The organism is Vibrio owensii CAIM 1854 = LMG 25443, from assembly GCF_000817815.1.
Taxonomy (GTDB): Bacteria; Pseudomonadota; Gammaproteobacteria; order Enterobacterales; family Vibrionaceae; genus Vibrio; species Vibrio owensii.
The window spans coordinates 1-115343 of sequence record NZ_JPRD01000025.1; the positions used below are offsets into that span (position 1 = coordinate 1).

Here is a 115343-nt window from a genome sequence, read left to right on the forward strand (position 1 = left end):
GAGACCATCAAAATCAAAGATCGTCAGTTTGATAAACTCGTCCCGGTCGAAACGCGTATCAAAGAAGTTTCTGATTTGTCCGATTCGGTCACCGAAATGACGCAAGAGATTCAGCATCACGAGCAACAGCAAGAAGAGTTTGTTGAAGCCTTTATTCGTCTTATCGCACAAGCGATCGATGACAAGTCACCTTATACGGCAGGGCATTGTAATCACGTTCCTGAAATTGGCATGATGTTGGCAGAGGCGGTAGAGAAGTGCGACACCGGCAAGTTCAAAGACTTTAAGTTCAACAATGAAGACGAACGACGTGAATTCCGTATCGCGGCTTGGTTACACGATTGTGGCAAGATCACCACGCCAGAACACATCGTTGATAAAGGCACTAAGTTAGAAGCCAACTACAACCGCATTAATGAAATTCGCACTCGTTTCGAAGTACTAAGGCGAGATGCTGAGGTGGAGATGTGGAAGTCGATATCTACTGGTGAACTGTCAAAAGAAGAAGCGCAAGCCAAGTTCGACCAACGAGTTGTGCAGTTGGACGAAGACTTCCGATTTGTTGCCAACGCCAACGTGGGTGGCGAGTTTATGAGTGATGATAAGATTGAGCGCATTAAACAAATCGCCCAACAAACTTGGTTGCGTCACTATGATGATCATCTTGGTCTTTCTCCATTTGAAGAAATGATTAAGCCAAAATCTGACGTGACGCTACCCGTGGTTGAAAACCTTTTAGCGGATAAGCCTGACCATATTATTGAACGCGTTCGCCCAATGGAATTTGCACCCGAGCATGGCATTAAGGTGCAAGTGCCAGAGCATCAATATAACTTGGGTGAAGTGTACAACCTGACCATTTCCCGCGGGACGTTAACACCAGAAGACCGCTTCAAAATTAACGAGCACATGATCAGTGGTATCAAAATGCTGGGGGCACTGCCATTCCCTCCGGAGTTAAGCAACGTGCCGCGTTACGCTTCGACTCACCATGAGACGCTGAAAGGCACTGGCTATCCGCGCCGGTTGAGTGCAGAAGATTTATCAACCCCAGAACGCATCTTGGTGATTGCCGATATTTTCGAAGCATTAACGGCGGGAGATCGACCTTACAAGAAAGCCAAGCCAGTGAGTGTTGCGGTCGACATCATGTACAAGATGGCACTGGACGAGCATTTGGATATGGATTTGTTCTTGTTGTTCTTAGAAAGCGGGGTTTACCGTGACTATGCCAACAAGTTTATGCCAGTTGAACAGGTTGATGAGGTGGATATTGAGAAGTATCTGAAGTCCAAATCATCAGACGCATAAACCAGAGAGCTTAGAACGTTGAATTCCTACAGCTTCAAAGAGTGGCGCATTCGTTGCCACTCTTTCTGTATCAGAACTTGGTATCGCGTTGGTAGATCAACGTTATTTGGGGTAGGTAGCAGTTCTGCCGCCTCTTGTAACGAGAGACCGGCAAAGGGATGTTGATCGTGACTGCTGAGTAAGGTCATTGCCAAGGCATAGAAATCATCGTTCTTACTTGCCTGACCTATACGCAGAGAGGGGCGGGTCGCACTATAGGCTCGGCTAACGGTTGTATGTGAATGCTCTCGGTATTTAGCATCAGCTCGAATCACACTGCCAAAGTCGATAAGCCGAACTTGGTTATTTGGCGTCACGACGATGTTGTGTGGCTTGATATCGCCATGCAGATGCCCCGTTTTGTGCAGGTTTAGCAAAGCGAATTCAAGCTTGGTTATTAAGTCTTGCGGTAATAAATCAGGTTCTATCGCGTTAAGTGTTTTGCCTTCCATATACTGGCTCATTAACCAGTCAGCGTGGTTTTGCGAGCCGTAACCATGAAAGTTCGCCCAGTAATCCGACGCGTAGTTAGATAGAAAGTCTGCTTCCGCCATCAAAGCCCGCTTCTCAGCCAAGCTGCGCGCTACCTTGATGACCACAGTGCCATAAAGTTTGTGCTCGCACTGAAACACGTTTTTGCTCAAAGGCGCTACATAAGTAACGCCACAGGCTCTAAACAGGGTTTGATTGGCGAACGTATTCATCACTAAATGCTCGCAGGTAACACAAAGCCCGCAAAGAAGTTCGGTACGAACGGATTGTTCTGACCTTGAGTTTTAATCGTTAAGCGAACCTTATCGCCATTGTAATCAAACTCAAGTTGGGTACTTTGCGAGGAGGTTGAAGTGACGCGCGGTTCAATCAAGCGGAACCATGCCCAGCTGCCTTTAAACTGTTCATTGGCAATCGACGTTGCTTGTTTTTGTAGACGCACCGTTAGTGCATCTTGCGCGACAGAATCACCTTTCCAGCTTTGTTGAGTCCACAGCATCGGACCGTGTTGATAGGTGAAAATCGGTTTTTCAGCCCGAATGGAAAATTCAGTCAGTGCCGAGCTCATTTCTGTTGGTTTCATCTGGAATTGAATCGCAACGTTTTTCGGGTCAGCTAAAAACAGGGCAGAGCGAATGTCTTTGGCTTTATCAAACATCAGCCAAATCGCAGGATCTAACGCAAAACCAGTATTTGGCAATAAGCCGGACATAAACGGCGCACGTTGCTCTGTCGAAAAGCCTTTCAACATGGTTTGATAGAAGGTGTCCAACGTGCCATCTGTCTTGAAGAAGGCTGCGACATCCGCCGTGCTTGCGTCGCTGTTCGCACTTTTCTTAAACGGGTAGAAAGCCGCGATCGTGTTTTCATAAGGCTGGTAGACTTCGCTGTTCCACATACTATTAAGGTATTGGTGAGCTAAGTTCATCACTAACTCATTGGTTTGCACTGTCACGTAGTCAATCACTTCACCGGATAGCGTTGGCTGGGAATCGGTCAGTGACGCCAACTGTGCGACAGGGTTTTGCGCTTTTAAACCTGCAGATAACGTCTCGTAAGCCACTTTGTCTGGCGTATTGGATTTGTAGAACTGATCAAGCCATTTGGCAGTGTTAGCGAAACCTTCCAGAACGGTATCTATTGGTTTCTTACCCTGAACGTCTGGCGTCACTTGTTTGTGGAAATCATTAAACGTCAGCGTGATTTGTCGAGCGGATTCCTTCTTCTCGTTGTCTTGCGCAGCATCGGCAATCTCCTCATCGGTTTTCTTCTTCGCATCTTTTGGCTCAGGTAGAAGAACCGAAGTGTAGTTGCTGATGGTGGTAAACAGCTTAGACATTGGATTGTTTGAGGCATTGTTGAGCACGTTCAAGCTGGCATTCAATTGCTCAGAACCGGAAATAGTTTTCACCTCGATGCTGTTAATAAAATCTCGCCAGTAATTGATGTAATCGTTCTGATACATGCGCTTCAAGTCGTGGCTGATTCGGTGCATTTCTAGTGCACTTGGGGCTTGTCCTGCGATGCCTTCATAAGCGGATAACGCTTCGATAAGAAGAGGGGATTCCACCGAAAGATCCAACTCGTTAAAGCCAGTCGGTGTGTACAAGTAAGGCACGAAATAACCCACGTAGCCAGGTTTGAATTGATATATCTGATTGAAGTTGGAGCCCAGTTCTTTACGTACGTCGATGCGCTTCTCGTACGCATGATCGTTCAAAATGTGTTGGTAGAGTAGCGTCTCTATGTTGGACTGATTGATGACTTGCTTCGCCAGCCCCTCAAGCTCTTGATTGGTAGTTGTCGCCACCAAGTGCTGGTTAAACACGTCGTCGAGCAACACTTTGAGCTGAGCTACATTGGTTTTGTCCGCTTCGCCTTGGTGCTCTAAGTTTGCTAGGAAGTAGCTTTTGAGCTCTTCAATGTTGGTACGATTTTTATCAAACAGCAGTCGATAGTCGTTCAGCAATTCGAGCGTTCTGGCTTGATCTTCCAAGTTCACATACACATACAAGTCGCTCTCAATGGTGTGCGCCATAGAAGGGATCAGCACTTGTTGCAGTTCTTTGGTGTAAGCCGCTTCAACTTCTGGTTTGATGGTCGCATTCGGTAGGAATGGCAATGTATACCAAGGTTCGGGCTCCTGATACAGCGCGTAAATACGATGCATGGTGTACAGGTTTGGAATGTTGCCCACCAAATCTTCTTTGCTGTATGGCTGTGCTGCGATCGCTTCTTTGTAACGCTCTAACATGCCATCGGCTTTGGCTTCACGATTGGTTTGATAATCGAAGTCGAGCTTGAGAATCGTCAGTGTACCAATCAATAAACCGAGCCAAATTAGGGTGTAGGCGGTTTGGCTGAACCACAACCAATTCTCTTTATGGCGGTTAACTCCGACTAAAGTGTTTTCATTTAGCACGACATGAGACATCAAATGCTGAGCAAACAAGGTTTGTTGAACGGGCATTTGTTGGTGTTGCTGATATTGCTCATTGCCGAGGGATTGATTGACTACGTTCGCGAGTAAATCATGCTGCGCGAAATCACTGCCACTGTGGGTAAAGTAGAAGCCGCGGAAGTTGAGCCCATCTGTGTATTGGTCGCCTCGATGCAAACGCTGTAAGAAGTGCCACAAATTCTGTTTAAGCAGACCAAATTGGTATGGCGCACCACAAATGGCATTGCGGAAATCTTGGTTGAGCTGCGCTCCCAATGCATTGCTCATGTTCGAGATTAACTGACCGATGAGGTGGTCGTATTCGTCATTGAACCAATCGGCATCAATGCCACCATGTTTTTGCACTGGGCTGGTGGCGCCGAATACTTCATTGCGTCTCGCTTCATCAAACGCAGAAAAGAACTGACAGAAATCGCTCACTTGACCCATGTTGGTTAGGACATTGTAGATAGGTAGGTTCAAACCAAATGAACGATTGAATGCTTTGATTTGCGATTTCAATTGGTCGGCTTTTTGTGAAAGGGTTTCACTATTGCCAACTAACTGTTCAATTTCTGTGGTGAGCAACAAACCGTTAATCGCTTGTCTCGGACGCCATTTATTTAGGCACTGACACAGTGTTTTTAAGTAAAGCGGTTGCTGATCGTCGCCCATGCTGACGGAAATCAGAATTGAGTGTTCACTGAGCCAAAATAGAATCGGAAACTCAATGTCGTTGCCAAAATCATCCACTTTATAAGCTTCATAACCCATCTGCGTGATGATGCTTTTGTCTTTACTTGGGCTATCACTGAGTAACAGGTAAATCGGCTGATCGTAACGGCTGGTTAAGCGCTTTTTACGCTTTTGTACATCGAGCATTTTCTTGAAGTGGAAGGCGAGTAACTTGGATCGTTTGATAATTAGTGCACGTTCTTGGTCTTGCTCAAGACTCTTTTTCACCTTGCGATTGATTAACCAAAAGCAAAGCCCAGCAGACAGCAGTGCCACAATGGTTGTCGTGATGACGCCTGTCCATAAGAAATCAGGATATGCGACAAACCAAGTCAGTAAGCTGCCTAAGATTGCCAGAAGCAGAAGGGTAACAAGGCTCCAAATGATTGCCTTTTTTCTTGTTGGTGTGTTTGGGTTGTCTTGCGTCATTGTGACTCAACCTCGCTTTGTTTATTTTTGTTATGCACCACTAAGCCGTTGACGTTGGCATTCTCTCGATACCAATTATTGATGGTTTTAGCTTGTTCTGAGTTGTCACATCGAACAATGACGCGAACATATGAATTGATGTTATCCGCGACAGGTTGATAGTTGGATGTCGGCAGCTGGGCGATAAACTTCTCGGCGTTTTTAAGGTTAGAGAAGGTCGCAAGTTGCACCAGCCAATCAGTGTCCGCTACAGGGTTCGTCGTTGGATTGCTCGTTGTCTCTGGCGTCGAAGTTTTCGCTTGTGGCATCACGGCTTTTGGTTGGCTCGGCACTGGACGAGGTGGTTGAGTGGTGTTTACCGCGACTTTATTGCCTTTTAAATCGTCTTCAGTGCTGACATACACGATGTCTTCCGCGCGACCAGATTCAATATATCGCTGGCTGTACTCACCAAGCTGAACAAAATCTCGCGCTCGCTGTGGTTTGGTTTTGTTGTACCAGAAATAGGTCAGGGCAACACTCAAACCAATGACCGTTAAGAAAAATAGCGTGGTGACAAGGTAACGTTTCTTGCGCGTTGGCTTACGTGTTTTAGGTACCGAAACCTTAGTATGACAATAGATTCCACCGGCTTGTCGGTATTGACTTAAAATCTGCTCTAAGCGGTAGGTAAAACTCTTTAGCTGTTCGCTGCCCGTTTCGCGGTACTGACCTTTAAACCCGATATTGAGGAACAGATACACCACTTCTAATAAGTCGATCAGCTTGTGCGGTTGGCGCGCTGCTTTCTCTGCCACAGTAAAGAAAAGCTCACCACCGTTGCGCATACCAAACAGTTCACTGAGTAAGGTTTTGTTCTCCCAACCACGTTTCTCACCCCAATCGGTGTAGACAATCAACTCATCCAAAACCACTGCATACAAGAAACACAGCTTGTCGATCACGGCGACTGGGTAGGTCAACTCGGCACCTTTGGTTTTGATTTCATTGATGGAAGCCACCAGTTGATGTCTGAGCGTGGTGATGTCTTCGGGCTCCGGCAAGGTGTTGATCTTGAGCGTGACAGCCAATAACTCAGAACTGATGTTGATCAGCTGATTCTCGGCTTTATCGAAATGATGTAAGAACCCAATATTGGCTTGAGCAGCGTTGACCGAATGCCACTTTACGTCTGGCATGTCGGTGTCTTTACTCACGAAGTCGTTTTCGCTGCTATCCCAAACTAAGGTGTCTTCATCCAAATAGTTCATAACTTACTACCTCAGTGCGTACAGCATCACTTCTAGGTCGCCTACACGTGTATCGACGTGCAGCGCAAGTGCATCGCGGTTTTCAATCATTTCTAACCAATTGCGGTCTGACGTATCCACTTCAAAATACGCTGTACCTTGCATCGGTTTTAGTTCGCTTGGCGCAACAGGAAGCGGCGTCAGTTGCACGCCAGAAAGGGCATTACGCACGATCTCGACAATTTTGTTATTGCTACTGAGTTTGGCAGCGGCAGGGAACAATTCGTTAAGCTCGGTGCTGCTGATATTGGAACGGACACTGAGAACGAATCGGCGATCGGACAGGTTGTGACCATCTTTTACCAACGTGCGAAGCAAGCGGCGTCGTTCAAACAACGAAGTGTCGAACGCAAACTCAATCACTGAGTCTTGTTGAACCAGCGTGAGCATATTGCGCAGATTTGAAAAAAGCGGGTTAAAGCAATCGTACAGACGATGGAAATCCAACGGTTGGCAAGGCTCTGGAATCGCGGGTGTAGATGCCATGACTTGCGCTTCAAACTTGCGTAGCTCCAAATAAAGCTGATGGGTTTGAAACTTTGGATTCGACAAAGATAAATCAAACCACGGAAGCCAAGTGTTGAGTGTTTGCAGCCACAGGTAATCCTGCATCATCGATTGTGGGCTCTTTTGCCCTTGTCCGGCTTGAATACGTTTGAGCAAGCTGGTGGCACGGTTGGACGTGAGGGCATGAATCTCTTTCAAACGTTCAACCAATAGCTGTGATGCACCATAGTGCAAACACGCAGGAATAAAGGAACGGTCTAGCATCACTTCGCCCGTTTCGCTGCATTCCAACACCTTGGCGAAAGGTATGAGGGTGAAGCCCGAAGTGTCTTCGCCTTCTAGTTTAATCGCTATATTGAGCTGCGCGACGTCCACCTCAACGCTGGCATTCTCAGAGGTTGAAGTATCAAACACATTGATGGTTCGTGTGAGATAGCGGCTTTGTTCCAATTCATCATTGGCGTAATCATTATTGCCTTGCAGAGAAACAGGCAGCGCTAAGTAAGCCATTTTCTCAATCGTACCGTGCGGCACATCTCTGGCGACTTCGCGTTTCAGTTCGAAATGCGTGCCATCTGGGAACAAACCCGCGCTAGAAGAGACGGAAAGCTTGCCAATTTTAAGTAGATCGTGATTGATCACCAAGTCGGTCACACCATAGTAAGGGGCATAACCAGCAAGCGTTTCGACGTTTTGTCTGACGTAGTTTTGTGTGTATCTGTCTTGTTGTTGAAAGTGTTGTGGGGCAATGAACATGCCTTCTTGCCAAACGACTTTTTTGTATGCGTCCACGAGATTTCCTTATCTACTGAATCGAGTTAAAAGACATCCCACCAAGGTGAATCTGGTGTCACGGTTTGTAATGCTGCTTTGTTACCGCTGATCTTTAACTGGATATATTGTTCTTCTTCCTGAGGCGTGGTTGTCACTACCGTCGCCGTGCTCGCATCATATTCGGCAAATTCCACCAATACGCCGATGTATTGAGTGGTCTTGTTGATGTCTAAGGTTTGTTTGCTATTGCTGTCTGGCATCACCACGGGCAGAACTTGTTTCGACACCAAGTTTGCGCCCAATAGGCTCACGTCATCGTTGTACAAATCGATAAACGGCAATTGCTTAAACTGCTGTGCATCGGTCAGTTGATACAAGCGTACTACTACGGGATTAGTACTGTTGTTAACACTCGGGTTAATCGTCTTCTCGGCGCTCACCGCCAATTGATATTGCGTCACAACCGGTGTTGGGTCAGATGAACATCCCACCAAAGCGAAAGCGAGTAAACTAAGCCAAATCTTCATCAGCTTTCCTCGCTTTGCTTTTGCATGTTTTCCATAAACATCGCTTTGAACTGGCGACGAAAATCACCGTTGTCTTGTCGATGTTGGAAGTGCTTGCGGTAGATTTTCCAATACTTCTTGTCTTTGCTACTGAACAGTCCACCAGACACAAATTCGCTAAATTGATTCTCTAGTTGGTTCGGCGCGAATTCGTTGAGGAACTGATCGAGCGTTTTGTCCAACGCATCAAACAAAGCATCATGTGCAAGCGGTGGGTTGCGAAGGTATTGTTGATTCTTCTCGGTAATCGTAATCAGCTTTTCGATGGAGGCTTCCAGCTCTGACGTTGGAAGGTGGTCTCCCGGAAGATACTCAATCTCCGTAGAACGCTCCATTGCTTGCTGCTGTTTCGACACCTCATCCACTTCAAAGTGATCCGCCAGTTCGTCATCGTCGATGTCTTCAAACGGGTCGGAGGAGAAAGGGTCATCGCTCATTACATTTTGGTGAGAGTAATGAACTTCCGATTTCACGGGTTCGACGATGTCACCTTCATCGAGAAAATCGACATTGTCTTCCAGTTGCAGGTCGAACTTAGTCGCAAAGAGGTCATCGGGTTGCTCTTCGACGGGCGCTTTGCTCGACGTGAGTGTTGATACCAACATCGAATAGCTTTCGATCTTTAAAATGTCGCCATCGTTGAGTGGGTAATCTTTGTCTCTCACCATGGCTTTATCGTTGAGGCGAGCCGGGTTCTTGCCGGTACTCTTCACCAAATAACCTGTTTCAGTGAGACGAATTTGTCCGTGAATACGCGAGATGCGTTTTGATTGATCGGGCAATGCCACTTCACAAGAAGCAGAACGCCCAAACTGCCCGCCAGATTCGGGCAGATAGATGACTCTTGAAGTCACCACCTCTTCAGAGGGTACAGAAATCAAATGTATGCTGATCGCCACTTGTTATCCCTCGCATTTAGCCAACGCTGTGTTGAAAGCGGTTAAGAAACCAGAATATTTGTCCAAAAAGCGGTTAGAGAAATACACGCCCATTGGCTTGGTTTCGAATACTTGAGAATAGAAGTAATCGCTTGGAAGAGAGGCTTGGCTGATTTCAGTATGGAACACCCGTTCATCTTCCAATGCGACGTCAATTTCTCTTTGTTTTAAAAGCCTTAGTAAAACCTTAGCATCTCGTGGCTGCTTAACGACGTTGTATCCGTTACGTTTCAGCCAAAACCATGTGCTTGAGCCAAATTCTGCCGAGAACTTAAGGTTCAACTTTGACAAATCATCAAGCTTAGGCTCTACACCAGGACCAAAATACCAACGCAGTTTTTGCTCGGTAATAGGAGCAGACAACGTTGCGTAGCTGTCGTGTTCTCTGGTTTTTGGCGAGACGAAAAAGCCGTGCTGTTGACCACTGTGTACGTGGAGCTGTGCGTCAGACCATTCCGTCATGGTCAGTTGGTAAGGTTGTCCCATTTCGCCCAGCGCGCATTTGACGCGATTAAGCGCAAACCCATCCATGTTTTGATTCTGGTGAGTTTGGTACGGTGCCCATTTGTGAGTCGCAAGTAGCAATCGGTCGGGACCAATCCAAACTTGCGCCCATGCTTCGAACGAGAATAGGGCGCCAAGCAAAATAAACAGCGACGAAACCAGCTTGGTTATTTTGCGGAAAAGACTCACCCCACAGCTGACCGCCGCCTCTTGAACAAGAATCGAGGTGGTGACGAAATGGGGTGAATGTACGCTTCTAAACATCATGATTCGTTACTACTGAATATCCAGTTCAAAGCCCTGTGGCGTGGACGCAGCGGTCACCGTCACTTGGCTAATCGGTTGTTGTTCGCTCAGACGCGCGATGCATTCTTCTGCCAACTTCGGCATCAAAGAGCGGTTAATGATTTGCTCAACCGCGCGACCACCTGTTGTAGGGTCAGTGTTTTTGCTGACAACCAAATCCACAAAACCTGCATCCCACGTAAAGCTCGCTTGATACTGTTCTGCCAGTTTTTTACGAATGCGGTTTAGCGCGATTTCGGTGATCTTCGCTAACTCATCATCGTTGAGTGGGTAATAAGGCACGATGGTAGTACGTCCTAAGAACGCAGGTTTGAAGTAGCGTTGTAGATCGGGACGAATCGCTTCAAGCAGTTCATCGTTGCTGATGCGTTCGGCGTTTTCATCACACACATCGCAAATCGCTTGATCAGCGGCGTTGGAAGTCATGATGATTAAGGTGTTTTTGAAATCCACCGTGCGACCTTCGCTGTCTTTGATGTGTCCTTTATCGAAGATTTGATAGAAGAGGTCATGAACGCCCGGATGCGCTTTTTCCATCTCATCCAAAAGCAAGACAGAATAAGGATTGCGGCGAATCGCCTCGGTTAACACGCCACCTTCACCAAAGCCAACATAACCGGCAGGCGAGCCAAGTAACATTGAGATTTTGTGTTCTTCTTTAAACTCGGTCATGTTGATAACCGTGAGATCGTTGCTGCCTCCGTAAAGCTGCTCGGCGAGCGCCATGGCGGTTTCCGTTTTACCGACACCACTTGGACCACACATCAAGAACACACCGATTGGTTTGCGATTGTCGGTTAAGCCAGCACGTGAGATTCGAATCGCTTTTGCCAGTTCTTGCTTCGCCACGTTTTGACCGATAACGCGTTTATCTAGCTCTGATTCTAGCGACAATAGGCGAGCGATTTCATCACTCATCATGTTGCCGACTGGAATGCCTGTCCAACCGGAAATGACTTGAGCAATGGTCGCGTCATCCACCATCGCATTAACTAATGGCTCTTCGCCTTGAAGCTCATGTAATTGATCGAGAAGGGCATTCAATTGGGGTTGTTGAGCTTCGTCCGGCGTTTCGCTTTCTGTGATGCTTTGTTGAAGCGCTTTAACCTCATCAACCAACGTAATCTCTTGCTCCCAACGAGTTTGGTAGTCAGCTAGTTTAGATTGATTAGTGGTGATTTCTTGCTTCAATTCGGCGATCTCTTCTGCGCCAGTGCCGAACAAATCAAATTCTTTTTCTAAAGCAGACTGTTCGTTTTGTTGATAACGAATGGTTTGCTCCAACGCTTCAATCACTTCTGGTTTTGCACCTTGGGTTAAAGCAATACGCGCACTAGCTGTGTCGAGTAGGCTGATCGCTTTATCTGGCAATTGGCGAGAAGGTAAGTAGCGAATAGATAGGTTAACCGCCGCATCAATGGCTGATTCTGTAATAAAAGCGCCGTGGTGCTCTTGCAATGAAGCCGCAATGCCACGAAGCATTTGTTTGGCATCTTCTGCATTTGGCTCTTCTACAGTCACGACTTGGAAACGGCGAGTCAGAGCTGGATCTTTCTCAAAGTACTTTTTGTATTCTGCCCATGTTGTTGCGGCAATGGTTTTGAACTCACCACGTGCAAGAGCGGGTTTCAATAAGTTGGCAGCATCATTTTGTCCTGCTGCACCGCCAGCGCCGATCAGCGTATGTGCTTCATCAATAAATACAATGATTGGTACATCGCTGTTTTTCACTTCGTTGATGACGTCTTTCAGGCGGTTTTCGAATTCGCCTTTTACGCTGGCACCTGCTTGTAACAAACCTAAATCAAGTGAATGGAGTTGAACGCCTTGCAACGCACTTGGCACTTCATCTGCTGCGATTCTCAGCGCTAAGCCTTCAACGACAGCGGTTTTACCCACGCCCGGCTCACCAACGAAAATAGGGTTGTTCTGGCGTTTACGACAAAGAATGTCGATGGCTTTTCTCACCTCAGAATTACGCCCAGAAATCGGGTCGATATTGCCTTCAATCGCTTGTTGAGTCAGGTTGATGGTGTACTTGCTTAATGCGTCGTTCGCGCTTGCTGTATTTGCTGCTGAACTTGCTTCACCTGTGCTTTGTTGCGTTGCTCGCTTAACCGGCGTTTTGTTGATTAAACCTTGCAGGGACTCGGTCGACACGTTCTGTAGTGATTCGAGATTGTTGCTCGATACGCCCATGACGTTCTGCTGCAACAGCGCTTGAACGAGATGCAAGCTGATGATTTCCCCATGACCATAGTTAACGGAGGCAATCATCCAAGCGTCTTTTAGAAGTTCAGTCAGTGCGTGGCTGAGCGTTGGTTGGCTGTCTTGCACTTTTGGTAAGCGCTCGATGCGATTCGCCAGTTCACTCGCAAGTTGATCTTGGTTGATCTTCTGACTTTCAATCAGAGTTTTTAAGTGCGTGTCTTGCTGATTCAATAGCGTGAGCAGCCAATGTTCCGGCTCAATGGCTGCAACGCCTTGGTTCATAGCTGCACCCGCAGAAGCTTCCAATGCGCGTTTTAGCTCTGGCGATAACTTGGCGACTAAATTTGTCAGCGTTACTTGTGTCATAACCTTATCCTTGTCTTTTGCGCGATAACCTTCTTTGTCGTCGCGGTGTCTACCTAGCTATTTCAGAAGAATCCGAATCCGCTCTGTAGGTTTACGTTCTGGGGCGAGGCAATCCACTTCGCCCAATTTCGCTGCTTGATCTGGTTGAGCAGACAGCGTTGGTTTTTCGAGATACGCACGCTTAACGTTGAGATAAATAGAAATAGGCGTGGCGTCTCGTAAATAATGTTGAATGAGGTGGCGCATGTGGTTCGCCAACTGAGTATCTCGATGAATTTGATGCAGCTCTTTGCGGTTGGCAGGTTGGATACTCACCACCAAATGTTGGTTGTAAGTCATGCACGTTTTGCCAATGAGGAAACCCTGTCCGATTCCGCTGTTGTAGTCGTCTTTCTGTCCCAAAAGGGTAAGAGAACTTGCGGGTAACTGACGACGTTCATGGCTCTTAGTCGACACATCTATTTGGTAAGGGAAGTAGTCGTTAAGGATCTGCTCTAACGTTTCTAAGTTACGATGCCCTTGAGCAAACAACAGCGAATACTGGAACAGCGCACCGTGTTCGTTTTTCAGGTTCGCCAGTTGTTTGAGTAAATCGGTTTTGTCTGTTGCCAACTCTTTCTGCACCAAGAGGTGAGGAGCGAGCTCTAGCTGCGCGGCAAGTTCAAAATGGCGTTGATTGAATACGTCTAAAAAGTCCTTGAGTGCGTGATCGTCGTTATGCAGTGCAAACAACAATTCCTCATAGATGTAGTTTGGGATAACCCCTTGTGCGCCAGATAGTGCTTGCTGCGCAATACGAACTTTGGCGCTATGGTCACTGAACGAAAAGTATTGAATATCGTCGGCATCACCATGGGGCATGGCTTCCGCTTTAAGCTCTAACTTCAGCTTGTGCCCAGACTGTTTTGCCATTTGCATCAGCAATCGCATTGCTTGAGCAAAGTCATATTCATGTGGGTTCGCTTTTAAATCGTTAATCAGTGACATCGACATCATCTATCTTCCACGCTACATCGAGCGCTGGCTCCCGTGGATTTTTGGATAACGCCTCGCAATGCCATCTTTGCCATAAAGACGAATTGTGAGCTGAATGTAGCGATCAAAACTACAGAACTGTTGGAAGAAGCGATTCAACACATCGGTGAAAGTCAGATAGTTGCCAGACGTATCGAGAGTGATTTCAATCTCTGTGCCCGGAGAGAAGACGTTCTTGCCTAGAATACGCATTGATGAAACCTGTGAGCGCACTTTAACTGACTGAATCATCTGAATTTCATCGCTTACTAACTGGTTGCGGCTACACAATTGCAGCATTTGCTTAAGCTGTTGAGTAGGATCTTCAGAGTGCAGCAGAGACGAGAAGTTACTGTTCAGTAGCCCGATAAATTGCCAGTGCATATTGGCATCAGATTCACGTTCTATCGGAGCCGACGGCGGGTAGAGAGAATGAAAATCACCGGGCAAATCGATCGGCTCTAAACATGTCATCTCACCATTGATGGTGCATGCTTGTTTGCCATTGGTACAAAGAAGGCGAGTGCCATAGAGTTTGTTGAATTCGAGCTCTTGGTTGGCGTTCAGGCTGATCGCCAATCGCAGTTCACCAGTGGAGTCTTTTCGGCTTTGCCAGTAATCGCAATGTGGGTCGCTTTGGTAACTGTCTTTAAACAGTGGCGTCAGCAGTTTTTGACCGCTCGACGTAATCTCAAACACATCCAAAATGTCGACCACTTGAATTTCATTATCGGTATGCGCATCGGCATTAACGGGAATGGTCAGGCTGCGTTGGTCATAGCTGGTTGGTTCGCCTGTTTGTTCGAATAAGTTCACCGCAGGCACGACATTGAGCTTAAACACTTGGTTGTCGAAAAGACGGATAAACTCCATCGGTAAAGAGTGCATAAACAGGTTTAATACCACAGTGGAGCAATCATGTTGCTGACAGGCTTCACCAAAGCCTTTAAGACGGAAGAACTGACGTTTCTCTTTGAAGAAGAAAAATTCGTTCATCAAATGGTAGCCAGAAAATTGATTGCCTTTTTGTGGCAGAAATTGAAACTGCTTATCGCTGATTCTACTCTTGAGCTGATTGGCAGCCAAGACAGCGTAATTCTCACCATTGATGTCGGAAATCGATATTGCACGCGCTTCACTGAGCAGCAGTTCAACCAAGGAATCCGCATTGTTCTCGAAACCTTGAACGAAGAAGTCGAGATCTTCTAACGCTAATTGACTGAAGTGCACATCATCATCGCCAGTAGACAGAGTGAGCTGAATAACGGCGGTAGTTTGTTCACTGCCTTGTGGGCGATTGAAGTCAAAGGGCGCGCTGCTTGCCTTGGTGTCAATCAGTGCAAATGGTGTCGTTTTGAGTTCATCCGTAGTGGTGAACAAACATGTTTTGCCTTGCGATTCAGAAGAAAAGCGTGTGCCTTTTGGAAGCGTCGTGCTGTCGGTGGAAGGGGCATCTGTGCTCATTTCTAGATACGCTACACTTGGTACCGTTTGAATGTAACTTGGGTAGAGTACGCCAAGTAATCCTTCGACAACTTCAGGGATTTGCTCAGATAGACGTTTTTCGACGTTGGCATTCAATAGTGCCACACCATCCAATAAGCGAGCCAAACTCGGGTCTTCGATTTGTCCCTGATGGATGTTTAGGCGTTGTGCGTGTTCTGGATGTTCAGACCCAAATTGACCGAGGGCACGGCGAACAAAAGTCAGTTCTTGCTCGTAATAACGCAGTAGAGGATCACTCATACAAATCCTCCTTCATATCGGTGGTCATGTCGCTTAATGAAATCTTGGAATCAAAAATCAGCTCTTTTTCGCCCTGTGCCGTTTTGGCTTTGGCGACAATATTGAACGCGATGGTGTTTTCTCCCGCTTTACGTTCAACAAGTTCAACCATGACTTGGCTAAGACGAGGCTCGAAATGTCGAATGTAGTTTTCTAGTTTGAGGGCTAATTGCTGGTGGTCGAGACTGGCACTCAACAGGTGCACATCCTCGATGCCAAAACGGTAGTTAGAGCGCTGCACTTCGGTTAACCGATCATCAATGCTTATCAGTGACGCTTCCGAATCGAACAGACGAGTCAGGTGATATTTGATGTCCTCGATATCATCTCGACGAGTCGTAGGGGCAGTTTGCACAAAGGTACGCCAAAAACTCATTACGCCACCTCATCCAATTCTGTTGTCAGCACCACTTCGCCGCTGAAATGGTCGTATTGATACTGCGGTACGATGCGCAAAGTACAGACGAAATTGCCCGGATGATGATCAGAGTCGCACACGCTGATCTTTGCAAAACTCAATGGGTATTTTGATAGGGTTTCTTCGTTGGCGTACGCGACGTTACTAGAGAATTTTTCAACCCATTGAGAGAGGAACAACTCACACTCAGCCGCTGTTTTGAAGCTGCCAATCATCTCTCGCACTTGTACTTTGAGATAATGTGCAATACGGCAAGACATCAATGATGTTTGGATTTGAGTGAGGACTTTCTCATTATCAGATTCACTGTTGTGCCAAATCGAATTGTTACCATTGAAGTAAAACTTATCGCTCAAAGGGCTCTTAGTAAGAGGGATAAAACCACTGCGACTGTAGAAGGTCGACAGTTGCCCAAACAAGGTCACTTTGGTTTGTGGTTGAATCAGAAAATGGCTATCGCTTTGGTTTTGATTGACCACGGCACCTTGGTTGTTGTCGTTCCAGCGAGATTTCAAGAAGCCAAACCAACTTACACGTTGATGCTCTCGCATAATGGTGGATACAAATGCAAAGCCCGCATTGCCCCAAAGTCCGTTTTGTTTCTCGTTGTAGATGAAACCCACTTTGGCGTTTTGATAACGTGTACGCATGCACATTTCTGGCATCACCAAGCCGACAAAACGCGCAGAGGACTTACTGCGTAAAGACTGCCACGATTGGTAATCAGGGCTGGCAAGGATCTTCTCGATTCGGTTGATATCAGACAGCCAGTCTGCGCCGGATTCGACAAAGAAATCGCGATTAGGAGCAAATAGCATTGGGCATAACGTCGCTTCACCCAAGCGGCTCAATAGTTCTACGGTGAATAAATCATCGTAGTCAGATTCGAAATCCATATCTGCTGCTACTGGCTGTGTGAATAACAAGCAACCGAATGGATGCCCGCCCAAGGTGTTTAACTCTTGGTTGCCGATCTTGTTGTACAACTCGGACGTTTTGGTGCTGTAGGCTTGATTGACGTCGGACGATACTTCTTCCCAACTCATATTGAGAAGCTTGAGTTGAGTGCGTTGATAATTAACGGGCAGGGTGGCTAAGCCTTGAAGCCCTAGCCAATTGGTTTGCAGTGCCTCAAATTCTGGATGATGCAGTAATTCATCCATCTGTTTCGAGAGTTTATAGTCGATCTCTGCAATCAAGCGCGAAACATGTGTGATAAGCGCATCGGAATTGTCTAGCGCGGAGCGAGACACTTGAGACAGTAAAGAGAGCGCCTCTTGTAAAAAGTCGCTGTCTTTATCGTCTAGCTGTATAAACTGGGTCTGCCAACCTGAGTGATAAATCTTACTCATACTATCCTTGTGACCTAAATCGAATTGGCTTGGTCGAAGCATCCTACTTCGACCAAGCTTTATTATGCGTATACCGATCGTAGTAAATAACTGGTCATTCTAGCTGGTTATAACGCTCGATAACTTCGTTTAAAATTTTGATTGTAGAATAACTACTTACCGAAAATTTTAGCCTTGTTCTCAAGCGTTATTCCTGCTCTAACTCTGACCACTTACTTATTGTGATCGGTATTAACCTGGGATCTTCGCTACCATACGAACCGACGTAGTCAGCTCTTCAAGTTGTAGCCAAGGTCTTAGGTGAGCAACGGCTGAATACGCGCCCGGTTTACCCGGTTGTTCAACCACTTCAATGCGAGATTCTGCCAATGGCGTTTTCGCTCGTTGATCATTACCAATTGCACCTGCGTTGGTGTATTGATCGATCCACAGTTGAAGTTCACGTTGAATGTCTGGCGCTTCTAGGTTTGAACCTAGCTTGTCGCGACCCATGACTTTCAAGTAGTGAGCGATGCGACCACTTGCCATGATGTAAGGAAGACGCGCTGAAATGGCTGCGTTTGCTGTTGCATCTGGATCTGTGTACGTCTTCGGTTGCTGTGTTGTTTGACCGCCGATGAATACGCCGTAGTTTGAGTTTTTGTAGTGAACCAGTGGCAAGAAGCCTAGGTCACTTAACTCTTTCTCGCGTTCGTCGGTTAGGTTCACTTCTGTTGGACATTGCTGAACCAAGTCGCCAGCTTCGGTCTTATAAGTTAGGTTTGGTAGGTTTTCTACTTTACCGCCGTTATCCAGACCGCGAATCGCTGTACACCAACCGTACGCAGTGAAGGCTTGCGTCATTTTCAGACCCAACTCGTAAGCGGCATTTGACCAAACCAACTCATCATTGCTTGATGGATTCGGGTTGCCATCTTGGTCTGTGTTTAACTCTTCGTAGCTAAACAGCTTGGTGCCAAGAGCTTTCTCACCGTAAGGAAGGCGAGCCAGTGTGCGAGGTAGTGTTAGAGTTACGTAGCGCGCGTCGTCACTTTCACGGAACGAGTTCCAAGCAGCGTAAGCCGGGGAGTCAAAACCAGCCGCGACAGGTTTGCCTTCTTCAAAGGTTGTGAAGTCATTGAACTCAAACATTTCTGCATTTGCTGCGGCAATGAACGGAGCGTGACACGCAGCGGCTACTTCACCCATGTAGCGTAGTAGGGCGACGTCTTCATCTTTTGCGCTGAACTCGTAATCACCGATGAAGGTGCCATACGGTTCACCACCTGCTGTGCCGTATTCGCCTTGGTATACCGCGTTAAACAGTGGGCTACGGTCGATGGCTGGCGCATCTTCAAATTGATCAAGTAGTTCGTCTTTGGTGTAGTCGACCATTTTGATTTTCAGTGAGCGCCCTAGATCGCTCTCTTTAACCAGTTTTTGCAGACCACGCCATGAACCTTCTAGCTTTTGGAAGTCATTTTCTTGCATGACTTTCGATAGCTGTTTAGAAAGCTTTTTGTCGATCTCTACGATGGCATTTTCAATCGTTTTGGTGACGTTCTTGTCCCATGTTACCGTGCCGCTTAGCGCTTGTTCTGCCAGTACAGAGAACAGCTCTTTTGTTGTATCCGCTGGCGTTTGTGTGGTCGCTTCGATTGCACGATCCAGAAAGCTCAGCGAAGCTTCAGCCGCTTCTGCTTGTGGTTGGTTTTCAACTTCCGTCGTCATTATTCTGCTCCTTCTTTCTGGATGCCTAGCTCATCGGAAAGGGCGTTGATAGTGTCTGCGCTTTGCAGAACTTCCTTGAGTAGTTTCTCTAGATCACGAGAACGGTCCGCTTTTGAAAGCAGTACTTTGAGTTGGTTACGAGTCTCAACAAGCTTCTTGAGCGGTTCAACTTGCTCAACGATGGCTTCAGGCTCGAAATCTTTCATTGATGAGAATTTCAGACTCGCTTCGATTTGGCTGTCGTCATCAATCAAAACGTTGTCCACTTTGAGTGATAACTCAGGGCCAACACGCTTCATAACAGTATCGAAGTTGTCTTTGTCGACGTTATAGAAGGTGCGATCTTCCACGTCTTCTTTGTCTTGCTTGTGACCCGAATAATCACCGACGACTCCCACCACAAAAGGGAGTTCTTTGGTTTCTACTGCGCCATTCGTCTCGACATCGTAAGTAATACTTACACGGTTTTTGCTAACTCGCTTGTGTTGGGAGTTCAGTGCCATAATGGTATCTCCTTATTCCATTAAGAAGCTGTCGAAGTAACTTTCGCTGTCGTCGCGTCAAAGCCCACTTCAGGACCTTTCTCGATTTTGCCGCCTTCGCCTTCGATGTAGTACGCTTTCGAAATCTCGGTGTAAGTGAGGCTGAATGATTCATTTGGTAGGTGACCATCCGACGCGCCCATGTTGTAGCTCGACATACGCGCAGCACTTAGTGTCAGGATTAGGTATGGATCTGCACCAGAACCTTCACGGTTTGGCTTAGTCATCACGATCTCGATGGTTTTGCCTTCGCCACCTGGTGCGTAAAGGAAAGTCGTTAAGTACGGTGTCGCGCCATCACAGCCACGAGAGATGTTCACTTCACCTAGCGCGACCATGCCTTGGTCTGCGTTGTTCGCGTTACCGACGTCGATGCCAACGCCACGAACGGCACTCCAGTTCACTGTATCAATAGCAAAAAATCCATCCTTGCCACCGATCTTTTCTACCGTTGCAGCACCTTTTGGTGTGGTGCCATCAATTCTCATGTAAATAGAAGCCATTGGGTTCTCCTTTGCTTTTTAGCATTTTTTGCTTCACCACTCGAAATCGGTAATACCGCTCGACGATTGAGTAGTTTTTACTTCTGGTTGGTTGGTTGTATTTGGAGTGTCGCTTTGCTCTGACGTTGTTGGTTCAATTGACGTTGCACTTTGAGACTCCTCATTAGAGGCTGTTTGAACCTCAGTCGCAGGTGGTACGGTCGGAACCGACTCTGACACTGATTGTGGTTCAGGAATTGTCTTCAGAATGGTTTGTTCTAAGTTGTCCATTCCGGTGAGTTGATTGATATGACTCAGAACTTGGCTGTTGCCGCCTGTCATTTCTTGGAGTAGTTCTGGTAAGCTTAGATAACCCCATCGAATCGCGCGCTCTAACAAGAACGGAACAGGGCTGTGTGGCTCGGTTTGTTTGAAGTAATCGGCGAGCTTTCTAAGTTCATGAAAAGCGTGGTCGCGATTTTGGATCTGGCCAGCGATATTCATCGCGGTGGGTGTCGCTAGCTGGTGTATTTCATTTGAAGGAGTCGGCTCTAGCAACGGCTTCGTCGTAATTTGCTCTGCTTCTGGCTCTGATGAGGTTGGTGCTACTTCTGCATTTTCAGTTGCCTGATAGGTTGTTTCAGGAGAGTTTGATTCGACGGGGGGAGCCTGAGCTTCTTCGGCAATCAATCTAAATTGATCATCTAGCGGCCATTTAGAAAACTTGTCTTCAGTGAGATAACGGATCGCGTTAATCAGCTCCGCAATGTTTTCTTTGATGAATTTGAAACTTACAGGAGTTGCATTAACGGGTTGGCACTGTTGAGCGATGGCTTGTTCTATAGCATCAAGGTTTTGATAGGTTTGCGCCAAATCCATTAAGGTGTCTTGCGTGTCAGCGTTGAATAGGTTTTGCGCTTTAGTTTTGATTTCACCAAGCGAACCGTTACGCTCTGCGCGTAGGTAATCGCCAAAGGTGACATCGTCAATCAAGCCAGTCAACTGCAAAGGCATATACAGGGCAGTGGTATCGTGAGTTTCGCCGACAAGTTGTAGCAGAGGTTTCATCCGGAACTCGGCCCGTTCTCTAGCGATGCCAGACTCTTCTGCGCTTTTTAGTTTGTCTTCAGGAAGGAACGGATTGAGCGAGTCCCAAAACTGTTCCACGGTGCTTAGAAGCACTTGCGTTGCGTCGGCAAGATTTCGATAGGGAGCGTCGGTGAACAACTGACTGGTGATATACCAACCTAGCAGCTCCAAGTCTTTGCTTGACTGGGTGAGGGCGTGGTATGTCGCGGTACGCAACTGTGCCCAGTTGTCATCGTTGCTTTCAAGCAGTGCTTGATCGCTAGATGCATCAGGAGTTTCAACCAATTGGCGAAACGATGATTGCGCGGCATTGTAACTGTTTCTAAGTGCTCGATAGGCACTTCTATCAAGCTTCAGATAGACACCACTTGGCGAGCCATCTGCGATCGGAGCCAAAAGACTATCAATATTAACCATATTCAATCCATGAATTATTGTTTTATTAAGTCAGAGATAAATCCATTACTCTGGTTTCATAGTTTGTAAACTTGAGTCTAGTGAGAATTTTCTGAAATAGCTGAGAAAAATTAACTATTTAATAAAAAGTAAGAGGTTGATCCAAAAAATTGGTCGGAGGAATACATCTATCAATATAATGTCCTGATTTATAAAGGGGTTTTATCCCCCTATTAGTACAGTGGGCATTCCTGCAACGATACTTCCGCCGTGAGACGTCGTGTCTCCCATTCGGGCTGCAGGCTTATTGCTTAATAGCACGGTCGTGCTTCCCATCGCGATAGAATCCGGGGTTCCAACGCATACACAAACATCACTCACAGTGGCAGCAGGTAAGCTACCGATCAGTACGGTTGGAGCTCCAGGGCCGGTGACCGGACCACCCACATGAGGAATTGGTGGGGTTGCTGGTGTCTGCATCGGACATACATGCATGTCAGTGATACGAGCAGCAGGTAACGTCATCGCACTTCTCCTTGTACTGCAGTTTGTGATTGGCTATCTGAAGTGCCTTGACCGCCCGCAGCAATATTCAGAGCCATCGCGATTGCGGCTTGATAGAAAGGTTTAGTTTTGTCCCATTCAGGAAGGGCGGCTGCGTGATTGATCGCTCCTGCAGTCGCTTTGGCGTACAGAAATGGATCAGGCATAACGGGTGGAATATCTGGTGCAACGATGCTGCCAGAACCATTCCAAAATACCGCTTGAGCAAGCCAAGATGGGCCGCAATTCAGCTCCAATCGATGAGAGAGATGTTCGGCTTTGCGGCGCAATTCTTCGGAGGGTGAACGCACCCAAGCCATACAAGTTTCGACACTTTGTTTTTGAAGGGGTGACCATTCCTCATTGCGTTGATTTAAACACAACGCTCCCCACCAGATTGCCTCCCGGACGGGTAGAGCGTGCGTCAAAAACTGAACGAGATCGTTGTAGAGCTCTTTGTCTTTGAGCGATTGAATTGCATCGCTGATGCTGGCTTCTTCGTCGAGCAGAGCTTTGGCCTCGTCACTGGCTTTGAATCTCGGTAGTATTTGCCCAGCCGTCTGGTATGGAATTTTCTTATATTTCATTAGTTAACCTTTACAATTGCGCCTTTTACTTCACCCATTACGCCGCCATCAAATGTCGCTTTGAGACCCGATTTAAACTCCGCACTCAAAGAGCCTTCAGCAGAGAGCGTGGTGTCCGCTTTGATGGAAATACTCAAGCCAGAAATGCTGTTTGAGCTGGTTGCTTCAAGCGCCGTCGTGGTGCCAGAAACTTTGTTGGCTGAAGTGGCTTTGCTGGTGACGTTGGTCCCTTCCAAATTCAGTGCGCTGCTGGCTTTGATGTCGATATTGGTAGCTTCAATGGCAATGGATGATGAGGACAGGGTTATTTTGCTTGAGCCAACTTTGAGCTCGATAGAATCGTCAGCTTCAATCGAAATCGACTTGGCTTTTTCGCTTAATGCTTTGGTTACGCTCAGCGAGTAGTTGTCTTCTGTAGACACAGATACTGCTTTGGTGACCGTCTGGCTTAATTCACCCTTGATGGTTTCGGTTTGGTTGTTTTCAACTTCTTGTGTCAGGTCTTTGGCTGCGTGAAGGTAAAGCAATTCATTGTCTTTTTTGTCATCGAAGTAGAGCTCATTGCTTTCACCGGAAAGCTGGGTTTTGATGCCAGACTTTGTTGTATTGGCTTCTGCGTATGGTGGGGCATTTTTGCTGTTGTAGACGCTGCCCGTGATGATTGGTCTATCTGGATCGCCATTAATGAAAGAGACCAGAACTTCTTGCCCGGCACGCGGCACAAACTGAGCACCGTAACCACTTCCCGCAAGCATTTGTGCGACACGAACATAGCAACTGGTTTTGTCACCACTTGCGTCTGTATCCCATTGGAACTGAATACGCACGCGACCTTGTTCGTCCTGATTAATATCACCCGCGGTTGAGCCAGCAACGACTGCGCTTTGCAAGCCCTGAACCACTTGTTTTGAGCGAGGCTGAGGGTAGTGAGGAGTATCTTTTGGGATCACTTTCAGTCTGGTGCTGCTCTGTGCATTTTCAGTGTATTCCACTTCCATGCTAATGACCGAAAAGTCACCAAGTTGATCTTTGTCTAGATGGCTTGAGAGCGAGAAGTAAGTACCGAGCTCGAAGAGATCATGTTTTGCGCTGGCAATGACACTTTGGTAATCCTGCTCAACATACTCGATTCGACGTTTGGCAAGATTGCTTGAGAGATCCGTCATATCACCGCTGATACCCAAAGTCGGGTAACGCGTGTTGACGAGTTTAGTGTTGTTGGCAATGGTATTGCTGGAGGTTTTACTGCCGCTAGTGATGAGTTTCGTCTGCGAATAATCGTAGCTTGATAGCTCGACACTCGCGCCATGAAAAGCAACGGTAGGGCACCAATCTTCAAGTAAAGGAAGTGAGCCTGTCGGCGTTTCCTTCATATCAAATTTTGCAGTGCTGGCTTTATCAAATGGGGTTTGAGCATCTTGCAAAATCATGGTGTGTGAACCACTCGCATGCTCAAAATAATAATGAACGCCTTCCTCAGCGAGTAGGCGAGAAACGAAGTCAAAATCCGATTCATTATATTGCAAACAATATTCACGCTTGGTCGAAGGCATGCTGGATATTTTATAGTTACCTTTGAAACCTGCGTTATCGAAAATATCACTGACAATTTCTTGTGTGGATTGATTTTGATAAACCCGGAAAGAATGTGTGTGTTTTAATAACCAAAACCACGGTTTGAGCGTTATTTCGTATTGGTGATTTTGCAAATTAGAATCCATTCCTAAATGTTGGATCAATGTCACAACTCCATTGTAGGAACGATTGAGTGTATTGCTGCCAGATTCGTTGAAATAACGGTTTATTGTAAGGAACTGACCTAGTTGATCTTGCATGTCAAAGCCACTGGATACCAGCATTGCTTTGATTTCAAAGGGCTCTGATAAGGCTTGCTTTATTGTTGCATTACTTATGATATGTTCTTGATTACTTGAGTCTTTTGCAGACATCAAACTAGCCGAACTGCTGTATTTATCAGCCATTGCATATCCTTATGCTTGAACTTTTCAATAATAAAAATTTGAAATATAAATACTATTATTAATCAAATTACTCAAAAAATAGCAGTATTAGATCTTATTCGCTATTCGATTTATTAAAAGAAAAGGAGTTCTTTATGACGAGTCAAAATGCAAAAAAGATGGCGAAAGAATTTTTGCAAAATGTAGAAAAGGACAGTAAGTCATATCACAAAAGTTGGGCGAGAAAATTCGGTAATAAATACCAATCTGCCAAGAACTGGGTAAAACGTGACAAGAAAATGGTCGCGATGGATATTGCGCAAAAAGGGGTAAGGACTGGTATCGGGATGATTCCATTTCCCGGCTCGAAAGAGGGGGCAGCCCTGTTGGAAGTCGCAGGTGGTGCAGCGTTAAAAGCAGCATCTCGTAAAGCGTGGGAAGAGGGCTCAAAGAAAGGCGTTAAATCTCTTCTTAACAAAAAAATTGAATCTGCTCGCAAGCAGCTTAAAACCAACTCGGTAGGAAAAGTCGATCACGAGTTCCTGGCGCTTTCTGCGCGTAAGCGTGATGAACACATTCATGCGATTCGTAAGTTAGTGAAGTACGAGGTGAAGTTGTTACCAAAGCGTTCTGATGAGCTCAGTTTGCGTTTATTCAAGCTTAAAGAGGCGATCAATGAATCCCGTGTGAAACTCAATAAAACCACCATGTCTTCCACATCGGCTATCGATAACATGCAAGCTTGGACGGAGTTCTTTTCTGCCATCAAAGAGGTGGAGCACTACCAAGCGAAATTGCGTGAAAGCCTGATTCAAGTGCAAGAAATCACCAAGGATGTGGAGTGGTTCTTGGCGGCTTCTGAAGCAACTACTGATCAGATGAATGCGCAAAACTTACCGCAACTGGAAGAAGCGTTTGACCAGATCCGCCGCAGTTACGGCAACATCAATTCGCTGAAACAACTGCAAGATATGATGCTAGAGAGAAACCTCGTTGAATCCGGTTTGTTGGATGAAAAAGACTTAACCTACAAGCTGGTCAACTAGATAAATCCGACCGTTCGTTAGCAAATTAAACCCAAGTAGGGAGCTGTTGTGCTCCCTAATTCTTTTTACCTGCTGAATTTATTGGGTTTTTATTGTCGACAATTTCAGCTTGCTCTTATCGAACTGAATGTTATTTCACTCATAAATCACTCAATAACACTATGCCTTAGTCTAAATTGTCGACAATTTGCTTGATTGTCGACAATCTGATCGTCTATTTTATATTCAAGTTAACAAATTGTTGACACTTTGATTTCTAAATACGAGTGCCTTGAATATGAATACAGAATTGAAAACTCGTCATAAAGTGATTGTCTCTGAGAAGGAGCACACTAAATCTGAATCGCTGACCGAATCGTTAGTGGAAGCGATTGTGAGTGGTGAAATTGAACCGGGCAGTAAAATCTCAGAGCCTGAATTAGCCAAGAAATATCAAGTGAGTAGAGGTCCTTTACGTGAAGCTATGATGCGTCTTGAAGGGCTTGGCTTGATTGAGCGCATTCCGCATGTTGGCGCTCGCGTTATCACTTTCTCTCCAGAAAAACTCATCGAATTGTATTCAGTCCGCGAAGCATTAGAGGGTATGGCTGCCAGACTTGCGGCTCGCTATATCACTCAAGAAGAATTACTCAGTTTGGAAATGCTATTGTCGACACATTCCAAACATATCGACGAAGTTGAAGGATCGTCTTACTTCCACCAGCATGGTGACTTCGATTTCCACTATCGAATCATTCAAGCGAGCAGAAACAGCAAGCTTATCTCTCTGCTTTGCGACGAACTGTATCACTTGTTGCGCATGTATCGCTACCAATCACCGCGTGCGCAATCTCGTCCTAATGAAGCACTCAACGAACACAAATTCATTCTGCAAGCGATTCGCAACCGTGATGAAGAGTTGGCAGAAATGCTGATGAGAAGGCACATCTCAGGCAGCCGAAAACTTATCGAATTACAGATTTTACATTCTGAAAGTAAAGATAGAGAACAAGACTAGAAGGAAATTGTCATGAGCTTATCTCCGGGGGCGAAGTTCAGACTCGCCATTGAGCAAAACAACCCGCTGCAGATCGTTGGCACCATTAACCCATACTGCGCCATGATGGCTAAAAATTTGGGTCACCAAGCTATCTATTTGTCGGGTGGCGGCATCGCTAACGCGTCTTACGGCTTGCCAGATCTTGGCATTACGACACTGAACGATGTCTTAGTAGATGTAGACCGTATCACCAACGCGTGTGATTTGCCGTTATTGGTTGATATCGATACCGGCTTTGGTGGTGCTTTTAATATTGCTCGCACTATTAAAGCGATGGAAAAAGCGGGAGCGGCGGCAGTACACATGGAAGATCAGGTGGCGCAAAAGCGTTGTGGTCATCGCCCAAACAAAGCGATTGTTAGCCAACAAGAAATGGTCGACCGAGTGAAAGCGGCGGTGGATGCGCGTAATGACGAGAGCTTTGTCATTATGGCTCGTACTGATGCGTTAGCGGTGGAAGGCATGGATAGCGCGATTGAACGAGCGATTGCATGTGTGGAGGCGGGCGCAGATATGATCTTCCCTGAGGCAATGAATCAGCTCGACCAATATCAACAGTTCTCGGCAGCGCTCGAAGACGCGACAGGGAAGCACGTTCCAATTCTTGCCAACATTACTGAATTTGGACAAACGCCGTTATACGGCTGTGAAGAGTTAGCCCAATCCAAAGTGGATATGGTTTTGTACCCATTGAGCGCATTCCGTGCAATGAACAAAGCGGCTGAGATGGTTTACAAACACTTACTAGAAGTTGGCAACCAAGAAGCGTTGCTTGATTCAATGCAGACACGAAAAGAGCTGTATGAGCACCTTAATTACCACGACTACGAGAATAAGTTAGACAAGCTGTTTTCGGAGGGTAAATAAGGTCAACAAAGAAAAAAACGGAAGCCCAAGAAAAAGATAGATAAACGGAATCTCTAATCCAATAACGTGAAAATTGTCTGATTCAAAAGAGCCCATTAAGAGAGCCAAATCAGACAGAAAAGGAGTTCAACAATGCCTCATTCTGTAGAAAAGAAAGCTGAGATAGGTGGCGCAGGTCTACGCGGTCAAAGCGCTGGAAGCACAGCTTTATGCACTGTCGGTAAAACGGGGACGGGTCTAACGTATCGTGGTTACGATATTACGGACTTGGCAAATCATGCTCAATTTGAAGAAGTGGCGCATTTGCTGTTACGCGGTCACTTACCTGATCAACAAGAGCTAGACGCCTACAAGACACATCTATTGAGTCTGCGTGGCTTACCCGCGGAGCTTAAACAGGCGTTAGAACTGATTCCTGCTGATGCTCACCCGATGGATGTTATGCGTACAGGTTGCTCTATGCTGGGTAACTTAGAGCAAGAAATGGACTTTGAGCAACAGCTCCATGCTACTGAGCGAATGCTGGCGCTTTTCCCTGCCATCATTTGTTACTGGTATCGCTTCAGCCACGATGGCGTACGAATCAAAACACACGATAACAGCGAAGACTGCATTGGTGGCTACTTCCTAAAACTGCTTACTGATAAAGCACCAAGCGAAACGCACAAAAAGGTGATGCACTGTTCTTTGATTCTTTATGCAGAGCATGAGTTTAATGCCTCAACATTTGCGGCGCGCGTGTGTGCCTCGACGCTTTCTGATCTTCATTCTTGTATTACGGCTGCTATCGGTACGTTGCGTGGTCCACTTCATGGCGGTGCAAACGAAGCGGCGATGGAGATGATTCAAGATTGGCAAACGCCAGATGAAGCAGAAGCAAACATTCTTCAGATGCTAGAGAACAAAGACAAAATCATGGGCTTTGGGCATGCGATTTATCGCGAAAGTGATCCTCGTAATGCACTGATCAAGCGTTGGTCAGAAGCGTTATCAAAAGAGGTGGGTGACACGCATCTTTACGCGGTTTCTGAGCGAGTGGAATCCGTCATGAAGCGTGAGAAAGGTCTGTTCTGTAATGCCGACTTCTTCCATGCTTCGGCTTACCACTTCATGGATATTCCGACCAAATTGTTTACGCCAATCTTTGTAATGAGCCGACTGACAGGTTGGGCGGCGCACGTGTATGAACAACGCGCGAACAATCGAATCATTCGCCCAAGTGCGGATTATACCGGACCGGATCATCAAGACTGGGTGCCAATCGAACAACGCTAGCGCGTGACGCCTCTTTGTGAGTTTCATCTTGCATGGCATTCACAAGGGGCGTCTCTTTCACCGCGAATCCATTTCAAAAACAGTATCGCGGTGCGTTCAGGCACAAGATGTACACTAAAGCGGAAGCAAGCCCATGAGCATCACCACAAATATAAATACTCAATATCGTAAGCCGCTCCCGGGAACCCAACTCGATTATTTTGATACCCGAGAAGCAGTTAACGATATTTCTCCTGGAGCCTATGAAAAGCTCCCATACACCTCACGCGTTTTAGCAGAGCAGTTGGTTCGTCGTTGCGATCCAAGTACGCTCACTGATAGCTTAAAGCAGTTGATTGAACGCAAGCGTGACCTCGATTTCCCTTGGTATCCGGCGCGCGTGGTTTGTCATGACATCCTTGGACAAACGGCATTAGTCGATCTCGCTGGTCTGCGTGATGCGATTGCCGAACAAGGCGGTGACCCAGCGAAAGTAAACCCTGTGGTTGAAACGCAGTTGATCGTTGACCATTCACTGGCAGTTGAACACGCAGGCTTTGACCCAGAGGCGTTTGAGAAAAACCGCGCGATAGAAGAGCGCAGAAACGAAGACCGATTCCACTTTATCGAGTGGTGCAAAACGGCGTTTGAGAATGTCAGTGTTATTCCTGCGGGTAACGGCATCATGCACCAAATCAACTTGGAGAAAATGTCTCCGGTTGTGCAAGCCAAGCAGGGCATTGCTTATCCCGATACTTGTGTCGGCACAGATAGTCACACACCTCACGTTGATTCTCTTGGCGTTATTGCGATTGGTGTCGGCGGTCTAGAGGCAGAGACGGTTATGCTTGGTCGCCCGTCGATGATGCGTCTGCCAGACATTGTTGGCGTGAAGCTGACTGGTAAGCGTCAACCGGGTATTACCGCTACCGATATCGTGTTGGCGATTACCGAGTTCCTGCGCAATGAACGTGTGGTTTCATCCTATCTCGAATTCTTTGGCGAAGGGGCGCGAGACCTAACCATTGGCGACCGCGCAACCATCTCAAACATGACGCCAGAATACGGCGCAACCGCCGGGATGTTCTACATTGATGAGCAGACCATTAATTACCTCAAACTGACGGGGCGCGATGATCAACAGGTCGACTTGGTAGAGAAGTACGCCAAGCAAACCGGTCTGTGGGCGGATGATTTAGATACTGCCGTTTACGAACGTGTGCTTGAGTTCGATTTGTCCCAAGTCGGGCGCAATTTGGCAGGCCCATCTAATCCTCATCGTCGTTTACCTACCGCAGAGCTTGCTGAACGTGGTGTTTCTGGCGAGTGGCAAGAGAAGGAAGGCGAACTTCCAGATGGCGCGGTGATCATCGCGGCGATTACTTCTTGTACCAATACCAGTAACCCAAGAAACGTTGTGGCGGCTGGTCTTGTCGCTAAGAAAGCGAATGAGCTTGGCTTGGTGCGCAAACCTTGGGTCAAGTCTTCATTTGCTCCGGGTTCTAAAGTTGCTCGACTCTACCTTGAAGAGTCTGGCTTACTTCCTGAATTGGAGAAGCTTGGTTTTGGTATCGTGGCTTATGCGTGTACAACCTGTAACGGCATGAGCGGCGCACTTGACCCGAAAATCCAACAAGAAATCATCGACCGAGATCTGTATTCAACGGCGGTACTTTCTGGGAATCGCAACTTTGATGGTCGAATTCATCCTTACGCAAAACAAGCGTTCTTAGCATCGCCACCTTTGGTTGTTGCTTACGCGTTAGCTGGTACGATTCGTTTTGATATCGAACGTGACTCTTTAGGCACAGACAAAGACGGCAAGCCGGTTTATCTCAATGACTTGTGGCCAACGGATGAAGAAATTGATGCTGTGGTGGGTGAGTACGTTAAGCCAGAGCAATTTAATCAAGTCTACATTCAAATGTTCAAACTGAATGATGAGACTCGCAATCCGAATCCGCTCTACGATTGGCGTCCGATGAGTACGTATATCCGTCGACCTCCCTACTGGCAAAAAGAGGGGGAAGGTGCACTGGCTGGTGAGCGGACTTTGTCTTCAATGCGTCCTCTTGCCGTTTTAGGCGACAACATTACAACCGACCATTTGTCGCCATCAAACGCAATTTTGGCAAGCAGCGCCGCAGGCGAATACCTCGCGAAGATGGGCGTGCCAGAAGAAGATTTTAACTCATACGCGACTCACCGAGGCGATCACTTAACCGCGCAGCGCGCCACTTTCGCTAACCCGAAACTGTTCAATGAAATGGTCAAGGAAAATGGCGAAGTCGTGCAAGGATCGTTAGCGAGGGTCGAGCCTGAAGGCAAAGTGACACGCATGTGGGAAGCTATTGAGACTTACATGAATCGCAAGCAGCCGCTTATCGTGGTCGCAGGTGCGGATTATGGTCAAGGCTCTTCGCGAGATTGGGCGGCGAAAGGCGTTCGCTTGGCGGGTGTAGAAGCCATTGTCGCTGAAGGTTTTGAGCGTATTCACCGTACCAATTTAGTTGGCATGGGCGTGCTTCCTCTGCAATTTAAAGATGGCGTGAACCGAAAGACGCTCGAATTAGATGGCACTGAACTTTATGACGTTATCGGCGATATCACTCCTGGTGCTGATTTGGCGCTGGTGATTACTCGTGCGAATGGCGACAAGGTTGATGTGCCGGTGACTTGTCGACTCGATACCGAAGATGAAGTTCACGTCTACAAAGCGGGCGGTGTGTTACAGCGCTTTGCTCAAGATTTCCTCTCGCAATAGATAGCGCAATAACGGAGCAAGATATGGATAGCAAGAAAAGCCAAATCAAAGTCCCGGCGACTTACATGCGCGGCGGTACGAGCAAAGGTGTGTTCTTCAACCTTGAAGATTTGCCACAGCCAGCGCAAGTCGTAGGCGAAGCAAGAGACAAGCTGCTACTTCGTGTGATTGGCAGTCCGGATCCGTATGCCAAACAAATTGATGGTATGGGCGGCGCGACTTCCAGCACTAGTAAAACTGTGATTGTGTCGCGCAGTGAGCGAGCTGATCACGACGTTGATTACCTGTTCGGGCAAGTATCGATAGATAAGCCGTTTGTCGATTGGAGTGGTAACTGTGGCAACCTTTCTGCTGCAGTCGGACCTTTCGCCATTCATGCAGGGTTGATCGACGAAGAACATATTCCCCAAAATGGCATCGTCACCGTTCGTGTATGGCAGGTAAATATTGGAAAAACCATTTTGATTCATGTGCCAATCGTAAATGGTTTCGTTCAAGAAACAGGGGAGTTTGAGCTTGATGGAGTGACGTTCCCTGCAGCAGAAATCCAAGTTGATTTTGTCGACCCTGCTGATGGCGAAGGCAGCATGTTTCCAACCGGTAATCTAGTAGACGATTTGGTCGTGCCAGATGTTGGGACCTTCAATGCCACCTTCATCAACGCAGGCATACCGACGATCTTCGTAGACGCAGAAGCGCTCGGTTACCAAGGCACTGAGCTTCAAGATAACATCAATAATGATGAATTTGCGCTCGCGAGGTTTGAGTCCATTCGTGCTCATGGCGCGTTGAAAATGGGGCTTATTGATTCGCTCGAAGAGGCTCAAACACGTCAACATACGCCAAAGATTGCGTTTGTTTCCCAGCCTAAATCCTATTTATCGTCGAGCGGTAAAACCGTAGAAGCAGGTGAGGTCGATATTCTCGTCCGGGCTTTATCTATGGGCAAGCTTCACCACGCCATGATGGGAACCGCTGCGGTCGCCATTGCCTCGGCGGCATGCGTCCCGGGGACTTTAGTCAACTTAGCGGCTGGTGGCGGAGAGAAAGAATCTGTGACGTTTGGGCATCCATCAGGAACGCTTAAGGTGGGGGCAAAAGCCAAACAAACAGAACAAGGTTGGGTGGTTGAGAAAGCCATCATGAGCCGCAGCGCGAGAATACTGATGGAGGGCTTTGTGCGTGTTCCCTCCAATGTCTTTGAATAACACAATTGCATGGTAGTGATACTTATACCAACCACATCAATTATTTGATGATTCTTGCTTGTTAAAACCGCTGATAACTTCGTTAAAGATCTTGTAGGTAGAGCAACTAGCTAGCTGCAATCTTTGCCTTGTTCTAAGCAGTTTTACCTACGCAATCTTCTGAACATCTAATTAATGCGATTGGTATTAAAAAGCAATGTCAGGACATACTGGAGGAAGCAATATGTCTGCATATCAAAAAGAATACCTTTGGGCACAAAATGAACCGGAAAACTTTTGGCGTGCTCAAGCTGAAAACGTCGATTGGTTTGAAGCGCCAAATACCATTTTACAAGCTGACGAACATGGGATTGAACGTTGGTTTTCTGATGGCGTATTGAACACTTCATGGCTCGCATTGGATTATCATTGCGAGCAAGGGCGAGGCGATAAAACCGCACTGATTTATGATTCGCCAGTAACGGGGCAAAAACAAACTTACAGCTATCAAGCTCTGCGCGACCAAGTGGCAAAGATCGCGGGCATGCTTTCTAACCAAGGCGTAACCAAAGGCGATCGTGTGGTCATCTACATGCCGATGATCCCAGAAGCGGCAATGGCGATGCTGGCGTGTGCTCGATTGGGCGCGATTCATTCGGTGGTGTTTGGCGGTTTTGCCCCGAATGAGCTCGCCGTTCGAATTGAAGATGCGGAACCCAAAGTCATCATGACGGCGTCTTGTGGTATCGAAATTAATAAGGTGATTCCATACAAACCCATGGTCGATAAAGCCATTATGGACAGCCGTTGTAAGCCAGAGAAAGTCTTTGTTCTTCAACGTCCGCAGTGCGAAGCCGAACTTAACCTTGAGCGTGATTTAGATTGGCAGCAAGAATACGCGCAAGCTTTGCCTCATGCATGTGTCCCTGTGCTTGCGACAGATCCTCTTTATATTCTGTATACCTCTGGCACAACAGGGAAACCAAAAGGCGTGGTGCGTGATAATGGTGGTCATGCCGTTGCGATGAAATATTCGATGACGTCGATTTATAACATCCCTCAAGATGGTGTGTTCTGGGCTGCATCGGATGTAGGTTGGGTCGTTGGTCACTCCTACATCGTGTACGCGCCGCTGATTCATGGTTGTACAACTGTGCTATTCGAAGGCAAACCGGTGAGAACTCCAGACCCCGGTGCATTCTGGCGTGTTTGTGACGAATACAAAGTGGACGTGCTTTTCTCCGCGCCAACCGCTTTCCGTGCAATTAAGAAAGAAGACCCAGAAGGCGAGTTCATTAAGCAATACGACTTGTCCAACCTCGACTCTATCTTTATGGCAGGCGAACGCCTTGACCCACCAACGCTAGAATGGGTCGAAAGCAAAGCAGATAAGCCGGTCATTGACCACTGGTGGCAAACCGAGACTGGATGGGCTATCGCGGGCAATCCGACTGGTATCGAGGTAATGCCAGTAAAAGCAGGCTCCGCTACCAAGCCGATACCTGGCTATCAGGTCGAGATTCTGAACGAAATGGGCATGTCAGTAAGTGCAAATCAGCAAGGTTTTGTGGCTTTGAAGCGCCCATTGCCACCAAGCTGTTTACCGACGGTCTGGCGCAATCATGACCGCTTTGAGACCGGTTATCTAAGTCAATTTCCGGGTTACTACGTATCGGGAGATGGCGGTTACCTAGATGAAGATGGTTACCTGTTTATCATGGGTCGTATTGATGACGTAATTAACGTCGCAGGTCACCGTCTGTCTACTGGCGAGATGGAAGAAATCGTTGGTGGTCACCCTGCGATTGCGGAGTGTGCGGTAGTCGGTATCCACGATGAGTTAAAAGGTCAGCTACCACTTGGCTTCGTGGTTCTTAAAGATGGTGTGAAGATTGATGATCTAACACTAGAAGGTGAGTTGGTGGGCAAAGTGCGCAACGAGATTGGCGCAGTAGCGTGCTTTAAACATGCGCTGGTTGTTGACCGTTTGCCAAAGACTCGCTCAGGTAAAATTTTGCGAAGAACCATTCGTCAAATAGCCGATGGTGAACAATACGTGGTGCCATCAACCATTGATGATCCATCCAGTTTAGGCGAAATCGAGCGAGTGCTTAAACGTGGCTAGTTAAGTAAGATCTTAATTAAGTGCGCCCTTAGCTTACCTAGGAGCAAGCACAAACACCGGAGCCTCTTGCTTTGTCGGCAAGAGGCTTTTGCATTCTTGCTTGCCTAAATGCATGTTTAAACACACACTATATGGATTCCTGTTTTTGGCTTCTTTTCCTATGTCTACTTTTGTAATCAAACCAGCGCTTTTTGACGATCTTGAACAACTTAATGATTTGATGTTCGAGCTGCATGATGAGCACCATATCCAATCCCCAGAGCTGTTTAAAACCGCAGAAGAAATCGAACAAGAAAAGAGCATTGCTCGTTATCTCGATAACCCAGAATGTTTGGTGTATGTCGCTAGAGTAGAGGGTGAGATCATCGGCTTTGTTTCAGGGCACTTTTGCGAGCTTATTTCTACGGTTAGCAAACCCGTGATGATGGGAAGCGTTGATGAGCTCTACGTTTTACCCGAGTATCGCAAGCAAGGCACTGCGAAGGCTTTGATTGAAAAGATAGAGGCGACATTCGTCGATTACGGAGTGAAACAGATGTTTGTTGAGGTTTGGGACTTTAACCAGACAGCAATTTCTCTCTACGAGAACCAAGGTTTTGGGCATCATATTCATTGGTTAAGAAAGTCGTTATCTGAAAGTTAATTAATGCGTTGCTAAGACGGTAAGTTAGTGACTTATGTAATCTGACGGTGCAAAAGTTGAGTCTACTAGTCAGTATTTGCTATTGGTTTCGTCGCAATGTGCGGTGACTCATTCTCATCCAAATTGGTGATGTTGTTTTTGTTTGCTTGTTTTGTAAGTGGCACATGAATAGTGCCTCATAAAACAAGAGGAAAATAACATTGAATCTATCAAAAACCTTACTTGCAACGGCGTTATTGCCAATGTTGGCAAGCGCAGATCAAGTCACGGATACACAAAACATTAAAATTCAGCCCGATATCGTGGGGGGTATCACGGCAAACCCCAATGACTGGAAATTTTATACGCAGATAGTCAGCCGCAATGGTAATCGTTCTTTCTGCGGGGCGAGTTATATTGGGGATGGTTTCGTACTCACTGCTGCTCACTGTGTTGACGGTGACACACCAAATCAAATAGCAGTAAAAATTGGTGGTGTGATTTATAACGGTACTGATGGTGTACGTTCCAACGTCAGCCAGATCTATGTTCATCCTTCTTATAATGCTTCTACGCTTTCTAACGACATCGCATTGCTTAAGCTCACTTCAATTCCCTCTGGTGTTGCGAAAGTGGATATAGCCGCAGGCAGTGTCTCGCAATATGCAGGCGTCGGTGATTGGTTAACCGTCGCTGGCTTAGGTCGAACTTCGGAGGGGGGCAGTTCACCAACCGCGCTACAAGAAGTGGATGTTCCTCTGGTCTCTGATGCGACTTGTCGACAAGCTGGCGGCAATTACACCACAGTTGGCTCCGTATCATTCTGTGCGGGTGTTCCGCAAGGTGGCATTGATTCTTGTCAGGGAGACAGCGGCGGTCCTATCGTCTTTAAGAACAACGGTCTCGTCACTCAGCTAGGTATCGTCAGTTGGGGTATAGGTTGTGCCCGACCGGGTAAGTATGGAGTGTATAGCGACATTGCGGCGTTACGCAGTTTTGTTGATGGCGTAGTAGGTACGACAACGCCTCCGACAGATAATGTTTCTGTTGGTTACACGGCAAATCAGACTTTGAGTTCTTTTAAAGTGGGCGAGCTGAAGCAACACAGTTTCAGTATTCAAAATATCGGTAATGTTGCGTTTACTGTCGAAAGTGTGGGACTGCAAAGTTCTGGTGTCACGAAATCTGCGATGATCACCAGAGACCAATGTGCACAATCGACACTCAATGCAGGAAGCTCATGTCGTGTCGATGTGGAGTTTGGCGCTTCTCAAGCAGGTGAGGCGAGCGTCGCTTTGGCTTTTGGCATCGATAAAACCAGTACTACATACCAAGCAGTGGCTACAGCTTCCGCCACTAGAACAACGACACCGCCTTCTGGTAGTTGTGACAATGAATGGAAAGCGAGTGGCGTATACAACACGGGTGAAACCGTTACTTGGGCTGGTCAATTATGGCAAGCGCAGTGGTGGACTCAAGGCGATAACCCATCAGAATCTGGTCCATGGGGAGTATGGCAGTCAATAAGCAGCTCAGATTGTTCTGGGACTAATCCTCCAACAGAGTCTACGCCACCAACGTCGCCATCTTCAGGTGATGCTTACCAAGCGGGTACGAATTACTCTGCAGGGGATGTAGTGACGAATAATGGTGCAAGTTACCAGTGTAAGGCTTGGCCAAACAGTTTGTGGTGTGGCTCAACTCCAAGTGCTTATGAGCCGGGTGTGGGCTCAGCTTGGACAGATGCATGGTTAAAGCTGTAAATGCATAACTGAACCATAAAGAGAGTTTATTTGTTGTCGACAATAAGCTCTCTTTATTGTTTCAATTCTGAGAAGGCGTAAAATCCACGTAAATTCCTCTGACGTTAACTTAATATAACTGGCAAAATCGCAGCCAATATTTCGAGTTATGTCTGATTTTTGTCAGAACTATTTTGAGGAGTGTCGCAAAGCGTTTTTTGACATGTGTGCTAAACGTACAACTGGTTACTTAATTTATGTCGAAAAATATTGGTAATCCTGCCATCATAGCTGAGTGATTCTTCTTTTTTGTTAAAGGTCGTATTTTGTGCTGAGACAGCTGTTTTTTCTCATCCTGTATTCCATTTCTTTGTTTGTATCTCCTACATCTGCCGCGAATCCTCTTCCTGAAGACGTAAAAGGGGCGCTTTGTATTGTCCGCGCAGATGACAAACTGGTTTTAATCCATGAAATATTAACCAATAAGATTTCTCTTCCTGGTGGCACTGTTATTGAAGGTGAGTCACCAAAACTCGCGGCTCAACGAGAAACTTGGGAAGAAACCGGCTTAGTTGTCACTGTCGGCGAGGAGCTAGGTAGAACGGATACAGCCGTATTCTATGATTGTGTCTCTGATTCAGAAGTGATTGCGTTTTCGATGACCAACACTTTAGATGGGAACGAGCTTCCAATTTGGTTTGCACCGCATTATGGCGTAGAAGTCGCCTCTGCAATGATTGCAAACCCGAGCAACATGTCAGCTTCTCTATACCGTTATCCTTCGCAGTGGAAAGAGGTGGCTGAATTTTATTCGCGAGCAACAGATCAATCAGTCGTCTATGTTGATCAGTTGATAGACTCCGCACCGGGTTTTCGTCAACTTGAGCTTTCTTGGATGGTTGATCTACAAAGCTGGATCGCGTCATTTTCGTCAGCAAGCCGTGAAACAGCCTGTGAAGTTGCGAAATTGGTAACGAGTATCAGTAATCCGACGTTCCTGCTGTTCTTGTTCCCGTTTGTCATGATGAAGTTTGATAGCCGTTTCGTTTACCGTCTATTTTTCTCAATCACTGCGACTTCTCTGATGGTATTGGTTGCGCAGCAGGGGTTCTCGCTACCAAGACCGCACGTTTATATGCCGATCACAGAGTTAACGCATAGCTTTGGCTTTAGTTTCCCAAGCTTGCCGATCGCGATTTGGTTCTGTGTGATGACCTTCTTATTCCAAAGAACGAAGAGTTTTGGATTAAATCGAGTCACTTTGTTGACGTGCTTGGTCACTTTAACTGTAATGTTCTGCAAGTTCTTCTTGGGGACTGCGTTTATTCTGGATATGTCTGTTGGTGCGTTGCTGGGTGTTCTAGTGGCATGGCATGTTTTACGTTTGGAAGACAATCCAGAAATAGACGTCGATAGACTGCTCACCTCGAAAGGGGTTTGGTTCACCATGACAGCAATTACGGCGGTGATCTCTGTTATCTGGCCATTGCCTGTGTTCACCAGTTGGTTAGCGATTTTAATTACAGCGTCTGCACTGGTTATGACATTTAAAGAGTCGGATATTCGATTTGAGCGCCAGCAGATGTTGTTCGTTATTTTGGCCTTGTTGTTGGTTGATCAACTTTACCTCTACTTGGGAACAACGGTTTCGTTCAGTGGGTTCTGGTCTCTGGTCTTTAATACGTTCCATTCCCCGTTGCTAATGCTGACTTTTATTACGCTAGCTAGAAAGCTGACGTGTGGAAAACGTGCGAAACATGGCGCTTAGCTAGAAAATGGATAACAAAAAGCCTCGCTCAAATGCGAGGCTTTTTTACATCAATTCAGATCGATTCAGAGGATTACGCGTTAAGCACAAATTTCTCGATCGATTTTGCTACACCGTGGTCGTCGTTGCTTACTGTGATGTAGTCTGCGATTTGTTTGGTTTCTTCCATTGCGTTCGCCATTGCGATACCAAGACCTGCGTATTCAAGCATGTGATGGTCGTTCTCGGCATCGCCCATACAAATCACTTCTTCAGCTTTGATGCCTAAGTATTCTGCGATTGCCGAAACACCAACGCCTTTGTTGCTTGATGGATTCAAAAACTCTAAGAAGAAAGGTGCACTTTGCACAACTGTAAACTCTTGTTTTAGCTCTGCTGGTAGGGCTGAGATAACTTCAGTTAGTTTACTTGGCTCCGCAACCATCATTGCTTTAATGATCGCGTGATCATCTTCTAGCGCATCAAAGTTCATCTCAGTGACTTCTACGCCATTTATTTTTGCTTCGATGTCAGTGTAAGGGTTGTTTTCTTCTGTGATCAGACCATGTTCTTGGCTGAATGCGTGAACATAAGCGCCAAGCTCGCGCGCTTTACGTGCAATTTTCTTCGCAGCTTTGCCATCAATGATCTGCTGGTGGATGATTTCATTGGTGCCAATGTTTTTCACCATAGAACCGTTGTAGTACAAAACAAAGTCTTCGTCCGAGTTGATGTTTAACTCGTCTAGTTTGTCTTGCATTCCCTCAAGAGGGCGGCCAGAAGCAAGGACAACGGTAACACCCGCTTCACGTGCTTTTGCAATGGCTTGCTTGTTTTCTTCAGAAATTACTTTGTCGCTGTTAAGCAACGTGCCGTCCATGTCTAGGGCGATCAGCTTGTACATCTTTACTTACCTTAAAAAATGGGGAACCTGCGTATGAAACTACAAAACAACCTATTTTAACAATTTATTTTTGGTTTAAATTGACCTGAGTGCGCCTCTCCATTAAGGTCTTCGCCTCGAAGTATAATGAGTTGAGTGAGTTCTACGTTGTATAAGCTAAATGAGATGTTTGAAACCATCCAAGGGGAAGGGGTTTTCACTGGTGCGCCGGCGGTTTTTGTGCGTTTGCAAGTATGTCCGGTTGGGTGTTCTTGGTGCGATACGAAACAGACTTGGTACGCAGAAGAAGAAGACCAGCGCCAGATCGGTGACATCTTGGTGAAAACAGAAGATTCTCCAACATGGTGTTTCGCATCGGCAGAAGACATCGTAGCTGAATACAAAAAGCAGGGCTTCAATGCGAAGCATATTGTGATCACTGGTGGCGAACCATGCATTTATGATTTACGTGCGTTGACGGCTGCATTTGAAGAAATGGGTTGCCAATGCCAAATTGAAACCAGTGGTACTTCAGAGGTTGTAACTTCAGAAAGTACATGGGTGACAGTGTCACCTAAGGTCGCAATGAAAGGGAAGCTACCAGTACTCAAAAGTGCATTAGAACGCGCAAATGAGATCAAACATCCGGTGGGTACCCAAAAAGACATCGATCAGCTTGATTCGTTGTTGGCGTCAGCAGACATCGCTGAGAAGACAGTAATCGCACTTCAGCCTATCAGTCAGAAGCCTCGCGCTACACAACTGTGTATTGATACCTGTGTTGCTCGCAACTGGCGTTTGTCGGTTCAAACTCATAAATACCTAAGTATTGCTTAAGCTCGGAGAGAAAGATGAAAAAAGCAGTCGTTGTTTTCAGTGGTGGACAGGACTCTACAACATGTCTGGTTCAAGCATTAAAAGAGTTTGACGAAGTACATGCCATCACATTCGATTATGGTCAGCGTCATAAGCTGGAGATTGAAGTGGCTGAGAAAGTTGCAAAAGATCTTGGCGTCGCTGCACACAAAGTGATGGATGTTGGCCTACTGAATGAACTGGCCATTAGCTCTCTGACGCGTGACGACATTCCAGTTTCTCATGAACTTCAAGAAAACGGTTTGCCGAACTCTTTCGTTCCTGGCCGCAACATTTTGTTCCTAACGCTTGCCGGCATCTACGCTTACCAAATTGGCGCAGAAACTGTTATTACTGGTGTTTGTGAAACAGACTTTAGTGGCTATCCAGATTGTCGTGATGATTTCGTGAAAGCGATGAACAGTGCCTTGGTTAAGGGTATGGATCGTCAGTTTGAAATCAAAACTCCGCTAATGTGGTTGAACAAAGCAGAAACGTGGGCGCTGGCTGATCAATATGATGCGCTGCAACTAGTTCGTGAAAACACGCTAACGTGTTACAACGGCATCATCGGTGATGGTTGTGGTGATTGCCCGTCTTGCGACCTGCGCAAAGCGGGCTTAGATGACTATCTAAACAACAAAGACGCCGTTATGCAGTCGTTGATTCAAAAGCAGAAGACGGAAGATCAATAGGCTCGTTATACGCATCAATCACGGCATTATGTCCGTTCTTTTTAGATTGATACAAAGCTTGGTTTAGTATCGAATACAACTCATCAAAGTTACTGAGTGGCTTAGACGTTGAGAGGTAGGCCAAGCTTGCTGTCACATTGAGAGTTTCATCGTTAGTGCTCTTAATTTGTTTTTCCGAGATAGTTTTGTGAAGGCTCTGGATACGGAATGGCACATCAATCTCATCTACGTTCTTCAACATTAAGATAAACTCTTCTCCCCCCAAGCGACCAAGGTATTCGCCTTTATTCAATTTTACTTGAATCGCTTTACACACGTGCTTTAACACCAAGTCGCCAGTCGGGTGTCCGTGCTTGTCATTGAGCAGTTTAAAGTTATCCAAGTCGATCAGGGCTAATACATAACGCATGTCTTCTGGAGCACTTACGGTTTGATTTCTGATTTTTTCAATGATTGCGCTTCGGTTTAACGAACCAGTAAGCCTATCTAAGCGTGATTTGATCTTGGTATTGCGTAATACGAACAGCACGACTAGCAAAACAGTAAGCAGACAGAAAATCACAAAGTTATAAGTACGTTGCTGTTCACCTAACCTCTCAAGTTCTAAGAGCTTAAGGTTTCGCTCATTGTCTATTTTGACGAGTTGAAGTTCATATTCGTACTCGCTTTTTGTTAGATCCAATGCCTCAATTGCTTTTACGTTGTTGGCATCTCGGCTAGCAAGTTCGAGCTTTGCGTATTTTTGATAGTGCGAGAGGGCGTTAGAAAAATCATTCCGCTTTTGATAAATCTGCGACAACAACAGCTGAGCTTTGGCTTGTAGTGCTGATGTGGAGTTTTTATTGGCGAGTTCTAACGCTGCTTGTGCGTGTTCCAAAGCCTCACGCAGAGAATCGTGCTTCAAATAAGCAAAGCCCGCGGTAAGATGGCTTTCAGTTTGCAAACGCATATTTTCGTATTGCTCACCTAATGCAAGTGCACTTTTAATGTAAGGTACTGCACTTTTCAAATCGCCAGAATCAACATAAGCGGAACCAAGTCCAAGATAAGTTAACCCTTGACCGTAGGGATAGTTAAGATCCTCAAGAAGCGTCAATGCATTCTTGTAGTGGCTGACCGCTTTTTCATAATCCCTAGACTTGCTATACATCGCCGCCAAGCTATGTTCGACCTGTGCGACTTCTAGCGGTGTTGATTCAAGTTGGCGTGCCAACAAGGCCTGTATTAAGTATTGTTCGGATTGCTCAAACTGACCTAACTCGCTCAGTAAGTTACCAACGTCATTGTAAACACCGGTTGGGTCACTCTGAGTCGGCATTTCTGTCAGCAATCGACGGTACAAATTCAGTGCAATTTCATACTCACCGCGAAAGTCAAAGTTGTTCGCGATAACACGTAAAGCAAGATCCGAAGGGATATTTTGTTGATGATCGCCCGATAAATGATTGTTTAATGATGAACAAAAGAAGCTTGCTTTGTGGTATTGGCCCTGTTGATTCAACGTGTAGCAAAGCTGATAGTTCATCAATGCTTTAGTTTCTTCATCACTTCGCTGTTTTGCACTTTGTAGTAAGGAAGTAAAAACGTTTACTGACGTATCGTAGTTGCCGTTTTTTCGTTCTGTCAGTGCAAGAATGTATTTGGACTCAAGCTTGGCAAAGCGGTTTTCTAATATTTGACTGCTTCCATAATACGGCTGATCAATATTCGACATGTATTCGTAAATCAAGCCGCTAACGTACAACTTTTCGCTATTAGAATCGGCGCTATGATAACGATCTTGCAGCATGCTGAGCGCAGACTTAGCGTTTGTTTTCATCGTAGCTTGATAGACAGCATGCCATTGGGTGATATTTTGAGTGTCACTTGCGTTTGCCTGACCGCCGATTAGGAGTGACGCAAGCAAAGAAAGCAGGGTACGCATAGTGATGTAACCTTATGTTATTTTTATATTGTTTGCTCAGAATGATATACCAATTAGGTACAGGTCATTGTGACAAAAGCCGAAGGGTATAGATAATGGAATGAAGAAAATTATGCGCTCGGTCGAGCTTTACATCGAAAAGGTAAGTAACAATAAAGCAGACCCCAGCACGATGCTGAGGTCTTTAGGAATTAGCCTACGTACAGTTTAGCTAGATCTTGAGGTTCAACCTCTTTACCTTCTAGCTGAGCGTTCCAGTTTGTACCAACAAGCACGCCATCTTCTGCAAGAGTTAGAAGCCAATCTTCAACGAAGATATCTAGAGGGATTTCTAGTACTTCGAAATCTGCCCATTCTTCAACGTTGTGTGTTTGTGCATCTTCCTTAGTAGACCAGAAAGGCATAACCTCGCTGTTTTCGAATTCAGTTGATTCACAAGATAGCCAACCTTCTTCATTGCGTAGACCCCAAACCAACTGGTTTTCTTTGGTTTCAGCAACGAAAAGGTCAAGGTTTGCTTGGATATCTGATGTAAGTTTGCTCATTTCAAAACTCTCATTGTTATGACGCGAGTAGATTACCACTAAAGTGCCGATTCCTAAAGCATAATACGGTTTAGCAAGGTTGAAAAAGAAAAGGAGCCGAAGCTCCTTAAATTGTATTTTCAGGAAGAGTGGTAAATATTGTCCACTCTTTCTTTATTTCACCTTTGTAACCCACAACGGAAGCGGTCACTCTGCGGTTGAGCGCGTGGCTGACTTCATCCGTGCCTTGTTGGGCTAAATGAGTATCGCCATAACCTACTATTCGAACGCGATTTGCCGCGATACCGTAACCTAAAAGTGCAGAGCGAACGTTGTTCGCACGACGTTTAGATAGGTCTAAGTTATGGGTTGAGCCACCAACCTTACTTGCATAACCGTGTAGCTCAATAGATGTGGAAGGGTATTCGTTCAAAAACTCAGACAGCTGACGAATTTGACGGTGGAACACTGGGTTAATTTCATCAGAATCATTGGCGAATAACACGCGAACTTGCATTTGTTCTGACGATTTAATGTACTCACCGCAGCCGTCGTTATCGATCTCTGATGTCGGCGGCGTTCCCGGGCATAAATCTCTGGCGTTAATTACACCGTCATCGTCATCATCTTGAAGATCTGCTATTTGCTGTGCATTCGGAGTGACCATGTAGTCGTATTCATCCTCTGCGAACGCTTGGTTCACAGACAAAATCAATCCAAGTGAGAATAGAATCTTTACTGCTTGCATGTCTTAGTACTCCACCTTCTGATTCCATTCTGTAGGAACGTCTACGCGTAGGGCATTCAATAGTTGTCCTGTTGCGTTCATCACACGATATTTTGCGTATTGCTCAGCGTATTTCGCATCTAAGTAATCTTTGCGCGCTTCGAACAGTTCATTCTCTGTGTTCAACAGATCAAGTAGGGTACGTTTACCAATTCGATACTGTTTCTCATAAGCGATAACGGTTTCAGATGCTGAATCTACGTGATCAGACAAAAATTGTTTTTGTTGCTGGGTCAGATCCAATGCACTCCATGACAAACGAAGGCCTTCTTCAACATTTCGGTATGCGCGTTCACGTAAGTCTTTAGCTTTGTTCAATTGGTAAGCAAAACTCTCGGCATTTGCTGCGTCACTGCCACCGTTATACAAGTTGTAACGCATTCGAAGCATTGCGGTCGTTTCGTCACTATTTCCTTCGATACCAGCGGCATCATCACGCCATGTCTGTGCGGCTTCTACCGAGATCGTTGGGTAGTAATTGCCTTTTGATTGCTTGTATTGAAACTTCGCTGAATCAACGTCTGCTTTAGAAATTTTGATCACTGGGTGAGAGTCAAATGCCAAGTCAACGGCGTCATCCACTGTGTATGGAATGAAGTTTTGATCAGCTCGTGGGAAGATTAGTCCTTGTGGAGCTTGCCCGACTAATCGAGTAAAGATGGTATGACTATCAAACAAATTGTTTTGTGCCGCGACCAAATTACCGTGAGCTTTTGCTAGGCGAGCTTCTACTTGGGTTAAGTCTGCGGTTGAGCCAATTCCTGAATCTACGCGTTTTTTGATATCTTGATAGATCTTTTTGTGCACTTTCAGGTTGTTTTCTGAAAGCGTCAATACTTCATAAGCTTTCACTGCATCTAGATACACTTTGGTCACTTCAAGTGCCGTATCTTGAGCATCTGCAAGCAGTTGATAACGAACAGACTCAGCGTCAGCGGCCGTTCTATCAATGTCGTTTAGTGTTGCTGAACCATCCCAAATAAGTTGGGTTAGGGTGACCGTTGCTTCTTTTCGAGTTAAGTCTGTTGAGTCTCTGCCACCTTCGGCAGGGTTAATACCTTCATAACCGATTCCTGCATCCAGATCGACTGAAGGGAGGTAAGCACCACTCGAGGCTTCATTCACATACTGCTTACTTACGAATTCATTAAACGCGCTTTTGATGTCTGGATTGGTAATAAGCGTGTTTTCTACTGCTTGCTCTAGTGTTTGCCCGAAAGCTGGGCTAACGGTAAGCACACCAAGACATAGGGCGTTGGCACGAGTCCACTTCACTTTAATTCTCCTAGATTTAGTCAAGTCTGAAGGCGAGAAATTATTCTTATAAATTAGGGATAACTCTATAGGCGTCAATAATCTAACGCACAAAGCTATTAACAATCAACTATGGAACTAGTTGCTATACTTAAGTGTGCACGGTTGAAGTTCACTATACCGTATGGGTGTTAATATAATCTTTGAATAAAGATCATATTTTCATGATGTTAGAACTATTTTGGCACTAAAACGTAGTGATCCAGTTCTCATACATTTGTTTGGCACTTCATATGGATAATATGTGACTTAAAAGTTGTTTTTTGGTGTTAAAGCTCTGTTATTGCGTTATATCTTCGGGCAATATATAACGAATTAGTATCATTGGTCAAAATGTTGACAGTATTTAAAGGTCAGGGGTTTATATGGATCGTACATCCTTAGTTTCACTTGGTGGTCAGATCGTAGTAATAGGTTTGGATGGGCAATTAAAGACATTAGCTCAAAACGAACAGCCGTTACCGGGTGAACTTATTGTTGCTAGAACTGAAGCTGAACCAGAAAAGCTTCAAGTTCAAGTCGCAAGAGAAGAAGGGGTGCAAGACGTCACTGACGATGTCGCTCAAATTATTGACGCACTTCAAGATGGGCAAGATCCAACGTTGCTAAACGAAGAATTCGCACCAGCCGCAGGCGAGAGTAATGGTTCCAGTTTGCAGGCTAGCGGCACTGTAGAGCGCACGGCAGCAGAATTGCTAGCCGATACTGTGTTTGAAACAACGGGGTTAGCTGCGCTTGGCTTTTCCGAAACTCAAAGCCTAACTCTTGCTGAGCTGTATTTAAACCTTCCTAACACTTCTCCAGCCGTCACGCCAATTGCTCCGGTCGCTGAAGATGACAACATTCAAACAGACGAAGACGTTTCGATTACCATTGATGTCCTAGCCAATGACGATGATGAAGATAGCGACTCCCTTACAATTGATTCAGCCACAGTACCTGAAGAACAGGGAACCGTTGCAATCGTTGATGGTGAGTTAGTTTTTACACCTGCTGAAGATTTCAACGGCGAAGCAACCATCACTTATGTTGTTACCGATGGTGAACTAACTGATGAAGCAACGGTTTCGGTTACTGTTAATCCTGTAAATGATGCTCCAGTAGCAAATAATGACAGCACTGAGACGAATGAAGATACGCCAGTTACCATTGATGTACTACTCAATGACACCGATGTTGACGGTGACACACTGACCATCGTGAATGCGTCTGTTCCTGCAGAGCAAGGCACGGTTGAGATCGTAGACGGTAAGCTTGTTTTTACACCTGCTGAAGATTTCAACGGTGAAGCAACTATCACTTATGTTGTTACTGATGGTGAACTAACAGATGAAGCAACGGTTTCGGTTACTGTTAACCCTGTAAATGATGCACCAGTAGCAAATGATGACAGCACTACGACGGACGAAGATACGCCTGTTACAATTGATGTGTTACCGAACGATACCGATGTTGACGGTGATACGCTGACCATAGTGAATGCGTCTGTTCCTGCAGAGCAAGGTACGGTTGAGATCGTAGACGGTAAGCTTGTTTTTACTCCAGCAGAAAACTTCAACGGCGACGCAATCATTAGCTACACAGTTTCTGATGGTGCATTAGAAGATGAAGCAGAAGTTTCGGTAACAGTTAATCCACTTAATGATGCTCCGACAACCGAAAATGCTATTCCATCCCAAGTTCTACAAGAAGATTTTGCTGAATACACCATTAATTTGAATGACGCCTTTAGCGATGTTGACGACGCAGACAGCGAACTGACGTTTAGCGTTTCTGGGAACAGTAACATTCAAGTTTCAATTGTTGATGGTATTGCAACGATCACACCAACAGCAGACTGGAACGGTTCAGAAGAGCTAACGTTCACTGCAAAAGATCCAAGTGGTTTAGAAGTGAGTCAGACGGTTGATTTCACAGTCAACGCAGTTGCAGACATTGTCGCAGATAGTGCAGATATCGTTGAAGACACTCCAACCGTTTTGAACGTGTTGGGTAACGATACTTTCGAAGGCCAATCACCAGTTGTTACAGTTGAATCTGGAGATGGTCCGACTAACGGCAGTGTGGTTGTTAACAACGACGGTACCATTACCTACACGCCAGACCAAGATTACAACGGTTCTGATGAGTTCACTTACACGGTCACCTCTGGCAGCGTCACTGAAACCACAACAGTTACGCTAAACGTAACTCCTGTAAACGACAAGCCAGTGGTTGAAAATACCATTGCTGACCAAGTTCTACCTGAGGACTTTACGCCTTATACCATCGATTTAAATGACGCGTTCAGTGACGTTGATAATGCAGATAGCGAATTGACGTTCAGCGTTTCTGGTAACAGCAATATTCAAGTGTCGATTGTCGATGGCATCGCGACGATTACACCAACTGCAGACTGGAATGGTTCTGAAGAGTTAACGTTTACCGCGACAGATCCAAGTGGGTTAGAGGTCAGTCAGACGGTTGATTTCACCGTCAATGCCGTTGCCGATATTGTTTCGGACAGCGCGAATATTGTTGAAGATACGACGACTATTTTGAATGTGTTGGGCAACGATAGCTTCGAAGGTCAATCACCAGTTGTTACGGTTGAATCTGGAGATGGCCCTGAAAACGGTAATGTGGTTGTAAACGTTGATGGAACAATTACTTACATACCAGACCAAGATTACAATGGTGCTGATGAGTTCACTTACACAGTCACCTCTGGTGGTGTCACTGAGACTACGACGGTTACGCTAAACGTAACTCCTGTTAATGATAAGCCAGTGGTAGAAAACACCATTGCTGACCAAGTTCTACCTGAGGACTTTGCTGAATACACCATTAACTTGAATAACGCATTTAGCGATGTAGATAACTTAGATAGCGAACTGACGTTCAGCGTTTCGGGTAACAGCAATATCCAAGTATCGATTGTTGATGGTATCGCAACGATCACACCAACAGCAGACTGGAATGGTTCTGGGGAGTTGACGTTTACCGCCACAGATCCTGATGGTGAAAGCGTTAGCCAGACTGTTGATTTCACGGTTAACGCCGTTGCCGATATTGTTTCGGACAGCGCGAATATTGTTGAAGACACACCAACAATCTTGGATGTGTTGGGCAATGATAGTTTCGAAGGCCAATCGCCGGTGGTATCGGTAGAAGCGGGCAATGGCCCTGCAAATGGCAGTGTGGTTGTTAACGATGACGGCACGATTACTTACACGCCAAACCAAGATTACAACGGCGCTGATGAGTTCACTTACACAGTCACCTCTGGTGGTGTCACTGAAACCACAACAGTTACGCTGAACGTTACTCCTGTAAACGATAAGCCAGTGGTTGAGAATACCATTGCAGACCAAGTTCTACCGGAAGACTTTGCTGAATACACGATTAACCTAAATGATGCATTTAGCGATATTGACGACGCAGACAGCGAATTGATGTTTAGCGTTTCGGGTAACAGCAACATTCAAGTATCGATTGTTGATGGTATCGCAACGATCACACCAACCGCAGACTGGAACGGTTCGGAAGAGCTGACGTTTACTGCGACAGATCCAAGTGGGTTAGAGGTCAGTCAGACGGTTGATTTCACGGTTAATGCTGTTGCCGATATTGTCGCTGACAGTGCAGATATCGTTGAAGATACACCAACAATTTTGGATGTGTTAGACAACGACAGCTTCGAAGGCCAATCCCCAGTGGTATCAGTCGAAGCGGGCAATGGCCCTGCAAATGGCAGTGTGGTTGTTAACGATGATGGCACCATTACTTACACACCAGACCAAGATTACAACGGTGCTGACGAGTTCACTTACACAGTCACCTCTGGCGGTGTGACCGAAACCACAACAGTTAAGCTGAACGTTACTCCTGTAAACGATAAGCCGGTGGTTGAGAATACCATTGCTGACCAAGTTCTATCTGAGGACTTTACGCCTTATACCATCGATTTAAATGACGCGTTTAGCGATGTTGACGATGCAGACAGCGATCTGACGTTTAGTGTTTCTGGTAACAGCAACATTCAAGTTTCGATTGTTGATGGTATTGCAACTATCACCCCAACAGCAGATTGGAACGGTTCTGAAGAGCTAACGTTTACTGCGACAGATCCAAGCGGTTTGGAAGTGAGTCAGACGGTTGATTTCACAGTCAACGCCGTTGCAGACATTGTCGCAGATAGTGCAGATATCGTTGAAGACACACCAACCATTTTGGATGTGTTAGACAACGATAGCTTCGAAGGTCAATCACCAGTTGTATCTGTCGAACCTGGAGATGGTCCGACTAACGGGAGTGTGGTTGTCAACGATGATGGCACCATTACTTACACGCCGAATCAGGATTACAACGGTGCGGATGAGTTTACCTACACAGTCACTTCTGGTGGTGTCACTGAAACCACAACAGTTACGCTGAACGTCACACCAGTTAACGACAAGCCACTTAACGAAGACTTTGACCATAGCGCTGACGAACTTATTACTAACGTAATTTTTGATACTGATGATAAGCCCTTGGACCAAGGCTCAGAAAGCGATCATATTTCTGACGTTGAGGATGACTTAAATGGTGATGATCTTCAGATCCGGATAACAGAGCTACCTACATCTGGCACCTTGTATTTCAAAGATGAAAATGGCGATCTTCAAGAAATCACATCGGCCGATGGCTCGTTGTACAACAAAGACAGCATCTACTACGAAGCGGATAATGTAGGGTTCTTGCTTGGTATCAAAGACAGACCGAACTCTCCAAATGGAGAAGAGTCAACGACGGATTTCTACAACTGGGGTTTAAGTGCAGACGGTGGTGAGTCACACAGTCGAACCGAATATCTAGTAAATGGAGCGTCTATTGATATCTCCTCTGATAGTGGTGTGCTAGCTCAATACAACCGAGAAGTCTCACATATTGGTCATGGTATTGCTGATAACGATGGCCAAGGCATTCAGCGCGGTGAAACCATCAGCATTGATTTGTCTGAGAACCCTGTTGGCAGCGTGAATCTTGGTCTGGATGGTCTAGGAGGCTTGTTTGAGCACGACGACAACAATGCTGCTCTTATCACGGTGACATACCTTGATGCTAACGGCGCAGAGCAAACTCAAGTTATTGAGTTCTTGAAGCCAGAAGGCAACAACATGCTATTCCAGGAGACCAGTATTGGCTTCGGTAAGGATTACCCTCTACCTGAAGGGGCGGTAATTACTCAATTAGACTTCTCGACCAAAACATCTGGGAATTGGGAGTTGCGTTATGTAGAAGGCTTCCCACCTGAAGATAGTTTTGACTACGTTGTAGTTGATTCTGGTAACGCTGAAAGTGACCCTGCAACGGTTACAATTGCCAATCAGATTCTAGACGGCAACGTGTCGGAAAATGGTCCGGACCTATCTTTAACAGGGAGCACTGTTACAGAAGGAGAAGACGTTACGTTTTCTGTAGTACTGGATGAGGCGACAGAAACGGCGGTTAAGTATCCAATAACTACATTGGCTCCAAGCTCATCGGCTGATGATTCAGACGTCAACCTATCTAATGCAACCTACACGAATGGTGTTGTTTTTGCCGGGGGCTACCTGATTGTTCCTGCCGGTGTTAGTAGCTTCGAAATCATTGTGCCAACGATTGATGATCTTGTTGTTGAAAATGACGAGACGATGGAAGTTGAAATCGGTAGCGAGTCGGACTCATCAACAATCTTAGACAATGATAGTACGTCACTTTCAGTGAGTAATGCTGGCGACGTGAGTGAAGGTTCTGACGCAGTATTCAAGGTGTCGCTGTCTAACGAAGTTCAAAGTCCTGTTGTCGTCAATCTAAGTCCAAAGACAGATGGCAATTACACCGCTGAAGATGAAGATCTTGGTAACATGACGGTGACTTATATTGACGGAGAAGGCCAAGAGCAGACTCTGGATGTTAGTCCAAGTGGAGACGTTACTATTCCTGCCGGAGTTACTGATATCACGGTAACAATAACAACGACACAAGACGATGTTTACGAAGGCGCAGAGTCTTTTGGCTTGGTGGTGACCGAATCTGGCGGCATTACCTCAAACGGCGTGGCGAGTGGCGAGGCAGTGATAAAGGATGATGGCTCAGCTGTCGGTCCAACAACGCCTGATAACGATAAGCCGCTGCTATCTATTAGCGGTGGTGGTGATATTAATGAAGGGGAAGAAGCACTATTTGTTGTTTCTTTGTCTAATCAAACAGAGTCACCAGTCGTTATCAATTTGGCTACGAGCACGAGTGGCGCATATACAGCAGAAAACTCTGACATTAAAGATTTTGTCGTAACCTACAAAGACAGTGAAGGCGAAACGAAATCACTAGCCGTTTCAGACAATGGTGATGTCACTATTCCTGCAGGTATCACTGCAATCGAAGTATCTGTTCCTACGACTCAGGATGATGTTTACGAAGGCTCTGAGAGCTTTGGCCTAATCGCGACGGAGTCAGCTGGCATCACTTCAAATGGTTCTGCCGTTGGTCAAGCGAACATAAAAGATGACGGCTCTGTTGTGAGCCCGACAACACCAGACAACGACAAGCCTACGCTAACCGTAGATGGTGGCGGGAATGTCGATGAAGGTGAAAATGCAGTCTTTACGGTTTCGTTATCAAATCAAACTGAAAGTGCTGTTGTTGTTAACCTATCGGTAGAGACGGACGGAAACTATTCAGCGGAGGATAATGACCTTGGCGATTTAGTTGTGACTTATGTAGACACTAATGGTCAAATACAATCATTGAATGTTGATGGAAATGGGAATGTAACAATACCTGCGGGAATCCAGGACATCACAGTTACTGTGCCGACTAACGAAGATCATATCTACGAGGGAAATGAAACGTTTGGCCTGACTGTGACAGAAAGTAGTGGGGTGACAACTAATGGTCAAGCGACTGGCCAGGCAACAATTTTAGACGCAGAAAGTGCACCGAAAGTCAGCATCGTTGCTGACCAAGACAGCGTCAACGAAGGTCAAACCGCAGGCTTCACTGTGAGCTTAGATCAAATCGCTGATGAGAAAGTAACGGTTGAGTTCGAATACTCAGGTGTTGCTCAAGATGGTACTGACTTTACTGGCGTAGCAAGCATTGAAGTACCGACCGGTCAGTCTTCTGTCGACCTAGACATCACTACGCTTACTGACGGCACTTACGAAGGTGCAGAGTCATTTACTGTCACCATTAAAGATGTGGAAGGTGCAGACGCAACTGCCTCTACAAACAACAGTGCGAGCGTGACTATCAATGACGCTCAGCAAGCACCGAAAGTCAGCATTGTTGCTGACTCTGGGTCTACAGCCGAGGGTAGTGATGCGAACTTTACTATCAGCATCGACCAGAAAGCGGATGAAGATGTCGTAGTGACATTCACGATTGGTGGTGATGTTGATGGTGATGATTACACTGCGCCAAACACTTACACCGTGACTATTCCAGCGGGCCAAACTTCAGTCGCCCTTGATATTGAAACGCTAGATGACGGTATCTATGAAGGCGCTGAAGACCTGACAGTGACACTAACTGGAACAAGTGGTGCAGACTCTTCGTTGAATACGGCTTCTAAAGAGGCATCTGTTTCAGTCACAGATGAACAGACGGCACCAAAAGTGAGCATTGTTGCTGACCAAGATAGCGTCAACGAAGGTCAAACCGCAGGCTTTACTGTGAGCTTGGATCAAATCGCTGATGAGAAAGTAACGGTTGAGTTCGAATACTCTGGTACTGCTCAAGATGGTACTGACTTTACTGGCGTAGCAAGTATTGAAGTACCGGCAGGCCAGTCTTCTGTCGATCTAGACATCACTACGCTTACTGACGGCACTTACGAAGGTGCAGAGTCATTTACTGTCACCATTAAAGATGTGGAAGGTGCAGATGCAACGGCTTCGACAAACAACAGTGCGAGCGTGACAATTAATGACGCTCAGCAAGCACCGAAAGTCAGCATTGTTGCTGACACAAGCTCTACCGCTGAAGGTGGTGATGCGAACTTTACTGTAAGCATCGACCAGAAAGCGGATGAGGATGTCGTGGTGACATTCACGATTGGTGGTGATGTTAATAATGATGATTACACCGCGCCAAACACTTACACCGTGACTATTCCTGCGGGTCAAACTTCAGTAGACCTTGATATTGAGACGTTAGATGACGGTATCTATGAAGGCGCTGAAGATCTGACAGTGACACTAACTGAAACGAGTGGTGCTGACTCTTCGCTGAATACTGCTTCTAAAGAGGCATCTGTTTCTATCGCAGACGCTCAGCATGCGCCGGAGTTTATTTCTGACGGTGATCTTCCTGGCGATGCAGCAAACAATGATGTTTATGACTTTGGCACCGTAAATGAAAACAGTGTTAGTGGCACGGTTGTGGGTACGCTTGTTGCTGAAGATCTAGACAACGATGAACTTACTTACAGTTTTGCTAATGGAACAACAACGAACGGTCTATTTGATATCGACCCATCGACGGGTGAGGTTTCACTCAACAAGACTATTGATGATGTTGATTTAGGCGACTATACACTGCAGGTGAAGGTTGCCGATGGTACAGGTGGCGTAGACACAGCAGAGGTTAATGTTTCACTTGTAAACGTTAATGATGCACCAGAAGCTTCGCCTTCGTCAGTTACTACTCTAGAAGATTCCCGAGTTACTCTGGATTGGGCATCATTTGGCGTCACGGATGTCGACTCAGAAACATCGACGCTGTCTGTCCAAATTACATCGCTTCCTAGCGACGGTGCACTTGAGTACAAAGATGAGCAAGGAAATTGGCAGGCGGTTCAAACAGACCAAGTACTGAGTAAATCGCAGTTTGATGCCGATGGTGTACGTTTCACTCCAGAGGTAAATGAATCTGGTGATGACAGCTTCACTGGAAATGGGGTTGGTAACCAAGAAGGGAACTATGCGCAAATTGGTTTTAAACCAACGGATGGGGAAGATACGGGACAAGAATCTGTATTGACGATTGATGTTACCCCAGATGCAGATGCGCCGAATTTGGTTACAGTGACTCCAGGGTTATCTCTTCCTCAACAAGATTTCAACGTGACTTCTTGGACAAATGTCGTTGTTGGCTCTGATAACGGTCAAGGTGTTGCGGGACAAGTTTTGATTGATGCTATTGAAGCTTTAGATTTAGAAGATGGCAGCCAATCGACCACCACCAATGTTCAGGATACCGCGTCAGGGGCAACAGCAGCGGATGAAGCCGTATTAGTGACGGCGCTGGTCTACTTGGAAGCGGGAACCAGTTATGATTTTACTGGACGAGCAGATGACAGCTTAGCGATCAAAATTGGTGGAACACTGGTTGATGAAGCTCGTTGGGGTAATGGTAGGGGTGATATTAAGGGGGATGCGTTTGTACCTACATCTTCCGGATTTTACCCAATCGAAATCTACCATCACAACCAGAGTGGGCCTGGCAATTTTAATGTAGATGTCTCTATCAACGGCCAAACGGCAGTTGATTTAAGTAACAGCAACTTGTATGTGGTGAGTGACTCAGCTGCTTTGGACGCAGTCGATGTAAGAACTTCTGAGTTAAAAGAAGTAGACGGTGTTCAGTTCTACGAGACTTATGAAGTCAATGAAGGGTTGCAAGATACCGCTATTCCAATTTCAGAAATTAGAGCAAGCCTGACTGATACTGATGGCTCTGAATCACTTGCAGTGACATTAAAAGGTTTGCCAATTGGAGCGGTGCTCTCTGATGGAGCGAATTCTATTACGGTAGCGACGGTGAACGAAGCACTGGATGTTACAGGATGGTCACTTGACTCTTTGACGGTGACACCACCAGCGGGATCGCACGATGACTTTACCATTGCGGTAACGGCGACAAGTACAGAAAGCTCGAATGGTGATACTGAAGACTCACATGCCACGATTAATGTCGTCGTGCATGAAAATCTAGCGACAAACACAACTCGTGACGTGAGCATCACGAATGAAGATACCTCGCTACAGGGTAACGTTTTATTGAATGATACTGATGGCGATAATGTCCTATTGATCGACCATATTACAGTTAACAATACAGACTACGCTGTTGGTGAAACGGTCTCGCTAGATAGTGGTTCATTGGTGGTAAACCAAGACGGTAGCTACAAGTTCGAACCGGTTGAACATTGGTCTGGTGATGTTCCATCGATCACATACACCACGAACACCGGCGCTACAGAGACATTGGATATTGAGGTCGTTGCTGTCGCAGACGCGCCGAAAGTTACGATTTCAGTTGGGGAGCTGTCTAAGACCGACGCTGTCGATTCAAACCATGCTTCAGTTTCAACTGTTACTGAAAATACTTCAGCGCAGAATGATGTCATCGCTTCTGGTTTAGGCCTAGACAGCGTCTACCAAAAAGACAATCCGCCAGCTAACGTATCATTGGGTGATAACAATGACACATCGGACACAAATAGCTTATTTGTAGGTACGGACTACAACGATACCTTCTATGGTGGTGGCGGTGACGATGTCTTTGTCGGAGGTGGGCAGAATGACTCGTTCTACGGTGATGATGCTTCAACCAACACGGAGCATGACGGCACAGATACGGTTTATCTGACAGGCAACTTTAGCGATTACGAATTCACGTTTAAGAATAACCACGGTGGAGACGTACCATATTGGATCTTCTTGGATAAACGCTCGATAGACTCAGTGAATGACAACACAGGCCAAGAAGACCGAGGCGATCATTTGTACGAAATTGAACGTGTTGTTTTTGCAGATAAAGTCGTTGAACTTAACCCTAACGGTACCTACCAGGTACTGCAAGATCGTTGGATTCCTGTCGATGTCGGTGTTGACTTGGTCGATACTGATGGCAGTGAAATGGTAGGGCAAACGGTATTGGTAGATGGATTACCAGACGGGGTTGAATTACACGTTAATGGTCAGGTGGTGGCGCAAGAGGTGTCAGGAGGATATCTCATTGATACCGATGCTCAAGGGCAGGCATCATTTGAGATCAAAGTGCCATTCGATTATGACGGCAGCCTTGATTTCCCAATCAGTGTTACTGCAACAGCAATTGAATCTTCAAACGATGATTCAGCGAGTACAACGGAGTCCGCTGATTTAAGCGCTCGTGACTTTGAGTTAGAGTCGGGATCGCACGGTGATGACGCCATCTCTGGTAGTGCTGACCATGACCTTATTGTTGGTGATGTTCAGGGCTTAGAGATCATTGCTGGTCAGGACTACAACATTGCATTTGTACTTGATACCTCGGGCAGTATGGGAAGCTGGGTTGGCAACGCGAAAGATGAGATTCTTGACGTGTTTGATGAGTTGTTGGACTCAGTAAACCAAGGCGTTGAACCGGGAACCGTAAACATCATGCTTTCTGAGTTTGCTACTGGGGCGACGAAGGTGATTGAAGTGGATCTGAGTTCAGTAACTGCAAGAACTGATTTTGTCGAGGAACTCAATAAGATCGGTGATTACGGTAGTGGTAATACGAACTATGAATCTGGTTTGCAATCGGCAGTCGATTGGTTTGGTAGTCAGCCAAACGTCAATGGAGAAAATATCACATACTTTATTACCGACGGTCAGCCAAATACATACGATAAGCTCGACAATATAAAGCGTCCTGAATTCTCTAAAGTCATACTTGATGTGGGTGGTGACGGACAGCTTGTTACCTTGCAGGATGTTGTTAATGATAACAACTACAGTTATGGGCAAACCGTTAGCTATAAAGGCAATGTCTTAATCAACAGTGATGGGCATATTTTCTCGCCATTAACGGGGCAGAAAATCGGTGATATAGACCGTAAGAATGGAATCCTTGAATACGATGACAAAGGTGGAAGTTCTGTTCAGGCTCAGCATATGTATCAAGTGCTTGCGTTGCTATCAAGCGTTGAAGCGATAGGCCTTGGCAGTGGTGTATCAGAGAGTACGCTACAACAATACGATACTGACGGTGTGGTGGAGTCTGAAATTGATGTCACTAAACTGGCTGAAACAATACTAGGTCAAGACGTTCCATTGAAGCAGGGAGCTGATACGATCCACGGTGGAGATGGCGATGACATTCTTCTTGGTGACTTGATTGAGTTTGGCGGCAACGAGCAGGGAATCAGTGCTATCCAATCTCATGTCGCGCAAGAGACAGGACAGGATATTTCGACGGTTGATGCTGAGGCGATTCATGATTATGTCAAAGACAATATCGATGAATTTAATCAAAACCATCAAGGTGATAAAGCGGATACTCTGTATGGTCAGCAAGGCGATGATATCCTGTTTGGTCATGGTGGAAATGACATTTTGGTCGGTGGCTCGGGTGACGATATTCTGATTGGTGGTTCTGGTGAAGATACCTTCAAATTCGTCGATGACGGCTCAGGTATTCGTAATGGCGAGATAGATACGATCAAGGACTTCACGAAAGGTGAAGATAAGATCGATATCTCTGACTTACTTCATACTGATGACTCAGACTCGATTGACAGCTTACTAGCTAATAACGAGATCGGCCTTGAAGCTGATGGCGATAACTTGATTCTGACCATATCTGAATCTGATGGCTCAGCAAGTCAAAAAGTGGTGATTGAAGACGGCTCTAGCCAATACAGTGAATTCTTAAGTGATGGTTCTTTATCATCGGCAGATGGTAGCGCCATTCTTAACGATCTACTGAAAATCAACAACGATATGAGTTAGTCGATTTAAGGAAGGGGCGAGTATGCTCCTTCCGCTCTGGAGCGCCAACTAAAAAGGTCTAGCAAATGCTAGACCTTTTTATTAATGACTAGGACGAGACAACTAACTCTTAGGTAGGGTTGTGAAAATCGTCCATTCTTTCTTAACTTCGCCCTTGTAACCCACAACTGTTGCGGTTACTCGTCGGTTTAACGCATGGCTTGTTTCGTCGGTACCGGTTGATGCGAGCACAGTGTCGCCGTAACCAACAATGGTGACACGATTTGGACTAATGCCGTTTTGTAGCAATACGCGTCGTACATTTTCAGCACGGCGTTTAGACAAATCTAAGTTGTGTTCGGCAGTACCAGTTCGACTTGCGTAACCTTGAAGTTCAATTGATGTACTCGGGTACTCTTCCAAGAACTCAGAGAGTTCGCTAAGTTGCTGAGTGAAAACAGGGTTGATCTCATCCGAGTCATTAGCAAACAATACTCGAATCTGCATTTCTTGTGATGTTTTTAGATATTCACCACAACCATCATTATCAATCTCCGAACCCTGTGGTGTTCCAGGACACAAATCTCGAGCATTAATGACGCCATCACGATCATCGTCCAGCAAATCAGCAATTTGATCTGAAGTTGGGGTTTCAATGTACTCGTACTCATCACCGGTTTCGGTATTGGAATTCGAACTGCACGCTGAAATTAGGCAAGCCATGAAAAAAATAGGTATTACTTTCATATTAATACTCCACTTTCTCTAGCCACTCTTGCGGAATATCGACTCGCAAAGAGTTAAGCAGTTGTCCAGTCGCATTCATCACGCGGTATTTTGCGTATTGTTCTGCGTACTTGGCGTCCAAATAATCCTTACGAGCTTCGAACAACTCATTTTCGGTGTTGAGCAAATCAAGTAGGGTTCGTTTACCAATGCGGTATTGCTTTTCATAAGCGATAACGGTTTGAGCTGCTGAATCCACGTGGTCAGAAAGGAACTCTTTTTGTTGCAGTGTCAAATCCAACGCACTCCAAGAGAGCCTTAAACCTTCTTCAACGTTTTTATATGCAGAAGAGCGCAAATCTTTGGCTTTATTCAGTTGATAAGCAAAGTTTTCTGAGTTCGCTGCGTCGCTACCGCCGTTGTAAAGGTTGTACCTTAGTCTAAGCATTGCGAGAGTTTCGTCGCTGCGTCCTTCGATTCCATCAGCATCGTCACGCCATGTCTGCGAAGCTTCGACAGAAAGGGTTGGGTAGTTGACCCCTTTGGACTGTTTGTATTGAAACTTAGCGGAGTCAACATCAGCCACAGCGACCTTGATGACTGGATGCTGATCAAATGCAACACCGACGGCTTCATCTACTGTATATGGGATAAAATTAGAATCTGCGCGAGGGAAGATCAGCCCTTGAGGGGTCTGTCCCACAAGTCGCGTAAACTGGGTGTGGGTATCATAGAGGTTGTTTTGTGCCGCCGCTAAATTGCCATGCGCTTTCGCAAGACGAGCTTCTACCTGCGTTAGGTCGGCGGTTGAACCGATACCAGAATTCACACGCTTTTTGATGTCAGAGTAGATGCGTTTGTGAACCGCAAGGTTGTTCTCTGACAACGTCAGTATCTCATATGCTTTCACGGCTTCTAGATAGACGTTGGTGACTTCAAGCGCTTTGTCTGATGCATCGGCAAGCAGTTGATAGCGCAATGACTCAGCATCCGCTGCCGTGCGGTCGATGTCATTGAGAGTAGCAGAGCCATCCCATATCAACTGTGTCAACGTTACCGCTGCTTCTTTACGAGTTAAGTCTGTGTCTCCACGGCCTACACTGTCGGCAGGGTCAATGCCTTCATACCCGATGCCAGCGTCTAAGTCGATTTGAGGTAAATAAGCACCTGATGAAGACTCGTTCACATAACGACTACTGGTAAATTCGTTAAATGCCGCTTTCAAATCAGGGTTCGTTTTAAGCGTTAAAGCCACAGCCTGTTCCAAAGTTTGGCCGAAAATAGGGAATGACACTATTAGGCTACTGCAGCACGCTATACTTAGTCGGCTCCACTTCACGGCGGTTCTCCCAGATAAATCCATTCATTTTTGTCGCTCTCAAAATTGAGACTTGTCGACATTAAACAGCGATTTTGAACGCAAAGGCTCAACTCGCTGTTATCCCTAGGCTTTTGAGGTTAATTCTCAGTTTGATCCCTTATAACACCGTAGCATATATGACAAAGTTTGCTTATGTTTCGAATGATTATGCTGAAAAAAATGTCTGATTTTTTAAGATCATAGCAATTTTTAGAGTTGTCATCTTGAAGTGATGTCAATTTCCCGCCCCTAGGAAATACACAACCGCAATGCCGAAAACCCAAGCAATAAATACGTTTATTTTGACTAAACTATAGTCGTAAATGAAAGGGTGACAAACTTTTGACGCTGCAGCGTTCGAGTCGAGGTATTTATGGATAATGCAACCTTGCGCTCATTAATGGGCCAGATCGTAGTTATCGGATTGGATGGTAACTTAAGAGAGTTGGGACAGGGCGAAAGCCCAGCTCAGGGTGAAGTAGTAATTAACGAGTTATCAGCGAGTTCGGAGCCTACCATACAGGTCGTTTCTCAAGAAAACTCGGAACCAGTCAACATCACAGAGGACGTCGCGAGCGTCTTCGAAGCCATCGAGCAGGGTGATGACCCAACGCAATTAGGGGAAGAGTTTGAACCAGCTGCAGGTGAAAGTGACGGTTCTAGCCCTCAAGCGACAGGCGTTATAGATCGGACGGGGGCTGAACGCCTTGCTGCGACGGACTTTGAAACTATCGGTCTTGAATCTCTAGGTCTATCTGAAACACAAATTTTGTCCCTGCTAGAACTCTATTTCGGAGGCTTTTTCTCACAACCGAGTCAAATTGCTGACGTCATTATCCAAGACATATCTAGCCCAACAGTGAACGAAGGTGAAGACGTAAACTTTGACGTCACTCTTGATGCGCCAACAAGCGACGAGACCGAGTTAGTGTTTTCTTTGGATGATGGCAGTGCGTCAGGTGGACAAGAAGACAGTGGCGCTGATTTCCTCAATAATATTGTGACGATTACTTTTGAAGATGGCACAGAGCAGCAAGTGAGTGTCGATGAAAATGGTGATTTCATTATTGTTGTACCAAGCGAGACGACCACTTTTACTGTCACTGTACAAACGTTTAATGATGAACTTTTAGAGGGTGATGAAACTTTCACTCTCAGTGGTTCAACGCCAAATCAACAAGATCCCGTAACTGGCACAGCAACCATCAGCGATGATGGGAATGGTCCGGGAGAGAATCCTGATGATGATCGTCCTACTGTGCTTTCTATCTCAGATGTCACCGTTAATGAGGGAGAGCCTGCGGTTTTTGAGGTCGTCTTAAGCAATCAAAGTGAATATGAAACGTCTGTCACTCTTACACTTGCCGACGGCAGTGCAACAGGAGGGAGTGACTTCGATAACACATCTGTTTTGGTTACCTTCTCAGACGGTACGTCGCAATCTGTAAGTGTTGCAGAGGACGGCTCTTTCACAGTGATGGTTCCTGCAAATGATACTGACTTTTCTATCACGGTCGTAACGAACAATGATGAAATACTTGAAAGGGATGAAACGTTTACGCTCACTGCAAGTACACCTACTCAAGAAGAGCCCGCAGAAGGAACAGCAACCATAAGCGATGATGGTGATGGTCCTGGGCAAAATCCAGACGATGATCGACCTAATGTTGCATCTATTACGAATACAACAGTAAATGAGGGCGAGGCGGCTACGCTCGTCGTAAATCTCAGTAACCCGAGTACAACGAGCACTTTAGTCACCATGCAACTTGCAGGTGATACTGCGACAAGTGGTGTGGATTTTTCGGACACAACCGTCACGATCACGTTTTCAGATAATACCAGCGAAGTCGTGTTACTGAATCCGGACGGTACATTTGAGGTAAATGTACCCGAAAACACAACGACTTTCAGTGTTACGGTCGATACCTTCAACGACGATATTTTGGAAGGTGCGGAGACTTTCACCCTGACTGGTACAACATCGACACAAAGCACACCAGCACAAGGCACGGGTACCATTATTGATGATGGTACTGGCCCAGGCCCTGAGCCAGATGATGATCGCCCAGTTGTCGCTTCAATCACAGATGCAACCGTGAGCGAAGGAGATCCGGCTACATTAGATGTTACGTTAAGCAACCCAAGTACGACCGATACGGTTGTGAGCATGACGCTTGTTGATGGCACAGCCGACGGTGGCGTGGATTACACCGATACCTCAGTCACTATCACTTATGCAGACAATTCAACGCAAGTCGTGGCTGTAAATCCGGATGGCACATTCGATGTGACTGTTCCTGCAAACGACACCACTTACAGTGTTACTGTGAATACCACCGATGACAATGTGTTCGAGGGGCCTGAAACCTTTACGCTGTCTGGCGCAACATCGACTCAAAATACTCCGGTACAAGGAACAGGTACTATTGTTGATGATGGCAGTGGTCCGGGGCCTGAGCCAGATGATGACCGTCCAGTTGTTGCTTCAATTAGCAACGTGACAGTCAATGAAGGTGATCCTGCCACATTAGATGTCACCATGAGCAATCCGAGTACGATGGACACAGTTGTGAGCATGACACTCGCTGATGGTACAGCAGATGGTGGCGTGGACTACACCGACACCTCTGTCACCATTACTTATGCGGACAATTCAACGCAAGTTGTAGCAGTAAATCCGGATGGCACATTTGATGTGAACGTTCCTGCGAATGATACGACTTATAGCGTTACTGTGAATACTACCAATGACGATGTCTTCGAAGGTCCTGAAACCTTCACATTGTCCGGCGCAACATCGACTCAAAATACTCCAGCACAAGGCACAGGTACTATTGTCGATGACGGTAGTGGTCCGGGGCCTGAGCCAGATGATGACCGTCCAGTTGTTGCATCAATTAGCAGCGCGACAGTCAATGAAGGTGACCCAGCCACATTAGATGTCACCTTGAGCAATCCAAGCACGACTAATACTGTTGTGAGTATGACACTTGCTGATGGCACTGCTGACGGTGGCGTGGACTATACTGACACCTCTGTGACTATCACTTATGTAGATAACTCAACGCAAGTTGTGGCTGTAAATCCGGATGGCACATTCGATGTTACTGTGCCTGCGAATGATACGACCTACAGCGTTACTGTAAACACCATCAATGACACTGATTTTGAGAGTTCCGAAACCTTCACGCTTGATGGTGCAACCTCTATCCAAAATACGCCAGTGCAAGGTACTGGTACGATTTTAGATAACGACGCGCCTCCGGCCATCGGCAATGTGGTTGATGCGATTGTTTCTGAAGAAGGGTTACCTGATGGTATCGCCGATACTATGGGAGCTCCTTCAGACTCCACGAACTTGGCGAGTTTTGTTGGTTCATTCACAGTCAGTGATCCTGATACGACGAACGTCAGTGTTGTACTTTCCGGCCCCAATGGACTGGCATCTGGAGGTGAACCTGTTACTTGGTCTTGGAACGCCAATACTCAAACACTCACCGCATCGACGGCAAGTATTACTAGTGTAGCAACAGTCGTGTTGACAGAACCAAATGTAGCAGGCCAAGGAACATGGGGTTACACCATCACACTCTTAGAACCACTCGATCATCCAGTTAATGATGTCGAAGATTTGATCAACTTTGATTTGCAGATCTCAGTGAGTGATGGTCAAACCACGAGCTCCCAAAGTATGAACGTGGTTGTCGAGGATGACTGTCCACATGTTCCAACGTCTTCTCAAGCCGTAGATGTGTCGCTGGCAGATATACCGGAAATTCTCACCGGCAATATTAGTTTTGTTGGTAATGAATCCGATGCATTCAGCCGAACTTTCGGAGATGTCGAAGTGACTGCCTTGGGATTTTTGTCGAATGAGTCTACCGATCTTGGCGCCGCAGAGATTAATCAAACTTCATCAGGTATTGGTGTGAAAAGTGTCGGTAATAACGGTTATCCGCTTGCTAATGAGGTGGATTATCGTTTTGCCAATGATACTGGTGTCTCAGAGCAGTTGATCATCGACTTGGGCGATAAGATTGCCTTTGGTGCTGAAATCGAATTCGAGAAAATGTTTGGTGGTGAGTTAGAAGAAGGTCTTGCTTCTTTCTATCGCGATGGTGTTTTGATCGCACAGCAAGCCTTTAACTCTGATGCGGCAAGCGGTGATTATGCGGCTAACTTCAGTGTTCAACAGGGTGGTTTTGATAAGGTTATTCTTGAAGCCACAGGTAATGGGAATGGGCCAAACACTGCAGACAACAGTGACTTTACCGTCAAATCTATCACCTTTACTGGGGCTGACTCCGCCATTCCAATTGCAACAGCAGAGGGGAATTTAGGTGCACTCTATGGTGCTGATGGCCCAGGAAGTATCGTTCTTAATGGTGCCGAGAGTGGTCTAGAAACGCTTGATGGCGAGGCTATTAGTGTTGCGATTGATCCCCAAAACCCAAACAGATTAGTCGGTGAAGCGAACGGCGAGTTGGCGTTTGAAGTTCAATTAACGCCAAGCACCGGGAAGTGGGAGTTCTTCCAGTACGTACCTCTGACCTCTCCAAGTGGTGACGGTGATATCGACTTCAGTTACACGATTACCGATAACGATGGTGACAGTAAAACGGGGAATTTTGCGGTTAATCCATATGCGCCTCCGATTGTTGAAGGCGTCACGCTTAATGTTTCTGAAGAAGGTTTGGGTAATGCCATTGCCGATGACTTCGCGCTGAATGGTTTTATGGACACCACAGATTCAACGTTAGATATGGATCAGTTAACACTCGGTCAAACGGTTGACTCGGTCGCACTGAATGTCCCAACTGCGAACCTAACCAGTAATGGTGAGGCAATCACATGGACCTTGTCCAACAACGACCAATTGCTTGTTGGTTCAGCGGATGGAGGAGAGGTTATTAAGATTTCGGTCAATGATACGGGGGCAATCTCTACTGAACTTCTTGGCCCAATAGATCATCCAGATATTTCTGGCGAGGACTCTTTAAACATTGAGGTTCCTGTCGTTGTATCGAATGCACTTGGCTTGACGAACTCTGCGATAGCAAATGTTGTTATTGAAGATGATTCACCTGATTCGACATCCATTGTTCATGATGTGGTCGCGGAAACAAAAGAGAGCGCTAACGTTCAATTGATTATGGATGTTTCAGGCTCGATGCGTACGGGTAATCGCCTTCAAATAATGAAGGACTCGGCAGCTCAGTTATTAAATCAGTACGAATCGATTGGCCAAACTCGGGTTCAAATCATCAAATACAGTGGTTCGGCAACAACGTACGCTATTGCTGGGGCAACATGGTTAACCGTAGATGAAGCGAAAGCGTACATTGATACACTTACTGCTGGCGGTGCAACTAACTACAATCGCGCGATTAATGAAGCGAAGGACTCTTGGGGTGATGCGGGTAAATTACCTAGTGCATCAAACGTGAGCTACTTCTTATCTGATGGTCAACCAAATCCAGCCTCATCACTCATCAACGATGCTCGTGAGAACAGTTGGATAGATCACTTGACCGATTCTGATAATCAGATCACAGCGCTGGCTTATGGCATGGGCGTGAACCTGATGCCTGATCAGTTAGACCGTGTTGCTTACGATGGTTTCTTGAACCAAGACCTTGATGGTGTAGTCGTGCCTGACGTTACTCAGCTGCCTCCAGTTATGTTGCAGTCCGTGATTCAACCTGTTGGTGGTAACCTCATGTACACCACATCACCGGATACAGGTATTGGTGCAGATGGCGGTTACATCAGCGAAATAGAACATGACGGTGTCACTTATTCATTTGACGGTACAGACTTGACGGTTGTAGACAACAACAACGACATCTCACATGCGTTTGACGATGTCACGATGTTGCTCACTATCTACATCGACAGTAAGCACACGTTGGAAGTCGATTTGAATGATGGCGCATATGCCTTCTATGGTGCGGTAGGCGACACAGTAGAAACGTTAGACTTCGATTACGTGCTGACCGATAACGATGGTGACCAATCTGAAAATACACTTCAGTTTGTGATTGACGAAAATGGTGGCGTAAACGCGGCGAGCGGTGGTGCTGCGAACATCATTGAAGCGGAAGTGGATGTAAGCCATGACATTTTAATTGGTAATGACAACGAAGCGGACATATTTAGATGGGTTAATGACTCACTAGATTCCGGCACGGACTTGGTGCGTGGGTTTGAACGAGATCTCGACATTCTCGATCTAAACCAAGTTGTCGAAGATGCAGGGCATAACACCATTGAAGAGCTGCTCAATAGTATCGACCTAAATGTTGACGGCGAAGATCTATCGCTTGAAATCACCCACAACGAGGGTAATTCCATTCAAACGATCGTCATTGAAAAAGGAGCTTCCGAGTTTAGCGATTTGATCATCGGAAATATGGACTTTGAAAGAGATGTCTTATCGGCTCTCACAAAAGTTAATTTAGATTCATAACAAAAAAGGGCCAATAGGCCCTTTTTCTTTGCTTCAATTCTTTATCGTTGGCTATGACTAAGCCCGATTATAGAACCTTACATGCAAAACCTTTTAGGTAGAAACCTTCTGGGTAAGCCGTATCCGTTGGGTGATCAGCTGCTTGTTCAAAACGCTCTACAAACTTAACTTGGCGGTTTGCATCTACTGCGGCGTCAGCAATGATTTTTTGGAACAGAACTTGGTCCATTAAACCTGAGCAAGAGTAGGTAAGCAGCGTGCCGCCAGGGTTTAGAATTTGCATCGCCAACATGTTGATGTCTTTGTAGCCACGACATGCACCGTTTAGCTGCGCTTTACTTTCTGCAAACTTCGGTGGGTCCATGATCACAACATCGAATTTCGTACCTTGGTCACGGTATTCGCGTAGCAGTTTGAACACATCTGCGTTTAGGAACACAGCACGCTTTTTCGAGATATCAAACTCGTTCAGTTCTGCATTGAATTTTGCAGTATCTAGAGCTGGTTGTGATACGTCCGCGTTGATAACACGTTTCGCGCCACCTTTTAGTGCGTACAGGCCAAAACCGCCGGTGTAAGAGAAACAGTTCAGAACTTCTTTGTCTTTCACGTACTTCATCGCTTGTTGGCGGCTGTCACGTTGGTCTAGGTAGAAACCAGTTTTATGACCACCAACGATGTCTACGCTGATTTTTACGCCGTTCTCTTCAATCACCACTGATTTTGGTGGCTCTTCACTGTGCAGTACGCCAGTGGTTTCTTTCAAACCTTCTTTCTTACGTACCGCGACGTCTGAACGCTCGTAAACGTTGCAGTCTGGGAAACACTCAACCAAAGCATCAACAATCGCTTGCTTGTTGTATTCTGCGCCTGCACTTAGAAGCTGGCACACAAAGAAGTTTTGGTAACGGTCGATGGTAACGCCAGGCATACCATCAGACTCAGCTGCGATAAGACGGTAGCCAGTTAGGCCATCGCGCTCGATAATGTCTTCACGAAGAAGCTGAGCGTTGTTGAAACGCTTAACGAAGAAGGCTTTGTTGATTTCTTCTTTTTCAAAACTCCAGATACGAGCACGAATTTGAGAAGCTGGAGAATATGCCGCTTTAGCTAGCCATTTTCCGTCGTGAGTGAATACATCAACGGTTTCGCCAAGAGCAGGTTCGCCCTCAACTTTACTGATGCCTCGAGAGAAGATCCAAGGGTGCTTACGCTTAACCGATTTCTCACGACCTTTAACCAAATAGATAGCAGCTGTCATTTCTTTAGCTCTTGTTGAATTTTGAAAGGGGCGTATTGTCCGGGATGTTGCCCGCAAAAGCAATATCCATCGACAATCCAATCATTTGTAGAGGCTTTAATTATAAACTGATGAGTGGAGTTACGGCTGGGTTTTCCAGATACAAAAAAAGGCCACCGAAGTGACCCTAGTTATTCGTTTAAGCGATTAAGCCTTCAAGCCAGTCAGTAGCGACTCCATGGTGTCACTTTGAGCTCGAAGCTGCTCGACGTTTTGCGACGTTGTGCTGATCATCGTACATACATTGTTTGCTTGTATACGGATCTCTTCAACGCTTGATGCGATATTGTCTGCCACCACGCCTTGCTCCTCAGCTGCTGTCGCAATTTGAATGCTGCTGTCTGAGATAGTTTGGTTCTTGTCTGCTAGTGAGCCGATTTCGTGGTTCACTTCAGCCATCAGAGTTTGGCCTTCGTTCGCATTGTGAACCGTGACTTCCATCAGTTTAGTCAGTGATTGGCTGTTACGTTGTAGCGCTTCAATCATTGCTTGAATCTCAACTGTCGCTTGTTGAGTGCGGCCTGCAAGAGCACGGACTTCATCAGCAACAACCGCAAAGCCACGACCTTGTTCGCCTGCACGAGCCGCTTCAATTGCAGCGTTCAAGGCAAGTAGGTTAGTTTGCTCAGAGATACCGTTGATGGTTGTCACCACTTCATCGATCTGCGCCGCGTTTGCATCTAACTCTTCAACTGCTTGAGATGCCGATTGGATCTCAGTAGAAAGGTTCGAGATAGAGTGAAGGGTATTTTCCACTTTCACCTGACCTGATTGCGCGACGCTGCGAGCATCATCAGTTTGTGTGCTTGAGTCATGAGCCAACGTTGCCACTTCACGAATCGTGGAAGCCATCTGCTCTGTTGCACTTGCTAGTGAGTTGAGGTGCTCTTGTTGGGTATTTGAGATCTCAGAGCTGTTGTGGATCGAAAGGTTAAGGTCAGAGCTGATTTGCTGCATCAGCGCCACGGATTCTTGAATCGACTGAACCATCTTTTGTTCGCGATCCGCTACTTTGTCGATAGTAATTGCGATTTCGCTGAACTCATCACGAACACGGAAGAAATTCATACGCGCTGTTAGATCACCATCTGCCAGCGTGTTGAGCGCTTTGTTCATCGTAAACATCGCACCACCGATGAAAGTCATGATGTAGTAAACACCAATCGCGATGATGAACAGAGTCACAAGAATAATACTGACTTGCGCTGTAGAAAGTGCAGTCCATAAAGACTGTTCATGGTTTGCAACTAGGCTAAATGCGCCATTCAATACAGAAACAGAGTCTGGGCCAGTACCAAGGGTAACTGTCTCTGAGCCAGCAATAAGGTTTGCAACTTGAGATTGCGAAAGGTTGCCAGCCTCAATAAGTCCCTTCATTAACATCAACTCTTCCTGATACAGACCAGAAATCATAGCGTCAGCGGCACTATTCAGGACTAAAGTGAGAATGACTAATGCAAGAAGAGGAAGGAAGAAGAGCAAATAGAACTTTTCTTGAATTTTTAAATGGATGAGATACTTATCAATCCAACGGAAGGGAATTTCTTTCATAATTATTATAACCATATAAAAACCCACTATCCTTAGTGGGGTAAATAGACGCAATTAATATATCACTCAAATATAGGGAGCGGTATACGGATGGTACTAAAGTGTGAGAAGTTTCTGATAGTAGGTCACGTACAAGGGGTAGGATTTCGATACCACACATCGCATCAAGGATTGAAGCTCGGTTTGACGGGCTATGCGAAGAACCTAAACAACGGAGATGTTGAAGTGATTGCCTGTGGTACAGAAGAGCAAATTGAAGCGTTTTCGAAGTGGTTAGAAGAAGGACCGCGGACAGCGAGTGTGGACAGTGTCACTCAGGAAAGTGTGTCTTACAAACCTTTCCGCGGGTTTAAGATCTTATAGCTTTATAAGCTGCAATTTTGTAAGTGGTATTTTTAAACCAGAGCCTTACAAACATTTCGCTGGTTTAGGAAGGCCTGCCAATTTGGTTGCCTGTTTCGCTGGGCCTTTCTTAAACAGTTTGAACAGGTACTTGCTGTTACCTTTCTCAGGGCCGTGCGCCTTTTCCATCGCTTTCACAAGCATTCTTACTGCAGGTGAGGTGTTGAACTCTTCATAAAAGTCACGTACGAAGTGAACCACTTCTAAGTGCGCATCGGTAAGCTCGATCTCTTCATCTTTTGCTAGAAGCTCAATCATGCCTTCTTCCCACTGCGTGTGGTCGAGTAGGTAGCCTTGAGCGTCGGTTTCAATTTCTTTGCCGTTGTAAACGAACATAGCTTTGTTTCCGCTAAGTAACCATTGATACGTATAGGGTAGCGTAGAGCGAAGCTTAGACTCAACAAAAGAATCTTTGAAGGCTTCTGAGCGAAGTAAATTTACACAATTAATACCAGATAAAGAAAGTGACGGTAGAAGAGGTTGATTACTTTGATTATTCACAAAAATGTAAATTTATTCATCTTGTTAGAAAATTATCGGGGTGAGTATTTTGGTTTTTGCATGAATATTCTTTCATTTGAATGGCTGACGCCAAGTGTTCCGTTAGCGTCAGCCTCTTTTAAGTTTATGTCGGTTCATCAGGAACTAGGTTAGCAATCAAGTGTAGTGGCGACGCTTCGGTATATTTTGAGTAGCCAGCCGTGCCCACTTGTCTGGTTTTAAAAGAACCATAATATTGGACTGTTGTACTCGCATGTCCAATAGTGTCTTTCATACCGTTCCATGTTTTTGCAGATTCGGTGAATCCATACGCTTCAGTTTGGAACCACGTACCACCGTTTCTTGTACCAAATAGTACATTTCCCCAACGGTTAGGGAATAAGATTTCAAATTGTTCGTCATCACTTTGGTGGGATGACTTCCCAGTTCTAGAGCCACCGCGAGCCTGGCCTTGTTGTAAAATAGAGCGCCAATAGCGATAAAACATCTTGTTATCTTCAACTTCAACATGACCGCCTTTAAACACGATAGAGCCACCTTCCGTTCTCAACGTTGCACGATGATATAACTCTCTAATGTCGTTGATAACCTGAAGGTACTTCATGTTTTGCCCTTGAAAGTGAGCCTGATCTTTGAGTAATGCTTGGTAAATAGAATAAGCCGAATGTCCCAAAGCAGCGCCGCCCCAATCACTCCGGCTTTCATGCTTATCTGGTGCCGATAATCTCATGACGTTGATTCTTCCTTTTGTGTTGTATTTTATAAGATAGTTGCCGTAACCAACGATAGTAGAAAATTCAAAATATGCACATAGTTTTATACTTATTGTTTGGTTTTGGACGTAACGTCTCTTGAGGGGGATGCAAATAGAAAGAGGCAGATAGGGATAATGTAACAGGCGAGGGATATAAAAAAGCCCGAAGTAGAACTTCGGGCTTTTGATTTTTAGTTCAATCTAACGAATTAATCGTCGTTCATGATGCCTAGGATGCTTAGTAGGCTGATGAAGATGTTGTAGATTGAAACGTATAGCGTAATCGTTGCAGAGATGTAGTTTGTTTCGCCGCCACGGATGATGCCTTGAGTAGTCATCAGAATTGCCATGGTAGAGAACACAATGAACAAGCTGCTAAGTGCTAGATGCAGAATAGTTGATTGGATGAAGATGCTCGCAATCATACCTACAACTAGAACGACAAATAGTGACAACATAAGGCCGCCCATCATAGATAGGTCGCGCTTAGTTGTTAGAGCGTAAGCAGAAGCTGCCATGAATGACAGAGCGGTACCGCCTAGTGCTGTTAGAACAACGTCGCCCATACCAGCGCCGATGTACATATTTAGAATTGGACCGATGGTGTAACCCAAGAAGCCTGTGAATAAGAATGTAAACACTAGACCCATGCTGTTGTTACGGTTTTTCTCAGTCAAGAATAATAGACCGTAGAAACCAACCAACATCAGGATGATACCTGGACGTGGTAGGTTAAATGCCATAGACACGCCAGCCACAAGAGCTGACCATAGTAGAGTCATAGAAAGTAGTGCATATGTATTACGCAGTACTTTGTTGGTTTGTAGAGCACTCTCTTGAGTAGTAGTGCGAGAAAACATAGGACTGTTCATAATCTTCCTCTATAAGGGACTGTCTTATCTTTAATATATAGACATATATGGGCCCGATAGTTCAAAAAATCAAGCCCGCCACATGTATATCTAGAACAAAATAATAATAGAAATAATGTGTTATGTATGTGGCAACTTGTAACACAATATTACCGCCTTGCATAGCGAAGAAAGGCTTACTATTCAAAGCTCTGAAGCGCAGCTCACGAAGTAGGTTGCAAGATTGCGCGAATTTACAACATCTTGAATCAACTGGACTTTCGTAACATGAGTGAATGTCGACCAGTTAAGCAAACAAAAAGCGCTGATTTTGATGTCAGCGCTTTACAATTTTAGCTATGTATCTAAGTTTTAATGGTGAAGGATTTGAGCTAAGAAGTTCTGGGTTCGATCCGATTGCGGATTCTCGAAGAAGTCGACAGGGTTGTTCTCTTCGATGATTTCACCCGCATCCATAAAGATAACTCGGTCAGCCACTTCTTTAGCAAAACCCATTTCGTGCGTTACACACAACATGGTCATGCCTTCTTCTGCCAGTTCGACCATTACATCAAGCACCTCGCGCACCATCTCAGGGTCGAGTGCCGATGTCGGCTCATCAAATAGCATCACTTTAGGGCTCATACAAAGAGAGCGGGCGATCGCCACACGTTGTTGCTGACCACCGGAGAGCTGCCCCGGATACTTGTCGGCTTGGTCAGGGATCTTAACGCGTTCTAAGTACTGCATTGCGATGGCTTCGGCTTCTTCTTTTGGCATTTTCTTCACCCAGATAGGGGCAAGCGTACAATTCTCCAAAACCGTTAGATGAGGGAAGAGGTTAAAGTGCTGAAAACACATTCCCACTTCACGACGAACCGCCTCAATGTTTTTCAGGTCTTCTGTAAGTTCAGTGCCCGATACATAGATGCTACCAGCTTGATGTTCTTCGAGACGGTTGATACAGCGAATCATGGTCGATTTACCTGAGCCAGATGGACCACAGATAACGATTTTCTCGCCTTTCTTTACGTCTAGGTTGATGTTCTTTAGTACGTGAAACTCACCATACCACTTATTCATGTCCTTCAACTGGATCATATAATCTTGTTGTTGCGTCATAATACGTCCTTGATCTTAGTGAGTTATCGTTTGTGACCGGTATGCAATTTGTTTTCAAGCCATATCGAGTAACGCGACATGCCAAAACAGAATACCCAAAACACTAACGCGACAAATACATAACTTTCGGTTGCGAAACCTAACCACTCTGGGTCGGTATTCGCAGCTTGTCCAATGCCCAGCACGTCAAACATACCAATAATAAGCACAAGACTGGTGTCTTTAAACAGGCCGATAAACGTGTTCACGATAGAAGGGATAGTAATCTTCAGCGCCTGAGGCAAAATGATCAGTCCCATCTTTTTCCAGTAGGTAAGGCCGAGTGCGTCTGCAGCTTCATACTGGCCTTTAGGAATCGCCTGCAAACCACCACGTACCACCTCTGCCATATAAGCCGCACTGAACATGACCACACCGATTAGCGCACGGATAAGCTTGTCAGTTTCTGAGCCTTGAGCCAAGAACAGAGGCAGCATTACCGAGGCCATAAACAGAACGGTAATAAGCGGAACACCACGCCACACTTCAATGTAAACGGTACAGATACTGCGAATAATTGGCATATCTGAGCGTCGACCAAGAGCTAGGGCAACACCAATTGGAAGTGAAACCACGATACCAACGAGTGCGATGATCAACGTAACTAATAGACCACCCCATTTGTGTGTCTCAACGACTTCGAGACCAAATACGCCACCGTAAAGCAATGCGGCGATAATGAAAGGGTAAATGTTTACGAAGAACAACCAAATCCAAATGCGTTTTGGTGTTTTCTCGTAAGCGAGTAGCACTGTAAAGATCGCCAATGTGATGTAGAACAGGCGAGGGCGCCAGAGTTCAGCTTCTGGATAGAATCCATACATGAACTGCTCCCAACGCACGCTGATAAAAACCCAACATGCGCCTTCGCGTGTACAGTCATCTCTTGTTGTCCCGACCCAATCAGCATTAATGAACGCCCAATCAACGATATTCCAGAGTGCTGAGAATACGATGTAAGCAAGAATCAGTGTCACAATCGAGTTGATTGGGCCATTGAATAGATTTTTGCGTAGCCAACCTACGACACCAACCGTGTTTGCTGGCGGCGGGAGATCTGGCTGAAATTGATGTGTGCTCATATTATCTCTCCACCAGTGCCACTTTACGGTTGTACAGGTTCATCAACGCAGAAGTAATCAAACTCAACGTCAAGTAAACGCCCATGGTCATTGCGATGATTTCAATCGCTTGTCCGGTCTGGTTCAACGTGGTACCAGCAAATACAGAAACCAGATCTGGATAACCAATCGCCATCGCCAGCGAAGAGTTCTTGGTTAGGTTCAGGTATTGGCTAGTAAGAGGAGGGATGATGATACGTAATGCCTGAGGAATCACGACCAGCTTAAGCGTTTTTGTGCGTGGTAAACCAAGCGACATTGCTGCTTCAGTTTGGCCATGACTCACAGCGTTAATACCAGAGCGAACAATCTCAGCAATGAATGACGCGGTATAGACACTCAATGCCAATAGAAGTGCAGCCAGTTCAGGAATGATGCTGATGCCTCCTCGGAAGTTAAAGCCTTTTAACTCTGGGTACTGCAAAGAGATCGGCATACCTGCGATGAAGTAAACAATCAAAGGAAGCCCAACAACTAATCCAAGCGCAATTCGGCCCATTGGCGTTTGTTGACCCGTTAAACGCTGCTTATTGTTTGCCCACACGTTGATCAAAACCGTCGCAATGACGCCAAAGATCAGTGCAGCAATAACCAAGCCGCTTCCTGCTTCCATCACAGGAGCAGGGAAATACAAGCCACGAACGTTCAAAAAGATCGCTTCACCAAGGCTCATACTCTGTCTTGGTGATGGGAGCGCTTGAAGAACGGCGAAATACCAAAAAAAGATTTGTAGAAGTAGTGGGATATTTCGGAACGTTTCAATATATACCGCAGCTAATCGACTCACCAGCCAGTTGGAGGAGAGACGCGCGATACCCATAACAAAACCAATAACGGTTGCGAGGATAATACCAAGCACAGAAACCAGTGCGGTATTAAGAAGGCCAACGACAAAGGTGCGTCCATAAGAGAACGTTTCGTCGTATTCGATAAGAGTCAGGCCGATCCCAAAGCCTGCTTCTTGATTAAGGAAACCAAAACCTGTTGCGATACCACGAGCATCAAGATTGGTCAGTGCATTGTTGATGATTGTGTAAAAGAAAAATACCAGTGCGGCTACGGCAATGATCTGGAAAAGAGCGGAGCGAAAGGCTGGATTGTAAATCAGGCTCTTACTTCCGCTTGGTTTGGACATCGTACTTGGCGATGCATCATTCGTCGGTTTCATACAGCGATAACCTCAAACCCTTATTTATAGATTCACTCACGAAAAAGGGCGGCATAAACCGCCCTGTGATAATCGTTGTATTAGCGGATTGGTGGCGCGTACATGAAGCCGCCTGCATTCCATAGCGCGTTTACACCACGAGAAATTTTCAAAGGCGAACCTGTACCAACGGTACGCTCGAAGCTCTCACCGTAGTTACCGACTTGCTTGATAACTTGGTAGCCCCAATCGTCACGGATACCTAGGCCTTTACCTTTAGGGCCGTCCACACCAAGAATACGTTTGATGTTTGGATCTTTCGATTTCAACATCTCATCTGCGTTCTTAGAGGTAATGCCGTACTCTTCTGCGTTCACCATCGCAAATAGAGTCCACTTCGCGATATTGAACCATTGGTCGTCACCTTGACGTACGACTGGGCCTAGTGGCTCTTTAGAGATGATCTCAGGAAGAACGGTAGCAGAAGAAGGGTCTTTCAAATTCAGACGTAGCGCGTACAGACCAGATTGGTCAGTGGTTAGTACGTCACAGCGGCCAGCATCAAAACCTTTAGAAGTTTGCGCAGCAGTATCAAATACCACTGGTTTGTATGCCATGCCTTGGTTACGGAAGTAGTCTGCAAGGTTTAGCTCAGTTGTTGTACCTGATTGAACACATACTGATGCGCCATCAAGCTGTTTTGCACTTGAAACACCAAGGTCTTTCTTAACCATGAAACCTTGACCGTCGTAGTAGTTCACGCCGACAAAGTTCAGACCAAGAGCCGTATCACGGTGTAGTGTCCAGGTGGTGTTACGTGAAAGCACATCGATTTCACCCGATTGTAGTGCAGTGAATCGTTCTTTCGCGGTTAGGGGTACATACTTAACTTTCGTTTTATCCCCAAGAACGGCTGCAGCCAGTGCTTGGCAATATTCTACGTCGATACCTTCCCATTCACCTTTTGAGTTAGGGTTTGAGAAACCAGGTAGACCGGTACTAACGCCACAAGTAATAAAGCCTTGTTTTGTGACTTTGTCCAGAGTAGTGTCTGCTGCTTGAGCTGAAGTAGCCATCATGGCAGTAGAAGCCGCTACGACGGAAGCAAGAACTGTGAGTTTATTTGCCATTTGTATCCTTCCTGTATGATCCATGTTAAATCAGGAGCGACCTGATACAACGTGTCCTGTTCGTTTGTATTTTCGTCCTACGTGATTGATTTTAGAAGAAACGGTCATCGTCAAATCAATCAGTTATAAGCGTAGGAAAGGATCTGCTAATTCTCAAATATATAATTTAAAAAGAGTTTTGGAGAGAAGTCACAACGTTCCTTGCGATTTAGAATGACGAAATGTTAATTGTTTGTAAATAGTGCAACTAATTGTCAGATTGGTGCATCAGAACAATCGATAAAAGAGGGATTAAAACAAGAGGATAATAATTTGTTATTAAAAGTGTCATTAGTGTAGGGTGGCTATGTAAGCCGAAAATTTGAACAAATATTATTTGTGAAGTCGAAACAAGGTGAAGTGATTGCCCCATTTTTGGTAGCATGAATTTCGATAGTTATTTGAAGTGATCATGGATTGAAATGCGATATTTTCCTCTGTTCTTAGATTTAGTGAATAAACCCGTGCTGGTTGTTGGTGGCGGTGAAGTGGCGAGCCGCAAAGTTGAGGCGTTACTTAAGGCTGGTGCTGACATCACCATTGTGTCCCCAAGTCTTGTCGACTTTCTTGATAAACTTGCTCAAGAGCAGCAAGTGCATTGGATTCAACGTTTTTATTCAAGTGACCTTGTCACAAAGTCTTTCATTCAAGTGTGGGCAACCACAGATAACCCAGAACTGAATCATCAGGTCTATAAAGACGCAAAAGAGTTGGGCATCTTAGTCAACGTTGTAGACGACAAGCCTTACTGTGATTTCATTACGCCTTCAATGATTAATCGCGGACGTATTCAAATCGCTATCTCGAGTGGCGGTGCGTCTCCTGTACTGATCCGTAATATTCGAGAAAAGTTAGAAGCGATTCTGCCGCAAAATATGGGACTGATGGCGGAGTTTGCTAATTCAAAACGTAACTCGATTAAAGAAGCGCTACCAAGCGTCGATCTACGCCGTAAGTTTTGGGAGAACTATTTCTCTCATCCTGAAGTAGAAAACGCGCGAGATAATCGTGAGCTTGAAACCATCTATCAAGAAACCATGGCAAAGCCTCTGGATGAAACGGGAAGCTGCACTTGGATTCAAGTGGGTAAAGATGTAGAGATGCTGCCGATCAAGGCTGTACGATACATGCAGCAAGCAGAATTGGCTCTTTACTCAACCAAATGCGAAGCAGATGTAATGGAGCTGGTAAGAAGAGATGCGGAACGTGAGGCATTTTCTAGCGCAACTGAACTCTCTGACATGCTTAGAAAGGCCAAAGAAGAGCAACTTCGTGTTTGTGTATTCATCCCCCAAGGAACAAGTGAGTTTTCTCTCCTGCAAGGACAGGACCTTGTAATCTAATAAGAAGCGTACGTTCATAGCTTCTTGCAATAGTTAGAGGTTCAAAACAGACATACAAAAACGCCGACGAACACTTCGCCGGCGTTTTTTATTCCACTGTTCCCGTTCTCTTCATTAAGAGAATAGGAGAGCGCAATTAATCACGGAAGTTGTTGTACTGAAATGGGATACCCATCTCTGCTTCACGGATCGTTGCAATCGTCGCTTGCAAGTCGTCACGCTTCTTACCCGTTACGCGCAGTTTCTCGCCTTGGATAGACGTTTGAACTTTAAGCTTTGCGTCTTTGATTAGTTTAACTAGCTTTTTCGCTGTTGGCGTATCAATACCTTGGCGGAAAGCAACGTTTTGGTGCCAGTTCTTACCCGTCGCTTCTGGATTTTTTGCATCCATAGCGTTCGCATCAATGTTACGCTTCGCCAAGTGGCTACGTAGGATGTCACGCATTTGCTTAAGTTGGAACTCGCCTTCTGCTGACACTTTTACATTTTCTTCTACTAGCTCAAAGCTCGCATTCACATTGCGGAAATCGAAACGAGTAGACAATTCACGGTTAGCGTTATCAACCGCGTTACGTAGTTCAACGGTATCGATTTCTGAAACAATATCAAACGATGGCATGAAGATTCCTTGATTATCTTGTTATAGGGAAATTACTTACTGGATTTTACTGCTTCTGCCAGCATATCTAGCATAGTCACAGTATCATCCCAACCTAGACATGGGTCAGTAATCGACTGGCCGTAAGTTAGGTTGTGAATATCAGTCATTGGCTGATTGCCTTCTTTAATGAAGCTCTCTGCCATGATACCCGCAATGCGAGTACTGCCTGATTTAATCTGTTCACAAATGTCTTGTGCAACTTCAATTTGCTTGCGGTGCTGCTTCTGACAGTTTGCGTGGCTGAAGTCTACAATCAAACGTTGTGGCAAGTCGAATTCTGCAAGCGCTTCACACGCTTGTTTCACTGACGCTTCATCAAAGTTTGGACCTTTCTCACCACCACGAAGAATGATGTGACCATATGGGTTACCACTTGTGCGGTAAACTGTCATACGACCATTCTTATCTGGCGAGTAAAAGTAATGTGATGCTTTAGACGCACGAATCGCATCAATCGCAATTTTCACGTTACCGTTTGTACCGTTCTTGAAGCCAACTGGGCAAGATAGGGCAGACGCCATTTCACGGTGAATTTGTGACTCTGTTGTACGAGCGCCAATCGCGCCCCACGTAATCAGATCAGCAATGTACTGGCCTGTGATCATATCAAGAAACTCAGTAGCCGTTGCAAGACCAAGCTTGTTGATATCCAGTAGCAATTTACGAGCTTTATGAAGGCCAGCTTCAAGTGCGTATGAACCATCTAGGTTAGGGTCCGTGATAAGACCTTTCCAACCAACAACGGTACGAGGCTTCTCAAAGTAAGTACGCATAACGATGAACAGTTCATCTTTGTACTTATCTTGAATGTCCGCAAGACGAGTTGCGTAGTCAATTGCCGCTTCAGTGTCGTGCACTGAACATGGGCCAACGATAGCAAGGATACGGTCATCCTCACCAGTCAAAATCTTCTCAATTTGTCGACGAGATTGAGCAATACGGTCTGCTACATCATCAGTGATTGGATGTACGCTACCTAGCTCTGCGGGTGTCGGCATTGGACCCAAAGGTTGGGTTCTCAATTCATCTGTTTTAATAGGCATGTTATAGCTTTATTCTCTATTGCGAAGCGGTAAAGATAACGGAATTATAGTTAGGAATAAACCGTTTCACGGGATTCTTATCTAGTAAATACCGAAATGTATGTAATGCTGTGGCTTATCATAAATGATAGTTATGTATAAATGACAAAAACGGCGGCAGAGATCAATACATAGTCGTTTGAATTTATAACTAGTTTTTCTATTTAGTAACACGCAAATTTGGCATTTTAAGCGTTAGAGCTAGGTGTGGTGGGTGTTTCATATTCAACGTAAAGCCTTACAGGAAAGAAACCGATTGCTAAATTGCCTACGTAGATCGATTTCTCGTTAACATTTCTTTGACATTTTAGCGCTTCATTGATTAACTGGTCTGACTAGTCTGGTAAGGAGACCAAGATGTTATCTGCTGTTCGCCGTGCAAATCTTTACTTAAACCTTTTTGGCTTTTCTAAAGTTCCACTTATCTGGTTGTGTAGACCAAAGATCCTTGCCATCGATGATCAACACGTTGAAGTTAAAATTCCATTAAAGCGAAGAACGAAGAACCATCTCAATAGTATGTACTTTGGTGCGCTTGCTGTTGGTGCTGATGTCGCTGGTGGCTTTCTTGCTATGAGTAAAGCAGAAGAGCAGGGAGAGCGTATCTCTCTTGCTTTTAAAGGCGTGACAGCTGAGTTTCTAAAACGTCCTGAAGGCGACGTGCATTTTGTGTGTCACGATGGTCCATTGATTGATGAAATGTTGCGAATGACATTAGAAACTGGCGAACGTATCAATCGAGATGTGAAGATCACCGCCTTGTGTCCGAGCATTAATGGTAATGAACCTATGGCCGAGTTTTCTCTTACGCTTTCCATAAAAAAAGCAGCTAAAAAACAAGCTGCTTAGTTTCAGAATTCATATTGTGGACTTAGACCAGTTCGATTTTCTCAAGAGAGACGATCTTTGAACGGTTAAGCACGACCTTCCAACGGTAATAAACGGGCTCATCAGTGTGGTTGTCTTCTTTGACAATCACATTGAGAAGGTGGCGTTTCTCTACTGACTCTTTACTTACTTGCCCATCATTCAAACGATAGACTCGGTTCGAGCTCTTATCCATTAAACGAATAATAGGGCGCAAACTAATGTTCAGCGTCTCACGTGTTTGCTCGTAACCACTCAAGAACAACGACGTCGCCATCTCAGTCTTAGCATGGTAATGCAGGATTTGTTCTTCACGCTGAACCACACGCTTCTTACGAATGTTCTGAATACGATCCGGCAAACTTGAAAGCGAACGATAGTCTAACCATTCCAGCTTACGGCCAACGACTTTCTTCGTCGTCGGATCCATGTACTTCTTACGCCACTTTGGCTTACCTTTACGAATCCAACGCCACATTGCGTCACGCAAGTCGTCTTTAAAGATTTCACGTAGCGCATAGATAAACGACATCGCAATAATGAAAGACGCAGAAATCTCACCTAGGTAATCTCGCGCAAGGATAACGGTACTCGTCACAACGACCATCACAAGACCCGTCGCGATACCTTTGATCGCACGTTTGATGTTGTTACCCATCGACATCGTTTTTTCACGCAAAACAATTGGGTGCTCAATCAAACGTCTCAATAAGCGCATTTTGTTCGACAGACGTGTCACATCCTCAACGACGCTCGCTGAGTTGTAGTTATTCAACTTACGGTGCGCTTGCTCTTTTTCACACAGAGTAATCAAGCGTTCTTTGATCGTACTGTAATCGCCTTCACGAGGAAGATGAGCGACAAGGGATAGGAACTTTTGCTCGGTGTACCAAGATAAGTAATTATCAATGTTAACGTAGTAACGCTTGAGGTTTTCTTCGTAAGGAATCGAACGACGTAGACGCTTCAGGATGTCGAGCGTCAATTCAATCACTTCGTCCACTTCTTCCGCTGTTACGCTGTCACTATCATGTTTATTTAACGCAGCTACGGCTTTATCAAGCGCAATAACGTATTGATACGCAAACAAACTCAAACTGACGCGGTACTGGCGATTGGACAAACGACCACGTTTAGCAAGACGGCTGTGCACCAAAGGCAAAAGCACCTCTGTACTGTAGTAAGAACGTTTTTGCGTGATTGAAGTGTAGTAGAACTCGGATTCGCTGATGATGTCGGAATTTAAACCCAACTCTCCGGGTACGAAAACATAGATATCAAGGTCGAGCGTTTTACTCTTTGCCAATGCATGGCTAATTTTTAAGGTTACCGAGTCTTGTTTGTCGACAGTGACCAAGGAAAGCTCCTGATTTTGCTAAAGCATCCTATATCCAAAAGCGTCCGTTCATTGAAATAACTTAAGGGCGGGCTAGGATAAATTGTTGAACGAGCACAGCACAGCATAACAGAGAGGTTTGCTTTTCTCTCTGATTTTCTTGTTAGTTTGGGTATAATTCCCAGTAAATTTAAAAAGAGACAAACTCAATGATTAAAATTGGTCAAATTAACAGCTTAGAAGTCACTAAAACGGCTGATTTTGGCGTATTTTTGGATGGTGACGATTACGGCTCTGTCATGCTGCCTAATAAATATGTACCAGAGGGTACAAACGTAGGCGATCATATTGACGTATTTCTTTACTTTGATTCAGAAAGTCAGCTAGCTGCGACCATTGATAAACCCATCGCTCAAGTTGGCGAGTGGGGCCTAATGCAAGTTGAAGGTGTTAGCAGCACTGGTGCATTCGTTAATTGGGGTATTAAAGAAAAAGATCTTCTTATCCCGTTTAGTGAGCAACGTGCTCGCTTTACCGCTGGTCAAAACATTCTGGTTTACGTATACACAGATAAAGCATCTGGCCGTATCGTAGGTACAACCAAGTTCAATAAGTGGCTAGATAAAACGCCAGCAAACTATGAAGTGAACGAAGAAGTTAACCTCATCATCGCAGAACGCAGCCAACTTGGTTACAAGGCGATTGTAAACGGCGAGCACTGGGGCATGATCTTCCCATCTGATGTATTCGGAAAGCTGTTTATCGGTAAAAAGCTAAAAGGTTACATTAAGCAAATTCGTGAAGACGGTAAGATTGACTTAGCGCTACAAAAAGTTGGTGTCGCTAAGATGGATGACCTATCTAGTAAGATCGTTGAACTACTAGAGAAGAAGGGCGGTTTCTTGCCTCTTAACGATAAATCTTCTCCAGAAGCGATTTTTGACGCATTTCGCACGAGTAAAGGCACGTTCAAAAAGACCATCGGTGGTCTATACAAAGCAGGCAAAATCGTTATTGAGAAAGACGGAATTCGTCTCGCTGAATAAAGACTAAAGATGCAATTTGGCTGGTGGATCGCGTCTTAGTCGAAAAGATTTGAACGCGAATTGAAAAGTACCAGCGAAAAAAATGGCCCAAACTCGTCCTTATTTTGGGCCTAGGGGAAACGGCTCCTTTATAGAGCCTGCGCTAAACTTTTTGACCAACACATATTGTCGGTTAAACATAGAGAGAAATGCCGTTTCAAAGCGATGCTTTGATAACTTCAGTTTAGTACAGCGCACTCGGATCGCTAGTGAACCCAGTTCCAATCATGCTTTAGAACCAAAAAGCCATCGTAAATACGATGGCTTTTCATTTATTTATAGCATTTCACTTTGCTACTAAAATAAGTTCTTATCTCGCACTAATTCGCGTGGAAGACCATTTTTGATGCGGTTGCTTACCCATTTACCAAGGCCGATAATGGCACCTTCGTACTTCACAAGAACTTCGCCTTTACCTGTCTTCATCTCGGCTGGAAGGTTTTGAGGGCGAACATCACGACCCATATACCATTCACGCGCTTCTTCGATGGTTAGTTCAATCGCATTACTCTCATTACCTGTAGCGAGAGCTGTCGCAACTTGGTGCTGCCAGCGGTAACCGTTTTTATGGGCTTCAGCAATCTTGATGCCCATGCGAGAGAAACGCAGCTCGCCAATCATCGGCTCTAGTGCGTCTGGGAAAAGCCACACATCTTTATCACGAATCCAAACCGTGCTGTCTTCAGGCAGTTTGATATCCATTGCGTTTTGCAACTGCTTAGCGATCTCTGCAGATTCTTTGTTTGATGCTTTTGCAAATGGGAATTTACCCATGCGCTTCTTCACTTTTGGCGCTTCTACTACCGCAAGTTTACGAATTCGAGCGACGAAGAAGCCTTCACAGTCATAAACTTGAGGGAAGATGTGCAAGAATCCTTCTTCGGTTAGCGCAGCTTCTGCATTTTCAAACAGATCTTTTAAGCTCTCGAATTCAACAGCGTCACCGAATGTTTCTTTTAGATGATGACAAACTTGCTGGTTCTCTTCAGTGCTTAACGTACAGGTTGAGTAAATCATCACGCCACCTGGTTTTAGGGCATGGAACGCACTTTCAATCAGGTCTTTCTGTGTATCGGCAATTTCAATAACGGACGCTTGCGTCCAATTCTTCATTGCATCTTCATCTTTACGAACCGTACCTTCACCAGAACACGGCGCATCGAGTAGAACGGCGTCAAATTGCTCTGGGAGCCAGCCACCAAACACACGACCGTCGAAGTTGCTTAGTGCAGCGTTACGCACGCCACAGCGCTCAATGTTTGCATGAAGTACTTTTACTCGGCTTGCCGCGTATTCATTTGCAACCAAAACGCCTTCGTTATTCATCAACGCAGCGATTTGAGTCGTTTTTGAGCCTGGTGCCGCCGCAGTGTCGAGCACCGCGTCGTAAGCTTCTTCGTTCTTGAATAGGGCAGAGACAGGCATCATTGAGCTGGCTTCTTGGATGTAGAAAAGCCCTGACATGTGTTCAGCGGTGTTACCAAGTGGTACAACCGATTCATCCGCATCAATCCAAAAGCCCGTTTCACACCAAGGTACAGGAGAAAGCTTCCAGCCTTTTGCTTCTGCGCGCTCTAAAAACGCTTCAACGCTGATCTTAAGCGTATTAACACGAATGCTTTTTCGCAGTGGCTTTTGGCACGACGCGATAAAGTCTTCCATGTTGAGGTGAGCAGGGAGGATGGTTTGGATTTTTTCCAAAAAGGCTTCTGGGATGTAAACGTTAGGATGCAAAGTGAAATCTCGATTGCAGAATTTGCCGCAAATGATATACGAAAGCGAACCAGAAACGAATAGTCACAAAGGTTTGAGCAATAAAAAAGAGCAGCGATTGCTGCTCTTTAAGTCGTTATGGTAAATCCTACCGCATTATGGTTTTGGTATTGCTGTGCGCCACTGCGTCCAGCTTTCTTCCGCTTGCGGGTATAAGTAGAAAGATTGACCGCGCTCCGCCGCTGGCGGGATTTTCGATTGCTCAGGAGTAGAGAAAGCGATACCGCCACGCACTAAGCTGTCAAAAGTTCCTGCCTTTATGTTTGCGCCACCAAGACCGATGGAAACATCGACGCCAGAGACATTCCAGAACACACTGTTTTGACGAACTAAGTAGGCATACTCTGGTTGAATCTCGATTTTCGTTACCACTCGATCCGCAAATTCACCCAAACTTACATCCGTCACAGTACCGACTTCCATTTGACGATATAGGATAGGGGTACCAACTTGAACCGAGCCACGCTGTTCGCTCTGTAGTGTGAAAGAAATACCTTGTTCAGCTTGCTGGCTTTTCGCTAATTCAAACTTGAACTTCGCTGCGCCATTACCCGGCTCGACACTGATAGATTTCGACACCAAAGCGCCTAAATTTTTAACACCACCTAAGCCAATTTCTGGTTCTGTTAACCAGAAGTGTGACCCGGTAACGGCAATGTTGTCGACGTATTCAGGAAGGATACGAGCCGTAACCTCAACCATTTCTCGATGGAAGTTTGGAACAACCAAAGTAACTTCACCGACCTTAACACCTTGGTATTTGATAGGCGTTCCTTTCGCTACTTCCTGGCTTCCGTCGGTTTCAAGGGAAATCACACGGCCAAACTTACGGGCTTGGTTTTGGTCATTGTAAAGCTTCCAACGCTGGCCAATTTTATTCTCAATTCCCGGAACGGAATCAAATGCGATACCACCTTTAATAAGGGTCTTAAGAGGGTGCGCCTTTACGCTAATGCCAGCGAGCGATGCGTCAATTTCAACACCTGAGCGGTTCCAGAACACGGTTTGATCTGTAAGAAGGTGCGCATAACGATTTTCAATTGTCGCTTTTACAATGACACCACCATCGACCAAATTGAAATCGGAAATACTACCCACAGGCAAGTTACGGTAGAGCAGTGGGCTACCTTTTGAAATTGGTGGCAATTCAGAAGCAAATAGAGTCAGCGTTTTTGACCCTGTTTGGTTGTACTGCGCAAGATCCGCCAAAGAGGCACTTTGGAATAGTTGGTACTCTTTTTGGACCTTTTCTTGCCCTTGACTTACAAAGCTAATTGAACCCGTTAGAAGCTGTTTTGCAGGCGGAACGGTAACGCTAAGTCCAGATTCAGTCAGTTCAGCAGAAGCACTGCCAGTGACATAAAAGCGGTTGTTCGATTTGATCAGATGCTTGTATTCATTGTCGATTAGGACATCCATGAATACTTCATGCTTCGCTGCTAGTGCTTTTGCTTCATCCAGCAAGCCGACTTTTATAATCGAGCCAACCACAATACCTTTGTAAAGCACGTTTGCACCACTGTCTAAACCAAAAGAGTTGTCCGAGACGAGGCGAATGGCAATCGACTTCTGTTGTTGTTGGTTGAACACATTTTTGCGAATGGCGGTAAAGCGTCTTGAACGTTCACCTTCGCCCGGCACGATAGTTAAAAAGTTACCGCGTACAAGGTTTGCAATGTTCTCTACACCGGATAATGAGACTTTTGCTTCTTCTAGAACAAAGCGTGTTCCTGACGTTAGCATATCGCTAAACGCAGGCTGAATAGCTGCAGAAGCCAGAATCACTTCTCGACCTTCAGAAAGTTTTAAATCGGTGATTTGGCCAACTTCTAGGCCACGATACATAATAGGTGCACCTTCGCCACTGATTTTATTATCATCAGGAAGGGCGATTTTAATTAGAATACCTCGACCCGCTGTTTTCAGATCTTTGTATAAACGGAATTCGGTGTTCTCTTTGACTGGTTCACCGTCGTCTGGCGAATCTACCGCAATTGCGCCGCCAAGAAGGGCACTCATGCTTTCAAGCTGAACATCGACACCATCGAAACCGATACTCGCACCGATACCACTCACATTCCAGAAACGGCTGCGGCTGTTAATGATGTGTTGGTACTGCTCTTGAATGTTGGCTTGGATAGTAATGGATTTAGCGTCTTCATTTAGCTGATAGCTGAACACTTCACCGATCGGGATCTTTTTGTAGACAATCTGAGAACCAATGGAAACGCCGCCCAAGTCTCGGCTCTTCAATTTAATGTTCAAGCCTTGTGTCACGCGCAAATCTGTTGGTGCAGATTCAAGGGCATGGAAGGTAGTTTCGAACTTCTCGCCATCACCCGGCTGAATAGAGATGTAGTTACCAGAAACAAGAGCATCAAGACCAGACACGCCAGTTAAACTCGCTGTCGGTTTGACCAACCAAAAACGTGTTTTGTCGTTCAGTAATTTAGCGGCTTCTGGATAGATGTCTGCATCAACATAAATGCTGCCCAAGTCTTCAGACAAGTTGATATCTCGCACCATACCGACTTCTAAACCTTGATAGCGAATGGTGGTTCGCCCAGCGACTAAACCAGCCGCATCGGAGAAGTAGATTTGTACGCGTTGCCCGGCGTCATGAATCGATTTCACCACGAGCCAACCGGCTAACACCATGGTCAAAATCGGCAACAGCCAAAGAGGAGAGATACCTTTACTACTCTTTACCTCTGGCACATATGACGTTTGAGAACTGTTCTGATCACTCATTAATTGACTCTTTTTCTGATTGTGTTGGGGCTTGGTCCCAAATAAGCCTTGGGTCAATGCTCTCCGCCGCGAGCATTGTAAGTACGACAACAACACCAAACGCAACAGCGCCATAACCCGGAGTGAAGTCGAGAATTTGTCCACGATCGACCAATGTCATCATGATAGAAATAACAAATAAATCCATCACAGACCATTTACCGATCCATTTTACTGCAAAGTAAACCATCATTCGTTGTCTTCTGAACACCGAACGTTTGAATTTGATACATAGCAAGATGTAGGCAAGGCCAAGAATCTTAGCGACAGGCACGACGATACTCGCTACAAAAATGATGATAGCAATGCCGTACATACCGTTGTTCACCAATCCTGCAACGCCAGAGAATATCGTGTCTTCCAGACGTTTACCGTTTGTCAGCAGAATGGAGATAGGAATTAAGTTAGCAGGGAAGATAGCAATCGTTGCAGCGATTAAATAAGCCCACGTCTTCTGAATCGAATTTGGTTTGCGATGATACAGTTCGTGATGGCAACGACGACAACGTGAGCCTTCTGGTTGTGAAAGGTGACACTCATGACAATGAACATCTTTATGCTCGAAGTCGAAACTGAGCTCTGATTCCCATGACTCCCAGTAGCGACGGACGCTAATCCGAGAAATCAACAAAACAGTGAAGATTTGCAGTAGGACGAGGCCAATGAGCCCCGGTCCAACAAAAATATCTGAGTAATCTTGCAGCTTGAAACAGGAGATAGCGATGCTGACAAGGAAAACGTCCAACATTACCCAGTGTTTGAGATGTTGAATCAGCCATAGCGAAACACGAAGCCCTTTAAACCAGCGCTTATGTAATGACCAATGCGCTGTTACTACCGAGCTACATACGATTAATGGGGCCAACGAACTACAAAATAGAATAAGAATAGAAAGAAGAACAAACCCTTCTTGAAACAGTGTGATCATCCCAGATGGCAGTGTTGCAGGAATCATCACTCCAAACAGACGAATGCTGATGAAGTTAAAAAAGTGCGAAGGAATAAAAAGCAGAATACAAGTGACAGCGATTGCTAGGTTGCCAGATAAACTCGGACTACCACCACGGTACAACTGTGTACCGCAACGAGGGCAGTGTGCATTTTTACCACTAGGCAGATCGACAATATCGACAGGCAATTCGCAACCTTGGCACAAGCGAATGCTACTAGGTTGCATGGCGTGTTTAGACAGAGAGGTCACAACGACCTCTCTACATAGAATGGTTTAAGCGTGGGACTGAATGCCCCCATACAAGGTTTGATATAAGCCTTCTTGCTCAACGAGCTCACCATGGGTTCCTGTTTGCGTCACTCTTCCATCTTCAAGCACATAAATCAAATCGGCTTGTTTCACCGCAGATAAACGGTGGGCAACGATTAAAGTAGTTCGACCGCGTAAGAATTCAGTTAACGCCTTATGTAATGCCGCCTCTGTCGCGGTATCCAATGCAGACGTTGCTTCGTCTAGGATAACAAATTGTGGGTTACTCAGCACCATGCGTGCGATTGCTAAACGCTGACGTTGGCCGCCTGACAAGCGGATACCATTACGCCCAATCTGTGTATCCAAACCGTGGCTAAGTTGAGAAATGACGTCTTGCAGCTGCGCCACTTCTAGGGCACGCCACAGTGACATTTCATCGAAGTCGCCACCGAGGGTGAGATTATGCCTCAAGGAGTCATTAAATAGTATAGGTTGTTGTAAAACCACGGCAATTTTGTCGCGTATCACTTCAAAACTAATGTCATCGGTCAGTTCATCATTAAAACGGATAGAACCTGCGTTTTGACGGTAAACACCAATCAACAGTTGAATCAGCGTGGATTTGCCACCACCACTTGCACCGACCAGGGCCACCTTCTTACCGGCAGGAATGTGTAAAGATAGATCGTCCAACACTTTGTTTTCGTTGTTGTATGAAAAATCGACATGTTCAATTTTTACATCAACTTCTCGATTTTCTTTGAAAGGATTTACTTTCGAAACAGGTCTATGTTCTTCTTCCAATTCTAATAGGTCGTTAATACGCTTAAGCGCCGCTTTCGCACTGTACCAAGAGAATTGGATGCCCAAGAGTTCTTGTACCGGAGATAACATAAACCACAGGTAACCAAACACAGCAAAAATTTGACCAATGGTGAGGTCACTGAACATCACCATTAACATGGCAACGGCGCGGAATAGCTCAAAACCAATGAGAAAAAGAAGAAAAGAGACGCGACCAGCAGCTTCTGATTGCCAAGCGTATTTGTCGGCATCGATACGAACTTGGTCGGCACTGCCTTTGAGCTGCTGTAAGAATTCGCGTTCTTTGTTCGCTGCTCTCAATTGGTAAATGCCATCAAGCGTCTCAACCAGACGATTTTGGAAAATCTCAAAAGATTGGTTTTCCTTACGCTTTAGGTGTTTCACCATACTTCCCAATTTACGAGAGAAGTAGATAACAATAGGGTTCACCAGAAGGATAAATAGACCGAGTCGCCAATCGAGCCAAAGCAGAACAATGGCAGTACCAATCACGGTTAGAAAGCTAATAATGAATTTCGCTAACGTAGAACCAATAAATTTATCAATGGTCTCAATGTCGGTGATAAGGTGAGCGTTGATGCCGCCGCTGCCTTTGGTTTCGTACTGACGAATGCTAATACGACCAAGTTTGTCGATCATCTTGCTGCGCATTTCAAAGGTGATGGTCTTTGAAACCAGTGTGAATTGTCGACTTTGAAGAATGTTGAAAGCTTGGCTGCCTGCTCGCATGAGTACAACCAAAAAGAGAGTAAAGAAGATATAACCCGTAGGTGTATGCCACGCCTCAGGTAAAACCGCGTTCATCGCTGCAAGGCCAGATGCCGGTTTGTCCAATAAGACTTCATCCACCATCAGAGGCATAAGAAGAGGGATTGGAACACTAATCAAGGTCGCAAGTACGGCTATCAAGTTCGCTAGAATCAGCTTGGACTTGTGCTTTTTCACTTGTGTTATCAACCAAGAACGGCTAATAGTGTCGTTTTTCGGATTCATTGTAATTGAGAATAAGTCCTATTAAAAAGTAGGGCTGCATTGTAACGCCATACGATAAGAATGGAAGCCTAAATAAAAAGTAGGAAGTTAATATGAACATAGAACAATACCAAAGACTTACCAAGCAAGCTGTTGCGCTGATCGAATCAGAAAAAGACTACATTGCAAACCTAGCGAACATTAGTTCTCTACTATTTATGGAGCTGGACGACCTAAACTGGGCTGGCTTCTACCTTAAGAAGGGAGACGAACTGGTTCTTGGTCCTTTCCAAGGCAAGCCAGCATGTGTTCGCATTCCAATGGGGCGTGGTGTCTGTGGTACGGCTGCACAAACTAACAGCGTACAAAGAGTATACGATGTACATGAGTTTGAAGGTCACATTGCTTGTGATGCAGCGAGCAATTCAGAAATTGTGATTCCTTTTACTATCAATGGGGAAGTGGCTGGCGTGTTGGATGTTGATAGTCCAAATATCGGCCGATTCAATGAAATTGACGAAGAAGGTCTCACTCATTTTATGGTTGAAGTAGAAAAGCTGCTTAATTCGCACGCTAACGACGCATAAATTCGCCCTCGAGTGTGGTTTTTCCTTGGCATGTCACTATAATACGAGAATATTTTTTCTTAATGCTTCGCGGAAATCCGCTCAAACCAGGAACCCTCATGACTGAAAAGTTAAAAAACAGCAAAGAAGTTATCGCATACATTGCTGAATGTTTCCCTAAGTGCTTTACTTTAGAAGGTGAAGCAAAGCCTCTGAAAATTGGTATTTTTCAAGATCTTGCGGAACGTCTAAATGAAGACGAAAAAGTAAGCAAAACTCAGCTTCGTGCAGCGTTAAGACAGTACACTTCATCATGGCGTTACCTACACGGTGTAAAACCAGGTGCAGTACGTGTTGATCTAGATGGCAACCCATGTGGCGAGCTAGAAGAAGAACACGTAGAACACGCTAAAGCGACACTTGCTGAAAGCAAAGCGAAAGTTCAAGCTCGTCGTAAAGAACAAGCTCAGAAAGCTCGTGAAGAGGGTAAGGCGAAAGCGAAACCTGCGGCGAAAAAGCCTCAACAGCCTCGTCGTGCTAACAAACCAAAAGTACAAAAAGAAAGTAAGCCTGTAGAAACACGCGCGCTAAACGCTGACGAGATCACAATCGGCAACGCAGTAAACGTGAACATGGGCAAAGGAAACATGGCTGCGACCATTGTTGAAGTCAATAAGGAAGATGTACGTGTTCAACTTGCTAACGGCCTACAAATGGTTGTGAAAGCGGAGCACTTGCGCGCATAAGGGAGATACTCCTACGCATGAATTGCCGTTCAAAAGTGACACTGATTGCTGCTAGCTTCTGGCTAGCAGCATCAGCTCAGGCTCTAGAAGCCAAACTAAACAAAGATGATTTGCCGGTTCTTGCTCCTGAAGTTCAGCATGAAACAGCCAGCAAACGAGTGACTTCTCGATTTACCCGCTCTCATTATAAGCACTTCAATCTGAATGATGATTTCTCCAAAGCGATCTTTGAACGCTATGTAGAAATGCTTGATTACAATAGAAATATTTTTACTCAAGCCGATATCGATTCTTTCAAAGATTGGTCAATTAGCCTTGATGATCAGCTTAAAGCTGGCAACAACAAGATTGCATTTGATGTTTATAACCTTTCGATGCAGAAGCGTTTTGACCGTTTTGCCTACGCACTGACTCTACTCGATAAAGAAATCAAGTTTGATACTGACGAATCTATCGAACTGGATCGTTCTGAGGCCGCATGGCCTAAAAACGAAGCCGAGCTAAATGAGTTATGGCGCAAACGTGTTAAATACGATGCTCTAAACCTTAAAATGACTGGTAAAGAATGGCCAGAAATCAAAGAGGTTTTAGAGAAGCGTTACAACAACGCGATGAAACGCATTACGCAAACTCGCAACGAAGATGCTTTCCAACTTTACATGAATGCTTTCGCTCGTGAAGTTGATCCGCACACTAGCTACTTATCTCCTCGAAATGCAGAACAATTCCAATCAGAGATGAATTTGTCTCTTGAAGGTATTGGTGCCGTACTTCAAATGACCGATGACTACACAGTGATTCGATCTTTGGTTGCCGGCGGTCCTGCTTCTAAGAGCAAACAGTTGGGCGAGGGTGACCGCATCATCGGTGTTGGTCAAGATGGCGAAGAAGTTGTCGATGTCATTGGTTGGCGTCTTGATGACGTCGTTCAGTTAATCAAAGGCCCTAAGGGAACCAAAGTTAACCTACAAGTCTTGCCAGAAGGCAAAGATGCAAAGAGTTACGTTGTCACTATTGTTCGTGACAAAGTTCGCTTAGAAGACCGCGCGGTTAAATCTGAAATCATCGAAAAAGACGGTAAAAAGATTGGTGTTCTTGAAGTTCCAAGCTTCTACGTTGGTCTCTCGAAAGATACAGACAAACTGCTTGCTGAACTAAAAGCCAAGAACGTTGATGGCGTGATCGTTGATTTACGAAACAACGGTGGTGGTGCATTGACAGAAGCAACCGCTTTAACAGGTCTCTTTATTAAAGAGGGCCCGGTTGTTCAAGTTCGTGATAGCTACGGACGTATCAAGGTAAATGCAGATACCGATGGCCAAATAAGTTACGACGGCCCGCTAACTGTATTGATCAACCGTTACAGTGCTTCAGCGTCTGAGATCTTTGCGGCAGCAATGCAGGATTATAACCGTGCGATTATTCTTGGCGAAAACTCTTTCGGCAAGGGTACCGTTCAGCAACATCGTTCACTGAACCATATCTACGATCTTTTCGATAAAGAGCTTGGTTATGTTCAATACACGATTCAGAAGTTCTACCGCATTGATGGTGGTAGTACTCAGAACCGCGGTGTTGCACCAGACATCGCTTATCCAACGCCAGTTGAGCCAAGCGAAACAGGTGAAAGTGTTGAAGATAACGCGTTGCCTTGGGATAGCATTGATAAAGCAAAATATCAGACGTTCCCAAGTAACGACGCACTTGTGACTCAACTGACTGAACTTCACAACAAACGTATCGCAGATGAAATGGAATTCCGCTTCATCAAAGAAGATATTGAGAAGTACCGTAAAGAGAAAGACGATAACTTATTGTCTCTTAACGAGAAAGTTCGTGAAGATGAATCGGATAAAGCCGAGGCTCTACGTCTAGAGCGCATCAATGAACGTCAAGCTGCAATGGGTAAAGAACCATTCAAAACGCTTGATGATGTGCCAAAAGATTACGAAGCACCAGACGTTTATCTAGATGAATCCGTTGCTGTTATGGTCGATATGCTGAAAAGCTAATAATTCTGTCATAATGACTAACAATTCTGTGTATTAAGAGCGAGTCATAGCGACTCGCTCTTTTTTTTATGTGTATTTACCACTATGTTCAAACTGAATTCGGTGAATCCTACGCTTAATTTTCTCCAACAAATTACGTGATGTAGATCAAATATTTCGCGAAAACGAGATCTAGCACCTAAGCTAAAAGAAAACGATAAGGATACCGTTATGAAATGGTTCATTATTTTACTTAGCTTTTGCTGCTTTAGTGTTTCTAGTGCGGAAACCAACAAGGAAGACGAACTCAGTCACTTCGACACCCCGTTTTTGATCGGCGATTGGTACTTGATGAATCCCAACCCGGAAGAATCATCCGAGAATTTCCGTGCTATCAAATTGACCTTGGGTTCTGATTACACCTTTTCGATCGATATACAGAAAAAAGACTACTCAATAGACCATTGGGAAGGGATGTATAACGCCAATGAAGACACCATTGTTCTTGGTTTGAATACAGATGAACCGCAAATTTATGCATATCGAAACAATCACAACACACTAGATTTGAACGGTGTGACCTTCACAAAAGGACTATCAAATGCGCTTGCTGGCATTTGGTCCAGTTCACAAGTCGGTGGCGATGGTATGCTCGCCAATAACATCAATCAGATGGATTTGATTCTACAACCTGACTTTGTGTTTATGTTCCGTGTCGCGAACGATGAAGGTGAGGAGTCTGTCAAGCAGGGCGTGTTCTACACCGAGGGGGAACATTTGGTTCTTTTGTATGAAAACGGTGAACATGGTACGCGTTATGTACTCAATCAAAATGAGCTTACGATTAAGGATTCCAACGGTGATATGTACGCGGTTCTCAACCGAGTGACACCCTAAATGATTCATCATCATTATTTCACGCTAGGTTATTAATAGTGAAATGTTCTGATGTTGATTAAATGTTAAACAGAAAGCGGAGCTAAGCCACTAAAAGCTCCGTTTTTTTATATAAAGACTTGTATTCTGATACCACAACCCCTACAAATAGCTTATATCGTGATACCAGTAAGAGGTGTTTGAGCCTCTAGTCCTGGTATTTTTGTGGTTCTATATACAAGGATATATGGACATGTCTCAAGCTCCCCAAGCGAAATATCGCAAAGATTACAAATCGCCATCTCATGCCATCACGGACATTGACTTGACGTTTGATCTTTATGACAACGACACGATCGTTACAGCAGTATCAAAAGTAGTTCAAAAGGGTGAATCAACCACATTGGAACTCGACGGTGAAGGGCTAGAGCTACGCTCCGTAAAAGTAAACGGTGAAGATTGGGCTCACCATGAAGTAAAAGAAGCCTCTTTAGTGCTTACCGATTTGCCTGCGGAATTTGATTTAGAAATCGTTACTAAGATTGACCCGGAAGCAAACACTGCACTTGAAGGCCTTTACAAATCAGGTGGTGCGTTCTGTACGCAGTGTGAAGCAGAAGGCTTCCGTCGTATTACTTACTACCTAGACCGTCCAGACGTTCTTGCGAAATACACAACAAAAGTGATCGCAGACAAAGCCGTGTATCCATACCTATTAAGCAATGGTAACCGCGTAGCTGAAGGTGAGGTAGAAAATGGTCGTCATTGGGTTCAATGGCAAGACCCACACCCAAAACCAGCTTACTTGTTCGCATTAGTAGCCGGTGATTTCGATGTACTACGTGATAAATACACAACCACATCAGGTCGTGAAGTAGACCTAGAAATCTTTGTCGACAAAGGCAACCTAGATCGTGCTGGTCATGCGATGACTTCACTTATCAACTCAATGAAGTGGGATGAAGACCGCTTTGGTCTTGAGTATGACCTAGATATTTACATGATCGTGGCTGTTGATTTCTTCAACATGGGCGCGATGGAAAACAAAGGTCTAAACATCTTCAACTCGAAGTTTGTCCTTGCGAATGAAAAAACCGCGACTGACCGTGAATACCTTGGTATTGAGGCGGTAATCGGTCACGAATACTTCCACAACTGGACGGGTAACCGCGTGACTTGTCGTGACTGGTTCCAACTGAGTTTGAAAGAAGGCCTAACGGTATTCCGCGATCAAGAGTTCTCATCTGATCTTGGTTCACGTGCAGTAAACCGCATCGACAACGTTCGCATTATTCGCGGTCCTCAATTCGCGGAAGATTCAAGCCCAATGTCACACCCAATTCGTCCGGATAAAGTTATTGAAATGAATAACTTCTACACGCTAACCGTGTACGAAAAGGGCAGCGAAGTGATCCGCATGTATCATACGCTACTTGGCGAAGAAGGTTTCCAAAAAGGTATGAAACTGTACTTCGAGCGTCATGATGGTACTGCAGCAACGTGTGAAGATTTCGTTTCTGCAATGGAAGACGCAACGGGCGTTGACCTTAAGCAATTCCGCTTATGGTACAGCCAGTCTGGTACGCCAACACTTCGTGTAAACAGTGAATACAATGCGGAAGCAAAAACTTACGCACTAACGGTTGAGCAATTTACTGAAGCAACGCACGACCAAGCAGAAAAACAAGCGCTACATATTCCATTCGATATTGAGCTATACGCGCAAAACGGTGACGTGATTCCACTGGTTATCAACGGTGAATCGGTACACAACGTTCTGGACGTGAAGCAAGACAAGCAGACTTTCGTATTCGAAAACGTCGCAGAACAGCCAGTGCCATCATTGCTTCGTGAGTTCTCTGCACCGGTTAAATTGGAATACGATTACAGCGATGATGAGCTGATCTTCTTGATGAAGCACGCAACGAACGATTTTGCGCGTTGGGATGCAAGCCAAATGCTGCTAGCGAAGTACATTCGTCAAAACGTAACCAACGTTCAAGCAGGCGGTGAGGTTAAGCTATCAGAAGACTTAATCGATGCATTCCGTGGCGTGTTACTTGATGCGAATCTTGAGCCAGCGTTTATCGCACAAGTTCTGTCTTTACCTTCAATTAACGAAATCACTGGTTGGTACAAGCAGATTGATATTGATGCGGTAGATACGGTACTGAATGACATTACAGTGTCACTTTCTAAAGAGCTAGAAGATGAACTGAGTGCCACCTACCACGCATTGAACCAAGCAGAGTACAGCATTGATCACGACGTTATTGGCAAACGAGCTTTGCGTAACCAATGTCTGCAGTTCCTAGCTCATACAGAGAAGGGTAACGAACTAGCTAAAGCGCAATACGAGTCATCAAACAACATGACTGATACGATTGCGGCAATGAGTGCAGCAAACAATGCGCAACTTGCATGTCGTGAAGCCCTAATGGCTGACTACAGTGACAAGTGGAAGCACGATGGTCTGGTTATGGACAAATGGTTTGTTCTTCAGGGCAGCAACCCAGTTGAAAACGCACTTGAGAAAGTGAAAGAAACCATGAGCCACGAAGCATTTAGCTTGAAGAACCCGAACCGTACGCGTAGCTTGATTGGTTCTTTCTTAAACGCAAACCCAGTGCGCTTCCATGATAAATCAGGCTCTGGCTACCAGTTTGCTGGTGAGATCCTTCGTCAGTTGAACGATACCAACCCACAAGTGGCGTCTCGTATGATCGATCCTCTATTGAAGTTCCGTAAATACGATGAAGGTCGCCAAGCCCTTATCCGTGCAGAGCTTGAAAAGCTTAAAGCGATGGACAATTTAGCGAAAGACCTATTCGAAAAAGTGACTAAAGCACTAGACGAATAATCGACAAAAGAATAGGGTGGTCGTTATGATCACCCTAGTTTTTTGTTCTGACAATAGTCCATTCTCATGAACCAGTATTACTTCTCTCTCAACATCTCTTATCAAACATTTCTTTCACACTATTCCGGCGCCGCAAGTTCGGTACAAGTCATTACTGACAATGGTTTGAGAGTGCAACTAGATGCATCAAAATTTAGACCATTTCTTAGTCAATTAGGCGTTAGAGGTCGTTTTAGACTCACAACTGACCAAAATAATAAGTTTCTAAAGTTAGAAACTCTGTGATGCCTGATATTCCTAGTGAGTTAAACAGGAATCTTAGTCACATAATCAAACATTTCACCTCTTACCACTGCGAATTTTTGTTAAACATTTGTAATTATGCTTTTACAATAAGTGCATGCATTACCTATGCTTAGTTTCGAGGCTAAAACCCGAAGTTAAGTCCCCCTACAAAACAACAATTCTAATGTGGAGTGTGAATATGACCGCGCGTGAAAATGTAGTGCCGGTTCTGCTTGAAAAGGTATACCAACTAATTCAAGACAAACTCGAGCTTTCTCACCAACCGCTTGTAACTAAACTTGCTCAACACTTATTTAGCAACATTGCTGATGATGACTTGATTCAGCGAAATGAATCCGACCTTTATGGTGCCGTTGTTAGCCTGTGGCATCATATCAATGAAAAGAAACCAGAAGATATTTCTGTCAGGGTGTTCAACCCGACTGTCAGCCGCCAAGGTTGGCAATCAACTCACACTATTGTTGAAATTGTTGTACCGGATAGCCCGTTTTTGGTGGACTCCATCAAGATGGCGCTAACGCGACTCGACCTTGTTTCTCACTTGATGCTCAACAACCCAACGCAACTAGAACGCGACAAGAAAGGGCAAGTGACGGACGTAAATGGCGAGGGCGGCGTTCTTCAATCTCTATTCCACATCGAAGTAGACCGTTTAACCAGTAAAGATGAAATGCAAGCACTGAAAAATGAGTTGCTTACCATCTTATCAGACACGCGCTTAGTGGTTGATGATTGGAAACAAATGGTTGATAAACTTAAGATCGTTACTGATGATCTTGAAAAGAACAAAGATCGAGTTTCGATGAAGACCGATCGTTTAGATGAGACGATCGAATACCTACGTTGGTTAGGGGATCATAACTTCACCTTCATGGGTTACAAAGAGTATGATCTTGTTAGCGTCAATGGTGACACTGAGCTGCAACCTGTTAAAGAGAAAGGTCTTGGTCTCTTTGCCGATGACAATCGCATTCGCAGCATCAAGCTTTCTGAACTGTCCGACTCTGCGCGCCTAGAAGCGAAAAAGCCTTACGCATTGATCATCACTAAGGGCAATCAAGCATCTCGTATTCACCGCCCAGCTTACACTGACTACATTGGCGTTAAGAAATTCGATAAGAACGGTAAAGTGATTGGTGAGCACCGTTTCACAGGTCTTTACACTTCTGCTGTATACAACCAAGCCGTACAAAGTATTCCTCTGATCCGCGAGAAAGTGGATCGTATTCTAGAAGCGAGTGGTTACCGTAACGGATCGTACTCGTACAAAGCCCTGCACAACATTCTAGAAAACTACCCACGTGACGAATTACTTCAAGCTCGTGAAGAAGAGTTATTAGAAGTGGGGATGGGCGTCGTTCAAATGCAAGATCGTGACTTGTTACGTCTATTTGTTCGTAAAGACCCGTTTGGTCGATTCTTCAGCTGTATGGTTTACGTGACAAAAGATCGATACAACACAGAACTTCGTCGTCAAACGCAACGCATTCTTAAGCAGTACTTTGGCTGTGAACAAGAGGTTGAATTCACAACCTTCTTCTCAGAAAGCCCGTTGGCGAGAACCCATTACATTGTTCGTGTAGACAATAACAACATTGATGTAGACGTGAAAAAGATTGAGCAGAACTTAATGGAAGTATCGACTTCATGGGACGACCGCCTAAAAGAGTCTATCATTGCTAACTTTGGTGAAAGCAAAGGTCTTCCGCTTTCGAAAGAGTACATGAGCGCATTCCCACGTTCATATAAAGAAGACATGATGCCAGGTTCTGCGGTTGCAGATATCGAACGTCTAGAAGCGTTAAGCGACGACAACAAACTCGGTATGTTGTTCTATCGTCCGCAAGAAGAAGCGGCTGAATCGAAAGCAGTTCGCTTGAAGCTATACCACCGCGACGAGCCAATTCACCTATCCGACGTGATGCCAATGTTGGAAAACCTAGGGTTACGTGTGATCGGCGAATCTCCATATGAGATCGAAACCAACAATGGTCAAACGTTCTGGATCCTCGATTTCTCAATGCTGCATAAGAGCGACAAGACCGTTGATCTTCGTGAAGCTCGCGATCGTTTCCAGCAAGCCTTTGCTGCAATTTGGGCAGGTAATTTAGAGAGTGATGGCTTCAACCGCTTGTTGCTAGGCGCTTCACTGTCTGGTCGTGAAATTTCTATTCTTCGTGCATACGCTCGCTATATGCGCCAAGTTGGCTTCCCATTCAGCCAACAATACATTGAAGATACCCTGAGCCATTACCCAGATTTGGCTACAGGTTTGGTGAATCTGTTTGCTAAGCGATTCGATCCAAAACACAAGGGCAGTGAAAAAGGTCAGAACGATCTTATCAAGAAAATAACCGAGCAATTGGATCGTGTTGAAAGCCTAGATGATGATCGTATTATCCGTCGCTACATGGAAATGATCACGGCAACGCTACGGACTAACTACTACCAGTTGGACGAAAATAAACAGCCGAAACCTTGGTTATCACTGAAGATGAAACCAAGCGAAATCCCAGACATTCCTCAGCCTGTACCAGCGTTTGAAATCTTCGTGTACGCACCGGATATCGAGGGTGTACACCTACGTGGCGGTAAAGTCGCGCGTGGTGGTCTACGTTGGTCGGACCGTCAAGAAGATTTCCGTACGGAGATTCTTGGCCTAGTTAAAGCACAGCAAGTTAAGAACACGGTTATTGTCCCTGTGGGTGCAAAAGGTGGCTTCGTATGTAAACGTCAGCCAACTCTAACTAACCGTGATGAAATCTTTACTGAAGGTCAACGTTGTTACAAACGTTTTATTCGTGCGCTTCTTGATGTTTCCGATAACATCATCGAAGGCGAAGTCATTCCACCGAAGAGTGTTGTGCGTCACGATGAAGACGACCCATACTTGGTTGTTGCAGCCGATAAAGGTACAGCGACGTTCTCTGATTTGGCGAACTCTGTATCGGATGAGTACAACTTCTGGCTAGGTGATGCGTTTGCATCAGGCGGGTCTAACGGTTACGACCACAAAGCAATGGGTATCACTGCGAAAGGTGGTTGGGAATCGGTGAAACGCCACTTCCGTGAAATGGGCATCAACTGTCAAACCACTGACTTCACCGCAATTGGTGTTGGTGATATGGCGGGTGACGTATTTGGTAACGGTATGCTGCTATCTAAGCACATTCGTCTACAAGCTGCGTTCAACCATATGCACATCTTCATTGATCCAAATCCAGATTCAGCCACCAGCTGGGAAGAGCGTAATCGCTTGTTCAATCTACCACGATCAAGCTGGGAAGATTATAACGCCGAGTTGATCTCACAGGGAGGTGGTATTTTCTCTCGACGCTCTAAATCGATCCAACTGACGCCAGAAATCCAAAAAATGTTGGGCACTAAAAAAGCATCTCTTGCGCCAAACGATCTGATTAAGATGATCCTACAAATGGACGTGAATCTACTTTGGAATGGTGGTATCGGTACTTACGTTAAAGCTTCTAGCGAGACACACACTGATGTTGGCGACCGTGCAAACGACGTACTTCGCATCGATGGACGTGATTTGAAAGCGAAAGTCGTTGGTGAAGGCGGTAACTTGGGTATGACTCAGCTTGGCCGTATCGAGTACGCAACCACAGGTGGTCGTGTAAATACTGACTTTGTTGATAACGTTGGCGGCGTAGACTGTTCGGACAACGAAGTAAATATTAAGATCTTCTTGAACGGCCTTGTATCAAATGGCGATTTAACGGTTAAACAACGCAACCAGATTCTTGAATCGATGGAAGACGAAGTAGGCGAAATCGTATTGGACGATGCATACCGTCAATCTGAGTCGATTTCGGTGACTGAACAACAAGGTGTTGGCATCGTTAAAGAGCAAATCCGCTTTATTCACACTATGGAAAAAGCAGGATACTTGGATCGTGCTCTTGAGTACATTCCAGACGATGAAACCTTGATTGAGCGAGAAAAACAAGGTCTTGGTCTGACACGTCCTGAACTTTCAGTTCTAGTGGCTTACGGTAAGATGGTTCTGAAAGAGCAATTGGTTGCTGACGAAATCGCAAATGACGAATTCCACGGAAAACAACTGGTTGCTTACTTCCCAAGTGAGTTACGCCGTAACTATAAAGATCAGATGATAAATCACCCACTGCGTGCCGAAATCATCGCAACAGCTCTGGCAAACCAAATGGTTAATGAAATGGGCTGTAACTTCGTGACTCGTCTTCAAGAAGAGACGGGGGCGAGTGTCGTTGATATTGCGAACGCTTACAGTGCAACACGTGAGATCTTCGAACTGGAAGATATTCTTAAGCAAACTCGTGCACTCGATAACGTTGCAACTGCAGAAGCACAGTATGAGATCATGTTTTATGTACGTCGCGCATTGCGCCGTATCTCTCGTTGGTTACTTCGCAATCGCAGCGGTAAGAGCACAGTAACTGAGTTAGTTGCGCTATATAAAGACGATGTTCACACTATTACTGAAACGCTAGACACCATGCTAGTTGCATCAGAAGTGGAAGAGCATAACGAACTTGCTCAGAAATGGATTGAGCGCGGAGTAGAGGAGAAACTGGCACACCATGTAGCTCGTCTTTCTAGCCTACAGTCTGCACTGGATATTTCAACAGTAGCAAGCGAAACGGGTAAAACGGTTGAACAAGCCTCGAAGCTTTACTTTAATCTAGGTGACCGTTTATCACTTCACTGGTTCTTGAAACAGATCAATAGCCAAGCGGTTGATAATAACTGGCAAGCTCTTGCTCGTGCAGCATTCCGTGAGGACCTCGATTGGCAACAACGTCAATTGACTGCTCAAGTTCTAACTTGCGGCTGCTCAACAGAAGATCTAGACGTGATGCAAGCACTCGAAGATTGGATGACAACGAATGAATTGTCATTACATCGTTGGGAGAGCATCTTGAATGAATTCAAAGTTGGTTCCGTTCATGAGTTCGCTAAGTTCTCTGTTGCACTTCGAGAGTTGGTTCTACTTAACCTGAACTGTTCTTCGAACGAATAGGGTAAGTGACTTTAGCAAAAGCCTCGCAATCGCGGGGCTTTTTTATGTTCAAATCATTATAACTCCACACAACAAGTGACGACGTAACGTACAATTTGAGTTTTCCTGGCATGAAATCGTTTGCTTTTAAATAAAAAGCTAGCAATTTTGTATAGAGAATAGAGTGCTAATCAACTGTTTTTATGAACAAAATTAAAATGAGACATACTATTTTGCTGAATTCACTCATTTTCATTGAATTGCACTGAAAAACAGTAAATAATATTGACCCGTTTACACGGGGCTTTTTTCTTTCGGAGGCACAATGCTTTACCGTCTAGCCAGAACTGGCTTTTTCCAACTTGATGCCGAAAAGGCACATGATCTTGCAATCAAAAACTTCCAACGCTTTAACGGCACTCCTCTCGATCTTTTCTATCGTCAACAATTACCAAATCGTCCAGTAGAATGCATGGGGCTTACATTCCGTAACCCAGTGGGTCTTGCTGCTGGTTTGGACAAAAACGGCGAATGTATCGAAGCGTTTGACGCTATGGGCTTTGGTTTTGTCGAAGTTGGTACTGTTACGCCTCGTCCGCAACCAGGTAACGACAAGCCACGTTTGTTCCGCCTAGTTGAAGCGGAAGGTATCATCAACCGTATGGGCTTTAACAACCTAGGTGTGGATCATCTGGTTGAGAATGTGAAAAAGGCAAAATACAACTGCATTCTTGGTATCAACATTGGTAAAAATAAAGATACACCAATTGAGAAAGGGGCAGAGGACTACCTGATTTGTATGGAAAAAGTGTACGAGTATGCCGGTTACATCGCCGTGAACATCTCGTCACCAAATACACCAGGGCTTCGTTCACTTCAGTACGGTGAAGCGCTAGACGAATTGCTATCTGAACTCAAAGAGAAGCAAGCAGAACTTGCAGAAAAGCACGGTAAGTACGTACCACTTGCGCTAAAAATTGCACCGGATTTGAGTGATGACGAAATCAGCCAGATCTGTGAGTCGCTAATTAAGAATAACATCGACGGTGTGATTGCAACAAACACAACGCTTGATCGCACAGTCGTTGAAGGCATGAAACATGCGAACGAAGCGGGTGGTCTAAGCGGACGTCCGGTTCAATCTCGTTCAACAGAGGTTGTTCGTAAACTCCACGAAGAACTCGGCGACAAACTTCCGATCATTGGTGTGGGTGGTGTTGACTCTTACGTTGCAGCAAAAGAGAAAATGATGGCAGGCGCGCAACTTGTTCAGGTTTACACTGGTTTTATCTACCACGGACCTGGTCTCGTACGCGATATTGTTAAAAATCTATAAGATCAATCGCTAAATCGTTGAGAAATCGACGCTTGTTACTAAAAAAAGAGGAATTCGTTTCCTCTTTTTTTTTGTCCGTTCGTTTGTAAAATTTAAAAATCATGAGTAGGTAATTAAGCGTCTTACCTCTTATTGCTGTTTAACTAGTCACAAGAGAACGGAATAATGCTTAAACCCAGCGACAAATGGAATTGGTATTTTGACGAGCAGAAAGCTTGCCTAATGCTGGATTTAGGGGAGGAAATGATTTTCCAAACCAATCTATGCCGAAAGCTGTTGGTCAATTGTGCCTTCTCAGACAATGAATTCACCGTTGATGACGCAAGCGCGTTCCAAACGTACAACGAACGAATCCGCTGTCTCGACATCAACGAATACCGTCAAGCCGAACTTACGCTTTATTGCGTAGCCGCGAAACGCTTTCATAAGCCAGTCCAACCTAAGAGTTGGTTCTTCGATGCCCAATGCGATGGGCACGAGCCAGAAGAAGGGGACATGGTCTTTCTAACAAACCGATATTCAGAAGGTGTGTTCGTCGTCCTAGAGCCAGGTGAAACATCAAGCCTGTGTGCTTATGTTGGACAGGAAGAGTTCCTGCTAGACGGCAACAAAACGCTCCAGTTTGGTCAACCGATTAAAGTAATGCATGATCGCATGGTCTGTGCTAATCACTTATTCATGATGGCACCGATGGCGATGGTGGGTTAGTTTCCTTTTGATTTTTTCTTTAATTTCGTTCCTTTGTTTGCATTAATCGACCGTACTAGGTCGATTTTTTTTGCCTAGAATTTCCCAAATCTCTCCTAATACACGCTCCAAACTCACCCCTAGGTGAGGGGGATTTCGTATCTCATATATGAAGCAGCTCACTTTTATTTCACTTTTTTCATTTTAGCGTTTCCTTAAATTAGGCAACTTGGCGCTTAATATTTCACCTTTTATTCCTCTATATGTGCATTTTGTAAGTAAATTACACGCCAATAGCAATTTTGGTATAGACCATATTCACAGTAAATAAGTATTCACTTCTTCTAGAGGGCTTGTTCTTATTAGGTAGTGAAAAAGAGACGTATTTCTTGATGACAGACGTTGTGTTTTTACTTTCAGCAGGATGGGTTGGTGATGGATTGCGCTAATAAATCGAAAAAGCCTTTAAAAACGAGGCATTGATCGTAAAGTCAGGTATAATCAAAGCCATTTTTTATCGACGAAAGAACACTATGAATCAATATCTCGCGGTAACTTCAAATGGCATGGAAAACTTGCTTGTTGAAGAACTGACTAAACTAGGCATTGAAAACGCCAAACCAGTACAGGCAGGCGTAAAATTTAAAGCAACGAATGAACAGATTTACCGTTGCTGTTTGTGGAGCCGCTTGGCATCTCGATTTGTACGTGTTTTATCGGAGTTTACCTGTAACGACGACATGGACCTTTACCTGTCAACGTCTGCAATCAACTGGGTAAACCAATTCCATAGCTCAAAGCGCTTTGTGGTTGACTTCAACGGTACTAACCGCGAAATCCGCAACAGCCAATATGGTGCAATGAAAGTAAAAGATGGCATCGTAGACTGCTTTGAGAAGAAAGGACTTCCTCGTCCAAATATCAGCAAAGAGCGTCCCGATATCCGTGTTCACGTCCGCCTACACAAAGATAAGGCAATTCTTGGTGTGGACATGGTGGGTAGTGGTCTTCATCAACGTGGCTACCGTCCAGAATCTGGTCGAGCTCCGCTGCGTGAAACACTAGCAGCAGCTATCGTAATGCGTTGTGGTTGGGATGGTTCTCAACCGCTTCTAGATCCAATGTGTGGTTCTGGTACGTTGCTGATTGAAGCGGCAATGATGGCAGCGAACATGGCACCTGGCGTTAAACGCAAACAGTGGGGCTTTGAAGCACTAGAAGACTTTGAACCAGAGCTTTGGGCAGAGATTAAATCAGAGGCAAATGTACAGGCTCGACGCGGTGTCAAAAAAGTTGACGCTAAGTTTTTCGGCTTCGATAACGACCCGAAAGTACTGAAGGTTGCACAAGACAACGCTCGTAGAGCTGGCGTGGAAGAGCTGATTACATTTGCACAAGGTGATGCAGCAACGATTACTCGTCCAGCTGGTTTCGAAGCCGGCGTTATCGTTTCTAACCCGCCTTATGGTGAGCGTCTTGGTACTGAACCGGGTCTGATTGCCCTATACACAGCATTTGGTGGCCAGCTAAAAGCAGAGTTTGGCGGTTGTAAAGCATCTATCTTCTCTAGTTCAGATGAGCTACTAAGCTGTCTTCGTATGCGTGCGGACAAACAATTTAAATTGAACAATGGTGCGTTACCGTGTCACCAAAAGAACTACAGCATTGCAGAGCGCAGCGCTGACGAAGTAAAAGGCGCAGATACTAGCGTTCAGATCGCACCTGACTTCTCAAACCGTTTGAAGAAAAACATTGGTAAGATTGGTAAATGGGCTCGTAAAGAGAAACTAGACTGTTACCGTATCTACGATGCGGACCTTCCAGAATACAACGTAGCGATCGACGTGTACGGCGATCAAATCGTGATTCAAGAATACGCAGCACCTAAGAATATCCCTGAAGAAAAAGCCAAACGCCGTCTAACGGACATCATCCGTGCAACGATTCAAGTAACAGGCGTAGAAGCGAACAAAGTTGTACTGAAAGTTCGTGAGAAGCAGAAAGGCCGCAGTCAGTACCAAAAACTGGGGCAAGTTTCAGAGACACTTGAAGTGAACGAGTACGGCGTGAAGCTGATCGTAAACCTTCACGATTACCTAGACACTGGCTTGTTCTTGGATCATAAGATCACTCGTCGTCGCCTTGGCGAAATGGCACAAGGTAAAGACTTCCTTAACTTGTTTGCTTACACTGGTAGTGCGACAGTACACGCAGCCGTTGGTGGTGCTCGTTCTACAACTACGGTAGACATGTCTAACACGTACCTGAACTGGGCGAAAGACAACATGCAGCTAAATGGCCGTGTTGGTCGCCAGCATCGTTTTGAGCAAGCTGACTGTCTACAGTGGCTTGAGAACGCGAAAGGTGAATACGATCTTATCTTTATTGATCCACCGACGTTCTCTAACTCTAAACGCATGGAAACGTCGTTCGATGTGCAACGCGATCATATTAAGCTAATGACAAACCTTAAGCGCCTGTTGCGTGCTGGCGGGACGATTGTTTTCTCAAACAACAAACGTCACTTCAAGATGGACGAAGCAGGGCTTGCAGAACTGGGGTTGAAAGCGCAGAACATTTCTTCTCAAACTCTGCCATTGGATTTCTCTCGTAACAAACAGATTCATAACTGCTGGCTGGTTACCCACGCAGAATAGGGACGGAACAGTAAAAAGATGTTGAACGTGCTAACACTTTACAGCACTGAAGGATGCCATCTCTGTGAGATGGCGTTTGATCTCGTTGGTCAGATTGGCCTCGCCGAACAAACTCACATCGTCGACATTGCGTTCGACGATGTTCTCTTTTCTCGTTACGGCGTCACGATTCCCGTATTGAAATATCAAGATTCTGAGTTGAACTGGCCGTTTGACTTAGAACAACTTACACATTGGTTGGATAATAATGGCATTACTTACCATTCATAACGCGCAACTTGCATTTGGTGACCACCCATTGCTAGATAAAGCGGAGTTCGCTCTTCAAGAAAACGAACGCGTTTGTTTAGTTGGTCGTAACGGTGCAGGTAAGTCCACGTTAATGAAAGTGCTTGCCGGCGACATTTTGTTGGACGATGGCAAGATTCAAATCACTCAAGACGTAGTTGTTTCTCGACTTGAACAAGATCCACCACGCAATCAAGAGGGTACGGTTTACGAATACGTATCTGGTGGTTTAGCTGAAATCGGCGAACAGCTGAAGATCTACCATGATCTTCTCGATCTTGTGGCTCAGGACCCAAGTGAAAAGAACATTAATCGTCTTGCTAAGATTCAAGAGCAGTTGGATCATCTAAATGCTTGGCGCTTTGATGACCGTGTCAAGAACGTTCTGGGCGCTTTAAAGTTAAGCCCGGAAACCAAACTGACGGACTTATCTGGAGGTTGGCAACGCAAAGCCGCTCTGGCTCGTGCACTTGTTTGTGACCCTGATGTATTGCTTCTTGATGAGCCTACTAACCACCTTGATGTAACAACCATCGAATGGCTAGAGAACTTCCTAAAAGATTTCAAAGGCTCAATCATCTTTATTTCTCACGACCGTGCGTTCATCAAATCGATGGCGACACGCATCGTTGACTTAGATCGCGGTCAATTGGCTTCTTTCCCTGGTAATTACGATCAGTATCTGAATGACAAAGAAGAGATGCTTCGTGTTGAAGAAATGCAAAATGCAGAGTTCGACAAAAAGTTAGCTCAAGAAGAAGTGTGGATTCGTCAGGGGATTAAAGCGCGTCGTACCCGTAATGAAGGTCGTGTTCGCGCTCTTAAGAAGCTTCGTGAAGAACGTCGTGACCGTCGTGAAGTGCAAGGTAAAGTTAACCTTAACATCGACGATGCATCGCGCTCAGGCAAGATCGTCTTTGAAGCAGAGAACGTCTCTTTTGCTTTTGAAGGCAAAAAGATCGTGGATGACTTCAGCTTCAACATCATGCGTGGTGACCGAATCGCTCTGATTGGCCCTAACGGCTGTGGTAAAAGTACGGTTCTCAAGTTGTTACTAGGCCAGTTAGAGGCACAAGGTGGTCGTCTACATTGCGGCACAAAGCTAGAAGTAGCTTACTTCGACCAGTATCGTGAAATCCTCGATCCTGAAAAGACGGTTATCGATAACTTAGCGGATGGTAAGCAAGAAGTGATGGTGGGTGGCCGTCAGCGTCATGCATTGAGCTACCTGCAAGATTTCTTGTTCGCACCAAAACGTGCTCGTACGCCAGTAAAAGCGTTATCCGGCGGTGAAAAAAACCGTCTGTTGTTGGCTCGTATCTTATTGAAACCTAACAACTTGCTTATTCTGGACGAACCAACCAACGATTTGGACATCGAAACGTTGGAACTTTTAGAAGAAATGCTTGCCAATTATCAGGGTACGTTACTGTTAGTGAGTCACGATCGTGAGTTCGTAGACAATACAGTAACAACCAGCTGGATTTTTGAAGGTAACGGCGTAATCGAAGAGTTCGTTGGTGGTTATCACGATGCTAAACAGCAGCGTGATCAAGTTCTTGCTTCACGCGGTCAGGTTGAAAAAGCAACGAAGAAAGAGAAAGTGGTTGAGGAAACTCCCAAAACTACGCAACCTAAGAACAATTCGAAGAAGTTATCGTATAAGCTGCAAAGAGAATTAGAGGCTCTTCCAGCTAAACTAGAACAATTAGAGTCGGATATTGAGACGCTACAAGAACAAGTGAATGACCCAGAGTTCTTCACTAAATCTGTAGAACAGACTCAACCGGTATTGGAACAGCTCGCTGCAGTAGAGCAGGAGTTGGAAATCGCATTCGAGAGATGGGAAGAACTCGAAGCAATGCAACAGGACAGTTAAGAATTCAATGAATTGTAGTAACAAATTCAAATTAACCGCCGTCGCGATGATGGTTGGTACAGCAATGAATGCTAATGCAGCATTGTATCAAGTTATTGAAGTAGAACCGGAGTCAAACGGTGATATTGTTAATTACGAGACCGCTTATGGCGTTGCGATTCAGCAAGGTGATGTTCAGGATGTAAGCACTGGTTCACCGTTTGTCCATGGTTGTTTTGATTCCGCAGCTGGTTGTACGCCGGAACAGTTTAAACTTGCGATGGAAACTCGTACAACACCAATCTCTGCAGGTGAGATGGTAGATGGAGTTAGTTATCGCGAAGAAGTTCCGTTTGCAATGGACTCAGGTTTTTATTATGTACAAGAATACGATGACTTTGAGCGCTATTGCTACAATGAACGTCGTTACTCAACGTGCGAATCCTGGGCCTCTGTGCATTGGCAACCATGGAGCAAAGAGTTAGGCAAAGACTTTACAACAAACGCACTAGCGTTTGTTGAGGGTGATGACAGTGCTTATGAAAACAAGTACAACAATGTGATCAACAGCCTTACTGCTGAGGGTGAACCAGTTGGTAACCAGAGTGTGGTAAGCGAGTCGGATTCTTCTGAACTGGAAACACGAAATACTGTTGTTGCACCTGTGGTCCCTACGATTATTCCGAGTGACGAAGACGCAACTGTTGTAGCGAGCCGAGCATGGCGCACTGACGGCACATTTACTGTTGGTAGTATTTCGGAAGAAGCAGTAAATGATAATGGCACGCATCATACGTCAAAAGCTGCTATCTGGGATAAAACTGGTGCGGTGAGTCAAGTTGATTGGCCTAGCAACACCTCTCAAGATGGAGAGCGTTTGGCACAAGGCAGTATGCGTGGAGTGGTATCTGACGGACTCACAGTTTATGGTGTTGGCTACAATACTTACCCTGACGACAACTACATGAACGCTACCGTGTTTGTAGGTCAGTTAGCAACTTCTGGTGAAATTGCTGGCGTCGAGTGGGAAAACAAATTAGTAAGCGGCGCTGAACAACGTATTAGCGGTGATACTGTTCATACAAACTCGCGTTTAACAGATGTTAACTCAAACTTTGTCGCGATTGGTGAAGCGAAACGTTCTGGTGCTTATTTGATGCCAACAGGTTCTGCTCCAAATCGCCTTTTTGTTGTTGAAGACGTAAGGAAAGACTCTGTTGTTGCAGATTATCCAACTACAGGTATTTTCTTCAGTGGTGCTGGCGGTCACATGGGAGCGATCAACTCGTACAACGAGATCGTTGGTCAACTAGACGCTGAAACAACTCGTGAAGATGAAGGTAAGCCTCGTCGTAAACGCGGATTTATCTATCCATACGCACTTGGTGGAGAAGTTAGCGACCGTGCTAAAGAAATCTTCGATGGCAAAGCATGGTTCTTGGATAACCTGACGAACGGTGGAGATTTCTCTGCAGACAACAACGCGTTCCGCATCATTAATGCGACAGACATTAACGACGCTGGCGTTATTTCAGCCACTGCAATGAAGTGTGAAGGCGGATATAAGAGTACCGACCATAACGCGTCTTGTGATGGTACTGAAAAGATCGTTGCTGTTAAGTTGATGCCTATTGCCGGTGCTACTTCGGCAGATATCCAGCAGAGAAGTATCGAAGACGAGGCTTCTGAGCGCGAAGGTGCTGGCCTTGGATGGTTGGCTTTGACCATGCTTGGCTTGTTCGGGTTCCGTAGAAAATAGTCAGTAATTTTTAAATCAAGCAGAGGCTCACAGAAATGAACCTCTGCTTTTTTATGCCTTGAGAAAACGCGCAATTTGATCGATTCTTATAAATGGAGTCATAAAAACTCCATCAAAGTTTCACAGTAACAGTAGTACGTTTGTAAATGGACCTGTATGAGGAATTAACTATGAAGAGACAAAAGCGTGATCGCCTAGAACGAGCTCAATCTCAAGGCTATAAAGCTGGGTTGAATGGAAGGTCTCAAGAGGCTTGCCCATATCAACAAATTGACGCTCGGTCGTATTGGTTAGGTGGTTGGCGTGATGCCAGAGATGAAAAACAATCTGGTCTCTATAAATAACTCTCCACATACAAACAGAAGGATTTGAAAGGGCTCGTTAAGAGCCTTTTCTGCATTTGATGGATAGGAGTATAGTTATCTAACAAAGAAAAGGCCCCTTAAAGGAGCCTTCTTAAATAATTAAGAGTAGGAGACTAGAAGCTTGAAGTGTCTTGGAATAAGCCTACTTTCAGATCTTTTGCTACGTAGATCTCTTTGCCATCTACACAAACACGACCATCAGCTAGACCCATCACCAATTTACGGTTAACAACACGCTTCATGTGGATCTCATAAGTCACTTTTTTCGCTGTTGGTAGGATCTGACCAGTAAATTTCACTTCGCCAACCCCTAGAGCACGGCCTTTACCTTTACCGCCAACCCAGCCTAGGAAGAAACCAACAAGCTGCCACATTGCATCAAGGCCAAGACAGCCAGGCATTACTGGGTCGCCAGAGAAGTGACAGTCGAAGAACCAAAGGTCTGGAGTAATGTCCAATTCTGCTAGGATCAAACCTTTACCGAAATCACCTTCAGTCTCAGACATTTTTGTGATGCGGTCCATCATCAACATGTTTGGTGCTGGTAGCTGAGGACCTTGTGGCCAAAGTTCACCTTGGCTAGAAGCTAGAAGATCGTCACGGTTGTAAGAATCACGTTTGTTTTGCATTATCAATTACTCCAATTTTTGATAGCTGCATCTTAGTGAACACGTGTACGCTAAACAACTCCGATCAGTACTAGACAAACCAGTTTTTGATGCGCTCCACAATTCCGACTGGATGCTCATGTCTTTCAAAGTTTTCAATACGTTCAGCAATTTTACCGATGATGCTATCGTCTTCACCACGGAACGGTTTAGACATCAGAATAGGAATAGCTTCATCGACAGTAGAAACTGACCAAATATGAAACTCACCATTCTTAATACTTTTTATGACATCTTTATGTAGAGCGAGATGTTTTAGGTTGGATTTAGGCATAATTACGCCTTGCTCACCTGTAAAGCCTTGGTGTTTACATACTTGGTAAAAGCCTTCAATCTTCTCGTTCAAACCGCCAACGGCCTGTACACGACCAAATTGGTCTACCGCGCCAGTAACAGCGATCTGCTGGTTGACCGGAGATTCAGATAGGGCACTCACTAAACAACAAAGCTCTGCTAACGAGGCGCTGTCTCCGTCGACTTCACTGTATGATTGTTCGAATACGATCGAGGCAGAGTAAGGCAGAGGTTCATCTAGGTTCAGAGCAGAACTCACAAACGCTTGCATGATCATCATGCCTTTCGCGTGTAAGTTACCACCAAGCTCCGCTTTACGTTCAACATCTGAGATATCACCGTCACCAAAGTGAATAACACAGGAAATACGTGCAGGCTCACCATAAGAGACAGGGTGTCCAGCCATATCAATGACAGTGAGGCCATTAATTTGACCGACTTGCTCGCCAGTTGTTTCAATGATCACTTGTCCATCAAGGATATCGTCTACTGCGCGTTGTGGTAGGTACGATTCACGATAATATTTGTCATCAATTGCCTTATCAATATCATCAAATTCGATCACAGAAGCATTTGAATACTGACTAGCAAGAGCCAGCAATTGGCTGTGCCACATTACTCCGAGTGGTAAATAGTGTTGATCTTCGGTGTAGCGCATACCAGCGAGAATAAGCCTTCTAAACGCTTGAGAGCTCAACGCTGGGTATTGATAGCGTTGACATACCCAATTAACTAGACCGATGTAACTACGCAGGCTTTCTTCGGAAAGATGTATATCTTCTTCAACCTCGGTATACATGGTAATACCAGCCGAGAAGTCTTCGTCAATGTACTCAATTTCCGCTAACTGATTGCGATCACCCGTTATAACAAGCTTTACATCGTATTCTTGGCTGCCAAGCGGAGAAGACGCGATACGATTAGGTGTCAAATTGGTCGGTGCAAAGCTTCCACCTTGAATGGCTGCTTTAATACTTGGCCATCGAGCAGCATTCGCCAAAACTAAGTTTGCTGGAACAATAAGGTAACCACCATGCGCTTTGGCGATTAAACCTGATTCAAATGTTGTTTGCCCATCTAGATTGACACTATAACGATCGAACAGCTCTTTTCCGTCCAGCGATTCTGTAACAACGACAGGAGTATCTGTTGCCACCTGCAAAGCATCACGGATAAATCCGCGATAAACCGAGTTATCCGTGCAGTTAACTAGCAGTATGCGAGTTAGGCCTCTCACATTGACGAATCGACGGACGGTCGCTTCCAGTCTTGGTTGTAAATCAATAAATGACTTTAGCGGGAGTGAAGGAGCGTTGCTCAGAATTTCTTCGTACTGCTCAAAAGAGGGGGTGACATCTTGCCAGTTAACTTGGTTCATTCAAATTCATCGTAATTTAGTCTTGTGCGCATTATAGCGAAACGATGATCAACTCCCTAGTAACAATTTGACCTATCCAAAAATTCTGCAAATTCAGTTGATTAAACCTTCGACAAATGAGTGATCAACATCGATACTTTTATGAGTTTTAATTGCTGAATTTGTGCATCTGGGTTACGCTGTCACCATATGCGCACTAAGGGTCGGAAGGATGAAATATCAGCAGCTTGAGAATTTAGAATGTGGTTGGAAATGGAAGTACCTCATCAAAAAATGGAAAGATGGTGAAGCCATCACTCGATACATTGATACGAGTGAAGTTGATGCTGCTATTGCCGAACTACGAAAGTTAGAGCATGAGCCAACACAAGTGCTAACTTGGATAGAAAATCACATGTCAGAA

At 45.3% G+C, this 115343-nt stretch carries 78 protein-coding genes (1 of these 78 running past the window's edge); 34 read left to right on the top strand and 44 right to left on the bottom strand.

Annotated features, from left to right (window positions below):
- Positions 1 to 1311: HD-GYP domain-containing protein (locus H735_RS15255; protein WP_042980086.1), on the top strand; the 1311-nt coding region annotated here is incomplete at its 5' end.
- A 26-nt stretch (positions 1312 to 1337) separates the two neighbouring features.
- Here the strand turns inward: H735_RS15255 and H735_RS15260 are convergent.
- The 19 genes from H735_RS15260 to H735_RS15350 form a co-directional block, all read right to left on the bottom strand.
- The gene (locus H735_RS15260; RefSeq protein WP_027726819.1) at positions 1338 to 2054 is read right to left on the bottom strand and encodes a protein kinase domain-containing protein; all 717 of its coding nucleotides are present in this window, start codon (positions 2052 to 2054) and stop codon (positions 1338 to 1340) included.
- Positions 2055 to 2056: 2 nt separating this feature from the next.
- Positions 2057 to 5446, bottom strand: a complete 3390-nt coding sequence (gene tssM / locus H735_RS15265) for a type VI secretion system membrane subunit TssM (protein WP_020197583.1) — start codon at positions 5444 to 5446, stop codon at positions 2057 to 2059.
- Positions 5443 to 6696 carry a type IVB secretion system protein IcmH/DotU gene (icmH, locus tag H735_RS15270; RefSeq protein ID WP_020197582.1) on the bottom strand — a complete coding sequence of 418 codons (1254 nt, stop codon included), beginning with the start codon at positions 6694 to 6696 and terminating at the stop codon, positions 5443 to 5445. The genes tssM and icmH overlap by 4 nt, the downstream gene beginning before the upstream one ends.
- 6 nt (positions 6697 to 6702) lie before the next feature.
- Positions 6703 to 8034 (bottom strand): type VI secretion system baseplate subunit TssK, encoded by a 1332-nt coding sequence (gene tssK / locus H735_RS15275; RefSeq protein WP_020197581.1) that lies wholly within the window; start codon positions 8032 to 8034, stop codon positions 6703 to 6705.
- Positions 8035 to 8060: 26 nt separating this feature from the next.
- Entirely contained in the window at positions 8061 to 8543 is a 483-nt protein-coding gene (gene tssJ / locus H735_RS15280) for a type VI secretion system lipoprotein TssJ (protein WP_005451918.1), read from the bottom strand.
- Positions 8543 to 9481 carry a type VI secretion system-associated FHA domain protein gene (locus H735_RS15285; protein WP_020197580.1) on the bottom strand — a complete coding sequence of 313 codons (939 nt, stop codon included), beginning with the start codon at positions 9479 to 9481 and terminating at the stop codon, positions 8543 to 8545. Before H735_RS15285 ends, tssJ begins: the two co-directional genes overlap by 1 nt.
- Before the next feature lie 3 nt (positions 9482 to 9484).
- Positions 9485 to 10288, bottom strand: coding sequence for an ABC transporter substrate-binding protein (locus tag H735_RS15290; RefSeq protein WP_020197579.1), 804 nt, complete (start codon positions 10286 to 10288; stop codon positions 9485 to 9487).
- A gap of 12 nt (positions 10289 to 10300) precedes the next feature.
- Positions 10301 to 12907, bottom strand: coding sequence for a type VI secretion system ATPase TssH (gene tssH, locus H735_RS15295; protein ID WP_020197578.1), 2607 nt, complete (start codon positions 12905 to 12907; stop codon positions 10301 to 10303).
- A gap of 57 nt (positions 12908 to 12964) precedes the next feature.
- A complete protein-coding gene (locus H735_RS15300) occupies positions 12965 to 13903 on the bottom strand; it encodes a type VI secretion system baseplate subunit TssG (protein WP_020197577.1) in 939 nt (312 codons plus the stop codon).
- Between the two features lie 12 nt (positions 13904 to 13915).
- Positions 13916 to 15667: a type VI secretion system baseplate subunit TssF gene (gene tssF / locus H735_RS15305; RefSeq protein WP_020197576.1), complete on the bottom strand. Its 1752-nt coding sequence runs from the start codon at positions 15665 to 15667 to the stop codon at positions 13916 to 13918.
- A complete protein-coding gene (tssE, locus tag H735_RS15310; RefSeq protein ID WP_020197575.1) occupies positions 15660 to 16082 on the bottom strand; it encodes a type VI secretion system baseplate subunit TssE in 423 nt (140 codons plus the stop codon). The genes tssF and tssE overlap by 8 nt, the downstream gene beginning before the upstream one ends.
- Positions 16082 to 17476, bottom strand: coding sequence for a type VI secretion system contractile sheath domain-containing protein (locus tag H735_RS15315; protein WP_020197574.1), 1395 nt, complete (start codon positions 17474 to 17476; stop codon positions 16082 to 16084). Before H735_RS15315 ends, tssE begins: the two co-directional genes overlap by 1 nt.
- A gap of 231 nt (positions 17477 to 17707) precedes the next feature.
- The gene (gene tssC / locus H735_RS15320; protein WP_020197573.1) at positions 17708 to 19186 is read right to left on the bottom strand and encodes a type VI secretion system contractile sheath large subunit; all 1479 of its coding nucleotides are present in this window, start codon (positions 19184 to 19186) and stop codon (positions 17708 to 17710) included.
- Positions 19186 to 19689, bottom strand: coding sequence for a type VI secretion system contractile sheath small subunit (tssB, locus tag H735_RS15325; RefSeq protein WP_020197572.1), 504 nt, complete (start codon positions 19687 to 19689; stop codon positions 19186 to 19188). The genes tssC and tssB overlap by 1 nt, the downstream gene beginning before the upstream one ends.
- Before the next feature lie 20 nt (positions 19690 to 19709).
- A complete protein-coding gene (locus H735_RS15330; protein WP_005426582.1) occupies positions 19710 to 20231 on the bottom strand; it encodes an Hcp family type VI secretion system effector in 522 nt (173 codons plus the stop codon).
- A 33-nt stretch (positions 20232 to 20264) separates the two neighbouring features.
- A complete protein-coding gene (locus H735_RS15335; RefSeq protein ID WP_020197571.1) occupies positions 20265 to 21716 on the bottom strand; it encodes a type VI secretion system protein TssA in 1452 nt (483 codons plus the stop codon).
- Between the two features lie 201 nt (positions 21717 to 21917).
- Positions 21918 to 22220 (bottom strand): PAAR domain-containing protein, encoded by a 303-nt coding sequence (locus H735_RS15340; RefSeq protein ID WP_005426629.1) that lies wholly within the window; start codon positions 22218 to 22220, stop codon positions 21918 to 21920.
- A complete protein-coding gene (locus H735_RS15345) occupies positions 22217 to 22825 on the bottom strand; it encodes a DUF6931 family protein (protein WP_020197569.1) in 609 nt (202 codons plus the stop codon). Before H735_RS15345 ends, H735_RS15340 begins: the two co-directional genes overlap by 4 nt.
- Complete coding sequence (locus H735_RS15350; RefSeq protein WP_020197568.1) at positions 22825 to 24807, bottom strand: type VI secretion system Vgr family protein; 1983 nt, start codon at positions 24805 to 24807, stop codon at positions 22825 to 22827. Before H735_RS15350 ends, H735_RS15345 begins: the two co-directional genes overlap by 1 nt.
- 134 nt (positions 24808 to 24941) lie before the next feature.
- On the opposite strand from H735_RS15350, the gene H735_RS15355 reads away from it, so the two are divergent.
- The 10 genes from H735_RS15355 (at position 24942) to H735_RS15400 (ending at position 39200) form a co-directional block, all read left to right on the top strand.
- Entirely contained in the window at positions 24942 to 25832 is an 891-nt protein-coding gene (locus H735_RS15355; protein WP_020197567.1) for a hypothetical protein, read from the top strand.
- 277 nt (positions 25833 to 26109) lie between these two features.
- Positions 26110 to 26829, top strand: coding sequence for a GntR family transcriptional regulator (locus tag H735_RS15360; RefSeq protein WP_009696948.1), 720 nt, complete (start codon positions 26110 to 26112; stop codon positions 26827 to 26829).
- A gap of 12 nt (positions 26830 to 26841) precedes the next feature.
- On the top strand, positions 26842 to 27738 hold the full coding sequence (gene prpB, locus H735_RS15365) for a methylisocitrate lyase (protein WP_020197566.1): 897 nt from the start codon (positions 26842 to 26844) through the stop codon (positions 27736 to 27738).
- Positions 27739 to 27870: 132 nt separating this feature from the next.
- Positions 27871 to 29013: a bifunctional 2-methylcitrate synthase/citrate synthase gene (gene prpC, locus H735_RS15370; protein WP_020197565.1), complete on the top strand. Its 1143-nt coding sequence runs from the start codon at positions 27871 to 27873 to the stop codon at positions 29011 to 29013.
- A 133-nt stretch (positions 29014 to 29146) separates the two neighbouring features.
- Complete coding sequence (gene acnD, locus H735_RS15375) at positions 29147 to 31756, top strand: Fe/S-dependent 2-methylisocitrate dehydratase AcnD (protein ID WP_020197564.1); 2610 nt, start codon at positions 29147 to 29149, stop codon at positions 31754 to 31756.
- 23 nt (positions 31757 to 31779) lie between these two features.
- Positions 31780 to 32964 (top strand): 2-methylaconitate cis-trans isomerase PrpF, encoded by a 1185-nt coding sequence (prpF, locus tag H735_RS15380; RefSeq protein ID WP_020197563.1) that lies wholly within the window; start codon positions 31780 to 31782, stop codon positions 32962 to 32964.
- Between the two features lie 223 nt (positions 32965 to 33187).
- Entirely contained in the window at positions 33188 to 35068 is a 1881-nt protein-coding gene (locus tag H735_RS15385) for a propionyl-CoA synthetase (RefSeq protein WP_020197562.1), read from the top strand.
- 160 nt (positions 35069 to 35228) lie between these two features.
- Positions 35229 to 35711 (top strand): GNAT family N-acetyltransferase, encoded by a 483-nt coding sequence (locus tag H735_RS15390; protein ID WP_020197561.1) that lies wholly within the window; start codon positions 35229 to 35231, stop codon positions 35709 to 35711.
- A 200-nt stretch (positions 35712 to 35911) separates the two neighbouring features.
- Positions 35912 to 37453, top strand: a complete 1542-nt coding sequence (locus tag H735_RS15395) for a trypsin-like serine protease (protein WP_020197560.1) — start codon at positions 35912 to 35914, stop codon at positions 37451 to 37453.
- A gap of 307 nt (positions 37454 to 37760) precedes the next feature.
- Positions 37761 to 39200: a bifunctional NUDIX hydrolase/phosphatase PAP2 family protein gene (locus H735_RS15400; RefSeq protein WP_020197559.1), complete on the top strand. Its 1440-nt coding sequence runs from the start codon at positions 37761 to 37763 to the stop codon at positions 39198 to 39200.
- A 73-nt stretch (positions 39201 to 39273) separates the two neighbouring features.
- On the opposite strand, the gene H735_RS15405 is transcribed toward H735_RS15400, so the two are convergent.
- Positions 39274 to 40083, bottom strand: coding sequence for a Cof-type HAD-IIB family hydrolase (locus H735_RS15405; protein WP_020197558.1), 810 nt, complete (start codon positions 40081 to 40083; stop codon positions 39274 to 39276).
- A gap of 165 nt (positions 40084 to 40248) precedes the next feature.
- On the opposite strand from H735_RS15405, the gene queE reads away from it, so the two are divergent.
- The gene (gene queE, locus H735_RS15410) at positions 40249 to 40899 is read left to right on the top strand and encodes a 7-carboxy-7-deazaguanine synthase QueE (RefSeq protein ID WP_020197557.1); all 651 of its coding nucleotides are present in this window, start codon (positions 40249 to 40251) and stop codon (positions 40897 to 40899) included.
- A gap of 14 nt (positions 40900 to 40913) precedes the next feature.
- Entirely contained in the window at positions 40914 to 41612 is a 699-nt protein-coding gene (gene queC, locus H735_RS15415; protein WP_020197556.1) for a 7-cyano-7-deazaguanine synthase QueC, read from the top strand.
- Here the strand turns inward: queC and H735_RS15420 are convergent.
- The 4 genes from H735_RS15420 to H735_RS15435 all read right to left on the bottom strand — a co-directional run bounded on the left by H735_RS15420 (position 41569) and on the right by H735_RS15435 (position 46122).
- The gene (locus tag H735_RS15420; protein WP_020197555.1) at positions 41569 to 43536 is read right to left on the bottom strand and encodes a tetratricopeptide repeat-containing diguanylate cyclase; all 1968 of its coding nucleotides are present in this window, start codon (positions 43534 to 43536) and stop codon (positions 41569 to 41571) included. The genes queC and H735_RS15420 overlap by 44 nt on opposite strands.
- Positions 43537 to 43727: 191 nt before the next feature.
- Entirely contained in the window at positions 43728 to 44081 is a 354-nt protein-coding gene (locus H735_RS15425; protein ID WP_005443612.1) for a DUF2750 domain-containing protein, read from the bottom strand.
- A 106-nt stretch (positions 44082 to 44187) separates the two neighbouring features.
- Positions 44188 to 44808: an OmpA family protein gene (locus H735_RS15430; RefSeq protein WP_005443610.1), complete on the bottom strand. Its 621-nt coding sequence runs from the start codon at positions 44806 to 44808 to the stop codon at positions 44188 to 44190.
- Positions 44809 to 44811: 3 nt separating this feature from the next.
- A complete protein-coding gene (locus H735_RS15435; RefSeq protein WP_020197554.1) occupies positions 44812 to 46122 on the bottom strand; it encodes a TolC family outer membrane protein in 1311 nt (436 codons plus the stop codon).
- Between the two features lie 404 nt (positions 46123 to 46526).
- Here H735_RS15435 and H735_RS15440 point away from each other — a divergent pair, with 404 nt between their 5' ends.
- Positions 46527 to 58874: a tandem-95 repeat protein gene (locus tag H735_RS15440; RefSeq protein WP_042980091.1), complete on the top strand. Its 12348-nt coding sequence runs from the start codon at positions 46527 to 46529 to the stop codon at positions 58872 to 58874.
- Between the two features lie 102 nt (positions 58875 to 58976).
- Here the strand turns inward: H735_RS15440 and H735_RS15445 are convergent, their stop codons facing one another.
- Together H735_RS15445 and H735_RS15450 are read right to left on the bottom strand one after the other, a co-directional pair.
- Positions 58977 to 59600: an OmpA family protein gene (locus H735_RS15445; RefSeq protein WP_020197448.1), complete on the bottom strand. Its 624-nt coding sequence runs from the start codon at positions 59598 to 59600 to the stop codon at positions 58977 to 58979.
- 1 nt (position 59601) lies between these two features.
- Positions 59602 to 60918, bottom strand: a complete 1317-nt coding sequence (locus tag H735_RS15450) for a TolC family outer membrane protein (RefSeq protein WP_027726809.1) — start codon at positions 60916 to 60918, stop codon at positions 59602 to 59604.
- A 394-nt stretch (positions 60919 to 61312) separates the two neighbouring features.
- On the opposite strand from H735_RS15450, the gene H735_RS15455 reads away from it, so the two are divergent.
- A complete protein-coding gene (locus H735_RS15455) occupies positions 61313 to 67411 on the top strand; it encodes a Calx-beta domain-containing protein (RefSeq protein ID WP_020197446.1) in 6099 nt (2032 codons plus the stop codon).
- A 67-nt stretch (positions 67412 to 67478) separates the two neighbouring features.
- Here H735_RS15455 and H735_RS15460 read toward each other — a convergent pair whose 3' ends face one another.
- Entirely contained in the window at positions 67479 to 68672 is a 1194-nt protein-coding gene (locus H735_RS15460; protein WP_020197445.1) for a class I SAM-dependent methyltransferase, read from the bottom strand.
- Positions 68673 to 68858: 186 nt separating this feature from the next.
- The gene (locus H735_RS15465) at positions 68859 to 70262 is read right to left on the bottom strand and encodes a methyl-accepting chemotaxis protein (protein ID WP_020197444.1); all 1404 of its coding nucleotides are present in this window, start codon (positions 70260 to 70262) and stop codon (positions 68859 to 68861) included.
- Between the two features lie 90 nt (positions 70263 to 70352).
- On the opposite strand from H735_RS15465, the gene yccX reads away from it, so the two are divergent.
- A complete protein-coding gene (gene yccX, locus H735_RS15470; RefSeq protein ID WP_020197443.1) occupies positions 70353 to 70625 on the top strand; it encodes an acylphosphatase in 273 nt (90 codons plus the stop codon).
- Positions 70626 to 70670: 45 nt separating this feature from the next.
- On the opposite strand, the gene H735_RS15475 is transcribed toward yccX, so the two are convergent.
- The 7 genes from H735_RS15475 to H735_RS15505 all read right to left on the bottom strand — a co-directional run bounded on the left by H735_RS15475 (position 70671) and on the right by H735_RS15505 (position 77329).
- The gene (locus H735_RS15475) at positions 70671 to 71000 is read right to left on the bottom strand and encodes a TusE/DsrC/DsvC family sulfur relay protein (RefSeq protein ID WP_005443942.1); all 330 of its coding nucleotides are present in this window, start codon (positions 70998 to 71000) and stop codon (positions 70671 to 70673) included.
- Between the two features lie 289 nt (positions 71001 to 71289).
- Positions 71290 to 71895, bottom strand: coding sequence for a hypothetical protein (locus H735_RS15480; protein WP_020197442.1), 606 nt, complete (start codon positions 71893 to 71895; stop codon positions 71290 to 71292).
- Positions 71896 to 72128: 233 nt separating this feature from the next.
- Positions 72129 to 72791, bottom strand: coding sequence for a Bax inhibitor-1/YccA family protein (locus H735_RS15485; RefSeq protein ID WP_005443944.1), 663 nt, complete (start codon positions 72789 to 72791; stop codon positions 72129 to 72131).
- A 351-nt stretch (positions 72792 to 73142) separates the two neighbouring features.
- Positions 73143 to 73892, bottom strand: coding sequence for an amino acid ABC transporter ATP-binding protein (locus H735_RS15490; protein WP_005443945.1), 750 nt, complete (start codon positions 73890 to 73892; stop codon positions 73143 to 73145).
- Between the two features lie 23 nt (positions 73893 to 73915).
- Entirely contained in the window at positions 73916 to 75013 is a 1098-nt protein-coding gene (locus H735_RS15495) for an amino acid ABC transporter permease (protein WP_005443946.1), read from the bottom strand.
- A gap of 1 nt (position 75014) precedes the next feature.
- Positions 75015 to 76220 carry an amino acid ABC transporter permease gene (locus H735_RS15500; RefSeq protein WP_020197441.1) on the bottom strand — a complete coding sequence of 402 codons (1206 nt, stop codon included), beginning with the start codon at positions 76218 to 76220 and terminating at the stop codon, positions 75015 to 75017.
- Positions 76221 to 76300: 80 nt separating this feature from the next.
- Positions 76301 to 77329: an amino acid ABC transporter substrate-binding protein gene (locus tag H735_RS15505; protein WP_020197440.1), complete on the bottom strand. Its 1029-nt coding sequence runs from the start codon at positions 77327 to 77329 to the stop codon at positions 76301 to 76303.
- Positions 77330 to 77790: 461 nt separating this feature from the next.
- Here H735_RS15505 and H735_RS15510 point away from each other — a divergent pair, with 461 nt between their 5' ends.
- The gene (locus H735_RS15510; protein ID WP_009706138.1) at positions 77791 to 78711 is read left to right on the top strand and encodes a precorrin-2 dehydrogenase/sirohydrochlorin ferrochelatase family protein; all 921 of its coding nucleotides are present in this window, start codon (positions 77791 to 77793) and stop codon (positions 78709 to 78711) included.
- Between the two features lie 136 nt (positions 78712 to 78847).
- Here the strand turns inward: H735_RS15510 and H735_RS15515 are convergent, their stop codons facing one another.
- Positions 78848 to 79330 (bottom strand): YajQ family cyclic di-GMP-binding protein, encoded by a 483-nt coding sequence (locus H735_RS15515; protein ID WP_020197439.1) that lies wholly within the window; start codon positions 79328 to 79330, stop codon positions 78848 to 78850.
- A gap of 32 nt (positions 79331 to 79362) precedes the next feature.
- Positions 79363 to 80415 (bottom strand): 3-deoxy-7-phosphoheptulonate synthase, encoded by a 1053-nt coding sequence (locus H735_RS15520; protein WP_005443964.1) that lies wholly within the window; start codon positions 80413 to 80415, stop codon positions 79363 to 79365.
- Between the two features lie 396 nt (positions 80416 to 80811).
- On the opposite strand from H735_RS15520, the gene H735_RS15525 reads away from it, so the two are divergent.
- On the top strand, positions 80812 to 81303 hold the full coding sequence (locus H735_RS15525) for a DUF4442 domain-containing protein (RefSeq protein ID WP_009706137.1): 492 nt from the start codon (positions 80812 to 80814) through the stop codon (positions 81301 to 81303).
- A 22-nt stretch (positions 81304 to 81325) separates the two neighbouring features.
- Here the strand turns inward: H735_RS15525 and H735_RS15530 are convergent, their stop codons facing one another.
- Positions 81326 to 82678: a hypothetical protein gene (locus H735_RS15530; RefSeq protein ID WP_005443968.1), complete on the bottom strand. Its 1353-nt coding sequence runs from the start codon at positions 82676 to 82678 to the stop codon at positions 81326 to 81328.
- A gap of 188 nt (positions 82679 to 82866) precedes the next feature.
- On the opposite strand from H735_RS15530, the gene H735_RS15535 reads away from it, so the two are divergent.
- On the top strand, positions 82867 to 83703 hold the full coding sequence (locus H735_RS15535) for a CvfB family protein (protein WP_005443969.1): 837 nt from the start codon (positions 82867 to 82869) through the stop codon (positions 83701 to 83703).
- Positions 83704 to 84039: 336 nt separating this feature from the next.
- Here H735_RS15535 and rsmF read toward each other — a convergent pair whose 3' ends face one another.
- From rsmF to H735_RS15555, 4 genes are all read right to left on the bottom strand, one after another.
- Positions 84040 to 85476 (bottom strand): 16S rRNA (cytosine(1407)-C(5))-methyltransferase RsmF, encoded by a 1437-nt coding sequence (rsmF, locus tag H735_RS15540; RefSeq protein WP_020197438.1) that lies wholly within the window; start codon positions 85474 to 85476, stop codon positions 84040 to 84042.
- 135 nt (positions 85477 to 85611) lie between these two features.
- Complete coding sequence (locus H735_RS15545; RefSeq protein WP_020197437.1) at positions 85612 to 88266, bottom strand: MlaD family protein; 2655 nt, start codon at positions 88264 to 88266, stop codon at positions 85612 to 85614.
- Complete coding sequence (locus H735_RS15550; protein ID WP_005440097.1) at positions 88259 to 89506, bottom strand: paraquat-inducible protein A; 1248 nt, start codon at positions 89504 to 89506, stop codon at positions 88259 to 88261. Before H735_RS15550 ends, H735_RS15545 begins: the two co-directional genes overlap by 8 nt.
- A gap of 24 nt (positions 89507 to 89530) precedes the next feature.
- Positions 89531 to 91327: an ABC transporter ATP-binding protein gene (locus H735_RS15555; RefSeq protein WP_020197436.1), complete on the bottom strand. Its 1797-nt coding sequence runs from the start codon at positions 91325 to 91327 to the stop codon at positions 89531 to 89533.
- 92 nt (positions 91328 to 91419) lie between these two features.
- Between H735_RS15555 and H735_RS15560 the strand changes: the two genes are divergently transcribed.
- The 14 genes from H735_RS15560 to rmf all read left to right on the top strand — a co-directional run bounded on the left by H735_RS15560 (position 91420) and on the right by rmf (position 112579).
- Positions 91420 to 91893 (top strand): GAF domain-containing protein, encoded by a 474-nt coding sequence (locus H735_RS15560; RefSeq protein WP_020197435.1) that lies wholly within the window; start codon positions 91420 to 91422, stop codon positions 91891 to 91893.
- A gap of 98 nt (positions 91894 to 91991) precedes the next feature.
- A complete protein-coding gene (proQ, locus tag H735_RS15565) occupies positions 91992 to 92618 on the top strand; it encodes an RNA chaperone ProQ (RefSeq protein ID WP_020197434.1) in 627 nt (208 codons plus the stop codon).
- A gap of 17 nt (positions 92619 to 92635) precedes the next feature.
- On the top strand, positions 92636 to 94630 hold the full coding sequence (gene prc, locus H735_RS15570) for a carboxy terminal-processing peptidase (RefSeq protein WP_005440088.1): 1995 nt from the start codon (positions 92636 to 92638) through the stop codon (positions 94628 to 94630).
- A 210-nt stretch (positions 94631 to 94840) separates the two neighbouring features.
- Positions 94841 to 95506, top strand: a complete 666-nt coding sequence (locus H735_RS15575) for a hypothetical protein (protein WP_009706130.1) — start codon at positions 94841 to 94843, stop codon at positions 95504 to 95506.
- A gap of 232 nt (positions 95507 to 95738) precedes the next feature.
- Positions 95739 to 98345 (top strand): aminopeptidase N, encoded by a 2607-nt coding sequence (gene pepN, locus H735_RS15580; protein WP_020197433.1) that lies wholly within the window; start codon positions 95739 to 95741, stop codon positions 98343 to 98345.
- A gap of 66 nt (positions 98346 to 98411) precedes the next feature.
- The gene (locus tag H735_RS30165) at positions 98412 to 98630 is read left to right on the top strand and encodes a DUF2835 domain-containing protein (protein ID WP_078607003.1); all 219 of its coding nucleotides are present in this window, start codon (positions 98412 to 98414) and stop codon (positions 98628 to 98630) included.
- A gap of 199 nt (positions 98631 to 98829) precedes the next feature.
- A complete protein-coding gene (locus tag H735_RS15585; protein WP_020197432.1) occupies positions 98830 to 103671 on the top strand; it encodes an NAD-glutamate dehydrogenase in 4842 nt (1613 codons plus the stop codon).
- 304 nt (positions 103672 to 103975) lie between these two features.
- Complete coding sequence (gene pyrD / locus H735_RS15590) at positions 103976 to 104986, top strand: quinone-dependent dihydroorotate dehydrogenase (protein ID WP_017190185.1); 1011 nt, start codon at positions 103976 to 103978, stop codon at positions 104984 to 104986.
- Positions 104987 to 105151: 165 nt separating this feature from the next.
- Positions 105152 to 105694 (top strand): cell division protein ZapC, encoded by a 543-nt coding sequence (locus H735_RS15595; protein ID WP_005426674.1) that lies wholly within the window; start codon positions 105152 to 105154, stop codon positions 105692 to 105694.
- Between the two features lie 512 nt (positions 105695 to 106206).
- Positions 106207 to 108330 carry a bifunctional 23S rRNA (guanine(2069)-N(7))-methyltransferase RlmK/23S rRNA (guanine(2445)-N(2))-methyltransferase RlmL gene (gene rlmKL, locus H735_RS15600; RefSeq protein ID WP_020197431.1) on the top strand — a complete coding sequence of 708 codons (2124 nt, stop codon included), beginning with the start codon at positions 106207 to 106209 and terminating at the stop codon, positions 108328 to 108330.
- Between the two features lie 18 nt (positions 108331 to 108348).
- Complete coding sequence (locus tag H735_RS15605; RefSeq protein ID WP_012128011.1) at positions 108349 to 108600, top strand: glutaredoxin family protein; 252 nt, start codon at positions 108349 to 108351, stop codon at positions 108598 to 108600.
- Complete coding sequence (locus tag H735_RS15610; RefSeq protein ID WP_020197430.1) at positions 108578 to 110497, top strand: ABC transporter ATP-binding protein; 1920 nt, start codon at positions 108578 to 108580, stop codon at positions 110495 to 110497. Before H735_RS15605 ends, H735_RS15610 begins: the two co-directional genes overlap by 23 nt.
- A 7-nt stretch (positions 110498 to 110504) precedes the next feature.
- Positions 110505 to 112235, top strand: coding sequence for a DUF3466 family protein (locus H735_RS15615; RefSeq protein ID WP_020197429.1), 1731 nt, complete (start codon positions 110505 to 110507; stop codon positions 112233 to 112235).
- 170 nt (positions 112236 to 112405) lie between these two features.
- Positions 112406 to 112579 (top strand): ribosome modulation factor, encoded by a 174-nt coding sequence (gene rmf / locus H735_RS15620; protein WP_005532367.1) that lies wholly within the window; start codon positions 112406 to 112408, stop codon positions 112577 to 112579.
- A 134-nt stretch (positions 112580 to 112713) separates the two neighbouring features.
- Here the strand turns inward: rmf and fabA are convergent, their stop codons facing one another.
- Positions 112714 to 113229: a bifunctional 3-hydroxydecanoyl-ACP dehydratase/trans-2-decenoyl-ACP isomerase gene (gene fabA / locus H735_RS15625; RefSeq protein ID WP_020197428.1), complete on the bottom strand. Its 516-nt coding sequence runs from the start codon at positions 113227 to 113229 to the stop codon at positions 112714 to 112716.
- A gap of 70 nt (positions 113230 to 113299) precedes the next feature.
- Positions 113300 to 114940, bottom strand: coding sequence for a S16 family serine protease (locus tag H735_RS15630; protein WP_020197427.1), 1641 nt, complete (start codon positions 114938 to 114940; stop codon positions 113300 to 113302).
- Positions 114941 to 115151: 211 nt separating this feature from the next.
- On the opposite strand from H735_RS15630, the gene matP reads away from it, so the two are divergent.
- Positions 115152 to 115343: the start of a macrodomain Ter protein MatP gene (gene matP, locus H735_RS15635; RefSeq protein WP_020197426.1), read on the top strand. It continues 258 nt past the right edge of the window; only the first 192 of its 450 coding nucleotides appear in the window; its start codon is at positions 115152 to 115154; its stop codon lies off the right edge, out of view.

Bases quoted from the DNA above. Each gene is read 5' to 3' on its own strand.
- H735_RS15545 (WP_020197437.1), bottom strand. From the start codon at position 88,266: ATGAGTGATCAGAACAGTTCTCAAACGTCATATGTGCCAGAGGTAAAG.
- tssF (WP_020197576.1), bottom strand. From the start codon at position 15,667: ATGAGTGATCCTCTACTGCGTTATTACGAGCAAGAACTGACTTTTGTT.
- H735_RS15595 (WP_005426674.1), top strand. From the start codon at position 105,152: ATGCTTAAACCCAGCGACAAATGGAATTGGTATTTTGACGAGCAGAAA.
- H735_RS15445 (WP_020197448.1), bottom strand. From the start codon at position 59,600: ATGAAAGTAATACCTATTTTTTTCATGGCTTGCCTAATTTCAGCGTGC.
- tssJ (WP_005451918.1), bottom strand. From the start codon at position 8,543: ATGAAGATTTGGCTTAGTTTACTCGCTTTCGCTTTGGTGGGATGTTCA.
- H735_RS15300 (WP_020197577.1), bottom strand. From the start codon at position 13,903: ATGATGTCGATGTCACTGATTAACGATTTAAAAGCGAACCCACATGAA.
- tssE (WP_020197575.1), bottom strand. From the start codon at position 16,082: ATGAGTTTTTGGCGTACCTTTGTGCAAACTGCCCCTACGACTCGTCGA.
- prc (WP_005440088.1), top strand. From the start codon at position 92,636: ATGAATTGCCGTTCAAAAGTGACACTGATTGCTGCTAGCTTCTGGCTA.
- H735_RS15495 (WP_005443946.1), bottom strand. From the start codon at position 75,013: ATGAGCACACATCAATTTCAGCCAGATCTCCCGCCGCCAGCAAACACG.
- tssM (WP_020197583.1), bottom strand. From the start codon at position 5,446: ATGACGCAAGACAACCCAAACACACCAACAAGAAAAAAGGCAATCATT.
- H735_RS15510 (WP_009706138.1), top strand. From the start codon at position 77,791: ATGCGATATTTTCCTCTGTTCTTAGATTTAGTGAATAAACCCGTGCTG.
- H735_RS15425 (WP_005443612.1), bottom strand. From the start codon at position 44,081: ATGAGCAAACTTACATCAGATATCCAAGCAAACCTTGACCTTTTCGTT.
- prpB (WP_020197566.1), top strand. From the start codon at position 26,842: ATGAGCTTATCTCCGGGGGCGAAGTTCAGACTCGCCATTGAGCAAAAC.
- H735_RS15520 (WP_005443964.1), bottom strand. From the start codon at position 80,415: ATGCCTATTAAAACAGATGAATTGAGAACCCAACCTTTGGGTCCAATG.
- H735_RS15315 (WP_020197574.1), bottom strand. From the start codon at position 17,476: ATGAGTAAGATTTATCACTCAGGTTGGCAGACCCAGTTTATACAGCTA.
- H735_RS15535 (WP_005443969.1), top strand. From the start codon at position 82,867: ATGATTAAAATTGGTCAAATTAACAGCTTAGAAGTCACTAAAACGGCT.
- H735_RS15525 (WP_009706137.1), top strand. From the start codon at position 80,812: ATGTTATCTGCTGTTCGCCGTGCAAATCTTTACTTAAACCTTTTTGGC.
- tssB (WP_020197572.1), bottom strand. From the start codon at position 19,689: ATGGCACTGAACTCCCAACACAAGCGAGTTAGCAAAAACCGTGTAAGT.
- H735_RS15505 (WP_020197440.1), bottom strand. From the start codon at position 77,329: ATGGCAAATAAACTCACAGTTCTTGCTTCCGTCGTAGCGGCTTCTACT.
- H735_RS15575 (WP_009706130.1), top strand. From the start codon at position 94,841: ATGAAATGGTTCATTATTTTACTTAGCTTTTGCTGCTTTAGTGTTTCT.
- H735_RS15455 (WP_020197446.1), top strand. From the start codon at position 61,313: ATGGATAATGCAACCTTGCGCTCATTAATGGGCCAGATCGTAGTTATC.
- tssH (WP_020197578.1), bottom strand. From the start codon at position 12,907: ATGACACAAGTAACGCTGACAAATTTAGTCGCCAAGTTATCGCCAGAG.
- H735_RS15585 (WP_020197432.1), top strand. From the start codon at position 98,830: ATGACCGCGCGTGAAAATGTAGTGCCGGTTCTGCTTGAAAAGGTATAC.
- H735_RS15465 (WP_020197444.1), bottom strand. From the start codon at position 70,262: ATGAAAGAAATTCCCTTCCGTTGGATTGATAAGTATCTCATCCATTTA.
- H735_RS15390 (WP_020197561.1), top strand. From the start codon at position 35,229: ATGTCTACTTTTGTAATCAAACCAGCGCTTTTTGACGATCTTGAACAA.
- proQ (WP_020197434.1), top strand. From the start codon at position 91,992: ATGACTGAAAAGTTAAAAAACAGCAAAGAAGTTATCGCATACATTGCT.
- H735_RS15430 (WP_005443610.1), bottom strand. From the start codon at position 44,808: ATGCAAGCAGTAAAGATTCTATTCTCACTTGGATTGATTTTGTCTGTG.
- queE (WP_020197557.1), top strand. From the start codon at position 40,249: ATGTTTGAAACCATCCAAGGGGAAGGGGTTTTCACTGGTGCGCCGGCG.
- rmf (WP_005532367.1), top strand. From the start codon at position 112,406: ATGAAGAGACAAAAGCGTGATCGCCTAGAACGAGCTCAATCTCAAGGC.
- H735_RS15500 (WP_020197441.1), bottom strand. From the start codon at position 76,220: ATGAAACCGACGAATGATGCATCGCCAAGTACGATGTCCAAACCAAGC.
- icmH (WP_020197582.1), bottom strand. From the start codon at position 6,696: ATGAACTATTTGGATGAAGACACCTTAGTTTGGGATAGCAGCGAAAAC.
- H735_RS15605 (WP_012128011.1), top strand. From the start codon at position 108,349: ATGTTGAACGTGCTAACACTTTACAGCACTGAAGGATGCCATCTCTGT.
- H735_RS15440 (WP_042980091.1), top strand. From the start codon at position 46,527: ATGGATCGTACATCCTTAGTTTCACTTGGTGGTCAGATCGTAGTAATA.
- H735_RS15345 (WP_020197569.1), bottom strand. From the start codon at position 22,825: ATGAAATATAAGAAAATTCCATACCAGACGGCTGGGCAAATACTACCG.
- H735_RS15560 (WP_020197435.1), top strand. From the start codon at position 91,420: ATGAACATAGAACAATACCAAAGACTTACCAAGCAAGCTGTTGCGCTG.
- H735_RS15610 (WP_020197430.1), top strand. From the start codon at position 108,578: ATGGCATTACTTACCATTCATAACGCGCAACTTGCATTTGGTGACCAC.
- prpF (WP_020197563.1), top strand. From the start codon at position 31,780: ATGGATAGCAAGAAAAGCCAAATCAAAGTCCCGGCGACTTACATGCGC.
- H735_RS15330 (WP_005426582.1), bottom strand. From the start codon at position 20,231: ATGGCTTCTATTTACATGAGAATTGATGGCACCACACCAAAAGGTGCT.
- H735_RS15405 (WP_020197558.1), bottom strand. From the start codon at position 40,083: ATGTACAAGCTGATCGCCCTAGACATGGACGGCACGTTGCTTAACAGC.
- tssC (WP_020197573.1), bottom strand. From the start codon at position 19,186: ATGACGACGGAAGTTGAAAACCAACCACAAGCAGAAGCGGCTGAAGCT.
- H735_RS15555 (WP_020197436.1), bottom strand. From the start codon at position 91,327: ATGAATCCGAAAAACGACACTATTAGCCGTTCTTGGTTGATAACACAA.
- acnD (WP_020197564.1), top strand. From the start codon at position 29,147: ATGAGCATCACCACAAATATAAATACTCAATATCGTAAGCCGCTCCCG.
- H735_RS15385 (WP_020197562.1), top strand. From the start codon at position 33,188: ATGTCTGCATATCAAAAAGAATACCTTTGGGCACAAAATGAACCGGAA.
- H735_RS15340 (WP_005426629.1), bottom strand. From the start codon at position 22,220: ATGACGTTACCTGCTGCTCGTATCACTGACATGCATGTATGTCCGATG.
- H735_RS15515 (WP_020197439.1), bottom strand. From the start codon at position 79,330: ATGCCATCGTTTGATATTGTTTCAGAAATCGATACCGTTGAACTACGT.
- pepN (WP_020197433.1), top strand. From the start codon at position 95,739: ATGTCTCAAGCTCCCCAAGCGAAATATCGCAAAGATTACAAATCGCCA.
- prpC (WP_020197565.1), top strand. From the start codon at position 27,871: ATGCCTCATTCTGTAGAAAAGAAAGCTGAGATAGGTGGCGCAGGTCTA.
- fabA (WP_020197428.1), bottom strand. From the start codon at position 113,229: ATGCAAAACAAACGTGATTCTTACAACCGTGACGATCTTCTAGCTTCT.
- pyrD (WP_017190185.1), top strand. From the start codon at position 103,976: ATGCTTTACCGTCTAGCCAGAACTGGCTTTTTCCAACTTGATGCCGAA.
- H735_RS15630 (WP_020197427.1), bottom strand. From the start codon at position 114,940: ATGAACCAAGTTAACTGGCAAGATGTCACCCCCTCTTTTGAGCAGTAC.
- H735_RS15480 (WP_020197442.1), bottom strand. From the start codon at position 71,895: ATGAGATTATCGGCACCAGATAAGCATGAAAGCCGGAGTGATTGGGGC.
- H735_RS15350 (WP_020197568.1), bottom strand. From the start codon at position 24,807: ATGGCTGATAAATACAGCAGTTCGGCTAGTTTGATGTCTGCAAAAGAC.
- H735_RS15355 (WP_020197567.1), top strand. From the start codon at position 24,942: ATGACGAGTCAAAATGCAAAAAAGATGGCGAAAGAATTTTTGCAAAAT.
- H735_RS15335 (WP_020197571.1), bottom strand. From the start codon at position 21,716: ATGGTTAATATTGATAGTCTTTTGGCTCCGATCGCAGATGGCTCGCCA.
- H735_RS15475 (WP_005443942.1), bottom strand. From the start codon at position 71,000: ATGTTCGTTTACAACGGCAAAGAAATTGAAACCGACGCTCAAGGCTAC.
- H735_RS15615 (WP_020197429.1), top strand. From the start codon at position 110,505: ATGAATTGTAGTAACAAATTCAAATTAACCGCCGTCGCGATGATGGTT.
- H735_RS15485 (WP_005443944.1), bottom strand. From the start codon at position 72,791: ATGAACAGTCCTATGTTTTCTCGCACTACTACTCAAGAGAGTGCTCTA.
- H735_RS15260 (WP_027726819.1), bottom strand. From the start codon at position 2,054: ATGAATACGTTCGCCAATCAAACCCTGTTTAGAGCCTGTGGCGTTACT.
- H735_RS15360 (WP_009696948.1), top strand. From the start codon at position 26,110: ATGAATACAGAATTGAAAACTCGTCATAAAGTGATTGTCTCTGAGAAG.
- rlmKL (WP_020197431.1), top strand. From the start codon at position 106,207: ATGAATCAATATCTCGCGGTAACTTCAAATGGCATGGAAAACTTGCTT.
- yccX (WP_020197443.1), top strand. From the start codon at position 70,353: ATGGTACTAAAGTGTGAGAAGTTTCTGATAGTAGGTCACGTACAAGGG.
- H735_RS15460 (WP_020197445.1), bottom strand. From the start codon at position 68,672: ATGACAGCTGCTATCTATTTGGTTAAAGGTCGTGAGAAATCGGTTAAG.
- H735_RS30165 (WP_078607003.1), top strand. From the start codon at position 98,412: ATGAACCAGTATTACTTCTCTCTCAACATCTCTTATCAAACATTTCTT.
- H735_RS15420 (WP_020197555.1), bottom strand. From the start codon at position 43,536: ATGCGTACCCTGCTTTCTTTGCTTGCGTCACTCCTAATCGGCGGTCAG.
- H735_RS15490 (WP_005443945.1), bottom strand. From the start codon at position 73,892: ATGACGCAACAACAAGATTATATGATCCAGTTGAAGGACATGAATAAG.
- H735_RS15290 (WP_020197579.1), bottom strand. From the start codon at position 10,288: ATGTTTAGAAGCGTACATTCACCCCATTTCGTCACCACCTCGATTCTT.
- queC (WP_020197556.1), top strand. From the start codon at position 40,914: ATGAAAAAAGCAGTCGTTGTTTTCAGTGGTGGACAGGACTCTACAACA.